At 58.4% G+C, this 94,802-nt stretch carries 103 protein-coding genes, 2 tRNA genes and 1 pseudogene; 38 read left to right on the top strand and 68 right to left on the bottom strand.

The window, feature by feature from the left end; all coding sequences use genetic code 11:
* The 6 genes and pseudogenes from C5748_RS22215 to C5748_RS22190 form a co-directional block, all read left to right on the top strand.
* Positions 1-105, top strand: a pseudogene (locus C5748_RS22215) (IS5/IS1182 family transposase); the annotation flags it as partial.
* A gap of 51 nt (positions 106-156) precedes the next feature.
* Entirely contained in the window at positions 157-573 is a 417-nt protein-coding gene (locus C5748_RS22210) for a hypothetical protein (RefSeq protein WP_245581919.1), read from the top strand.
* A gap of 31 nt (positions 574-604) precedes the next feature.
* The gene (gene hmuQ, locus C5748_RS22205; RefSeq protein ID WP_105744436.1) at positions 605-919 is read left to right on the top strand and encodes a heme-degrading protein HmuQ; all 315 of its coding nucleotides are present in this window, start codon (positions 605-607) and stop codon (positions 917-919) included.
* Positions 920-1,409: 490 nt separating this feature from the next.
* Positions 1,410-1,721, top strand: a complete 312-nt coding sequence (locus tag C5748_RS28640; RefSeq protein ID WP_105744434.1) for a (2Fe-2S)-binding protein — start codon at positions 1,410-1,412, stop codon at positions 1,719-1,721.
* Positions 1,687-2,172, top strand: a complete 486-nt coding sequence (bfr, locus tag C5748_RS22195) for a bacterioferritin (protein WP_105744432.1) — start codon at positions 1,687-1,689, stop codon at positions 2,170-2,172. The genes C5748_RS28640 and bfr overlap by 35 nt, the downstream gene beginning before the upstream one ends.
* Before the next feature lie 204 nt (positions 2,173-2,376).
* Positions 2,377-2,847, top strand: a complete 471-nt coding sequence (locus C5748_RS22190; RefSeq protein WP_105744430.1) for a GNAT family N-acetyltransferase — start codon at positions 2,377-2,379, stop codon at positions 2,845-2,847.
* Positions 2,848-3,112: 265 nt separating this feature from the next.
* Here the strand turns inward: C5748_RS22190 and C5748_RS22185 are convergent, their stop codons facing one another.
* The 6 genes from C5748_RS22185 to pcsA form a co-directional block, all read right to left on the bottom strand.
* Positions 3,113-4,180, bottom strand: coding sequence for a BMP family ABC transporter substrate-binding protein (locus C5748_RS22185; protein ID WP_105744428.1), 1,068 nt, complete (start codon positions 4,178-4,180; stop codon positions 3,113-3,115).
* A 59-nt stretch (positions 4,181-4,239) separates the two neighbouring features.
* Positions 4,240-5,160, bottom strand: coding sequence for an ABC transporter permease (locus C5748_RS22180; protein ID WP_105744426.1), 921 nt, complete (start codon positions 5,158-5,160; stop codon positions 4,240-4,242).
* Between the two features lie 2 nt (positions 5,161-5,162).
* Complete coding sequence (locus tag C5748_RS22175; protein WP_105744424.1) at positions 5,163-6,254, bottom strand: ABC transporter permease; 1,092 nt, start codon at positions 6,252-6,254, stop codon at positions 5,163-5,165.
* A complete protein-coding gene (locus C5748_RS22170) occupies positions 6,254-7,819 on the bottom strand; it encodes an ABC transporter ATP-binding protein (protein ID WP_105744422.1) in 1,566 nt (521 codons plus the stop codon). Before C5748_RS22170 ends, C5748_RS22175 begins: the two co-directional genes overlap by 1 nt.
* 115 nt (positions 7,820-7,934) lie before the next feature.
* Positions 7,935-8,909: a quinone oxidoreductase family protein gene (locus tag C5748_RS22165; RefSeq protein WP_105744420.1), complete on the bottom strand. Its 975-nt coding sequence runs from the start codon at positions 8,907-8,909 to the stop codon at positions 7,935-7,937.
* A gap of 1 nt (position 8,910) precedes the next feature.
* Positions 8,911-9,672 carry a phosphatidylcholine synthase gene (gene pcsA, locus C5748_RS22160; RefSeq protein ID WP_105744418.1) on the bottom strand — a complete coding sequence of 254 codons (762 nt, stop codon included), beginning with the start codon at positions 9,670-9,672 and terminating at the stop codon, positions 8,911-8,913.
* A 256-nt stretch (positions 9,673-9,928) separates the two neighbouring features.
* On the opposite strand from pcsA, the gene C5748_RS22155 reads away from it, so the two are divergent.
* Positions 9,929-11,143, top strand: coding sequence for a UbiH/UbiF family hydroxylase (locus C5748_RS22155; protein ID WP_425350287.1), 1,215 nt, complete (start codon positions 9,929-9,931; stop codon positions 11,141-11,143).
* Here C5748_RS22155 and C5748_RS22150 read toward each other — a convergent pair.
* Positions 11,111-12,079, bottom strand: a complete 969-nt coding sequence (locus tag C5748_RS22150) for an AEC family transporter (RefSeq protein ID WP_105744415.1) — start codon at positions 12,077-12,079, stop codon at positions 11,111-11,113. The two genes, C5748_RS22155 and C5748_RS22150, sit on opposite strands and share 33 nt — an antisense overlap.
* 99 nt (positions 12,080-12,178) lie before the next feature.
* Between C5748_RS22150 and hspQ the strand changes: the two genes are divergently transcribed.
* Entirely contained in the window at positions 12,179-12,517 is a 339-nt protein-coding gene (hspQ, locus tag C5748_RS22145) for a heat shock protein HspQ (protein WP_105744413.1), read from the top strand.
* A 239-nt stretch (positions 12,518-12,756) separates the two neighbouring features.
* Here hspQ and C5748_RS22140 read toward each other — a convergent pair whose 3' ends face one another.
* Positions 12,757-13,371, bottom strand: a complete 615-nt coding sequence (locus C5748_RS22140; protein ID WP_105744411.1) for an invasion associated locus B family protein — start codon at positions 13,369-13,371, stop codon at positions 12,757-12,759.
* Between the two features lie 393 nt (positions 13,372-13,764).
* Here C5748_RS22140 and C5748_RS22135 point away from each other — a divergent pair, with 393 nt between their 5' ends.
* Complete coding sequence (locus C5748_RS22135) at positions 13,765-15,492, top strand: extracellular solute-binding protein (RefSeq protein WP_245581922.1); 1,728 nt, start codon at positions 13,765-13,767, stop codon at positions 15,490-15,492.
* A 49-nt stretch (positions 15,493-15,541) separates the two neighbouring features.
* The gene (locus C5748_RS22130) at positions 15,542-16,216 is read left to right on the top strand and encodes a DsbA family oxidoreductase (RefSeq protein ID WP_105744407.1); all 675 of its coding nucleotides are present in this window, start codon (positions 15,542-15,544) and stop codon (positions 16,214-16,216) included.
* 62 nt (positions 16,217-16,278) lie between these two features.
* Here the strand turns inward: C5748_RS22130 and mfd are convergent, their stop codons facing one another.
* Positions 16,279-19,773: a transcription-repair coupling factor gene (gene mfd, locus C5748_RS22125; RefSeq protein ID WP_105744405.1), complete on the bottom strand. Its 3,495-nt coding sequence runs from the start codon at positions 19,771-19,773 to the stop codon at positions 16,279-16,281.
* Between the two features lie 7 nt (positions 19,774-19,780).
* Positions 19,781-20,068 carry an FAD assembly factor SdhE gene (locus C5748_RS22120; protein WP_105744403.1) on the bottom strand — a complete coding sequence of 96 codons (288 nt, stop codon included), beginning with the start codon at positions 20,066-20,068 and terminating at the stop codon, positions 19,781-19,783.
* 123 nt (positions 20,069-20,191) lie between these two features.
* Here C5748_RS22120 and recG point away from each other — a divergent pair, with 123 nt between their 5' ends.
* Positions 20,192-22,300, top strand: coding sequence for an ATP-dependent DNA helicase RecG (recG, locus tag C5748_RS22115; RefSeq protein WP_105744453.1), 2,109 nt, complete (start codon positions 20,192-20,194; stop codon positions 22,298-22,300).
* A 288-nt stretch (positions 22,301-22,588) separates the two neighbouring features.
* Here the strand turns inward: recG and C5748_RS22105 are convergent, their stop codons facing one another.
* The 4 genes from C5748_RS22105 to C5748_RS22090 all read right to left on the bottom strand — a co-directional run bounded on the left by C5748_RS22105 (position 22,589) and on the right by C5748_RS22090 (position 27,558).
* A complete protein-coding gene (locus C5748_RS22105; RefSeq protein WP_105744401.1) occupies positions 22,589-23,260 on the bottom strand; it encodes a DUF502 domain-containing protein in 672 nt (223 codons plus the stop codon).
* 96 nt (positions 23,261-23,356) lie between these two features.
* Positions 23,357-25,180 carry a glutamine--fructose-6-phosphate transaminase (isomerizing) gene (gene glmS, locus C5748_RS22100; RefSeq protein ID WP_105744399.1) on the bottom strand — a complete coding sequence of 608 codons (1,824 nt, stop codon included), beginning with the start codon at positions 25,178-25,180 and terminating at the stop codon, positions 23,357-23,359.
* Positions 25,181-25,342: 162 nt separating this feature from the next.
* Positions 25,343-26,707 carry a bifunctional UDP-N-acetylglucosamine diphosphorylase/glucosamine-1-phosphate N-acetyltransferase GlmU gene (glmU, locus tag C5748_RS22095; RefSeq protein ID WP_105744397.1) on the bottom strand — a complete coding sequence of 455 codons (1,365 nt, stop codon included), beginning with the start codon at positions 26,705-26,707 and terminating at the stop codon, positions 25,343-25,345.
* Between the two features lie 98 nt (positions 26,708-26,805).
* Positions 26,806-27,558: a cytochrome c biogenesis CcdA family protein gene (locus C5748_RS22090; RefSeq protein WP_105744396.1), complete on the bottom strand. Its 753-nt coding sequence runs from the start codon at positions 27,556-27,558 to the stop codon at positions 26,806-26,808.
* Positions 27,559-27,770: 212 nt separating this feature from the next.
* On the opposite strand from C5748_RS22090, the gene mprF reads away from it, so the two are divergent.
* Positions 27,771-30,419 (top strand): bifunctional lysylphosphatidylglycerol flippase/synthetase MprF, encoded by a 2,649-nt coding sequence (mprF, locus tag C5748_RS22085; protein ID WP_105744394.1) that lies wholly within the window; start codon positions 27,771-27,773, stop codon positions 30,417-30,419.
* A 77-nt stretch (positions 30,420-30,496) separates the two neighbouring features.
* On the opposite strand, the gene C5748_RS28315 is transcribed toward mprF, so the two are convergent.
* Positions 30,497-30,601: transfer RNA gene (locus C5748_RS28315), tRNA-Ser, on the bottom strand.
* A 109-nt stretch (positions 30,602-30,710) separates the two neighbouring features.
* Between C5748_RS28315 and C5748_RS22080 the strand changes: the two genes are divergently transcribed.
* The 8 genes from C5748_RS22080 (at position 30,711) to C5748_RS22045 (ending at position 34,943) form a co-directional block, all read left to right on the top strand.
* Positions 30,711-32,102, top strand: a complete 1,392-nt coding sequence (locus tag C5748_RS22080) for a tyrosine-type recombinase/integrase (RefSeq protein WP_105744392.1) — start codon at positions 30,711-30,713, stop codon at positions 32,100-32,102.
* Positions 32,099-32,881: a hypothetical protein gene (locus tag C5748_RS22075; RefSeq protein ID WP_105744390.1), complete on the top strand. Its 783-nt coding sequence runs from the start codon at positions 32,099-32,101 to the stop codon at positions 32,879-32,881. The genes C5748_RS22080 and C5748_RS22075 overlap by 4 nt, the downstream gene beginning before the upstream one ends.
* Before the next feature lie 173 nt (positions 32,882-33,054).
* The gene (locus C5748_RS22070; protein ID WP_245581918.1) at positions 33,055-33,231 is read left to right on the top strand and encodes a helix-turn-helix transcriptional regulator; all 177 of its coding nucleotides are present in this window, start codon (positions 33,055-33,057) and stop codon (positions 33,229-33,231) included.
* Complete coding sequence (locus C5748_RS22065; RefSeq protein WP_105744386.1) at positions 33,228-33,473, top strand: hypothetical protein; 246 nt, start codon at positions 33,228-33,230, stop codon at positions 33,471-33,473. The genes C5748_RS22070 and C5748_RS22065 overlap by 4 nt, the downstream gene beginning before the upstream one ends.
* Positions 33,470-33,664 (top strand): hypothetical protein, encoded by a 195-nt coding sequence (locus tag C5748_RS22060; RefSeq protein WP_105744385.1) that lies wholly within the window; start codon positions 33,470-33,472, stop codon positions 33,662-33,664. Before C5748_RS22065 ends, C5748_RS22060 begins: the two co-directional genes overlap by 4 nt.
* Complete coding sequence (locus tag C5748_RS22055; RefSeq protein WP_105744383.1) at positions 33,661-34,119, top strand: hypothetical protein; 459 nt, start codon at positions 33,661-33,663, stop codon at positions 34,117-34,119. The genes C5748_RS22060 and C5748_RS22055 overlap by 4 nt, the downstream gene beginning before the upstream one ends.
* Positions 34,120-34,233: 114 nt before the next feature.
* Complete coding sequence (locus C5748_RS29545) at positions 34,234-34,521, top strand: DUF6074 family protein (protein WP_105744381.1); 288 nt, start codon at positions 34,234-34,236, stop codon at positions 34,519-34,521.
* A 143-nt stretch (positions 34,522-34,664) separates the two neighbouring features.
* Positions 34,665-34,943, top strand: coding sequence for a hypothetical protein (locus C5748_RS22045; RefSeq protein WP_105744379.1), 279 nt, complete (start codon positions 34,665-34,667; stop codon positions 34,941-34,943).
* A 35-nt stretch (positions 34,944-34,978) separates the two neighbouring features.
* Here C5748_RS22045 and C5748_RS22040 read toward each other — a convergent pair whose 3' ends face one another.
* Positions 34,979-35,800, bottom strand: coding sequence for a hypothetical protein (locus tag C5748_RS22040; protein ID WP_146119588.1), 822 nt, complete (start codon positions 35,798-35,800; stop codon positions 34,979-34,981).
* Positions 35,801-36,379: 579 nt separating this feature from the next.
* On the opposite strand from C5748_RS22040, the gene C5748_RS22035 reads away from it, so the two are divergent.
* The 9 genes from C5748_RS22035 to C5748_RS21995 all read left to right on the top strand — a co-directional run bounded on the left by C5748_RS22035 (position 36,380) and on the right by C5748_RS21995 (position 43,986).
* Positions 36,380-36,775 (top strand): hypothetical protein, encoded by a 396-nt coding sequence (locus tag C5748_RS22035; protein WP_146119587.1) that lies wholly within the window; start codon positions 36,380-36,382, stop codon positions 36,773-36,775.
* 14 nt (positions 36,776-36,789) lie between these two features.
* Complete coding sequence (locus C5748_RS22030) at positions 36,790-38,193, top strand: hypothetical protein (RefSeq protein WP_245581917.1); 1,404 nt, start codon at positions 36,790-36,792, stop codon at positions 38,191-38,193.
* Positions 38,194-38,206: 13 nt separating this feature from the next.
* Positions 38,207-39,031, top strand: a complete 825-nt coding sequence (locus C5748_RS22025; protein ID WP_105744372.1) for a phage minor head protein — start codon at positions 38,207-38,209, stop codon at positions 39,029-39,031.
* Positions 39,031-39,450: an HK97-gp10 family putative phage morphogenesis protein gene (locus tag C5748_RS22020; RefSeq protein ID WP_245581916.1), complete on the top strand. Its 420-nt coding sequence runs from the start codon at positions 39,031-39,033 to the stop codon at positions 39,448-39,450. Before C5748_RS22025 ends, C5748_RS22020 begins: the two co-directional genes overlap by 1 nt.
* Positions 39,451-39,479: 29 nt before the next feature.
* Complete coding sequence (locus C5748_RS22015) at positions 39,480-39,695, top strand: hypothetical protein (RefSeq protein ID WP_146119586.1); 216 nt, start codon at positions 39,480-39,482, stop codon at positions 39,693-39,695.
* On the top strand, positions 39,692-40,462 hold the full coding sequence (locus C5748_RS22010; RefSeq protein WP_146119585.1) for a hypothetical protein: 771 nt from the start codon (positions 39,692-39,694) through the stop codon (positions 40,460-40,462). The genes C5748_RS22015 and C5748_RS22010 overlap by 4 nt, the downstream gene beginning before the upstream one ends.
* Before the next feature lie 176 nt (positions 40,463-40,638).
* A complete protein-coding gene (locus C5748_RS22005; RefSeq protein ID WP_105744368.1) occupies positions 40,639-42,894 on the top strand; it encodes a tape measure protein in 2,256 nt (751 codons plus the stop codon).
* Positions 42,895-42,911: 17 nt separating this feature from the next.
* Positions 42,912-43,580, top strand: a complete 669-nt coding sequence (locus C5748_RS22000; RefSeq protein WP_105744449.1) for a DUF3102 domain-containing protein — start codon at positions 42,912-42,914, stop codon at positions 43,578-43,580.
* On the top strand, positions 43,567-43,986 hold the full coding sequence (locus C5748_RS21995; protein WP_105744366.1) for a hypothetical protein: 420 nt from the start codon (positions 43,567-43,569) through the stop codon (positions 43,984-43,986). The genes C5748_RS22000 and C5748_RS21995 overlap by 14 nt, the downstream gene beginning before the upstream one ends.
* Before the next feature lie 92 nt (positions 43,987-44,078).
* Here the strand turns inward: C5748_RS21995 and C5748_RS21990 are convergent, their stop codons facing one another.
* The 3 genes from C5748_RS21990 to C5748_RS21980 are packed head-to-tail and all read right to left on the bottom strand — an operon-like array spanning position 44,079 to position 45,358.
* Positions 44,079-44,798 (bottom strand): DUF2971 domain-containing protein, encoded by a 720-nt coding sequence (locus C5748_RS21990; protein ID WP_105744364.1) that lies wholly within the window; start codon positions 44,796-44,798, stop codon positions 44,079-44,081.
* 21 nt (positions 44,799-44,819) lie between these two features.
* On the bottom strand, positions 44,820-45,071 hold the full coding sequence (locus tag C5748_RS21985) for a hypothetical protein (protein WP_146119584.1): 252 nt from the start codon (positions 45,069-45,071) through the stop codon (positions 44,820-44,822).
* A 47-nt stretch (positions 45,072-45,118) separates the two neighbouring features.
* A complete protein-coding gene (locus C5748_RS21980; protein WP_105744447.1) occupies positions 45,119-45,358 on the bottom strand; it encodes a helix-turn-helix domain-containing protein in 240 nt (79 codons plus the stop codon).
* Between the two features lie 111 nt (positions 45,359-45,469).
* On the opposite strand from C5748_RS21980, the gene C5748_RS21975 reads away from it, so the two are divergent.
* On the top strand, positions 45,470-46,207 hold the full coding sequence (locus tag C5748_RS21975) for a twin-arginine translocation signal domain-containing protein (protein WP_105744361.1): 738 nt from the start codon (positions 45,470-45,472) through the stop codon (positions 46,205-46,207).
* Between the two features lie 129 nt (positions 46,208-46,336).
* On the opposite strand, the gene C5748_RS21970 is transcribed toward C5748_RS21975, so the two are convergent.
* The 5 genes from C5748_RS21970 to C5748_RS21950 form a co-directional block, all read right to left on the bottom strand.
* Positions 46,337-47,434 (bottom strand): hypothetical protein, encoded by a 1,098-nt coding sequence (locus tag C5748_RS21970; RefSeq protein ID WP_105744359.1) that lies wholly within the window; start codon positions 47,432-47,434, stop codon positions 46,337-46,339.
* A 426-nt stretch (positions 47,435-47,860) separates the two neighbouring features.
* A tRNA-Lys gene (locus C5748_RS21965) sits at positions 47,861-47,936 on the bottom strand.
* Positions 47,937-48,086: 150 nt separating this feature from the next.
* Positions 48,087-49,073, bottom strand: coding sequence for an LLM class flavin-dependent oxidoreductase (locus C5748_RS21960; protein WP_105744445.1), 987 nt, complete (start codon positions 49,071-49,073; stop codon positions 48,087-48,089).
* 155 nt (positions 49,074-49,228) lie between these two features.
* Complete coding sequence (locus tag C5748_RS21955) at positions 49,229-52,321, bottom strand: efflux RND transporter permease subunit (RefSeq protein ID WP_105744358.1); 3,093 nt, start codon at positions 52,319-52,321, stop codon at positions 49,229-49,231.
* 9 nt (positions 52,322-52,330) lie between these two features.
* Positions 52,331-53,515, bottom strand: coding sequence for an efflux RND transporter periplasmic adaptor subunit (locus C5748_RS21950; protein ID WP_105744356.1), 1,185 nt, complete (start codon positions 53,513-53,515; stop codon positions 52,331-52,333).
* A gap of 157 nt (positions 53,516-53,672) precedes the next feature.
* Here C5748_RS21950 and C5748_RS21945 point away from each other — a divergent pair, with 157 nt between their 5' ends.
* A complete protein-coding gene (locus C5748_RS21945; protein WP_105744354.1) occupies positions 53,673-54,248 on the top strand; it encodes a TetR/AcrR family transcriptional regulator in 576 nt (191 codons plus the stop codon).
* 29 nt (positions 54,249-54,277) lie between these two features.
* On the opposite strand, the gene C5748_RS21940 is transcribed toward C5748_RS21945, so the two are convergent.
* The 7 genes from C5748_RS21940 to coaD all read right to left on the bottom strand — a co-directional run bounded on the left by C5748_RS21940 (position 54,278) and on the right by coaD (position 58,606).
* Positions 54,278-54,457, bottom strand: coding sequence for a substrate-binding domain-containing protein (locus C5748_RS21940; RefSeq protein WP_342588377.1), 180 nt, complete (start codon positions 54,455-54,457; stop codon positions 54,278-54,280).
* Positions 54,454-54,570 (bottom strand): LacI family DNA-binding transcriptional regulator, encoded by a 117-nt coding sequence (locus C5748_RS29355; RefSeq protein WP_146119583.1) that lies wholly within the window; start codon positions 54,568-54,570, stop codon positions 54,454-54,456. Before C5748_RS29355 ends, C5748_RS21940 begins: the two co-directional genes overlap by 4 nt.
* Positions 54,571-54,722: 152 nt before the next feature.
* On the bottom strand, positions 54,723-55,856 hold the full coding sequence (tgt, locus tag C5748_RS21935; RefSeq protein WP_105744443.1) for a tRNA guanosine(34) transglycosylase Tgt: 1,134 nt from the start codon (positions 55,854-55,856) through the stop codon (positions 54,723-54,725).
* Positions 55,853-56,929 (bottom strand): tRNA preQ1(34) S-adenosylmethionine ribosyltransferase-isomerase QueA, encoded by a 1,077-nt coding sequence (gene queA / locus C5748_RS21930; RefSeq protein WP_105744350.1) that lies wholly within the window; start codon positions 56,927-56,929, stop codon positions 55,853-55,855. The genes tgt and queA overlap by 4 nt, the downstream gene beginning before the upstream one ends.
* 17 nt (positions 56,930-56,946) lie before the next feature.
* A complete protein-coding gene (locus tag C5748_RS21925; RefSeq protein ID WP_105744348.1) occupies positions 56,947-57,453 on the bottom strand; it encodes a peptidylprolyl isomerase in 507 nt (168 codons plus the stop codon).
* Positions 57,454-57,506: 53 nt separating this feature from the next.
* On the bottom strand, positions 57,507-58,097 hold the full coding sequence (locus C5748_RS21920) for a peptidylprolyl isomerase (RefSeq protein WP_105744441.1): 591 nt from the start codon (positions 58,095-58,097) through the stop codon (positions 57,507-57,509).
* A 14-nt stretch (positions 58,098-58,111) separates the two neighbouring features.
* Positions 58,112-58,606, bottom strand: a complete 495-nt coding sequence (gene coaD, locus C5748_RS21915) for a pantetheine-phosphate adenylyltransferase (RefSeq protein WP_105744346.1) — start codon at positions 58,604-58,606, stop codon at positions 58,112-58,114.
* Between the two features lie 197 nt (positions 58,607-58,803).
* On the opposite strand from coaD, the gene C5748_RS28635 reads away from it, so the two are divergent.
* Entirely contained in the window at positions 58,804-58,950 is a 147-nt protein-coding gene (locus C5748_RS28635; RefSeq protein ID WP_199194870.1) for a hypothetical protein, read from the top strand.
* Positions 58,951-59,024: 74 nt separating this feature from the next.
* On the opposite strand, the gene gyrA is transcribed toward C5748_RS28635, so the two are convergent.
* Positions 59,025-61,772, bottom strand: coding sequence for a DNA gyrase subunit A (gene gyrA, locus C5748_RS21910; protein ID WP_245581920.1), 2,748 nt, complete (start codon positions 61,770-61,772; stop codon positions 59,025-59,027).
* A 443-nt stretch (positions 61,773-62,215) separates the two neighbouring features.
* Here gyrA and C5748_RS21905 point away from each other — a divergent pair, with 443 nt between their 5' ends.
* Complete coding sequence (locus C5748_RS21905; protein ID WP_105744342.1) at positions 62,216-62,845, top strand: MarC family protein; 630 nt, start codon at positions 62,216-62,218, stop codon at positions 62,843-62,845.
* Positions 62,846-63,092: 247 nt separating this feature from the next.
* Here C5748_RS21905 and C5748_RS21900 read toward each other — a convergent pair whose 3' ends face one another.
* Positions 63,093-63,617: a single-stranded DNA-binding protein gene (locus C5748_RS21900; RefSeq protein WP_105744340.1), complete on the bottom strand. Its 525-nt coding sequence runs from the start codon at positions 63,615-63,617 to the stop codon at positions 63,093-63,095.
* 860 nt (positions 63,618-64,477) lie between these two features.
* Between C5748_RS21900 and uvrA the strand changes: the two genes are divergently transcribed.
* Positions 64,478-67,399, top strand: a complete 2,922-nt coding sequence (uvrA, locus tag C5748_RS21895) for an excinuclease ABC subunit UvrA (RefSeq protein WP_105744338.1) — start codon at positions 64,478-64,480, stop codon at positions 67,397-67,399.
* 14 nt (positions 67,400-67,413) lie between these two features.
* Positions 67,414-68,226, top strand: a complete 813-nt coding sequence (locus C5748_RS21890; protein ID WP_105744336.1) for a DUF72 domain-containing protein — start codon at positions 67,414-67,416, stop codon at positions 68,224-68,226.
* 195 nt (positions 68,227-68,421) lie between these two features.
* Here the strand turns inward: C5748_RS21890 and C5748_RS21885 are convergent, their stop codons facing one another.
* Positions 68,422-69,927: an NAD(P)H-hydrate dehydratase gene (locus tag C5748_RS21885; protein WP_105744334.1), complete on the bottom strand. Its 1,506-nt coding sequence runs from the start codon at positions 69,925-69,927 to the stop codon at positions 68,422-68,424.
* Positions 69,928-70,267: 340 nt separating this feature from the next.
* Between C5748_RS21885 and C5748_RS21880 the strand changes: the two genes are divergently transcribed.
* Positions 70,268-70,606 carry a P-II family nitrogen regulator gene (locus tag C5748_RS21880; RefSeq protein WP_105744332.1) on the top strand — a complete coding sequence of 113 codons (339 nt, stop codon included), beginning with the start codon at positions 70,268-70,270 and terminating at the stop codon, positions 70,604-70,606.
* Positions 70,607-70,659: 53 nt separating this feature from the next.
* Positions 70,660-72,069: a type I glutamate--ammonia ligase gene (glnA, locus tag C5748_RS21875; protein ID WP_105744330.1), complete on the top strand. Its 1,410-nt coding sequence runs from the start codon at positions 70,660-70,662 to the stop codon at positions 72,067-72,069.
* A 153-nt stretch (positions 72,070-72,222) separates the two neighbouring features.
* On the opposite strand, the gene C5748_RS28310 is transcribed toward glnA, so the two are convergent.
* The 4 genes from C5748_RS28310 to C5748_RS21860 all read right to left on the bottom strand — a co-directional run bounded on the left by C5748_RS28310 (position 72,223) and on the right by C5748_RS21860 (position 74,919).
* On the bottom strand, positions 72,223-72,375 hold the full coding sequence (locus C5748_RS28310) for a hypothetical protein (protein WP_158259907.1): 153 nt from the start codon (positions 72,373-72,375) through the stop codon (positions 72,223-72,225).
* A gap of 64 nt (positions 72,376-72,439) precedes the next feature.
* Positions 72,440-73,234 (bottom strand): ATP12 family chaperone protein, encoded by a 795-nt coding sequence (locus C5748_RS21870; RefSeq protein WP_105744328.1) that lies wholly within the window; start codon positions 73,232-73,234, stop codon positions 72,440-72,442.
* Positions 73,227-73,898, bottom strand: coding sequence for an HAD-IA family hydrolase (locus tag C5748_RS21865; RefSeq protein ID WP_105744326.1), 672 nt, complete (start codon positions 73,896-73,898; stop codon positions 73,227-73,229). Before C5748_RS21865 ends, C5748_RS21870 begins: the two co-directional genes overlap by 8 nt.
* 37 nt (positions 73,899-73,935) lie before the next feature.
* Positions 73,936-74,919 (bottom strand): RluA family pseudouridine synthase, encoded by a 984-nt coding sequence (locus C5748_RS21860; RefSeq protein WP_105744324.1) that lies wholly within the window; start codon positions 74,917-74,919, stop codon positions 73,936-73,938.
* A gap of 332 nt (positions 74,920-75,251) precedes the next feature.
* Here C5748_RS21860 and C5748_RS21855 point away from each other — a divergent pair, with 332 nt between their 5' ends.
* Positions 75,252-77,057 (top strand): glucan ABC transporter ATP-binding protein/ permease, encoded by a 1,806-nt coding sequence (locus tag C5748_RS21855; RefSeq protein WP_105744323.1) that lies wholly within the window; start codon positions 75,252-75,254, stop codon positions 77,055-77,057.
* 39 nt (positions 77,058-77,096) lie between these two features.
* On the opposite strand, the gene C5748_RS21850 is transcribed toward C5748_RS21855, so the two are convergent.
* The 30 genes from C5748_RS21850 to C5748_RS21705 all read right to left on the bottom strand — a co-directional run.
* Positions 77,097-78,413: a replication-associated recombination protein A gene (locus C5748_RS21850; RefSeq protein WP_105744321.1), complete on the bottom strand. Its 1,317-nt coding sequence runs from the start codon at positions 78,411-78,413 to the stop codon at positions 77,097-77,099.
* Positions 78,414-78,431: 18 nt separating this feature from the next.
* A complete protein-coding gene (locus C5748_RS21845; protein WP_342588376.1) occupies positions 78,432-79,973 on the bottom strand; it encodes a DegQ family serine endoprotease in 1,542 nt (513 codons plus the stop codon).
* 429 nt (positions 79,974-80,402) lie between these two features.
* Positions 80,403-80,831, bottom strand: coding sequence for a 50S ribosomal protein L17 (gene rplQ / locus C5748_RS21840; RefSeq protein ID WP_105744319.1), 429 nt, complete (start codon positions 80,829-80,831; stop codon positions 80,403-80,405).
* A 45-nt stretch (positions 80,832-80,876) separates the two neighbouring features.
* Positions 80,877-81,890: a DNA-directed RNA polymerase subunit alpha gene (locus C5748_RS21835; RefSeq protein ID WP_105744317.1), complete on the bottom strand. Its 1,014-nt coding sequence runs from the start codon at positions 81,888-81,890 to the stop codon at positions 80,877-80,879.
* Positions 81,891-81,991: 101 nt separating this feature from the next.
* A complete protein-coding gene (rpsK, locus tag C5748_RS21830) occupies positions 81,992-82,381 on the bottom strand; it encodes a 30S ribosomal protein S11 (RefSeq protein WP_105744315.1) in 390 nt (129 codons plus the stop codon).
* Between the two features lie 140 nt (positions 82,382-82,521).
* Entirely contained in the window at positions 82,522-82,890 is a 369-nt protein-coding gene (gene rpsM, locus C5748_RS21825; RefSeq protein WP_105744313.1) for a 30S ribosomal protein S13, read from the bottom strand.
* A gap of 201 nt (positions 82,891-83,091) precedes the next feature.
* Positions 83,092-83,676 carry an adenylate kinase gene (locus C5748_RS21820; protein WP_105744311.1) on the bottom strand — a complete coding sequence of 195 codons (585 nt, stop codon included), beginning with the start codon at positions 83,674-83,676 and terminating at the stop codon, positions 83,092-83,094.
* Positions 83,673-85,013, bottom strand: a complete 1,341-nt coding sequence (gene secY, locus C5748_RS21815) for a preprotein translocase subunit SecY (protein WP_105744309.1) — start codon at positions 85,011-85,013, stop codon at positions 83,673-83,675. The genes C5748_RS21820 and secY overlap by 4 nt, the downstream gene beginning before the upstream one ends.
* 111 nt (positions 85,014-85,124) lie before the next feature.
* Positions 85,125-85,601: a 50S ribosomal protein L15 gene (gene rplO / locus C5748_RS21810; RefSeq protein ID WP_105744307.1), complete on the bottom strand. Its 477-nt coding sequence runs from the start codon at positions 85,599-85,601 to the stop codon at positions 85,125-85,127.
* A 20-nt stretch (positions 85,602-85,621) separates the two neighbouring features.
* Positions 85,622-85,822 carry a 50S ribosomal protein L30 gene (gene rpmD, locus C5748_RS21805; protein WP_105744305.1) on the bottom strand — a complete coding sequence of 67 codons (201 nt, stop codon included), beginning with the start codon at positions 85,820-85,822 and terminating at the stop codon, positions 85,622-85,624.
* A 49-nt stretch (positions 85,823-85,871) separates the two neighbouring features.
* Positions 85,872-86,429 (bottom strand): 30S ribosomal protein S5, encoded by a 558-nt coding sequence (gene rpsE, locus C5748_RS21800; RefSeq protein ID WP_105744304.1) that lies wholly within the window; start codon positions 86,427-86,429, stop codon positions 85,872-85,874.
* 40 nt (positions 86,430-86,469) lie between these two features.
* A complete protein-coding gene (rplR, locus tag C5748_RS21795; protein WP_105744302.1) occupies positions 86,470-86,832 on the bottom strand; it encodes a 50S ribosomal protein L18 in 363 nt (120 codons plus the stop codon).
* A gap of 12 nt (positions 86,833-86,844) precedes the next feature.
* Positions 86,845-87,378 carry a 50S ribosomal protein L6 gene (rplF, locus tag C5748_RS21790; RefSeq protein ID WP_105744301.1) on the bottom strand — a complete coding sequence of 178 codons (534 nt, stop codon included), beginning with the start codon at positions 87,376-87,378 and terminating at the stop codon, positions 86,845-86,847.
* A 40-nt stretch (positions 87,379-87,418) separates the two neighbouring features.
* Entirely contained in the window at positions 87,419-87,817 is a 399-nt protein-coding gene (rpsH, locus tag C5748_RS21785) for a 30S ribosomal protein S8 (RefSeq protein WP_105744299.1), read from the bottom strand.
* Positions 87,818-87,829: 12 nt separating this feature from the next.
* Positions 87,830-88,135: a 30S ribosomal protein S14 gene (gene rpsN, locus C5748_RS21780; RefSeq protein ID WP_105744297.1), complete on the bottom strand. Its 306-nt coding sequence runs from the start codon at positions 88,133-88,135 to the stop codon at positions 87,830-87,832.
* 25 nt (positions 88,136-88,160) lie between these two features.
* The gene (gene rplE / locus C5748_RS21775; protein WP_105744295.1) at positions 88,161-88,718 is read right to left on the bottom strand and encodes a 50S ribosomal protein L5; all 558 of its coding nucleotides are present in this window, start codon (positions 88,716-88,718) and stop codon (positions 88,161-88,163) included.
* Positions 88,711-89,025, bottom strand: coding sequence for a 50S ribosomal protein L24 (gene rplX, locus C5748_RS21770; protein ID WP_105744293.1), 315 nt, complete (start codon positions 89,023-89,025; stop codon positions 88,711-88,713). Before rplX ends, rplE begins: the two co-directional genes overlap by 8 nt.
* 12 nt (positions 89,026-89,037) lie before the next feature.
* Positions 89,038-89,406 carry a 50S ribosomal protein L14 gene (gene rplN, locus C5748_RS21765; RefSeq protein WP_068881785.1) on the bottom strand — a complete coding sequence of 123 codons (369 nt, stop codon included), beginning with the start codon at positions 89,404-89,406 and terminating at the stop codon, positions 89,038-89,040.
* Between the two features lie 67 nt (positions 89,407-89,473).
* A complete protein-coding gene (gene rpsQ, locus C5748_RS21760; protein ID WP_105744291.1) occupies positions 89,474-89,710 on the bottom strand; it encodes a 30S ribosomal protein S17 in 237 nt (78 codons plus the stop codon).
* A 12-nt stretch (positions 89,711-89,722) separates the two neighbouring features.
* On the bottom strand, positions 89,723-89,923 hold the full coding sequence (rpmC, locus tag C5748_RS21755) for a 50S ribosomal protein L29 (protein ID WP_105744289.1): 201 nt from the start codon (positions 89,921-89,923) through the stop codon (positions 89,723-89,725).
* An 11-nt stretch (positions 89,924-89,934) separates the two neighbouring features.
* Positions 89,935-90,348, bottom strand: a complete 414-nt coding sequence (gene rplP / locus C5748_RS21750; RefSeq protein ID WP_105744288.1) for a 50S ribosomal protein L16 — start codon at positions 90,346-90,348, stop codon at positions 89,935-89,937.
* A gap of 38 nt (positions 90,349-90,386) precedes the next feature.
* Positions 90,387-91,097, bottom strand: a complete 711-nt coding sequence (gene rpsC / locus C5748_RS21745; RefSeq protein ID WP_105744286.1) for a 30S ribosomal protein S3 — start codon at positions 91,095-91,097, stop codon at positions 90,387-90,389.
* The gene (gene rplV / locus C5748_RS21740; protein ID WP_105744284.1) at positions 91,097-91,486 is read right to left on the bottom strand and encodes a 50S ribosomal protein L22; all 390 of its coding nucleotides are present in this window, start codon (positions 91,484-91,486) and stop codon (positions 91,097-91,099) included. The genes rpsC and rplV overlap by 1 nt, the downstream gene beginning before the upstream one ends.
* 2 nt (positions 91,487-91,488) lie before the next feature.
* On the bottom strand, positions 91,489-91,767 hold the full coding sequence (gene rpsS / locus C5748_RS21735) for a 30S ribosomal protein S19 (protein ID WP_105744282.1): 279 nt from the start codon (positions 91,765-91,767) through the stop codon (positions 91,489-91,491).
* Between the two features lie 15 nt (positions 91,768-91,782).
* Positions 91,783-92,616 carry a 50S ribosomal protein L2 gene (rplB, locus tag C5748_RS21730; RefSeq protein ID WP_105744280.1) on the bottom strand — a complete coding sequence of 278 codons (834 nt, stop codon included), beginning with the start codon at positions 92,614-92,616 and terminating at the stop codon, positions 91,783-91,785.
* 20 nt (positions 92,617-92,636) lie between these two features.
* Complete coding sequence (locus C5748_RS21725) at positions 92,637-92,930, bottom strand: 50S ribosomal protein L23 (RefSeq protein ID WP_105744278.1); 294 nt, start codon at positions 92,928-92,930, stop codon at positions 92,637-92,639.
* Positions 92,927-93,547, bottom strand: coding sequence for a 50S ribosomal protein L4 (gene rplD, locus C5748_RS21720; RefSeq protein WP_105744276.1), 621 nt, complete (start codon positions 93,545-93,547; stop codon positions 92,927-92,929). The genes C5748_RS21725 and rplD overlap by 4 nt, the downstream gene beginning before the upstream one ends.
* A complete protein-coding gene (rplC, locus tag C5748_RS21715; RefSeq protein ID WP_105744274.1) occupies positions 93,547-94,284 on the bottom strand; it encodes a 50S ribosomal protein L3 in 738 nt (245 codons plus the stop codon). Before rplC ends, rplD begins: the two co-directional genes overlap by 1 nt.
* A 27-nt stretch (positions 94,285-94,311) precedes the next feature.
* Entirely contained in the window at positions 94,312-94,620 is a 309-nt protein-coding gene (gene rpsJ, locus C5748_RS21710) for a 30S ribosomal protein S10 (protein WP_002964363.1), read from the bottom strand.
* Between the two features lie 56 nt (positions 94,621-94,676).
* The coding region (locus tag C5748_RS21705) for an EF-Tu C-terminal domain-related protein (protein ID WP_105744272.1) at positions 94,677-94,802 on the bottom strand (126 nt) is incomplete at its 5' end.

Below are 94,802 nucleotides of genomic sequence, written 5' to 3'. Positions count from 1 at the left end.
AACAAGCTCAAACAGTTCCGACGCGTCGCAACTCGATACGACAAGCTCCTCTCCAATTTCATGGGGTTCGTCAAACTCGCCGCAATCGCCATCTGGCTCAAATAGTTAAATCGTCACTACGACCTAGTGAAGACATGCCGATTTCTGACCGCGGTTTTGGCGCTTTCACTGGGTGCGGCAGGGCAGGCGTCAAGTCAGGACTCCCCGCAGGAACCCGGCTCGACGCCTGCCCTAAATCTCGAGTTGAATGCGCTCGATACATCCGACAAAGGGTGTCGCCTGACCTTCGTGGCCGCCAATGAGCTGAGCGTCCAGTTGGACAAGGTGACGTTCGAGATGGTTCTCTTCAATGCAGAAGAAAGGGTCGAGCGCCTGGCCCTCCTCGATTTCAAGACATTGCCTGCGGGAAAGACCAAGGTACGCCGCTTCGATCTTGCCAATATCGCATGCGACAACATCAGCCGTATATTGATCAACGATGCGACGGAATGTTCGGGCGAAGGCGTTACCGAGGGTGCCTGCATCCGGCAGCTGAAGACCAGCTCCAAATCGTCCGTCCGTTTCGGCATCTGACAGCCGCTGCCTTATTGAAAAGAATGCATGAATGTATATCGCCATGAACAGGTTCAAAGTTCAGGATGGTTCCGAGGAAGCGTTCGAAACCGTCTGGAAAAACCGCGATTCGAGCCTGAAGGAATTGCCCGGCTTCGTGGAGTTCCATCTTCTGCGCGGGCCCCACAATGCGGATGAACACTACACGCTTTATGCCTCGCACACCGTCTGGCGCAGCCAGGACGATTTCATCGCCTGGACCAAATCCGAGCATTTCCGCAATGCGCACAAGAATGCCGGCAACAACAACGTGCTCTATCTGGGGCCGCCGCAGTTCGAAGGTTTCAACGTCGTCGAAGGAGTCTGATTCCACCTGAGCGCGCCTTATCGAGTGCCGAGAAGCGTTCCCCGGGCCGTGAAACCCGGGGAGATCCATCTATGAGGCGATTTGACGCATCGCCCTGTTTCAGCTGTAAACAATGAGTTTTCCGACACGCCGGAACGCATTTTTCCATTTAAAGCTGGTACTTTCACTCAAGTTTAGAATTATTCTAACCTATTGATATCTAGAACTATTCCAAAAGATAGAATTTGACATTTCGGCCCCTCCTCCCCCATATGAGGGGGTACTCGTGAAGTGCAACCCTTTGATGTTTGGGCCTTTAACCCTTGCGATTGGAGGAACCTGTGGTCGGTTCACCATGGCTGTTCAATAAAGCAGCCGCGTCTCTCTGGAACAGACAAAGATATTCCGCGCTGGAAGTGCGCCTTCATCTTGGCGCTTCCTCGCCGAAGACTTGTTGCCCAAACACCATATATTTGCGTGGCGCTGGTCCTGACATGGGTTTTGCATTCTGATGCTTGTGTGTCATTGCAACATTATTACCCAGAAAGAGATCGAGGACATGATTGTCTCGCTCCTCGATGAAGATTGCTGGCAACTCATTGTTCCCGCAAAAGTCTACCATGCTCTCCAGAAGCGCGGGCGCTGCTGTGGATGCTTCCCAAACGTTGTCGAAACGATCATAAGAGTGACTGAAGAATATCATCTTCGGCACGACCAGAACGATAACGAAGTCATATCGTTTATCGATCGTGTTCGTTCGCTACGTCAGCAATACGGGAGCATACAGCATGAAGGGCGACATAAAGGTCATCGAGCGGCTTAACGAGGCTCTGTTCCTCGAACTGGGGGCGGTCAATCAATATTGGCTGCATTACAGGCTTCTCGATGATTGGGGCTATAAGCGCCTCGCCAACAAGGAGCGGGCGGAATCCATCGAAGAGATGCATCACGCCGACCGCATCATCGAACGCATCATCTTCCTCGAAGGTCATCCCAACCTGCAAACCGTCGCACCGCTGCACATCGGGCAGAATGTCAAGGAAGTGCTGGAGTCGGACCTCAAGGGCGAATATGATGCCCGCACCTCCTACAAGAAATCCCGCGAAATCTGCGACGAGCTTGGTGATTACGTTACCAAACAGCTTTTCGACGAGCTTTTGAAGGATGAGGAAGGCCATATCGACTTCCTCGAAACCCAGCTCGACCTGCTCGCCAAGATCGGCGAGGAGCGCTACGGACTGCTCAATGCAGCCCCGGCGGATGCAGCGGAATAACCGTTCGCACGATGATGGGATGACGACGACCGGGTTCAAAACCCGGTCGTTTCGTTTCAGTGGCTGCTTCTGCGAATGCTTGCGGCGATCAATGATGTGCGGGCATTTACGAAATGACCGTCTTTATGCTAAGCGGCCAAGCGCGCTCGTCACGGTCAAGATCGAACGAAGCGACGTTTGGGATTTGCACGGGATGGCCATCTAATGCAGAAGAATGAGGACGCACTGACATTCAGGAAAGCCGTCCTCCGCGATCTGCCTGATATCGTTGCGATGTTGGCGGATGATGAACTCGGAGCCAAGCGGGAGGATACGAGCCTCCCCTTACATGGGAGATATCTCTCGGCGTTCGAGGCGATCGACCGTGATCCCAACCAGTTTCTTGCCGTTGTGGAAGCCGAAAACAAAATTGTCGGCTGCCTACAAATATCCTTCATTCCTGGTCTGTCGCGCATCGGCCTCTGGCGCGGCCAGATCGAGAGCGTAAGGATTGCGCGCGATTTTCGCGGCGGCGGCATCGGCCGAAAGATGATCGGCTGGGCGATCGAGCAATCCCGGGCACGCAATTGTGGTGTCCTGCAGCTGACGACCGACAAGTCGCGTGTCGATGCCCACCGCTTTTACAAATCATTGGGCTTTGTCGACAGCCACGAGGGCATGAAGCTGACGCTGTAGAGCGGTTCACTTTTAGACGGAAACGATACGTTCAGTCATTCCTCAATCTTTACGGTGGCAATCACCCTATTCCAACCGTAGCAACAGCGGCATCGGCGAGGCATGGATTCCTGTGCTTGTCACAGGAATCCATGCCTCACCATCTCCACAGTTCCGACGGTGCCGAATGTAAGGCCCGGCGTTTCCATCAGATTGGGACCCACTCCGAAATCAAAGGGCGCCGGTTTCCCCGCGCCCCTCATATTTCGCTGGAGATCGAAATCCCTTATTGCGGCAGCTTGTCGTCGACGCCTGCGACGTAGAAATTCATGCTGAGAATGGCTTTGTCATCGGCGGTTTCGCCTTCCTTCAGCCATTCCGATCCGTCCTGTTTCTTGATCGGGCCGGTGAAGGGCTTCAGCTCTCCAGAGGTGATCTTCGCCTGGGTTTCCTCGGCCATTTTCTTCACATCGTCAGGCATGTTTGTATAGGGCGCCATGACGACCAGCCCCTCATGCATGCCGTGGAAGATGTTCTGCGATTTCCATGTGCCGTCAAGAACGGCTTGGGCGCGCTCGATATAATACGGTGCCCAATTGTCGACGATCGATGTCAGCTGCGTCTCGGGACCGAACTTGATCATATCAGACGCCTGACCGAACGCCTTGATGCCGCGCTCCGCCGCCACCTGCATGGCTGCGGTGGAATCTGTGTGCTGGGTGATGATGTCGACACCCTGGTCGATCAGCGCCTTGGCGGCGTCCGCTTCCTTGCCTGGATCGAACCAGGAATTCACCCAGATCACTTTCACCTTGAAATCCGGATTGATCGACTGCGCGCCGAGCATGAAGGAATTGATGCCCTGCACGACTTCGGGGATCGGAACCGAGGCGATATAGCCGGCGACACCGGCCTTCGACATCTTGGCGGCTATCTGGCCCTGGATGTAGCGGCCCTCATAGAAGCGCGAATTATAGACCGAAACGTTTTCGGCGGTCTTGTAGCCGGTCGCGTGTTCGAACTTCACATCCGGGAATTTCTTGGCGACCTTGATCGTGGGATCCATATAGCCGAAGGATGTAGTGAAGATCAACTTGTTGCCCGCACGCGCCAGACGCTCGATCGAGCGCTCCGCATCCGCACCTTCCGGCACGTTTTCCAGGAAAGTCGTCTCGACCTTGTCGCCGAGCGCGGCCTCAAGCGCCTTGCGGCCCTGATCGTGCTGATAGGTCCAGCCGAAATCACCGGGCGGGCCGATATAGATAAAGCCCACCTTGAGCTTCTCCTGAGCATGGGCGGCGCCACCCAAAGCGAAGCTCGCCACCGCGGCCAGCGCCAGAAGCATCTTTTTCATATTGCCTGTTCTCCTGTTGATAACGCATCCTGAATGACAGGAATGTTCCCTTGTACTTGTCATCGGTCCGGAACGAATGGTTTCCCGAGCGAAGCCGGGGTGTTCATCATCGTCAGCCGCCTATTCCGCGAGATTAGAACAAGAACCAGTATCGTTGCCAGATAGGGCAGAGAAGAAAGAAGCTGCGACGGCAGGCCGATCCCCAGGGCTTGCGCATGCAGCTGGCCGATCGTCACCGCACCGAAGAGATAGGCGCCGACCAGGACCCGCCATGGCCGCCACGAGGCAAAGACCACGAGCGCCAACGCGATCCAGCCTCGCCCGGCTGTCATGTTCTCGACCCATTGCGGGACATAGACGAGCGACAGCTGCGCCCCGGCAAGGCCGGCACAGGCGCCGCCGAAAAGCACGGCGAGATAGCGCGTGCGCACCACGTGGACGCCGAGCGCATGGGCCGAACCATGATTGTCGCCGATGGCGCGCAGCGTCAATCCGGCCCTTGTGCGGAAGAGGAACCAGCTGACGCCTGCGACCAGCAGGATCGACAGATAGAAGATCGGGTCCTGCCCGAACAAAAACCGTCCGACCAGCGGAAGCTCCGTAAGATAGGGAATTCGGATTGGCTCCAAGCGGATGCCTGGCAGGCCAACGAAAGGCTCGCCGATCATGGCGGAGACGCCGAGACCGAGAAGGGTGAGAGCCAACCCGCTCGCGACCTGATTGGTCACCAGCGTCAGGGTCAGAAAACCGAACAGCAGCGAGAAGGCGGCGCCCGCCAGGATGGCGGCGAACATGCCGAGCCATGCGGAACCCGTTAGCTGCGCGACGGCAAATCCGGTCACCGCGCCCATGATCATCATGCCCTCGACGCCGAGATTGAGAACGCCGGAGCGCTCCACCACCAGTTCTCCCATCGCCGCTATGAGTAGCGGCGTGGCGGCCGTGGCGATCGTCAGGAGGATGGCTTGTGTCATGTCCATCGTCATCGCTCCCGCACAGGCTTGCCGACCGGCGTGGAAACCAGCCGGATGCGGTAGTGGATCAACGTATCACTCGCCAGAACGAAGAACAGGATCATACCCTGGAAGACACGGGCCGATCTTTCCGAAATGCCGATAGCCACCTGCGCCGCCTCGCCGCCGAGATAGGACAATGCCAGGACAAACCCGGCCGCCACGATCCCCAGCGGATTGAGCCTTCCCAGAAAGGCGACGATGATGGCCGTGAAGCCGTATCCCGGCGAAATGCTCGTTCGCAGCTGGCCGATTGCGCCTGATACTTCCGAGATTCCGGCAAGCCCGGCCAGAGCGCCGGAGACGAGGAAGACGAAGAACGTCATCCTGCCCGCGCTGAAACCGGCGAAGCGCCCTGCCCGCGGGCTGTTTCCCAATACCCTGACCTCGAAGCCCTTCATCGTCCGCGACAGGAGGAACCAAAGTCCGAGCGCTGCGACGAGGGCCAGGATGATGCCCCAATGGGCTCGGCCGGATGCCGTCCATATTTCCGGCAGGATGGCGGAATCGTTGAACTGCCGCGTCTCCGGAAAATTATAGCCCTCGGGATTGCGCCAAGGGCCGCGCACGATCCAGTCGAGAAAGAACTGCGCGACATAGACCAGCATCAGGCTCGTCAGGATCTCATTGGTGTTGAAGCGGACCTTCAGGAAAGCCGGAATGGAGCCATAAGCGGCACCGCCGGCCATGCCCATCAGCAGCATCAGCGGCAACACGATCCAGGATTGGAATTCGGGGAACATGACGGGAAGGATCGAGCCGGCAATGCCGCCGGCGATGAACTGGCCCTCGGCGCCGATGTTCCAGTTGTTGGAGAGATAGCAAAGCGAAAGGCCGACCGCGATGAGGACCAGCGGGGCCGCCTTGACCATGAGTTCGTGCAGGGACCAGACATCGAGAAGCGGTTCGACGAAATAGACGTAAAGCGAGGTCAGCGGGTCCTTGCCCATGAGGGCGAAAAGCGCCGCGCCGGCAATCAGCGTCAGAGCCAGCGCGATAAGCGGAGAAAGCGCACTGAACAGGACAGAATGCTGTGGCCGCTTGACCAGTTCGATACGCATTACGCCATTCCGCCCACACTTGCATGCCCCGCATCGGCACCGCCCATCATCAGGCCGATCTTCTCCAGCGTCACGTCGCGTATGGGAAGCGCTTCGGAAAGGGTGCCGTGATTCATCACTGCTATCCTGTCGCAGATTTCCAGCAATTCATCCAGATCCTGGCTGATGATCAGGACGGCGGATCCGCTGCGCGCCAGATCGATCAGCGCCTGCCGGATATGCGCCGCCGCCCCCGCGTCGACACCCCATGTCGGCTGGTTGACGACGAGAACGGCGGGCTTGCGGTCCAATTCGCGCCCGATGATGAATTTCTGCAGATTGCCGCCGGAAAGTGCCGACGCATCGGGATTTTCGCCGCTCTTGCGGACATCCATCATCTTGACGATGCGTTTTACGGCAGATTGCAATGTGTCCTGCGCCAGCATTTTGAGCGATCCGCCGCGCAGGAATGTCCTGCTGTCGGTGCTGTAGCGCGAGAGGAACAGATTGTCGGTCAACGGCAATTCCGGCACGGCGCCATGTCCCAGGCGTTCTTCGGGCACGAATGCCGCGCCAAGCTGCCTGCGCCGCGAAATGCCGGCCCGTCCGGCAGCGACCCCGCCGATACGAATGATATCGGGGCCGGCCTGCGTCACCTCACCCGACACAGCTTCGAAAAATTCGCCCTGCCCGTTGCCGGCGACGCCGGCGATCCCGACGATCTCGCCACTTTGAACGGAAAGTCGCATGTCGCGCAGCGCCGTGGAAAAAGGCCCGCGCGGCGGCTGGCTCAGCCCGGCGATTTCAAGCAGCGCCTCGCCCTCCCCGCCAGCCGGAGCCTCGCGATGAACGACCTGGATGTCGTTGCCGACCATCATCCGCGCCAGCGATGCCGCCGTTTCCTGGCGGGGATCGCATTGCGCCACGACCTTGCCGTGGCGCAACACGGTCGCGCGGTCACAGAGCCGTTTCACCTCCTCCAGGCGATGACTGATATAGAGGATGGACTTTCCCTCGGATCGCAGCCGTTCCAGCGTGACGAACAGGCGATCGGCTTCCTGCGGGGTCAGGACAGATGTCGGCTCATCCAGGATGATGAGATCCGGTTCCTGCAGAAGACAACGGATGATCTCGATGCGCTGGCGTTCGCCCACCGAGAGATCGCCGACCAGCGCATCGGGATCGAGCGGCAGTCCGTAGGCCTGGCCGATGTCGCGTGCGCGATTGGCTATATCGGACAGCGGAATGGCCTTGTCGAGTGAAAGCGCGATATTTTCAGCTGCCGTCAGCGAGTCAAAAAGCGAAAAATGCTGAAAAACCATGCCGATGCCGAGAGAACGTGCGACGGCAGGGCTGGCAATGCCGACGGTCTGCCCTTTCCAGAAGATCTCACCCGATACCGGCTGCAGCGAGCCGAACAGCATTTTCACGAATGTGGATTTTCCCGCGCCGTTTTCGCCGAGAAGAGCATGAATCTCACCGGTCCGAATGACGAGATCGATCGCGTCACACGCTACGAGATTACCGAAATTCTTGGTGATCCGGCGAACATCCAGAAGAGGCTGGTCCGTGGAAGTGACTGACATAGTTCCCCAAAGGCATTATTGTCGGCGATCTTATGACGGCACCGGCAATATTGGGAAGTGGAAAAGCTCACGCACCGTGAATTTCGCACATCAAAGATGCAGCGGCAACGCCCGCCTATGGAATAAGCACCGTCGTGCCTGTCGTTTTGCGACCTTCCAGGTCGGCGTGGGCTTTGGCGACATCGCGCAGCGGGTAGCTCTGGTTTATCTTGACCGAAACGGCACCGCTCTCGATAACCGAAAAGAGATCCTTCGCGGAAGTCTCAAGGTCCTGCCGCTTGGCGATATAGGCGAAGAGCGATGGCCGTGTGGCGAAGAGCGAACCCTTTTGCCCCAGGAGCCCTATATCGAATGGCGGTATGGAACCTGAGGACTGGCCAAAGCTGACGAACATGCCGAACGGCTTGAGGACATCGAGCGAACCTGGAAAGGTGTCCTTGCCGACCGAATCATAGACCACATCGACGCTCTGGCCGTCGGTCAATTCCTTCACGCGCGCGACGAAATCATCGGTGCGATAGTTGATGACGTGGTCGTAGCCATGGGCCTTTGCAAGCTCGATCTTTTCCGGCGATCCGGCGGTCCCGATGACGGTTGCGCCCAGATGCTTTGCCCATTGCCCGGCAATAAGGCCGACGCCGCCGGCTGCGGCATGGAACAGGATGGTGTCACCCTTCTTGACCTTGAACGTCCGGCGCAGAAGATATTGCGCCGTCATGCCTTTGAGCATGACCGAAGCGGCGGTCTGCAGATCGATGGCATCCGGCACAATCACCAGGCGATCGGCGGCGACGATGCGCTCATCAGCATAGGATCCCGGCGACGCGACATAGGCGACGCGGTCCCCCGGCTTTACATGACTGACATCGGGCCCGACGGATATGACAGTGCCTGCGCCCTCATTGCCCGGGATGAACGGGAGCGCGGCTGCCTTATAAAGACCGGTGCGGAAATAGACGTCGATGAAATTGAGGCCGATGGCTTCATGCCGAATCTTGGCCTCGCCGGGGCCCGGCTCGCCGATTTCCACCGTTTCGTAGGAAAGAACCTCGGGGCCGCCGACTTGATGAACGCGAATGGCGTGGATCATGTTACGCTCCATTATCCGAGGCGCCGACACGCCCCAATCGTGGGAAAAACTGCATCAGTGCGCCGATGCAGTAAAGATAAATACCGGTAATCGATACGCTGATGCGCACCCACAGCGGCGCGTCGAGCGCATAGAGAAGCGCCAGCGCACCAAGGGCGCACCACAAAATGAAAACCGTAAGATTGAGCGGCCGCAGGCGAACGACGCGGACGGGGTGCAAGAAATAGACCGGCACGAAGGACAGGATCGCGGAGACGACCACCGTTGCGAACGCGATCCATTCTCCCGGTTTGACGATAAACAGCGTGAAAACCACCATATTCCAGACAACGGGAAATCCCTTGAAGAAGTTCTCGTTCGTCTTCATGCTCGTATCGGCATAATAGATCGCGCTCGATATCACGATGATCGCGCCCGACAGGAAGGAAAGCCCCTCGCCCATGAAGCCGCTCTGATAGAGCGCAAAGGCCGGGATCAGCACATAAGTGACATAGTCGATGATATTATCGAGGAGTTCGCCGGACCAGGTGGGCAGAACATATTTTACGTCGAGCTTGCGGGCGATCGGCCCGTCTATGCCGTCGACGAACAGGGCCAGGCCGAGCCACCAGAACATGGCGGTCCAGCGATCCTCGCTCGCCGCGACGATGGAAAGGAACGCCAGAAATGAACCGGACGCGGTCAGCAGATGAACCGAAAAAGCCTTGGCCTGCGGAGCAGTGACCCTTTTAGTTCTGATTTTTCCACCCAGTTTCGTTTTCACGTGTTTTGCCGATTCTTTCTGCCGGTCCTGATGTAAGGCGTTTTCGTGCAGTCAGCTTTTCTCAAATAATCCTTAAAGAGCAAGGGAGCTATCCCATAAATCGCATTTCATCCCATGGAAGATGGCTTGCGCGACAATTTTTCCGTGCCTTTTGCCTTGTCCAGACATAGATGATGCTTTCGTAGGCAATACCAAGGCTTGAGCCAAGGTTCGAATGAGCCAAGTAGGATTGGGATCGGGACGCGAGGAAATACACATGGTCGGCAAGATTGCGAAGGAAATCGTCATCGCGGGCAGCGGCCCAGCGGGAATGATCGCGGCGCTGGCACTTGCCGCCGACGGCCATGACGTGACGCTCGTTGGACCAGCCGTCGGCGAAAACGACCAGCGGACGACGGCGCTGATGATGCCGGCGATCGGCTTTCTGGAACGGCTTGGCATATGGCAAACTATTTCGCCCGAGGCCGCGCCTCTGGCGACCATGCGGATCGTCGATGCCACCGGCCGCCTGATCAGGAGCCCCGCCGTCACATTCCACGCCGGCGAAATCGGCGAAGCGGCGTTCGGATACAATATGCCGAACACCGTCCTGAACAAGGTTCTTTCCGGCGCCGTCGACGTCAACCGGCGCATCAGTCGCATCCTTTCATCCGCAACCCGTTACAGACATTCGGCAAACGGGGTCGTCATCGAAACCGATGATGGCCATGAGATGGCTGCGCGGCTTCTCGTCGCCTGCGACGGACGTGGTTCGCTTGCCCGCGAGGCAGCGGGAATCCAAACCCGCCGCTGGAATTATCCGCAGACGGCCGTCGTCCTGTCTTTCACCCATGCACTCGAGCATGAGAACATTTCGACCGAGTTCCACACCGAAGACGGACCTTTCACCCAGGTTCCCCTGCCCGGACGCCGTTCCAACCTCGTCTGGGTCGCCAATCCTGCGCTTGCCGATACGCTGATGGCACTCGATCCGGTTGCGCTGGCACAGCATGTCGAGGAGCGTATGCAATCGATGCTCGGCAAGATCGCGGTTGAAACGAAACAGCAAGCCTGGCCACTGTCGGGCCTCGTCCCCAATGCCTTCGCCGCCAACCGGACCGTTCTTGTCGGTGAAGCCGCGCATGTCTTTCCTCCCATCGGTGCGCAAGGGCTCAATCTCGGCGTGCGCGATGTCGAAACACTTCTGAACGCGCTGAAGACTGATCAAGACGATGTCGGCTCTGAACACGTTACCCGCGCCTATGACAGGCTGCGGCGTCCGGATGTCCTGGCGCGCACGGGGTCGGTCGATGCCCTGAACCGTTCGCTCCTGACGGGCTTCCTGCCCGCGCAGCTGGCGCGCAGCATGGGGCTGGAGCTCCTGCGCTCGTTTGCGCCGCTCCGCAGCTTCTTCATGCGCGAGGGGCTGCGCCCCGGCAGCGGTTTCAGCGGTATCCTCTCAGCGCGGCACCCAAAAGTCAGGCGGCAATAGTCCTTCCTTCATGGAATAGAGCAGTATCGTCAGCGTTATGACCGAAAAAACGGTGGTCGCCAGAATGCTGGTCGAAGCGCGTTCGACCCATACGCCATATTGCTGAGCGATCACGAAAACATTGGTCGCCGTGGGCAGCGCCGCCATGAGCATGGCGGAGAACACCCAAACAGGCGGGAAATCTCCGAGAAGATTGAGAGCGACATAGACGATCAGCGGATGCAGGATCAGCTTGATCGGCACGATCAGGTAAAGCTCCGTCGGCACTCTCTTCACGGGACGCAGCGCCAGCGTGACACCCATGGCGAATAGCGCACATGGCGCCGCTGCGCCGGCAAGAAACTCGACGATGCGCGCCGCGGCGGGGGGAAGTTGCAGCTCGAACACCGCTGCTGTGATGCTGACTACCGTCGCAATGATGAAAGGATGCGTGACGATCTTCAGCACCACATCACCCATCAATGGCAGCAGGCCGCGCTTGTCGTCGCCGGCAAGCGCCATCATCAGCGGTGCGACAGTGAAATGCAGGGCATTGTCGAAGCAGAAGACCATGGCAACGGGAACGGCAGCGGCCGGCCCGAAAGCCAGTAGCGCCAGACCCGGCCCCATATAGCCTATGTTTCCGTAGGCGGCGGCAAGCCCCTCGATGGTGCTGCTTGCGATATTGCGCCGCGACCGCGCCATCGCGATGGCGAACATCAGCGAAAACACGATGAAGGTGGACAAAGTGGTGCCCACGACGAAGCGCCATTGCGTGAGTTCGGCTACCGGCGTTTTCGACAAAAGCTGGAAAAACAGGGCCGGCAGCGCCACATAAATAATAAAGGTATTCATCCAGCCCAGCGCCTCGACAGGCTGCCGGGTGATGCGGGCAACGACAAAACCGATGAATATCAATCCGAAGAAGGGCAGAACAAGGTTGAGAATGCTGACCATCAGTGGGCAAACCGTTGATTTTTAATGGATACAAATGTGCGAGGGACTGATAGGTCAGGGCATACCCGAGTTCAGCATATGGTAGTGATATCAAATACAATGGGCATAACACAGATCAAGCACGCGAAATTCCAGATCGGCCAGGTTGTCAAGCATCGGCTGTTCCCCTTTCGCGGCATCATTTTCGATGTCGATCCGGAATTCGCCAATACCGAAGAATGGTATCAATCGATCCCCGAAGACGTGCGACCGCACCGGGACCAGCCGTTCTATCATCTGCTCGCTGAAAATGCGGAAAGCGAATATGTCGCCTATGTCTCGGAACAGAATTTATTGCCCGACACCAGCGGTGAGCCACTGCGCCATCCCCAGATAAAGGATCTGTTCGAGAAAGTGGAGAACGGTCTTTACAAGGTGAAAATCCAGCACGCGCATTAGGGCTGTTCCTATTTTGTCGAAATCGCCCGGCCTTCCACTATTCTTCACCGCCGGAATTGCGGAGATGCCTCGACGATGCCGCGTTGCTACGGTTGGCATACGTTGTCACCGAGTGAGAAGCGCCTGAACGCTTCCTTTTCGCCTGAAAGTGAACGGCTCCAAGACATCTTGCGAGTGCGAATACAAAAAGGGACGCTTGTGGCGTCCCTTTTTCTTACTTTTGCGAGGCTTGGATCAGATCAGTTGCCGGCCTTGGCCTTTTCCTGCTCCGCTTTCATCTTGGCCTCAAATTCCTTCTGGCGCTTCTGAACCGCGTCCTGAAGCTCCTTCTGGCGTGCTTCCAGTTCCGGCTGCTGCAGGCCCGGGCCGGTCAGCGCCTGGGAAAAACCAGTCAGCGAAACGTTGATCGGGTTTGGCTTGTTCTGGAAGTTGACGGAGGTCAGCGTAAGCTTGCCGCCTTTCTTCAAGGCATTGACCAGTTCGTCGGACAGCGCCACTTCGGCGATGCAGCGATCGGGAAAGCAGATGCCGTAATCGATCTTCTGCGTTTTATTGGCGTCAACCTGCAGGCCGACGCCCGCCTGGATCATACGGCCCGTGGGAACGGAAACCTGAAAAATCTTGCGGTTGATCTTGCCCTTGATCTCAATCAGATTGACCGCAGTCAAAAGCTGGCCGGAATCGGCAGTCACGATGTTCTGTGTGTTGCAGATATCGTTGTCTTCCTGCTTCGAGCAGACCTTGAACCATCCCTGAGGAGTCTGCTGCGCAGACGCCGGCAAGGTCGCGGTTGCAAGCAAGGCGAACGCGCCGGCAACAGCGGAGGCGGCAGCGAGTGTCTTCGTCATGGACATGATCAACAGGTTCCTTTCAACGCTCTGATCTCGGTTTCCAATTGATGGGTCACGATTGGCCTGTCAGTGGTGCCAAAATGCGGCAACAGCGTGACCCTTTGCTCGCAGGCGGTGTTACACTGCTTGGTCAGGCAAATCCAGCGACGTTTTTTGTTCGATGCAGGCCATTTCTTCGGAGAAACCGGCGCCTGCTACCAACAACCTACCATATTCGTGCTTATAAGATCCATGTTAGTTTTGACCGCGAATCATCGGCCAGCCCCGCGGGAGCAGGCCGTATCGACTGGAAATACCGAAATGCTCGGCAGATTTATTCGAAATATATCCATCGCCATCGGTATAGGCTTTGCAGGCCTGGTATCGGCAAATGCCGAACCGACCTACGGCATTGCCATGCATGGCGAGCCGGCGCTGCCTGCCGATTACAGCCATTTCCCCTATACCGATCCCGACGCTCCTAAAGGCGGCGCCATTACCTATGGCGTGGTCGGCACCTTCGACAGCCTCAATCCTTTCGTGCTGAAAAGCATGCGCACGACGGCGCGCGGCCTCTTTCTCGACGGCGAGTTCGGAAATCTCGTCTTCGAACCACTGATGGAGCGTTCCGCCGACGAGCCTTTCTCGCTCTACGGGCTGATCGCGGAAAAGGTCGAGATGGACCCGGAGCGCAAATGGATCGAATTCACACTCAATCCCAATGCGAAATGGTCCGATGGCCAGCCGGTCACTGTGGATGATGTCATCTTCTCCTTCAAACTCTTGGCGGAAAAGGGCCGCCCTCCTTTCAATAACCGCATGGATCGGATCGCCAGCATCGAGAAAGTCGGCGAGCGTGGCCTGCGTTTCACCTTCAACGACAAATCGAACCGCGAATTTCCGCTGCTCATCGCCACGACGATGCCGATCCTGCCGCAACATGCCGTCGATCCAGCCACTTTCGGCAATGCGTCGTTGAACGCGCCTGTCGGCAGCGGCCCCTATCTGGTCTCCAAGGTTCAGCCGGGCCAGCGCATCATCTACAAGCGCAATCCCGATTATTGGGCCAAGGATCTGCCATCCAAGCGCGGCACCGACAATTTCGATACGGTCACGGTCGAGTATTTCCGCAACGAGACGTCGCTTTTCGAAGCGTTCAAGAAGGGCATCCTTGATGTCCTGATCGAAGGCGACCCGATACGCTGGGAAAAATCCTATGATTTCCCGGCGGTCCGCCAGGGTCTCGTCATCAAGGACCGTTTTTCCAAGGGAACACCTGCAAACATGCTGGGGTTCGTCTTCAACACGCGGCGGGAAAAATTCGCCGATCGCAGGGTCAGGCAGGCGCTGACGGAACTGTTCGACTTCGAATGGACCAATCGTAATCTTTTCGATGGCCGCTACGAACGGACGGCTGGTTTCTGGGACGGCTCGGTGCTTTCCTCGATCGGCCATCCGGCAGATGCACGGGAAAGAGCGCTCTTGGCGAAATTCCCCAATGCCGTGCTGCCCGATGTCATGGACGGCACCTATCGTCCACCGACGACAGACGGCACCGGGCGCGACCGCGAGGCCACCAGGAAAGCCTTCGACCTGCTCAAGCAGGCCGGATACACGTTCCATGACGAAAAGGCGTTCGCCCCCTCAGGTACCCCGCTCACCTTCGAGATCATGACACGGACACCGGAAGAGGAGAAGGTCAGCCTCGCCTATGCGCGGACCCTGGGACGGCTCGGGATAACAGCCACGATCCGCACGGTCGATGACGCGCAATACCAGCAGCGGCTGCAGACCTTCGATTACGACATGATCCTCGGCGCGCTGACCTCATCGCTGTCGCCCGGCAACGAACAATGGGCGCGCTGGGGCGCGGCCTCGCGCGACATCCAGGGCAGCTTCAACTATCCGGGCGCAGCGGAACCCGCCATCGACGCGATGATCGAGGCCCTGATTGCGGCCCGCAGCCAGGAGGATTTCGTCAGCGCGGTCCGTGCGCTCGACCGCGTCCTCATTTCCGGCAACTATTATGTTCCCCTCTATCATCTGCCGAAACAATGGGTGGCGCGATGGTCGCGGATAAAGCATCCGGAACAGACGTCCCTCTACGGTTTCCGGTTGCCAACATGGTGGCATGATCCCAAATAGGTTGCATAGAGATTCGGCTTGATACCACGGGCAACCACCGGAGACCGACATGACGAACAAGCAGATCACAATCGATGTGATTTCCGATATTGTATGCCCATGGTGCTTCGTTGGCCGCAAACGGCTGGAGCGGGCGCTCGATCTCCTGCCGGAACTCGACGTTATCGTTCGCTGGCGGCCGTTCCAACTCGACCCCACCATTCCGCCGCGCGGCAAGGACCGCAAGGTCTATCTCAAGGATAAATTCGGCAGCCTGTCGCGTTCGGACGAAATGCACGACCAGCTGATCAAGCTTGGGGAAGAAGAAGACATCGAATTCGATTTCGACGCCATAGAGGTCTCGCCCAACACGCTTGACGCGCACCGCGTCATCCAGTGGGCGTCGCAGGCCAGGCCTGAAACGCAGGACCGACTGGTGGGCAAGCTCTTTTCGTTTTACTTCGAACAGGGCCTGAATATCGGCGATCACGAGGTGCTGATCGATGCCGCCTCTGCATCGGGGATGGACGGCCAGATCGTGGCGAGCCTGCTTGCAACCGATGCCGACCGCGAAAGCGTGCTGCAGGAGATTGAAACCGCGAACCGCATCGGCGTTCGCGGTGTCCCCTGTTATATCATCGACCAGAAATATGCCGTGATGGGCGCACAGCCCGCCGATGTCCTGGCCGATGCGATACGTCAGGCCGCCGACGGCTTCGAACCCGGAGCGGCGGAGGATCGCTGAGTAAATAGTGAGGTAGTGAGGTAGTGAGGTAGAAAATGCTTTATCTCACTATTCACTATTCACTATTCACTAATCTTCGCCAGTTGCATCATGATCACCGCCGCGCCATTGAGGCGCTTTTCGGGCGTTGGCCAATCGCGGATGAACACGATACCCTGATCCGGCCGGATCTTGGCCATCGAACCCTGTTCTCCGATCATCTTCACCAGCGCCGTGGCATTTGCGAAAGTCTTGTTGCGGAACTGGATCACAGCGCCCTTCGGCCCGGCATCGAGCTTCTCGACATTGGCCTTGCGGCATAGCGCCTTGATGAACACGATCTTGAGCAGATGCTGGACTTCCTCCGGCAGCGGACCGAACCGATCGATGAGTTCAGCGCCGAAGCCGTCGATCTCCTGCGGCTCCTCCAGATCGGCAAGCCGGCGGTAGAGGCCAAGCCGCAATTGCAGGTCCGGCACATAGCTTTCGGGGATCATGACCGCCGTGCCGATAGAAATCTGCGGCGACCAGCGCGCATCCTCGATCTCGCCGGTGCCTTTCAATTCAGCCACGGCCTCCTCGAGCATCTGCTGGTAAAGCTCGAAACCGACCTCGCGGATATGACCGGACTGTTCCTCGCCCAGAAGATTGCCCGCGCCGCGAATATCCATGTCGTGGCTTGCCAGCTGGAAGCCGGCTCCCAGCGTATCAAGCGATTGCAGCACCTTCAGGCGGCGTTCCGCGTTCTGCGTGAGCATGCGATTGGGCGGCAGGGTGAAAAGCGCGAAAGCGCGCAGCTTGGAGCGCCCGACGCGACCGCGCAACTGGTAGAGCTGCGCCAGGCCGAACATATCGGCGCGGTGGATGATCAAGGTGTTGGCGGTCGGAATATCGAGACCCGATTCGACGATCGTGGTGGAAAGCAGCACGTCGTACTGACCGTCGTAGAAGGCGTTCATGATATCGTCGAGTTCGCCCGGCGGCATCTGGCCGTGCGCCACGGCGACCTTCAACTCCGGCACATGACTGTCGAGAAACTCCTTCACCTCGGTCAGATCGGCGATGCGCGGACAGACATAAAAGCTCTGGCCACCGCGATAGCGCTCGCGTAGCAACGTTTCGCGGATGACCAGCGGATCGAAGGGCGAGACGAAGGTGCGGACCGCCATGCGATCGACCGGCGGTGTGGTGATCAGCGAAAGCTCGCGCACGCCCGTCAATGCCAGTTGCAGCGTGCGCGGGATCGGCGTCGCAGAAAGCGTCAGGACGTGGATGTCCGATTTCAGCTCCTTCAGCCGCTCCTTATGCTTGACGCCGAAATGCTGCTCCTCATCGATGATGAGAAGGCCGAGATTGTTGAAGTTGATGCCCTGCCCCAGAAGCGCGTGCGTGCCGACGACGATATCGATCTTGCCTTCCGCCGCACCCTTTTTAACCTCTGCGAGTTCCCTGGAACCGACCAGGCGCGAAGCCTGCGCGACATGGACCGGCAACCCGTGAAACCGTGTCGAGAATGTCTTGTAATGCTGGCGCGACAGAAGCGTGGTGGGAACGACGACTGCCACCTGATAGCCATTGAGCGCAGCGACAAAGGCGGCGCGTAGCGCCACTTCCGTCTTGCCGAAGCCGACATCGCCGCAGATCAGGCGGTCCATCGGCTTGCCCAGCGTCAGATCGTCCAGAACCGCATCGATAGCGGTCTGTTGATCCTCGGTTTCGTCATAGGGGAAGCGCGCGGCAAACTCCGCATAAACACCATCGGGCTGCGACAGCACCGGCGCGCCGCGCATCTGCCGTTCGGCGGCAATGCGGATCAGATGACCGGCGATCTCGAGAAGCCGCTTCTTGAGCTTGGCCTTGCGCGCCTGCCATGCGCCGCCGCCGAGCTTGTCGAGAGCTACATCCGACCCTTCCGAACCGAAGCGAGAGAGAAGCTCGATATTCTCGACGGGCAGGAACAGGCGGTCGTCGCCCGCATAATGCAGTTCGAGGCAATCATGCGGCGCGCCTGCCGCGGTGATGGTGCGCAGCCCGATGAAACGCCCGATGCCGTGATCGACATGGACGACGATATCGCCCGCCGCCAGCGCCCCGACTTCGCTGATGAAATCGCGATCGCGCTTCCGGCGCTTCGAATGCCGGACCAGCCGGTCGCCAAGAATATCCTGCTCGGCGACCACGACGAGATCGCCGGCATCGAAACCGCTTTCGATGAACAGAACGGTGGCGGTGATCTTGTCGCGCGACAACGCCTTGACAGTCGCAAGATTCTGCACCGTCTCTATCTTTTCCAGCCCGTGCTCGTCCAGGACCTGCATCAGCCGGTCGAGCGATCCTTCGCTCCATGCCGCAAGCAGCACCTTCTTGCCGGAAGTCCGCAGGCCGCCGATGTAGCTGACGACGCTTTCGAAGAGATTGGCATCCTTGGCGGCGCGCTCCTCGGCAAAGCTGTGGCCCTTGTGCACATCGGCGTGGACGACGCGGCGGTCCGGCATATCCGGCTGGCTGAAGGGCGTCAGGTCGATGCGTGTTCCCGCGCCTGCGGCAGCGGCTTCCACCTTCTCGGGTGAGAGATAGAGCGTTCCCGGCGCCACCGGCTTATAGGGAACCGCATCGCCCGGCTCCTTGCCGTCCGCCTGGCGTCTGCGCGCCTCATAATGATCGAGCACCATCTTATGGCGCTCAGCCAATGCCTCATGCGCCAGATGATCGAACACGACAGGCATATCGCCGGTATGGTCGAATATTGTTTCCAGACGGTCGTAGAAAAGCGGCAACCAATGCTCCATGCCGGCGAAACGCCTGCCCTCGGTGATGGCCTGATAGAGCGCATCGTCGCGAGACGGCGCGCCGAACGCCTGAATATAATTGCTGCGAAAACGGCTGATCGCATCGGGCGAAAGCGTCACCTCGCTCATCGGCTGAAGCGACAGTTCCGTGCGGGTGCCGGTGGTGCGCTGCGAGGCCGGATCGAAGGCGCGGATCGTCTCCAGCGTATCGCCGAAGAAATCGAGGCGCAGCGGCTCGTCCGAACCCGGGGCATAGAGATCGAGAATGCCGCCGCGCACGGCGAATTCACCGACGTCGCGCACCGTCGGAACGCGCTCAAATCCATTTCTTTCAAGGTGTTGCGCCAGAACGTTCATGTCGACGCGATTGCCCGGGCGGGCCACGAAAACCTGCTCGGCAATGGTTTCGCGCGGCGGCAGCTTCTGCAGCACGGCATTGGCCGTCGCCATGATGATACCCGGATGCTTTTTCTGCCGCAGCGCCACCATGCCGGCCATTGCCGCAAGCCTTCGGGCAGCCGCATCGGCGCCCGGCGAAACCCGGTCATAGGGCAGGCAATCCCAGGCGGGGAAATTCAGAACCGGGAGATCGGGACGGACGAAGCTTAAGGTCTGCTCGATATCGGCAATGCGCTGGCCATCGCGCGCGATGAACAGGACGGGACCGCCCTCGCCCATCTCCTCGACGATGCGGGCAAGGCAGAATGCCTCGAACCCATCCGCCACACCATCGATGACGATATGACGCGCGAGGCCGGGTTTCAGTCCGATTTTGGAAAAGACAGGCATGGTGGTTTCAGAATTTCATTCTTTTACGGAAGGCGATAATGTCGCGGAAAAGCGGCGTGTCGTATTCTTCAGGGGTGGCGGCCTCGCCCGTTACCCATTGTAGGAGATCGCGGTCGAGCACTTCCATCAGCCTTTCATATTCGTCGAGATCAGTGTCGGAAAGTTCCGCGATATATTCATCAGCATATTGGCCGAGGATCAGGTCCATCTCGCGCATGCCCCGATGCCAGGAGCGAAACAGGAGCTTGCGTCGCCGTGGATCGAGATCAGCGCTCGTGCGCGTGCTGCCCGTCATTGCCATCATGTCTCCAGATTGCCGCTTAATCATCGAAGCGGGAAAGTGCTGCGGTGCATATAGCGCGGGATGACGCTCCTGTCAGCCTTGCAAGGTAAAACGAACGCGGTAAAGCTGCATCCTATGCGCCCGTCCCTGCTCGATCCTTTCTTCGCCTCAGTTCGATCCCTTTCCGGCATCGGCCCGAAAGTGGCCGCCCTTCTGGCAAAATTGCTTGGCACCGAAGCACCCGGCGCGGAATCACGGGTCGGCCAGCTTCTCTTCCTGCCGCCGCACAGCATCATCGACCGGCGCAGCCGTCCGGGCATCGCCTTCGCGCAGGAAGGCGCCATCGTCACGCTCGAAGTGCGTGTCGACCGGCATCAGCCCGCGCCACGCGGGCGCGGCAATGTTCCTCACCGGGTGTTCGCCCATGACGACACGGGCGAAATCGCCCTGGTGTTCTTTCATGCGCAGCAGCCCTGGCTGGAAAGGACGATGCCGGAGGGCGAAACGATCATCGTCTCCGGCCGGATGGAATGGTTCAATGGCCGCGCCTCGATGGTGCATCCCGATCATATTACCAGCATCGAGGATGCGGCTTCGCTTCCGCTGGTCGAGCCGGTCTATCCGCTGACCGCCGGCCTGTCGCCGAAGACGCTGACGCGCGCCATACGCGAGGCATTGACTCGCCTTCCCCCGCTGCCCGAATGGATCGAGCCGGCGCTGCTGGCGCGCGAACAGTTCCCCAGCCACGAACAGGCGTTAAAGACACTGCACCAGCCGGAAGACCCGACCGATATCGCGCTCGAAAGCCCGCCGCGTCGCCGGCTCGCTTATGACGAGCTTCTGGCAGGACAGCTTGCGCTTGCGCTTGTGCGGCTAAAAACGCGAAAACTGTCCGGCAGGCCGCTTGATGGCGACGGGCATCTGGTCACCCGCGTGCTGGCGGCGCTGCCCTATTCGCTGACGGCCGGTCAAGAAGCTGCGGTGCACGATATCATCGCCGACCTCAAGGAGCCGGACCGGATGCTGCGGTTGCTCCAGGGCGATGTCGGATCGGGCAAGACGGTGGTCGGCCTGCTCGCCATGGCCCATGCGGCGGAAGCCGGCGGCCAGTCGGCGTTGATGGCGCCGACAGAAGTTTTGGCGCGCCAGCACTATGCGACCATCACGCCGATTGCGCAGAAGGCCGGGCTCAGGGCAGCGCTCCTCACCGGCCGCGAGAAGGGGCGCGAGCGCCAGCAGATCCTCGACGATCTGAAGGGCGGCGCGATCCATATCATCATCGGTACGCATGCGCTGTTCCAGGAGAAGGTCGAATATAGCGATCTGGTGCTGGTCATCATCGACGAGCAGCACCGCTTCGGCGTGCATCAGCGCCTGCAACTGACAGCCAAGGGCACGGCACCCGACATGCTCGTCATGACGGCAACGCCCATTCCCCGCACCCTGGTTCTGACGGCCTTTGGCGATATGGATGTATCCAAGCTCACCGAAAAACCCGCGGGACGCAGACCCATCACCACCGCGACCATTCCCATGGAGCGGATGGACGAACTGGTGGACCGCATGCGCACGGCTATTGTCGAGGGCCAGAAAATCTACTGGATCTGCCCGCTGGTGGAGGAATCGGAGCTTGTCGAACTCACCTCAGCTGAAGAGCGCTTCCAATCGCTGCAGCCGGTCTTTGGCGAGCAATTGGGCCTCATCCACGGGCGCATGAACGGCGCGGAAAAGGATGAGGCGATGCGCGCCTTCAAGAGTGGCGAAACGCGCATCCTCGTCGCCACGACCGTCATCGAGGTGGGCGTGGATGTCCCCGACGCCACCGTCATCGTCATCGAACATGCCGAGCGCTTCGGGCTGGCGCAATTACACCAGTTGCGCGGTCGCGTCGGACGCGGCGACAAGCCATCGACCTGCCTGCTTCTCTACAAGGGGCCGCTCGGTGAAATCGCCCATGCACGGCTGCAGGTCATGCGCGAGACCGAGGACGGCTTCCGTATCGCCGAGGAAGATCTCAAGCTTCGCGGCGAAGGTGAATTGCTCGGCACACGGCAATCGGGAACGCCCGGCTTCCGGCTGGCCGCGATCGAGGCTCATAGCGATCTCCTGGAGATCGCGCGCAAGGATGCGCGTCTGGTTCTGGAACGCGACCCGGATCTGGCAAGCGAGCGGGGCGCGGCATTGCGGCTCCTGCTCTACATTTTCGGGCGTGACGAGGCGGTGCGGCTGCTGCGGGCGGGATAGAGCGGTTCACTTTTCATCGGAAGCATTGGCGCGGTGATACCCCCCTCTGGCCTGCCGGCCATCTCCCCCTCAAGGGTGGAGATTAGGCTATGATTTCCGCTTTCGCTAATCGCACACGCAGCAGGTGACGTGCCGTCATCCATGACAGCTAATCTCCACCCTTGAGGGGGAGATGGCCGGCAGGCCAGAGGGGGGGTGGAGAAGCCCAACCACCCCATCCGGATAATCATTTCTTCGGCAATGGAATCGGGCAAGGCCAGGCGATTCCATCAAAACAGGAACCGCGCTTTAATCCTGCTCCGTTTTGGCGACAGCGCCGGCCTCTTCGGCCAAGGCTCTGGTTCTCGCCTGGAACTCGGGAGAGACGAGCCCGGCCGAGATCACCAGCTTGGCGCCCTCCTCCACCGACATCGAGAGATTGACGATATCGGATTTCGGGACGTAGAGCAAAAATCCGGAAGTGGGATTGGGCGTCGTGGGCAGAAAAACGGCAGCCGTTTTTCCGACATTTTCTTCCAGGATATCGGAAATCTCGCCTTCCGCATCCGTGGAGATGAATACGATCGCCCAGATGCCTTTGCGCGGATATTCGATAAGGCCGACGCGCTTGAACGTATTGGATTTTCCCGAAAGCACGGTTTCGAAAATCTGTTTCAGCCCGCGATAGACGCTGCGCACGAGCGGCATCTGATCGAGTAGATATTCGCCGAGCCTGATAATGGCTCTGCCAATGAAATTCGCCGTCAGGAAGCCCACGAGCGTCAGCAGAACGACAGCGACGATCAAACCGAAGCCCGGCACGGTGAACGGCAGATAATTGTCGGGATTATAAGCGTGGGGGATGAGTGGCTTTACCCAGCTGTCGACCCAGCCGACGAATCCCCATACCAGATAGGCCGTGATCGCCACCGGCGCCGCCACGACAATTCCGGTCAGGAGATAGTTCCTGAGCCGCATCATGCCGTTATCTCCAGAAAATGCATCAACCCTGCCCTATGGCCGTTATCTCCAGAATGGTCTAGCGCAGGGTCTTCGCAAAATGAACCGGAATCTTGCCTATTCCACCGTGACCGACTTTGCCAGATTGCGCGGCTGATCGACATCCGTGCCCATGAAGACGGCAGTGTAATAGGCCAGCATCTGCACAGGCAGAGCATAGATCAGCGGCGCGATGATCTCCGGCATATCGGGCAGGACGATCGTATCCAGCGTCTTGACATTGGCGTCCGCCGCGCCCTTGGCATCGGTGATCAGGATAATACGTCCGCCGCGCGCCGCCACCTCCTGCATATTGGAGACGGTCTTTTCGTAGAGCCGGTCGTGCGGCGCGATGACGATGACGGGCATCGTCTCGTCGATCAGCGCGATCGGACCGTGCTTCAACTCGCCGGCAGCATAGCCTTCGGCATGGATGTAGGAGATTTCCTTCAGTTTAAGCGCACCTTCCATGGCAAGCGGGAAGCTGGTTCCGCGGCCAAGATAAAGAACGTGCTTGACCTGCATCAGTTCGCGGCACACGGCCTCGATCTGCGGTGAAAGATGCAGCACCTCATTGGCGAAGCGCGGCACCTCCGACAAATGGCGGACGAGACGCTGCTCTTCCCCGGCGTCGATCGTGCCACGGTCCTTGCCGGCGGCGATGGCAAGCGAGGCCAGAACCGAGAGCTGGCAGGTGAAGGCCTTGGTCGACGCCACGCCGATTTCCGGTCCGGCCAGGGTCGGGAACACCACGTTCGATTCCCGGGCGATGGTCGATTCCTTGACATTGACGATGGAGGAGATATTCAGGCCCTGGCTCCTGCAATAGCGCAGCGAAGCCAGCGTGTCGGCGGTTTCGCCCGATTGCGAGACGAAGAGCGCAAGGCTGTCCTTCGACAGGGGCATTTCGCGATAGCGGAACTCCGAGGCGATATCGAGATCGACAGGCAGGCGCGCAATCTGCTCGAACCAGTATTTGCCGATAGAAGCGGCATAAAAAGCGGTGCCACAGGCGGAGATCGCCAGCCGGTCGATCTTGGAAAAATCGACCGGTACGCTCTCGGCTCTAGTCTTGCCGCTGGTAAAATCGAGATAATGCGCCAGGGTGTGGGAAATGACCTCCGGCTGCTCATGGATTTCCTTTTCCATGAAATGGCGGTGGTTGCCCTTGTTGACCAGTAAGGCCGTGCCGGTGGATTTCTGGATCGCACGGGAAACCACCGTGCCCTTCTCATCATAGATGGTGGCGCTGTTGCGCGTCAGAACCGCCCAATCACCATCGTCGAGATAGGTAACGGTATCGGTGAAGGGGGCAAGCGCGATGGCATCGGAGCCCAGGAACATCTCACCATCGCCATAGCCGATGGCGAGCGGCGAACCACGGCGGGCGCCGATCAGCAGATCATCCTCGCCGGTGAACAGGATCGCCAGCGCGAATGCGCCCCTGAGCAGCGGCAGGCTTTCACGCACGGCTTCCACCGGCGTCCTCCCCCTATCGAGTTCGCGTGTCAGCAATTGCGCCACGGCCTCGGTGTCGGTGTCGGTCTGGAAGAGATAGCCATCGGCTTCGAGAGCCGAGCGCAATTCGGCGAAATTCTCGATGATCCCGTTGTGGACGACGGCGAGCTTTTCCGTCGCATGGGGATGGGCATTGCGCTCCGTCGGAGCGCCATGGGTGGCCCAGCGCGTATGGCCGATGCCGATCGTTCCCTCCAGCGGCTCCGCAATCAGCCGCTTTTCCAGATTGACCAGCTTGCCTTCAGCGCGGCGGCGATCAAGCGCACCGTCCTCCAATGTGGCGACGCCGGCCGAGTCATAGCCGCGATATTCAAGACGCTTCAATGCATCGACCAGAAGCGGTGCAACAGGCCTGACGCCGACGATCCCGATAATGCCACACATAAAAGCGTTTCCCTTCCCTCAAAGACTAAAAATCAGCCGTGCGATCAGCGCGGTTGCGGCTTTTCCTGGATTTGCTCTAAACCCCGATCGCCGCGTCGGATATTCACAATAGATTTCAATTTCTTTCGCGATTGAATTCATCCAAAAGCAGCAAGAAATTCATCATTTCTCTGCCTTCTTCGTCGCCTTTATCGCGGCATATTGCTCCCGCAGAACGGCAGCGCGCCCTTCCTTGGTCACCTGCCTCGCCCGTCCGAAGGCCAAGGCGCTGTCGGGCACATCTTCGGTGATGACGCTGCCGGATGCGATATAGGCATTGGCGCCAACCGAAACCGGGGCGACCAGAGATGTGTTCGAGCCGATGAATGCGCCCTCGCCGATCTCGGTCCGCCATTTGTTGTAGCCGTCATAATTGCAGGTGATGGTTCCCGCCCCGACATTGGCACCAGCACCGACAAAGGCATCGCCGATATAGGAGAGATGGTTGATCTTCGCCCCCTTGGCGACGGTCGCATTCTTGACCTCGCAGAAATTACCGACCTTCGACTTCTCGCCGAGATCGGCGCCGGGCCGCAACCGCGCGAACGGGCCGATCTCCGCATTCGGCCCCACATGCGCGCCCTCCAGATGACAGAAGGAATGGATCAGTGCGCCGGATGCGATGCGTACGCCGGGGCCGAAAAAGACGTTGGGTTCAATGACGGCGTCGGCCGCGACCAGTGTATCATGCGAGAAGAATACCGTTTCAGGCGCAATCATGGTCACGCCGGCGAGCATGACGGAGCGGCGCTTGCGGTCCTGCCAGACGGCTTCCGCCTCGGCCAGTTCGACGCGCGTGTTGATGCCGATCACATTATCCAGCGGCACGTCTATGGCCGTCACCCTCTTGCCCTGGCGATGCGCGATCTCCACGATATCAGTCAGATAGAACTCACCCTTGGCATTGTCGTTGCGGACCGCATCGAGCAGAGGCAACGCAAGGTCGCCACGAATGGCCATCAGCCCGCCATTGCAGAAATTTATTGTTTTTTCTTCGAGTGTTGCGTCTTTTTCCTCACGTATGGCGACAAGCTTCCCCTCTGTTTCGATCAGCCGCCCATAACCAGAAGGGTCGGCTGGACGAAACCCCATCACCACGATGTCGAAACCTTGCGCCAGCTTGGAGCGGGCCTGGATCAGGGCGCTGTCCTCGATCAACGGCGTGTCGCCGAACACGATCAGCAGATCGTCATAGCCACGCGAGATAGCCTCGCGTGCTGCCAGAACGGCATGGGCGGTGCCGAGGCGTTCTTGCTGCACATAGGTAGAGACATTCGCAGAGATCTTCTCGACCGCCGCCTTCACCTCATCCGCGCCCCTGCCGACGACGAGGGCGATATCACCGTCGCCGGTGCTGCGAACAGCCTTGGCGACATGGCATATCAGGGGCATGCCTGCGATCTCGTGCAGCACCTTGGGCAGAGCGGATTTCATCCGCGTCCCTTCTCCGGCGGCAAGAATGATCGAGAGGCAGGTTCGGCTGGTCATGAGATGGATATCCGGTCGTTGCTGAAGGCAGGGTTATACAAGCCCGAAGCTTTATCACGAAAGCGTATAAATAGGTTTACACCGGCGTTAGGTGGGGGCTAGCCCAATTGTCCCAGGGCGGGAAACGTCTCGAGCAGCCAAAAAGAGAAGGACTGCATTCCGCCGGTGAGGAAAAGCAGTCCGGCGACGACCAGAAGGCCGCCCATGACTTTTTCGACCTTGCCGAGATGCACGCGGAAGCGTGCGAGAAAGCGCATGAACGCGCCGGAGAACAGAGCGGCGACAATGAACGGAATGCCGAGCCCGAGCGAATAGGTGGCAAGAAGGGCGGCGCCTTCGCCTACCGTGCTCTTGGCTCCCGCCAGAGTGAGGATCGGCCCGAGCACCGGGCCGATGCAGGGCGTCCATCCGAAGGCGAAGGCGAGACCCATGACATAGGCGCCAACGGGACTGGCCGGTGCAGCCTTTGCCTGGAAGCGGGCTTCACGCGAGAGAATGGACAATCTGAAAAGGCCGAGGAAATTCAATCCCATCACGATGATGACGAGACCGGCGACAATGGCGATCTCCTGCTGCCAGGCCCGCAGGAAAGCACCGATGGACGACGCTCCCGCTCCAAGCGCGACAAAGACAGTCGTGAACCCGAGGACAAAGGCAAAGGAGGTGGCGAACAGCGCCCGTCTGCGCGATGCATCGGCGGCTGCAGAGCCGTCGGCCCGAAATTCCTCGACGCTGACACCGGCCATGTAGCAGAGATATGGTGGGACGAGCGGCAGCACGCAGGGCGAAAGAAACGAAATTGCCCCCGCACCAACTGCCGTTACATAAGAGACGTCAAGCGCCACGCGCATTTCTCCAAAGCCGCTTCACACTTTCGCTGTGCCTGCTCTAGTCCGTCCGACCGGCAAAACCTAGTAAATTTAATGCTATCGTCGACAAAACGAACGGCGAATTATTTTTTCCAGTTGGTTTCCATCACAAGTTCACCTCAAATGCGGATCAAACGGGCATGAGATTCAGGCCCCCAACAGCCTTATGGGCGAGCTTTTCAAGGAAGTGCCCAATGAGTCTTATTGATGACGGCCAATCGTCTCCACCTGCTGAGGCAGATGAGCGTCCGAACGAACGCCCGAGCCAACCTCCCGGTCTTCTGCGCCGCCTGAAGAGATTCCAGCATATCGCCTTTCCCGTCGCGGGTATCGCCATCGCATTGCTGGCGTTGCTCGTGCTCGAAAATCTCCTGCAGCACACGTCGCGGGCTCAAACGGTCGCCGCGATCGAAAACATTTCGCTTCGCGCCATGGGTCTGGCGCTGCTTTTCACCATCATCAGCTATGCGGCGGTCGCGCTTTACGATGTGGTGGCCGTCGATACGATTGCGCCCGGCCGCATACCGCACAGGATTTCGGCCATTGCCGGGGCTGCCGGCTACGCTATTTCCAATGCCTTGGGCTTTTCGCTCCTGACCGGCGGTGCGCTGCGCTACCGCATCTATGCAGCCGAGGGCATAAGCCTGGTCGATATCGGGCGCATCGTCGGCACGTCGTGGTTCGCCATCTGGTTCGCATTCATCATCATGATCGGTGCGGCAATGCTGATCGACCCGGCCGACGTTCCATGGCTTTCGGCGATCGATCGGCGCGCCGATCTCTTCGCCGGCGGGATCATCCTCGGCGGGATCGGCTGGCTGATATACTGGTTGTCTAAGGGCGACCGCTCGCTGCAGATCAGCCAATTCACGGTTCGGCTTCCGACCTCGCGCGGCGCGCTTATCCAGATCGCTGCAGGGCTTGTCGATGTGACTGCGGCGGCGGCGACACTTTACATGCTGATGCCTGATGGCGTCATCCAGAGCTTCGCCGTCTTCGCGCTCGTCTATGTCATCGCCGTCATTCTCGGCGTCGCCAGCCACGCTCCGGGCGGCCTCGGCGCTTTCGAGGCGACCATCATTGCCGGCCTCGGGCTTGGCGGAAAGCCTGAAGCCATTGCCGGTCTTGTGATCTATCGTCTGATATACACCGTCTTGCCACTTCTCGTCGCCGTTTGCGGCGTATTGGCATGGGAAGCCTTCCGGCGCCGGCAGAAGCTGACCGCGCAAGCCCGTCTTGCGGCGCGTCTGGTCGAGCCGCTGATCCCGGGACTTGCCGCGAGCGTAACATTTCTTGGTGGCATCGTCCTCTTGATATCGGGCGTCACGCCGGGTGTGCGATACCGCCTCGACATCCTCTCGGATATGCTGCCGCTGATCTTCGTCGAGATGTCGCATCTGGCGGCAAGTTTCGTCGGCGTGGCGCTGCTCATCGTCGCCCGCGGCCTTGCCAAGCGCCTGGCGCGCGCCTGGGTCGCGGCCTTGGTCCTCCTGTTGGCCGGCGCCGGCTTTTCCCTTGCCAAGGGGCTCGACTGGGAGGAAGCGGGCATCCTCTGCATTTTCGCGGGCGTTCTCTGGGTCTTCCGCGGTTCATTTTACCGGCGTCCGATCGTGGGGCCGTTCGTTCTGACGTGGAACTGGATCGCCAGCGTCGGCACCACCGTTCTCGCCTCGACATGGCTTGGCTTCTTCATCTATCGCCATGTGGAATATTCCAACAATCTGTGGTGGGACTTTGCCTGGAACGCCAATGCACCGCGCTTTCTGCGCGCGACCGTTCTCGTGCTGGCCGTGGTTTTCCTGGCGGGTCTCAACACCGCGATCAATCGCAGAGGATTGAAACGGCGGAAAAAAGACTTTGCGATACCAGACGTCATCCCGGCGCTCGTCGCCGCTTCGCCGAACAGCGATGCCACACTGGCGCTTCTCGGCGACAAGCAATTCCTGATCGACCCGGACAATCGCGGCTTCGTCATGTACGCCCAATCCGGCGGCAGCCTCATCGCATTGGGCGAGCCGGTCGGCGACGGGCAAGTCGTCGAGGAACTTGCCTGGTCGTTCCATACGCTGGCCGACAAGCTTGCAGCGAGAACAGTCTTCTACGGCGTCGGGCCGCAGAGCCTGCCGCTCTTTCTCGACATGGGCCTGATCGCACTGAAGCTTGGCGAAGTCGCGCGTGTCGATCTTCACGAATTCTCCCTCGATGGTCCTGAGCACCAGGCTTTCCGTTATGCCGACCGGCGCGCCGATAAGGACGGCCTCGTTTTCGAGATCATCCCGGCAAAGGACGTTCGTCCGCTCATACCGCGGTTGCGAAGCGTTTCCGATGGCTGGCTCGTCCATAAATCGGGTAGCGAGAAGCGTTTCTCCCTCGGCTTCTTCGATCCCGAATATCTCGCGCGTTTCGACATAGCGGTCATGAAGAAGGACGGAGACATCGTTGCCTTCGCCAATTTGTGGCGCGGCGCCGACATGAACGAAATCGCCGTCGATCTGATGCGCTATCTCCCCGACATTTCGAAGATCATGATGGACGCGCTTTTCGCCAAGCTGTTGATCTCTTCCAAGGCTGAAGGCTATCGCTGGTTCAACCTTGGCGCGGCCCCCCTCTCCGGCCTTTCGGGCAGCCCGCTTGCCTCCCGCTGGAACCGCTTCGGTTCGTTTCTCTACAAGCGTGGTGCCGATCTCTATCATTTCGACGGGCTGCATGCGTTCAAGGAAAAATTCGATCCGGTCTGGTCACCGCATTATCTGGTTTGTCCCGGCGGCCTCGACACGCCGCGCGTGCTGGTCGACGTGACGACGCTGATCAATGGCAGCCCGCTGGAGTTCATTCGCAAGTGAGGGCGCGCAAATGGGAATCAAACACTATCCGCTTGCTGCGGCGGGTGGAAATTTTCTGGTGCGCTCTATCGAGAGATTGGTGAGCGCGCAGGGATTCGAACCCTGGACCTACTGATTAAAAGTCAGGTAAAGTCCTCTAACACTTGATAGCAAATCAGAACATCCAACCTCAAATAAACCCCCGTAATCCCTTGCATATGTGAGATATTGCCCTTATGTTAATAACACTGGGTAACGCGGCATAACAGACGATTTTGTTACCCCGTTGTTACCCAAAGAGGGGGTTATCACATGGCGAAGGCACTTACTGGCGCTTCACTTACCAAGCTTAAGGCCGATCCATCGAAGCGGCTAGAAATCCCCGATGGCGTCCTCACAGGGCTCTATCTCGTCATACAGCCGACCGGCCGGAAATCTTGGGCGGTGCGCTACCGCGCCTATGGCAAGCCGCGCAAAATGGTTCTCGGAAACTATCTCGCAGGCGACAATGTGGAATTGGCCGGTGCCGAGTTGAAGAGGATCCGCGCTGAAGCTTCCGATATTCTCGATCGCGTCAGGCAGGGCATTGACCCCGCCGTTCAAAAGCAGATTTCAAAGAAGCAGGCGCATAATGAAGACGAGGCCGACCGCACGCGATTAGACAGCGTGGCACGGCTATTTCTAGCCCGCTATGCCAAGCCCAAAAACCGCTCTTGGAAGGAAACGGCGCGGCTGCTCGGGCTAGTGCCTGATAAGGCGAAGATCGCTGCAGCAGAGACGGACAAGGACAAGGCCGCGATCGCAGATGATCCAAAGACCTTCGCCGTCGTCAAAGAAGGTGTGGTCGACAAGTGGGGGCATCGTCCAATCGACAGCATGACCCGTTCCGAGGTGATTGCCCTTCTTGATGACCTGGTTGATCGTGGTAGCCCGATTATCGCCAACCGGACGCTGGCGGCGCTAAGGAAGCTATTCAACTGGTCGATACAGCGTGACCTGCTCAAGATCAGCCCTTGTGAAAAAGTGAAGCCGCCGGCGACGGAGAAGGCTCGCGACCGCGTTCTCACCGACAATGAATTGAAAGCTTTGTGGCAGGGCTGCGAGGCGATGGGCTGGCCGTTCGGACGGTTGTTCCAAATGCTAGTCTTAACCGGCCAGCGCCGCGAGGAAGTAGGCGCGATGGCATGGCGCGAGATTGACGGGAACACCTGGACGCTTCCCCGTGAGCGCGTGAAGACGGACAAGGCGCACGAGGTGGCTCTAAGCGCCACAGCGCTGGGCATCCTGGAGCAACTGCCGCGGATATCCGGATCTGACTTTGTGTTCACCACAAACGGCCAGAACCCCGTCAGCGGCTTCTCTAAGGCCAAGGACGCGCTCGACGCTAAGATGCTGGAGATTATGCGCAAAGAGGCAGAGGACGCTGGGGAAGACCCTGATTCCGTTAAATTGGAGCCTTGGCGCCTACATGACATTCGCCGAACCGTTGCGTCGGGCATGGCTAAGCTGGGTATCAGCTTGGCTGTCATCGAGAAAATCCTAAATCATACGTCGGGCAGCTTCGGCGGCATCGTCGGCGTTTATCAGCGTCACGAGTTTTCGGAGGAGAAGCGGCGTGCGCTTGACGCATGGGCTCGGTATGTTGAGGGGATCGTTATCAAAAAATCGACTGAAAACGTGATACCGATGAGGGCGGCACAATGAAAAACATTCACGATGAAGACTTTGATGTGGAGCGTGATCTCTTTCTAGCACCTGCTGAAGACAGGCAATTGGATGCCCATTTTGGCCATGGCGTGGAGCATTTCGAAAGTTTTCCGTCACCGACTGCAATGTCGCAACTGGCGGAAGCGGGAATATTGGTCCGCACATGGGATCTAATGCAACTTGGTGTGGCGATGCACACGTTTCATGGTTCCCCAAGCCTGCACTTCAACAAGGAATCAATCGAGCGCGAACGCAGAATTGCCGAACTCACCGCCGATCTTTCAAATCTGCTGTCGCATGGCGAAATTGAGGAAGACGGATGGCGCACGTTCTGGGGAAATGCGGATTGGAGTGATTTCGAGGAAACGTTGGAGGCACCAGAGCCCGAGGGCACCATTAATGTACCAGATCTTCGAGAGGATCTGGTAATACTGGAGAACAGCGCTAAGGAAAGGCTCGAATGGCTGCAATCGGCCAAACAGTCTATAATTGAGCCGCAGAGCAACAGAGCCGATCGAATCCGCTACTTTTATTGGCTCATTTTGATTGCGTTCTGGCGATATCAGCTTCGCCGTGAAATCGGCACGTGCACTTCCCCAGATCGTGACGCGTATGGTCCTCTCGTCAAGTTTATTCAAGTCATGTCAGCGCGAGGTATGTCGCAGGAAGAAACAAAGGGCACGACGATTCGGGCATTCATTCGGCGCTCTGCTGACCGGACCGTTTACTTTGAAAGCTATTTCGAGCCACACTCTAAAGCTGATCCCGCATTTTAAACATTAGGAGAAATATATCTGTTTCTAACGTTTAGGCATTCAGAAGTAAGTTGAACGTTCTATGCCGTTAAAAATCTTCCAACGGCCATTTTGTACCGAGTAGATATTACAGATAAATAGTTAGGCACTGTAAACAAACAGGGCCTAACTAAATGTCAAATCATGAGAATTTCTTGACCGCACCACAGGTGCGTAGCCGTTACCACGTCACCGATATGACGCTGTGGCGCTGGCTCCAAAATCCCGACCTCGATTTCCCAAAGCCGACCATCATCAACCGGCGCCGGTATTTCCCGGAGGCCGATCTGATCGCATGGGAACGCAAGCAGGCCGGCAGGAATGCAGCATGAGCGCCGTCATTTCCCTGAGGCCGCAGTCGACCGCTCGTGTCGTGGTCGAAACTGGAATATGCACCCAATCTCCAAATCCCGAAGAGATCGGCGAACTGACTTTCTTGCTCACCTATGTCGATGAAAATGGCACAAATATCATTGTAAGTGCCCGCAATACATATGCCGCTATCAAGGCCGATGCCGTTGAATGGGCGGCTGACGGCGTTCGCGTAATTGATAATGTGGAGGGTGGCGAATGAGCAGCCTCACGCCTCCAGAGCACGAACATAGCGCGGCGATCGAGGAAGCCGCCCGGTGGATCGCGACGACGCCGGACCATGCCAAACCGCGGCCTATAATCCGGGCCATCCAAGAGCGGTTCGGCATCAGCGCTATTGAAGCCTGCTACGCCATCCGAGAGGCGAATCTGATCCGAGCTCGAGCTGCATGAACTTCGTTCCCGGGAAGACTATCACAGTCGCGCAGAATTGGACCGGGCAGCGCAAGCGGATTGATCGACGCGCCGCCACCGTCATGACGTGGTTTGGAACAGAGAAAAACCGGATGGAGACGTTCCAACTGTGGAGACATATGGCCATGCAGATCATCCACAGGGAGAGCTATAGCTTTCGCTTAATGGCCATAGTCGACGGGTTGATAGATCTGAAATCAGGAACCATCAAAGGCACGAACCGAGATTTCGCACGCTTCGCCGGCCGCTGTTCGATCAAGACCATCTCCCGGGATATCACACATTATGAGGATCTTGGTTTATTCATCGGCAGTCGGGCAAGGAAGAAGAAAGAGAGTGGCGAGTTTGTCGAAATCAGAACGCTTCACCTGTCTCTCCCTCGCGTTTTCGATCCAGAAATTAAGCTTCCGGAGGACACCAGTGGTCCCGCATAGAGATGGAAGCCAGATGGACACCAGTGGTCCCGCATACGCAGAAATGAAACCGGGCCTTATGCGAGACACCAGTGGTCCTGCCTATATAGCCAACCCTTTCAGCGGAGGCTGACTATGCAGATGGACTTATTCTCTACAGCCGTGACGCAGAATGCAGTTGTGATTCCGTTTCCGATTGATCGCCAGGCCGCGAAGATCAGGGCAGCCGCCCGAGAACTTTCCGCCAGAGATTTCACAGCGGGGCGCCGCTTTTGGGCAGCCCATGCCAAGGCGGTGCGCCGTGAGCTACGGCAAGCTGGTCTATCTTCGAAGGAAATAGACACGAGAATGGCCAAGTATACGGCAGCCGTCAGTCGCTTGATAAAACAACCCGAGACGGGAACTCCCAACGATGCCGCATAGCGTCACAATCGGACCGCGTAGCGGAACGTACGGGGTTCGGGGGATCATCCCCCGATCTGGGGTGCGGGGATGAAATCCCTGCATACTCATAGCGCTTCATCCCCACGCGCGCGAAACATTACCGAAACCGACAAAGGTGCAGCATGAGCATATACGAACCAGCAGTGTTGAAATGGGGCCAGGACATTGGACAGGCATCCGCCGAATTCCTGAATGACCTTACCCCGGCCCAGCAGTTGCTAAAGATGCCCCTGGTTATGGCTCAAATCGCCAAGGGGAAGGAAGACGTTGAAACGTGCATCATCAACTATAACCTCCCATCGGACGAAGCTGCTCACCTCCTGTTTGTGTTTGAGGAAGCGGTCAGGGGATCACTCGATGCGTTCAAGGTTCCGATCGGGCAGCGCCAGTCGCTTGACTAATGTGGATTTCCCTCGTGTTCATTCTGTCGACCCATTCACGAGCCAGGGCTGCTCGGAAAAACCGAGCGCAGGAAACCCAGGACAATCTCTATCTTCATTATGTAAAGGCTTTTGCGGCCGGCCCTCGTGACCATGCCGGCGAGATAAACCTTGGGGCCCCCATCCACCATCTGAACGACAAAAGCTGGTCCACCACTCACCCCGTCGGGGTCGATAGGTAGCATTTCGTGTAGACGAACTGTAAACATCGCCCGATCAGAGCCTTGCTGGTGATCCAAATTGAAAACCATCTGCCTTCGGGAAAATACAATTTTTCGCTCTTCAGAGTTTATCGACTGTTCCTTAGTTGGAAAGCCAAAAGCCAACCCGATCATATTTGCCTCTGCGGAGATTTCAGGGGGCAATTCACTGAGCCGGAAAAACCATCGCCGCAATTCCGGTATATCCCGGCACGGCTCCGTAAAATCAAATGCTGCTATATCTCGATAATCTGAATCAGGGTCTGGTTCTACAAAACTCCGAACTCCGCCAGAAGAAATCAGTCTCTCACCGCCTTCCGCAAACATGGAAACCCGTTCCAGATCTACGCCTTGAAGTTGGTGCTTCGTGCAAACCAAAATGTAGCGATCGCCAAGCAATATTGGAATGCCTGAGCCGCGAAGATATGCGGGAAGGACGGGGAACTCACTGTTGGCATAGTCACTGTGAATTACCACACTCAGGCAATGCCTGCTCAATGCTTCTCCCAACGATCTGGCCGGGATTGCTACGCCATTTAGAACTGCGCTGGTCCCTAGAAGGGTGTCCATCATCGTCGATTTCAATTCGGTCCGGCCCCTGGTGGCTTGTTCATCCAAGATATTTCACCGGCAGCAACGCGCCTTTGCCATTCCTCCCGGCGCTTGGCGGCTATCTCGGCCCGCTCGGCTTGCCATCGTCGTTCAGCCTCGCGAGCCGTGCGACCGGCGAACCACCTCCATGTCATCCATACCGCGAAACCAATTCCACCGAACGTCAGTAGCATCGGGAAAGCAGCCCCACCAAAAGAGCGTCCCCGCCCTCCCGATCGCGAATAGCCACTGCCCGAATGGAGACCTCCACCAGATCGGCGTCCACCGCGCGCGCTTACATCTTTCGATGCCGCAAACAGCGCAATGCCCGAAAGCAACACTTTGCGTCGATTGATAATGGTGATTGCCCTCCCAAGAAACTGGAAGGTGCGCAATTTCAATGGACGGGTCAATCTATGTTTGAACGGTACATTTTTTCACCCACCCTCATATCGATTTTTCCGAAAGTGACTTGCTGATATAGCCGCTGATTTAATATCAGTAGCTACAGCGCCATGAAGCCTTGGAATTTCAGGGTTTTCAGTTTATTGTTCGCTCACACTACCCGATTGGGGTAACCATCGGGTATCGAAAGGAGTCAGAACATTGACCACCACAACGCCCACCATGGATAGCGGACGCGCCATAGATAGCGCTGTGAAAGGACGTGGATTGTCCGCTGGCCTGATGGATCGCCGGACCAAGGAATGGCGTCGACGGTGTGACCTCGTGGCAGCATTCACCCATGCGCTCGGGGGAGACGCTTCGATAAGCGAAGTTCTGGCGATCAAGGTCGAGGCAGCAGCAGAGCTAGCCGTCATCGCAGAGATGACCAGGGCTGCATTCATGCGCGGCGAAGGCGTGACCGCCGATGATGTGGTTCGCACCTGCAATCAGGCCTCCCGGGCCGAGAAGGCACTTGGGATCGACGCACGGGCAAAGAGCAACGCCAAAGGGCATAACCCAGTAAAAACCTATCTCGCTGGAAAGGTCGCGGCATGAACCCTCTGGTGTCCATGCGTGAGGCGCTGAGTGATCCTCTCTTGCTTGGGAAGGCGCTGCCTGGTGACACGTGGGCGCTTTGGCGTACGCTTCTCATCGCTTCCATGGGCGAGCCTTTGAATCCCGAGGAGCGTGAACTGTTCGCGCAGGTCGCAGGGCGGCAGGACAGTCCGTCAGAGCGCGTTGATGAGTTCTGGAGCATCGTCGGTCGGCGTGGTGGCAAGACGCGCGCAGCGGGCACGCTGGGGGCATACATCTCGACCTTGTGCGACTGGTCGGACGTTCTTGCACCGGGTGAGCGTGGGGTGTTGCCTGTCTTGGCTGCCAGCACATCCCAGGCTGACCGCGCCTTTCAGCACATTGCAGGTGTCCTGCAGCATTCGCCGACGCTATGCGAGATGATCGAGGGCGAGCCTACCGCCGACACGATCAAGCTTTCCACCAACGTTGATATTCAGATCAAGCCGGCGAACTTCCGCACGATCCGCGGCATCACGTCAATCAGCGCGATAGCCGACGAGGTTGCGTTTTGGCATGTCGAGGGCAGCCGCAATCCGGACAGTGAAATCATCGAAGCGCTGTTGCCATCCCTTGCCACCACGGGCGGCATGTTGATCGTCATCAGTTCGCCCTATGCGCGGCGCGGAGAACTCTACCGGACCTATCGTCAGAACTATGGCCCGACCGGGGATCCTTCGATCCTCGTCACCATGGCCGCGTCACGCGTGTTCAATCCTGGCCTGCCTGAAAAAGTGGTTAGGAAGGCTTACGCCCGTAACCCCGCTGTGGCTGCGGCTGAATATGGTGGCGCGTTCCGCACGGATGTCGAGATGTTGCTGTCTCGCGAAGTGGTGGAAGGCGCGGTGCAGATCGGCGTCAGCGAGCGCGGTCCCACTAAAGGCAACGCCTATTTCGCTTTCGTTGATCCGTCCGGCGGATCCAATGACAGCATGACCTTGGCCGTCGCCCACCGGGAAGGCGGAATGGCAGTCCTCGACGTGACCCTCGAGCAGAAGCCGCCATTCAGCCCTGACGCGACAGTGGCCAGCTTCTCGAAGGTTCTAAAGAGCTATGGCCTGAAAACGGTGACAGGTGATCGATACGCCGGCGAATGGCCGCGCGAACGCTTCCGCCAATACGGGGTCACCTATGAGGTTTCCGAGATGAACAAGTCGGAAATCTACGGTGCCGTGGTGCCCGCGTTCAATTCAGGAAGTGTCACGCTCCTCGATGACGATGTGACGGTTGACCAGTTCGTGGGGCTGGAACGCCGAACCGGGCGCAGTGGCCGCGACACGATCGATCATGCCCCCAACGCGCATGATGACGTTGCCAATGCCGTAGCGGGTGCCCTGGTCGGCGCCACCGGGAGAAGCAGCAGTTATACCTTCGAAGACATGAAGCGCGCCTATGCATAGGAGAAACGGAGGAATGGCCAGTATTGACCTAGCTCGCCTCGCCAAGGCGCAAGGCGTCAAGCGCCCGCGCATCGAAGTGGCAAAGATCGAGCCTTCAAAAGCGCAGCAAGACGATTTGGCTCGGCTATACATGCGCGTCGTTCGGATTTGGGCGGTTGGCGCCAAGGATCAAATATTTCCTGCCTATCAGCGTGCTCTGGCCAAGCAAAGGGCAACCGACGGTATCACTCGCGACGGTGTAGACGATCTCGAGATTGAGATTGCGACCATCGACCGTGATGCGGTTCGGTCGGTTCTGTCAATTCGAGGCCTATTCGTGGCGTGGGCCGAACGCCTGCAGCTTTGGCATCTTCGGCGGTTCGTTTCATCGCTACTCTATTCTTCGAATGTAGATCTCTCCACGCAGTTGCAGCCCGGTGACGTCCAGGAGACCATTGAAGACATCGTTGCCCGCAACATGGCGCTGATCCGCAATGTGAGTGATCAGGCCCGTGGGCGCATCAGCGATATCGTATTCCGTGGACTTCAGAACCGGACGCCGGCTCGAGAGATGGCGAAGGAAATCGCCGAGGCAACCGGCATGGCACGCGACCGGTCCCTAAGGATCGCCAGTGATCAAACGCAGAAGCTTTCGGCCTCTCTCGATCGCCAGAGACAGCTTCAGGTTGGCATGAAGAAGTTCGAATGGCGTCATTCAGGAAAGGTGCACTTCCGGCAAGAACACAAGGCCAGAAATGGCAAGGTCTTTGATTGGTCCAGCGATGTCGGTCGAACCGATCCTCCCGGCTTTGCTCCATTCTGTGGCTGCAAGGCCAAAGGCATATTGGATCTCGATTGATGGTGAAAGTTACTGGAGTAGGAAAATATACCCGGCGCCTGCGCAACATGCGCAATATCGCAAAGCAGGTGACTGCCGCGCTCTATGACGCTGGCCAAGAGATTGAGTTGGACGCGGAGATAAGCATCTCATCCGGTGCATCCCAATTTGGTCGACATGTTCCTTCGCGGCCTGGCGAGCCTCCCAACATGGATACGGGCGATCTGATCCGAAGCATTGAAACAACCGTGGAAGCGCAAAACCCGCCGACGGTGCATGTGACCGCGGGCGGTCCTGTGGCTCCGTACGCTGCTTATCTGGAATACGGCACGTCAAAGATGGCGGAGCGGCCGTTCATGCGCACTGCAGCCGAGAAAAACCGGGCGAAGGTGGCGAAAAAGGTCGCAGCCGCCGTCAAAATCGCAATCAGGAAAGCATGAAGGAGAGAACTTTGAAACGAGAATTCATAGTGAAATCAGTCGATGACGAGGACGTTGACGAGAACGGCATCCTTAAGGATGGCGGTCGCGTGCGCAAGAGCCTGTTGTTTATCGACGGCAAGTCCGATCCGGGCCGTGAAACCGCTGCAAAGTCGATGAAGGACGCTTCGGACGCCGCTAAGGCGCGCGAAGATGCAGCACGTGAGCGGTGGCTTGATCGGCTCAACGGGGGGTCTGCGGCATGAGTAGTTCAGCACTGCCGAGCGGCATGAAGATTTGGGATGAAGGATCTGACGAAGAACTGGCAAAACAAGAGCGCGCTTCGTCATTTCTCCCGCCAGCGGCCGAAGCTCGTTATGATCGCCTAAGCGTTGCGTACCATGATGTCGATGCGCGGTTGGCTGCATACCGCAGGCGCCTGTCTGAGGGTAGTTCGCCAACCACTATGGGCGACGACCTTCTTGCCCGTCATGGTGCCGTAGGAAACATTTTCCACCGGTTGCGGGAGTGGAAGGCGCAATACAGGTCTTATCGCTTTCGGTCGGTCAAATTGCCGAAGGTGACATACTCTCGGCAGGCGCTCACTGAAGCGCAGGCCGAGGTTGACCGCATCGAGGCAGAGTTGTCCGCGCTTCCCTATGTTCCCGTCACTCGGGCAGAGCGAAAGGCCGCGGTAATGAGCCAGATCATGGCCTTACGCGATCAAAGCAAGCCTCGCCTATCTCCGGATGGGCGGCAAATGACAAGCCTCAATGTAACCTCACCAGGCTTTCTCGTCTGGATGTTGATCGATGAAAAGACATGGGAAGCTCGCGCCGAAGAACTCATAGGCCCTGAAATTGAAGGCGAGATGACCGCGGCCGAGAAGGTGCAAAAGCAGCAGACATTGAGCGCTGATCTTAGGACCGCGCAGCTTCGGGAAGTGGCTCTAGTCGATGCCTCAGAAGGGGTAGCCTACTACCGGAGCACTCTGCCAATCCCTGCACTCCTTGCCGTCGAATCCGCGGCGTAGGAGGACGAACACATGCTGAGGTTTTCCACTCGGTTCTCCTCAGCGTCCCGGCCTTGGTATCCGGCTGGGCGGACAAGTCGGCGAGTGTCCGAAATAACCTCCGACAGCCGGCGGCCGCACTATCCTGTCGCGGCGCGGCCGGCATTCAATTTTTGCACCAAAGAGGACGAACGATTATGGCATTGACCGCAGACCGTGTTGTTATCGAATTGCAAGCCAAGGTAGATCAGCAGATGGCGGCAATCGCGCGCGCGCAGACTGATTTTTCCAAGCGAACCGCAACTATGGCAAAAAGCGCTGGCTTAGCGGAATCTCGAATAAATGCGTCATTCAAAAGTGTTGCAGCTCAATCGACAGCGTTAGGCCGCGTGATGGGAAGCGCCTTCGCCAGCGCTTTGGCTTTGGCTGGGGCACAGCAGTTGATCGATGCGAGCACGCGCATAACAAACGCATTGAAAGTGGCCGGGTTGGAAGGCGACGAACTAACTAAAGTTTACACGTCTCTTTTTCGATCAGCCCAGAACAACGCCGCTCCGCTTGAAGCCCTAGTGACTCTCTATGGTCGCGCCTCGCTCGTTCAAAAGGAACTTGGTGCCTCGACAGAGGACATGCTTAAATTCACTGATCGCGTGGCATTGGCTCTTCGCGTCTCAGGGCAATCGGCATCTGAAGCTAGCGGCGCGTTGCTGCAGCTGTCGCAACTGCTGGGTGCCGGCACCGTCCGCGCAGAAGAATTCAACAGTGTCCAAGAGGGTGCGCTACCGATCCTTCAGGCGGTCGCCGGCGGACTAAAGGAAGCCGGCGGCTCCGTCGCATCCCTGCGGAAGTTGGTAATTGATGGCAAAGTCTCAAGCCAGGCGTTTTTCAAAGCTTTCGAGATCGGATCTTCGATGCTCGAGGATAAGGTAGCTGGATCCGAACTAACGGTAAGCCAAGGCTTTGTCCGGCTCCAGAATGTCATGATCGATACTGCAGGAAAGATAGATGTTGTGACGGGAGCGAGCGGTCAAGCTAGTGAAACCCTCAACGCATTGGCAGGAATCATCGAAAGTCTCGGCAACGTCGTGCGAGATTTTGCCGACTCCGATCTTAGCCATTTGGCTGGAAAGCTCTACGAGATATTGAACCCCATCGGCGAACTTATCGATAAGATAGGAGGCGTTAAAAACCTGCCGAGCGCCATATCAACCATTCAGCGCGGTATGTTCAACGCCGCGATGGGAAACCCTGTTGCTCCCCCTCCCAGGCAGGAGAGCGTCAACGAACGGCTCCGTGATGTCCTCGGATCCGCTGGCAAGAGTGATCGTGCGACCGGTGAGGCTGTCAAAAAAACCGGAGACGAGATCGCAGATAGAATAAATCAGGCGTTCGCTTCAGGCAGCAAGACGGTTTCAATTGCCGATTATCCGACTGATCCGTCGAACTCAAAAAATGGGCGAACACGCAAAACGCCTGAGGAGAAATTCGACAGCAGCCTAAACGATGTCGCTGATCGAACAGCGGCTTTGGTAGCCGAGACTGAAGCGCAGCGGCAATTAAATCCTCTTGTGAACGATTACGGTCTGGCAGCCGAAAAGGCGCGTATGAACCGGGAACTGCTGTCGGAAGCAGAAAGAGCTGGTGTCGCTATCACACCGCAACTAGTGGCGGAGATCAGCGCGCTCTCCGAACAGTATGCCATCGCGACAGCCGAGTCGGCAAAACTCGCAGAGACCCAAGACGACTTAAGAGAGCGCATGGAGGACATGCGCGGACTTGGAAAGGACGTTTTCAGCGGGTTTGCAAATGATCTTGCGTCAGGAACATCGGCCGCTGATGCGCTGCGGAATGCTTTGGGGAAGGTCCTGAGTAAGATCATAGAAATCAGCGCCACCAACATATTCGGCGCATCCGGAAGCAATAACTGGTTCAGTCAAATTTTTGGTGCCTTCATCGGCGGCGGCAACGGCGGTAGTGGCGCGATCGACCCGTGGGCAGGCCTTCGTTCCTCAACTTTCGCTTCGGGCGGATATACAGGAGCCGGCGGCAAGAACGATCCCGCCGGTGTCGTGCATAAGGGTGAAGTCGTTTTCTCTCAAGCGGATATTCGGCGCCTTGGCGGTGTCGGCGTCGTGGAAGCGATGCGGCGCGGCCTTGGCGGATATGCGTCGGGCGGCGCGGTTGGAATGCCGGACATTGGCAATTTTAGCTTTCCGGGAATGCCTGCAGTTTCCCCTTCGCAAGGTGCGTCGAATGGAGCGACGGGAGTTCACGTAACGCTCGGTTGGGATAAAGATGCAAATGGCAATATTGCCCCCATCATTAAAAGCGTTTCCCAGACGGAAGTTCAGAAGGGCATCAAGGGCTACGACAGGACGGGCGCAATGAGGCTACAGCGCGACATGCAGCAAGCGGCCACCCGCGGCTTTTTTCCAGCCCCGAAACCTAGATGAAGAGGGAACCTTGCGAAATGATCCATCTCCGCTCACAATCCCTCTGTGCAGAGTTTGAAATCGAGATTATCCCGGCGAACCGCTATCCAGCGCCGGGACAGACGAGAGCCGTCGCGACGATCAGCAGGATCATCGAAAAACGTGGCATAGAGCATGCGCGCCTCGTTATGTGCGTCCTGGCCGAAGGAAAGGGCAATCAAGCCCTGATTGACGAAGTTAGCCTGTCGGCCATTTCTGACGTGCTGTACGCGTGCTCCGATGTTTTGGAAGACAATCCATCCGCGGTGCTCGAGCTCTTCGACCAGCTTCCGCTTGGGCCGTATACCATGATCGCCTCCGAGATGAGCGGCTTCGTCAAGCAATCCAGCGCGCTGGCAGGAATGCTCTACCTTCACCTTAGGAAGCTCCGGGGGGAACCGCTGACGTGCAAAATGGCGACCTGGGCTAAGACCAGTCGGGCGGCCATCAGCGAGGAAGAGAAAGGGCGGAAATCACGTCGCAGCAGCCGGCATCGCAAGATCGAGGAGAAAATCGCTATCGGCCGGAAGTTACTGGAGGTGAAAGCCTCTCTCCCATGGGGGCACTGGGGGCCATGGGTGCGCGATAAGTCCGGGCTAAGCTCCAGCATGGTTATACACTGCATGAGGATCGCCAAGTGGGAGGAGATGCGCCATGAGCAAGGGTAGTCTTGATGTGCTGCTCGACCAACTCGGCATTCGATGCATTCCGGTCTATCGGAAGCGGGAACGCTGCCAGACACATGCGCGCGGTGCAATGAAAGCGCTACGGGCCCAACACGGCGACGGGCATCTCGTTTTCGTGCTTAAAACCATAAAGCAGAGCCGGGGCAATGCCACTGAGCTTTGGTCCGAAACCATCGGGGCCGTTTCAGACATTGTGCTGCAGCGGCCTGACTGGTCGGAATGCCGCGCCGGCGACTTCATGGCGACATTTGACGATATGCCGCTGGGAACCATGCGAGAAGCCGCTGTTGCGCTCAGGCCGTGGCCGGTGAGGACTACACTGCGGGTTTTGATCATGGTTGAACTTGAGAAACGGATGAATTCACAAGGCGCTCAGATCGCGGCATGAGCGTCTTGGGGAGATGCAGGCCGCACTACTTGCCCTTTCGGCTGCCTGCCCCTGGTCACGGCATTTCGCGCGCGAGCAATCCGGGATTGCTGCTAATCTCCAGTGCGCGAAAACCCAATTTTATACATGTCTATTCGCATTTTAAGAACCGGGATATTTAGCGCCGCCATTTCCTGCCGTACCTTCTTTTCTATTTTTGCCTCCACGCGTGACCCGAGGTAGATTCGGAAAACGCATTTGATGTCGTCGTAATGGGCAGCACCATAACCAGGGGTGATTAGCCGCCACTCTCGTTCTGACATCCATCTCACGGATTTCGATGAGAGGGTTAGTTTCGCTTTGTCGATTATAGTTTTCCGGTCAGCTAAAAGTACCGGTGGATCTTCGTTGTATGACATTCGAACAAAGTCGAAATGAGACGGGAAGGCCTTTAGGAGCTTTGAAGTGGTATACGCAACGCACATTCCCCTAAAATTACTCGCGTAATGCGCCCACATTGGCTCGTGATCATAAACTTCGGAAAGAGAGGCGATCCCTAGTTTGTTCTTCGCCTGCTGGATATCTTCTCGTTCATTTCGTGACCGCCCCTTAATAATGTAGTTGAGCGACTCCCGGTGCATTCCCTCCATGGGATCATTCATGTCGCTGAATTTCGGGCAGTAAATGAACTTTTTCAAAATTGCGTCTATTTCCCGATCGGTTTTGTCGCCCAAGGGCCTATATCGATATAGGCGCATCGGGGTCGAATATGCCTTTACTTTTGCCAACGCCAACTCCCGTACTGTCCCCAATGCGATCTTGATGATCGGCATTGTTCTGATCGAGCCAGTCCCCTACTGTTGCGACCAGCCTCGCGAGGTCGTGCCCGTCAGCTCAAGGGTGCCCGAAGGGATGGCGGTATCCTCTATAGTTTTCGGCAGTAGTTTTTCCAGTCGGTCAATGGCGGTGCCGAGCGCTAAACAGATAGCGCCGAGACCAAATGAGACTGCCCCCAGAATCTCATGGATGGAGGAAGCTGCAGTGATCAGTACGGCGATGCCTCCGAGCATCTGCAGCCCACCCAGGACGGAAATAAGGAATTTCATAAGTAGCCCCCTTGTTGAGGGGAACATCACTCAACCGGCGACTGTCGTCAATCCTTCTTCATCCTCACGCCAGGGCCGCCGTCGAACATTTCGCCTTCATCCATAAAGATGACGCCAGCAGCGCCGAGCGCCCAAACGATCGCGTCAAGGTTGTTCGCGACTGGCACAGACCTACCAGCTTCGAAATTTCTCACCGTGGACACGCCGACCCGGGCAGATTTGGCCAGTTCTTCTTGGGATAGGTTTACAAGCGCACGTCCGGCGCGACACTGCGATGGGGTTATCAAGTTCGTCTCCTGCAACTATTTTCGTCATGCATAACGAAAATCGTTTGACATGTCCATGTATAACGATTTACGTTGTAGTTAACGTTAATCGTTATATTGAGGAGATGCACAATGCCGAACGCCACCGTTCGGGGAGCCGCCGAAGGCTTGCCCACGCTTACCCGCCGCTTATTCCTCCGCAACTCTGCCGCTGCCGGCGCAGCGCTGGCAGTTGTCTCGGCGCCGGTCATTGCCGACGCTATTCAGCAAGAGAACCCCGACTTGCTCCGCATCGGCGACCAGTTGGCGGGAGCGGTTGAGGAATTCCGCACGGCCGATCAGAAGCTTGAGGAAGCACGGGCTCATTTCGATGCTATTGCCCCGGTTCTTCCTGCCGAGCTAATCCATGAGGGTGACGCGGGAAGCGGCCTTGCCAGGTATGAAACCGACTGTGAGGGGAAAGAGGTTTGCCGGGGCAGCAGCAAATATGTTCCGAGGCGCACCTATAGCGCCGCACTGATCGAGAAGTTCCATGGCCCTGAGTTCGGAAAAACAAGACTATATGATCGCAAGATGAAGAGGCTATATGAAATATCCGCGACCTACGAAAAGGGCATACAGGCCGCGAAAGAAGCTGCAGGGATCGAAAGCGCTCGTCTGCGCCGCGAGATGGCGGCAGAACGGCTTCGTGGCCTGGCGGACGCCGCTGCCGAGCTTGTGCCTCATTCATTGACCGGTATTGTAATCAAAGCACGCGCCTTCGATGCTCTCGGACAATGCAGTGGCATCTATTCGTCATACGCTATCGGCTGTGCGCGCCGGTTGCCGACCGATGTCATCGCTGTGTTTGGATCCGAGGTGCAGTCATGACCGACTTTTTCGCACTGATTGTCACCGTCGACGCCATCCAATTGCCAGAACTCCGTATCGTTCCGATCTTGGGTGACGGGATGCAACCCGCGCTCCGCGGCGATCGGGAATTCGTGATGACGAAGCCCGTTACGGCTGCCATTCGAAAAGAGACGGGCCATCATCGCGCGGAGTGCCCAGTTCCATGAACTGTCCGATCATCGTGCGAATAGCGTCTGATGTAAGTGGCTCCGCCAACTTTTCCCCATTGAATTCAAGTACGCGTAGCACGCGCCTGTTTTTGGGACGTCCTTCAATGATCTGAAAAGCCCACTGGACTTTCAGATTATCGAGGACGTCCACGTGGAGGTCCTTTCGCTTTACCAGCGTCCAGAATTCGGCGTCCTCTATAACAAAATAGCAATCCCGCCTAATTTGATCCTTGCCCTTCCACTGCCGAGATTTTTGATCATTTTGATCCCAGTTTGGAGAGGTCACATAAATGCTTTCGGTCGAGACCTGCCAAGGTAGAGGATCATCTTCCGCATCCTTTCTTTCGGCACGTAACGCCCGTCCGGGAAATGAGCTTCTCGGGATTGGAAATTCGTTCTCTGATGTGAAGCCAATATTCTTGACGTCCGGATTCTCGATGCAGGCTAAATAGAAATCGGCTCTCGCATCCATCGCGTCGGGAAGTGCGCCTACCTCCATTCCGATCCTCGCAAGTTGATCGGTTTCCTTTTCCAGGATCCCGCGTGCCATCGAGCTGACGATGCGGGCGCTAGCACGGCAAGCGGCGTCATAGTCTTTGCTCATGGACAGCGTTTGGTCCCCTGGTTTGTTTTCGTCTTCATCTGACCCCTTACCAGAATCATTGGGGCCTTCGATGACATTGCGGGATATCTCTCCGGCTTGCGTACCCCAGTAGGTCGGCGGCTGACCGGTCAGAGCTTCTATGTAGGCGCTACCAATTGGAGTGTTGGCGAAAGCAAAGACAAGCGCCGCCCCACTGCCGACTTTGACGGCCAGCTTGGTGAGGAACGTGCCGGGCTCAGGTGGAAGGACAATGAGTTCATATTCTAATGAGCCTCGGAAAAAGGTGCCATCCAACGCTTTGATGATACGGTGGGCGCTGTCCGCCGTTTTAATGAAGGTATCGAGCTTTATGAAATGGTCATCAACACCGAAATGAATTAATAGCCGATCCGAATTCCCTTCAAACTCCCACGCTAAACTTTCTTCTGTCAAAGTACCAAAGCCCTCCACCCCATAGGACAACTTAGAGTTATCTGTTCTATCAGGCAAGACTGGGGGGGCGATGGATTCACAAAGATCAGTTGCAACCCATCCCTAAAGGGCGACGAGGGTATTCCTCTTTAATTTCAGTGCAATAACGGTATTTGCCACCCCCCTCAAAAGCGCAAAGAGTCAACTTGGCGGCCGGCGGGTCGGTCACAACTAAAGTCAGTAGGGTTTAGCCACGTAGGGAGGGGAATTTGCACGTTACCCGCGCGCCCATGCTCGGCCGCTGAGTAATGGACGCTCCAATGCGACGAATCGAACATCCGCAGGAATCAGCCAGAAATTACGGCAATGGCGGCAGCATTGTTACCCCGCACGTTACCCGGATGGTAAACTCCCTAGTTACATCACTTTTTAAGTGGTTGATTTTGTTGGTGAGCGCGCAGGGATTCGAACCCTGGACCTACTGATTAAAAGTCAGTTGCTCTACCGGCTGAGCTACGCGCTCCCGAAGGGAACGGTTCGTCCCTGGAAGTGCGGCGGAACATAAGTGCGCCGGCAGCGTGGGTCAACAGCATTCTGCCGTGTTTCACCCATTGAAAGCGCTTTTCCCACTCGATCCGGTTAACCGCGATGGGCCTTCGCTGGATTGGCTGATCTATAGACCTGTAACCTCGGCCAATATCTCGAATGAGCGTATGCGGGCGGCATGGTCGAATATCTGCGCCGTCACCATCAGCTCATCCGCGTCTGTGCGGGCTATGAAAGCGTCGATGCCTTCCTTCACCGTCTGCGGCGAACCGACGATCGAACAGGAAAGCGCATGCTGGAGAAGCGCACGCGCCGTTGGATCCAACCCCTCCTCATAGTCCTTGGCGGGCGGCGGCAACAGCCCGGGCTTGCCGGTGCGCAAATTGACGAAGGCCTGTTGCAGCGAGCTGAAAAGCAGATTCGCCTCATCGTCGGTTTGCGCGGCAAACACGTTCACGCCCAACATCACATAGGGTTTATCCAGATACTCCGACGGCTCGAACCGGGCGCGGTAGATCTCGATGGCATGCTCCAGTTCGGCGGGCGCGAAATGCGAGGCGAACGCATAGGGTAGCCCGAGCGCCGCCGCGAGCTGTGCGCCGAACAGGCTCGACCCCAGGATCCAGACGGGCACGTCGAGGCCTGCTCCCGGCACGGCGCGCACCCGCTGATCGGGCTCTGCCGGCTGGAAATAGTCCATCAGTTCGACGACGTCCTGCGGGAATGCGTTTGCATCGCTGTTCAGATTGCGGCGCAAGGCACGGGCGGTCAACTGATCGGTGCCGGGCGCGCGCCCAAGGCCAAGATCGATACGGCCGGGGAAAAGTGCCGCAAGCGTACCGAACTGCTCGGCGACCACCAGAGGCGCGTGGTTGGGCAACATGATGCCGCCTGCCCCGACACGGATGGTCGACGTACCGGCCGCGACATGGCCGATCACAACTGCCGTGGCGGCGCTGGCGATACCCGGCATGTTGTGATGCTCGGCAAACCAGATGCGACGATAGCCGAGACGTTCGGCATGGCGGGCAAGATCGAGCGAGTTGCGCAGGGATTGCGCGGCATCGCTGCCTTCGGGAACGGGAGAAAGGTCAAGAACGGAAAGTGGTATCATGATGCTCATATGGGTGCGGGCTGCACGATGAAAGGTTCCCATCGTGCAGCCAGGGAATTGATTCCGTTTCGTTCCGATGATGGAAACGAAAACGCCAGCTATCAGAGATAGCTGGCGTCACCCTTTGCAGTAAATGCAAGTTTCAGTGATGACCCTCAGTGGTGAGCTGGGGTCACCGCCTGGCCGTCCGGCGGCGTCTCCTGTTCGGCAGCTTCCGCCAACCCTTCCTTCTTGGAGATGTAGGTATAGAACATCGGCACGACGAAGAGGGTGAATGTGGTTCCGACGACGATGCCGGTAAAGATCACCAGACCGATCGAATAACGCGCCGCAGCACCTGCACCCGTAGCGATGATCAAGGGCACGACGCCAAGCGCCATGGCGGCCGTCGTCATCAGGATCGGGCGAAGACGGGTCTGCGCCGCAATGACGATCGCCTCGCGGCGCGAGAGGCCATGCAGCTCGCGCTGCTGGTTGGCGAACTCGACCATGAGAATACCGTGCTTGGTGATCAGCCCGACGAGCGTGATCAATCCGACCTGGGTATAGATATTGAGCGTACCAAGGCCGAGGTTGAGCGGTACGATGGCACCGAAGATCGAAAGCGGTACGGTCATCATGATGATGAACGGATCACGGAAGCTTTCGAACTGGGCGGCCAGCACCAGATAGATGACGATGACGGCCAGGCTGAAGGCGATCAGGATCGTATTGCCCTGCTCCACCTCGAGCCGCGACTGACCGGAATAATCGAGGAAATAGCCCTCGGGCATGTTCGATCGCGCCACATCGACGACGGTCTGCAAGCCCTGTCCGGTTGTCACGCCGGGCAGCGGCAAGGCCGAAATCGTGGCCGAGTTCAACTGGTTGAACTGTTCGATCGCGGCCGGCGCCGCATTTTCGGCAACCGTGATGACGGAAGACAGGGGCAGCATCTTGCCAGAAGCACTGCGCACGTAGAATTCGCCCAGACGCTCGGGATTGGCGCGATATAGGTCCGGCACCTGCGTGATGATGTCGTAGCTGTTGGAATCCCGGTCGAACTTGGCGACCGAGGCCCCGCCGGTCAAAAGGCCGAGCGTGGTGCCGATATCGCTGACATGGACGCCCAGCGTTGCCGCACGGTCGCGATCGATCGTGACCGTGGTCTGCGGCGCATTGAACGAGAGCGAGTTCTGCACGATGATGAACTGGCCGGAAGCCTGCGCCTCGTTCTTGATCTTCTCGGCGACCTCGAAGACCTGATCAGCAGGTCCCGTAGACTGAATGATGACGGAGATCGGCAATCCGCCGCCGGCTCCGGGCAGTGAAGGCGGCGAGAAGATGAATGCCTGGACGCCCGCGAGTTTGGTGAGACGCTGGGTCAGATCCACCTGCAGGTCCTTCTGCGAACGCTCGCGCTGCGACCAGTCCTTGAACGCCCATAGAGCGATACCGGAATTGGTTCCGCCATCCATGCCGACGATGTTGAACCGCGCCTTCAGCTCCGGAATGTCCTTTGTCAGAACATCCATCTGATCAGCGTAGAGCTTCATATAGGCCGAGGTGGCATATTGCGGACCGACGAACTGCGAGAACAGTGCGCCTGAATCTTCCTCCGGCGCCAATTCGGTGGATGTATTGAAAAACATGAACGTGGTAACGCCAATGAGCGACGCCACGATGAGAAGCGTAATCGGACGATAGTTCAAAGAGCCGGAAACGAGCCGTCCATACCATCCTTCGAAGCGCGCGAAACTGCGGTCGATGAACTGCTGGAAACGCGTACTTCCGCTCTGCGAAAGCATGTGAGCGCACATCATCGGCGAGATGGTAAGAGCCGCAACACCCGAAATGATGACCGCGCCGGCAAGCGTGAAGGCGAATTCCCGGAAAAGCGAACCCGTCAAGCCGCCGGTGAAGCCCAGAGGCGCGAAGACAGCGGCAAGTGTGATCGTCATGGCGATGATCGGGCCGGTGATTTCTCGCATGCCCTTGAAAGCCGCATCCATCGGCTTCAGGCCTTCTTCTATGTGTCGGTGAATGTTCTCCAGGACCACGATGGCGTCGTCGACGACGAGACCGATGGCCAGCACCATCGCCAGCAGCGATAGAAGATTGATGGAATAGCCGAGCATATAAAGGAAGAAACAGACGCCGATCAGCGAGATCGGAATCGTCACGATCGGAATGATAACCGAACGGAACGAGCCAAGAAACAGGATGATGACGATGACGACGATCGCCACGGCTTCGCCGATGGTCGTGAAAACCTCGTCGATCGAAGAGCTGATCTGCTCGGTCGAATCATAGACCACGACGAGCGACATGCCTTCGGGCAGCGTCGCCTGGATCGAGGGCATCTCCTTGTTGACTTCTGTCGCCATATCGATGGGGTTTGCGGCTGGTGTAGGCGAGATACCAAGGAACGTCCCGGCTGTCCCGTTGAACCTGACGATGGTGTCGGTGCTTTCGGCGGCAAGCTCGACACGCGCCACGTCACGCAGGCGCACGACATCGTCACCATTGGACTTGATCGTCATCGCCCCGAAGGCTTCGGGCGTTTGCAGCGTCGATCGCAGCATGATCGACGTGGTCACGTATTCGTTCTTCGTCTTGCCGGGCGCCGAAAGGAAGTTCGAGGCATTGATGGCGGCCAGAACCTCCGATGCGGTAATGTTGCGTGCGGCGAGCTGCAACGGCTCGAGCCAGACACGCATGGAATAGACCTGGCCGCCGAGGATCTGCGCTTCGGCGACACCCTGGACCGTCGACAAGCGTGGCTTGATCACCCGTTCCAGATATTCGGTGATCTGCTCATTCGTCATATTGGGATTCTGCGCCGCCAGATACATGGTGGCGAAGCTCTGTCCCGTCCCCTTGAGGATCACCGGATCGTCGGCTTCCTCCGGCAGATTGCCGCGCACCTGGTTGACCTTGGCAATGACCTCGGTCAGAGCGGCATCGGGATCGGCGCCGAGCTTCATCTGCACTGTGACGGTGCTGGAGGAAGGCCGGCTGGAGGACGTCACATAGTCGATGTTCTCCGTCGTCGCCACGGCCTGCGCGATGGGTGCGCTGATGAACCCCTGGATGAGGTCGGCATTCGCGCCTGCATAGGTGGTGGAGATGGTGATGACCGTCTCTTCAACTTCCGGATATTCACGAACGGAAAGATTGAAGATGCCCTGCGCGCCCAAAAGCAGGATCATCAGGGCAACGACGATGGAAAGGACCGGACGGCGAATGAATATGTCGGAAAAGCTCATGATACCGGCCTATTGTTGGTTCGCAGTGTCGGCTGGGTTGACCGTATTGTCGATGACGACACGTGCGCCCTGGGTGAGGCGGTTCTGCCCCGCCGTCACGACGACATCCCCATCCGAAAGGCCACTCGTGACTTCAACCAAGCTGCGCGAGCGACGACCGAGCTTGACGAAAACCTGATCGACGAAAAGCGGCTCCGCCTGCTTTTCATCAGCCGGCTTCTCATCCGCCTCGGCGTTCGCCGCCGTGGAAGACGTTGCTGCGGGCGTATTTTCCGGCTTCGGTTTTCCCGGGCGCACGACGAAGACATAGTCACCATAAAGGCTTGTCACGACGGTCGTCTGCGGCAAGGCAACGATGTTGTCTTCCACCGGCAACTCGATGCGGACCTGGACGAATTGCCCCGGATTGAGCTTGCCCTCCGGGTTCTGCACTTGCGCACGCACAGAAACCAGTCGGGTTGCGGGGTCGATCTTCGGATCGATGCCAGTGATCTTTCCTTTGAATTCAAACTTGTCGTCTGTAAAACCGACCTGAACGGGCTGACCGATCTTCAACCGGGAAAGCGACTGTTCGGGAACGGTGAAATCCACCCGCATCGTATCGAGGTTCTGCAGCGTCGCAACGACATTGCCCGGCGTCAGATACTGTCCGATGTCGATCTGTGGAATACCGATCGTCCCGGAAAAAGGCGCGACCAGACGCTTTTGATCCAGAGTCGCCTGCAGCTTCGCCACCTGCGCCTGGGCCGATTCCATGGCAGCCCTCGTGGTATCGACATTGGATATCGCACCCACTCCTTGCGTGCGCAAGGTCTGGGCGCGCTTGTAATTTGCCTCGTTCAGCGTGGCGTCCGCCTGCGCTGCGGCCAGATCCGCCTTCTCGATGCTGTCGTCGAGTTGGACCAGGACATCGCCCTGCTTGACACGCTGATTGGCCGTGAAACCAATTTTCTTGATGATGCCGGCCACCTCGACAGTCAGATCCACGCCTTCGGAGGCGTTCGCCGAGCCGATCGCCTCGATATTCGGCGTCCATTTCGACGGATCCACGGTGACGGTGGAAACCGTCAGGGCCGGCTGCTGCATATTGGCGAAGTATTCTTTGATTGCCCTATCGCGGAACAGGTTGTATCCGACCAGACCGCCGCAAACAAGCGCGATAAAGATAATGGCAAGGACGAGACGCTTGATCATCGGTTAGGAGCTCCAGCAGGGCATGTAATTTAGACGAAATGCCTGCCGCGCCGATCAGCGTCATGGCGAGAGCATCGTTTTGACTTGAATACCACACGCGAATTACTGTACCGTCCGGACGGTATTGTCAACTCCGCTCCAGCCATGAAAGCCTTAGATGCACGGAAAAAAACTGTCGTCGCGTGAAAGAATTCTGCTGGCTGCTACCGAACTTGCGAAGGAAATAGGCCCCGCGCATCTCTCGCTCGACGCCGTTGCCGCCCGCGCCGGTCTTTCGAAAGGCGGATTGCTGTATCGTTTTCCCACCAAGGCCAAGCTTCTCGAGGCGGTCGTCGAGGAGCACCTGAAGGAACATGACAAGGCGCTTCGTGCGGAGGAAGAAGGCCGAAAAGACGCGCCCAACGGCATCGCTGAGGCTTTCCTGGAAGTTTTCCGTAACGAGAGCCTCCACAAAGATCCCCCGCCATCCGGTGTTCTCGCGGCGATTGCCGAAAATCCCGAATTCATCAGCCCGATTCGCCGTTACAACAGACAATTGCTCGACCGAATGCAGGCAAAATCTGCGGATCATGCCTCCGCCCTCGTCACCTTCCTGGCGATCGAGGGCATGCGCAGCATGCAGCTTCTCGACTGCGATATCCTGACCGACGCCGAGCGCGGCGTTATCATGCAGCGTCTGTCGGCCCTGTTGCGGAACACAGACGACGTCATGGAAATATCCGAACATCAATAAGATCCGGTTTCGGTGATCGGACAGCCGTTCTATTTCTCCAGCGCAAGTCCGGTGGAAGCCCTGATCTTCAGAAAGGTCGGCAGTTCCACCGATGACTGCGCGTCGTCATTGCCGGCCAAGAACGCGAGGAGCATCTCCATCGCCTTGCGACCGATTTCACCGCGCGGCTGACTGACCGTGGTGAGCGGCGGATAAAAGGATTCACTCAGGAAAATGTCATCGAAGCCGACGATCGATACATCGTCGGGAACTGCGTACCCCAGGTGGCGATCGAAACGCCCGCCCGTTTAGCGATGTCCTTGATCTTGGCCCTTTCGGTCATGTCACCCAAGCATCCGACGTCATTGTGAAATCGATTGTAGCCCAGATGTAATCGATTGCAATGACGGCCCGGATAACCGTACTCGCGGAGCGAAAGTCGAACTTCAGAGCATCGAAACAACGGAGAAACTCAGGAGAAAAATCGAGGGTGGATCAAAGCGTGGGGAGATCGCCCCTCGCCCACCGTTCCTGGGTTACGCCGGAGAAATCCACGAATTTTTCAGCCTCGATAGCGTCGCGGCATCCCTGCATCAGGCTCTGATAATAAGCGAGATTGTTCCAGGTGAGCAGCATGGCGCCCAGGAATTCGCCTGATTTCACCAGATGATGCAGATAGGCACGGCTGTAATCGCGCGCGGCGGGACAGTTCGATTCCTCGTCCAGCGGCCGCGGATCCTCGGCGTGACGGGCATTGCGCAGATTGATCTTGCCGTGACGGGTAAAGGCAAGGCCGTGACGGCCGGCGCGCGTCGGCATGACGCAATCGAACATGTCGATACCGCGTGCAACCGATTTCAATATATCGTCGGGTGTGCCGACACCCATGAGATAGCGCGGCTTTTCAGCGGGCAGGATCGGGCAGACCACTTCCAGCATGTCCAGCATGATATTCTGCGGCTCGCCCACCGCCAGGCCGCCGATCGAATAGCCCTTGAGCTCCATCGCCTTCAGCGCTTGCGCCGAACGCTCGCGCAACCGCGCATTGTCGCCACCCTGCACGATGCCGAACATCGCCTTCCCCGGCTGATCGCCGAAGGCGGCTTTGCCTCGCTCCGCCCAGCGCAGCGAAAGCTCCATCGCCCGCTCCATTTCGCGCTCCTGCGCCGGCAGGGCCACGCATTCGTCGAGCTGCATCTGGATATCGGAATCGAGAAGTCCCTGGATTTCGATGGAACGCTCGGGGCTCATCTCATAGGAGCGCCCGTCGATATGCGAGCGGAACGTCACGCCGTTTTCGTCGAGCTTGCGCAATTGCGCCAGCGACATGACCTGAAAACCGCCGGAATCGGTGAGGATCGGGCCGGGCCAGCGAGCGAAATCATGCAACCCGCCAAGCCGCGCCACGCGCTCGGCACCCGGCCGCAGCATCAGATGATAGGTGTTGCCAAGGATGATGTCGGATCCGAGATCGCGCACCTGGTCCATATACATGGCCTTGACGGTGCCGCCGGTACCGACCGGCATGAAGGCCGGTGTGCGGACCGTGCCGCGGGGCATGGTGATTTCACCACGCCTTGCCGCGCCGTCGGTCGCCAAAACTTTGAATTGGAAGGTTTTGCTGCTCATGATGGCGCACGCCATAGCAGGCTTGCGTCGCCATAGGAATAGAAGCGATAGTGCTTGGCGATCGCATGTTCATAGGCCTGCCGCATGGTATCCATGCCGCTGAAGGCCGAGACGAGCATGAACAGCGTCGAGCGTGGAAGATGGAAATTGGTCATCAGCATATCGACGGCGCGGAAGCGGTAGCCGGGCGTAATGAAGATGTCGGTGGCACCGGACCAGGGCCGGATCAAGCCGTCCTCGCCAGCAGCACTCTCCAGGAGACGCAGCGAGGTCGTCCCAACGCAGACGATACGTCCGCCGCTTGCCCGCACGCGATTGAGCGCGTCCGCCGTCGCTTCGGAAACGTGGCCGATCTCCGCATGCATCTTGTGCTCGCTCGTATCGTCGGCCTTCACAGGCAGGAACGTCCCGGCGCCGACATGCAGCGTGACGAAATGCTCCTCTACGCCCTGCTGCTTGAGCTTTTCGAGAAGCGAAGGCGTAAAATGCAGGCCCGCCGTCGGCGCGGCCACCGCGCCCTCCTCACGGGCATAGACGGTCTGGTAATCGGTCCTGTCGCGCTGGTCCTCGGGCCGCTTTGAGGCGATATAGGGCGGCAGCGGAATATGCCCCACCGCGGCGATCGCCTCATCGAGCGCTGGTCCACTGAGATCGAAGACCAACAGCGCTTCGCCGGCATCTTCCTTCTCCGTCACGGTGGCGTCGAGCGTGCCCAGGAAACAGCTCGAACCTTCATGGCCGAAACGGATGCGCTCCCCCTGCCTGACCCGCTTTCCGGGCCGCAGAAACGCCTTCCAGCGGTCCGGCCCCACACGCATATGCAAGGTGGCGCTGATATGCGCGGCCACCCCTTCACGCTCGCGGATACCCTCGAGCTGCGCCGGGATGACCTTCGTGTCGTTGAAAACAAGCGCATCACCCGGCCTGAGCATGTCGGGCAGAGCATCGACGCGCCGGTCCTGGAATGGCGAACCGGGCCGGACGACCAGAAGCCGCGCATGGTCGCGCGGCTCTACCGGCCGAAGCGCGATCAACTCTTCCGGCAGTTCGAAATCGAAAAGGTCAACGCGCATGGATTGGATAACGAGCCTTAGAGATCGGCGGCGATGCGTGCCGATACGATCGAATCAGGGTCGGCCACCGGCTCGCCCTTCTTGACATTGTCGATATTATCCATGCCTTCGATCACCTGGCCCCAAACGGAATATTGCCGATCGAGCCACGGCGCATCGGCAAAGCAGATGAAGAACTGCGAATTGGCCGAGTTCGGGTTCTGGCTGCGCGCCATCGAGCATGTGCCGCGCTTGTGGTTCACATTGGAAAATTCCGCCTTGAGGTCGGGCTTGTCGGAACCACCCATACCGGCGCGGGCCGGATTGAAGCTTGCGCCTCCGGTCTTGCCGTACTGCACGTCACCGGTCTGGGCCATAAAGCCATCGATGACGCGATGAAAGACAACACCGTCATAGGCATTTTCACGCGCCAGTTCCTTGACGCGGGCGACGTGGTCGGGAGCCAGATCGGGATAGAGTTCGATGACGACCTGGCCCTTGGTGGTTTCCAGGACGAGCGTGTTTTCCGGGTCTTTGTAAGCCATCTCGGGCCTCCTTGGTATGATTATTGGGTCGTTTCTTTGGTACCCCTAAGGGGTTATTTCTTGTCGGCCTGAATGACGGCCTTGACGATCTCATCGGGATCCTTGACCGCGCCATTGTTGGCCTCATCGCCCTTCTTGATCTTGTCGACGACGTCCATACCGCTGACGACCTGGCCGACAACCGTATATTGGCCGTTCAGGAACGCGCCGTCACCGAACATGATGAAAAACTGCGAATTGGCCGAATCGGGATTGGCGGAGCGGGCCATGCCGACAGTGCCACGAACAAAAGGCTCTTTGGAAAATTCGGCAGGCAGGTCGGCCTTGCTCGATCCGCCGGTTCCGACGCGGGCCGCATCGAATCCCTTAGTGGAATTGCCATATTGCACATCGCCGGTCTGCGCCATGAAGCCGGGAATGACGCGATGGAAGGCGACGTGATCATAGGCGCCCTCGCGTACCAGCGCCTTGATCTGGGCGACATGCTTGGGGGCCAGGTCAGGGCGCAGCGCGATCACCACATCCCCATCCTTCAAAGTCAGGACCAGCGTATTCTCCGGATCGGCGGCACGCGCTGACAAGGATGCCGTCAGCGAAAATGCGAGAACGGCGATCGCGGCAAAAGCCGTACGAAACATCGACATGGAAATTTTCTCCATCAGGATTTGAATTTGGATTTCAACGCTTCGGCAACGACCGCCGGAACGAAAGGACCGATATCGCCGCCCATCGATGCGATCTGACGGACCAATGTGGCAGTAATGGTACGGACGGCGGGGTCGGCCGGCAGGAACACCGTCTGCAATTCCGGCGCCATGGTGCCATTCATGCCGGCCATCTGCATCTCGTAATCGAGATCCGTTCCATCGCGCAAACCACGCACCAGGAGCGAGGCGCCATGTTGCCTCGCCGCATCGATGACGAGCCTGTCGAAAGACACAACGCGGGTGCGTGCCGCGTCGGCACCGAAAATCACCTTGCCGACCTTACCGATGAGTTCGACACGTTCTTCGAATGAAAACAGCGGCTTCTTGCCCGGATGAATGCCAATGGCCACGATAACTTCATCCGCAAGGCGCAGCGCACCTTTCAGAACGTCGATATGGCCGTTGGTCACGGGATCGAAGGATCCGGCATAGATAGCGATGGTCATATGTCTGCCGTAACGCGTTTGACGGAGGGTTTCAATGCCGCAATTCGCGGGGCCCAAGCGGCTGGACAAATTTTATGAACTCAAGATGAACGAAGGCTTCAGCAGGAATTCAGCGCATATCCGACAGTATGTGAAAACGATGACGCAACCTTTTTTGCGCTCAGGCGTAATGACTGCGAAAGCGAAAGGACGTTCCAATGATGATATTTCTTCTCGCGCTGTCCATGATGGTCGCAATGGCCGTTTCGACAATCATCCTGCTGGTGGAGGAAAAAGCCGCGCGGCAGAGGCTTGCGGAACCGACTTTCGATATTCACAGCATGCGCCGCCTGCCGCGCGGCTGATAGAGTTTTACTCGGCCCTCCAGCCAAGGTTGAAAGGCGGTGCGTTCGCGCGCCGCCTTTCATTTTATTCATCATTATTCCTCGGTAGGCGTTCCGTCAGATGCGGGCACGTCGGAAGCCGACGTGGAATCAGGGATTTCACCGTTTTCCTCCAATGCATCGCTTTCTCCCGCCGCCTCCTCGTTTTCCGATTCGGAGATACGCTCGACAGAGACGACCCTCTCACCATCGGCGGTATTGAAGATCGTCACACCCTTGGTCGAGCGGCCGGCTATCCGGATGCCGCCGACCGGCACACGGATCAGCTGACCACCATCGGAAACAAGCAGAATCTGATCCTTCGGCTCGACCGGGAAAAGGGCGATGAGCTTGCCGATCTCGTCGGTCTTCGACGTATCGGTTGCGCGGATACCTTTGCCACCTCGGCCGGAAATGCGGAACTCGTAGGAAGATGAGCGTTTGCCGTAGCCATATTCACTGACGGTCAGAACGGTCTGCTCGCGGTCGCGAAGTTCCGCATAGCGTTCCTCGCTCAATTCGGCCTCGCCATTGATTTCCTCGCCGACTACGGTGATGTCCTCTGCATCCTCCGCACCCTGTGCACGCCGCTCGGCAATGGAGCGTTTGAGGTAGCCAGCCCGTTCGGCAGGTGCCGCATCGACGTGTCGCAGGATCGCCATCGATATGATGCGGTCGCCTTCGGCGAGGTTGATGCCGCGCACGCCGATCGAATTGCGTCCGGCGAACACGCGCACATCGGTCACGGGGAAGCGGATACATTGGCCACCAGCCGCGGTCAGGAGTACGTCGTCATGTTCTGTACAGGTATCGACGGAAAGAATCTCGTCGCCCTCATCCTCGAGCTTCATTGCGATCTTGCCGTTGCGGTTGACCTGGATGAAATCGGAGAGCTTGTTGCGGCGTACCGTGCCGCGCGTCGTGGCGAACATGACGTCGAGTTCGGCCCAGCTCGCCTCATCCTCCGGCAATGGCATGATGGTGGTGATGCGCTCGCCCTGTTCGAGCGGCAGCATGTTGATGAGCGCCTTGCCGCGCGACTGCGGCGTGCCGATAGGCAGGCGCCAGACCTTTTCCTTGTAGACGATGCCGCGTGAGGAAAAGAACAGAACCGGCGTGTGCGTGCTGGCCACGAAGAGCCGAGTGACGAAATCCTCTTCCCGCGTCGCCATGCCCGACCGGCCCTTGCCGCCGCGCCGCTGGGCGCGATAGGTGGCGAGCGGAACACGCTTGATATAGCCGGCATGGCTGACGGTAACGACCATGTCCTCGCGAGCGATCAGGTCCTCGTCTTCCATATCCGGACCGCCCTCGGTGAGCTCGGTGCGGCGTGGCGTGCCGAACTCATCACGAATGGCGATGAGCTCGTCCTTGACGATATTCATGATCCGGATGCGCGAGGCGAGAATATCGAGATAATCGCGAATTTCCTCGCCGATCTTGTTCAGTTCGTCGGCAATCTCATCACGGCCAAGCGCCGTCAGGCGCTGGAGACGCAGATCGAGAATGGCGCGCGCCTGCTCCTCGGACAGATTATAGGTGCCGTCGTCGTTCAGCGCATGGCGCGGATCGTCGATCAGTGCGACCAGCGGCGCAACGTCCATCGCGGGCCAGCGGCGCTCCATCAACTGCTCGCGCGCCGTCGCCGGATCGGGAGCATGGCGGATGAGGTTGATGATTTCATCGATATTGGCGACGGCGATTGCCAGACCGACCAAAACATGCGCCCGGTCGCGTGCCTTGCGCAGCAGGAATTTGGTGCGGCGGCTGACGACTTCCTCGCGGAAGGCGACAAAGGCGCGCAGCATGTCGATCAGCGTCAACTGCTCCGGCTTTCCGCCGTTGAGCGCCACCACATTGGCGCCGAAGGAGCTTTGAAGCGGCGTGAAACGATAGAGCTGGTTGAGTACGACATCGGCAACCACATCGCGCTTCAACTCAACCACGACGCGATAGCCGTCCCGGTCGGATTCATCGCGTAGATCGGAAATGCCCTCGATGCGCTTGTCGCGCACCAGCTCGGCCATTTTCTCGATCATCGTCGCCTTGTTCACCTGGTATGGCACCTCGGTGATGACGATGGCCTCGCGATCGCCCCGCATGGGTTCGATCTTGACGCGTCCGCGCATGACGATCGAGCCGCGCCCAGTGCTGTAGGCGGAATGGATACCGGCACGGCCGAGGACGATACCGCCGGTCGGAAAATCCGGCCCCGGAATGATCTCCATCAGCTCGGGCAATTCGATCGCGGGATTATCGATCAGCGCCATGCAGCCATCGATGATCTCGCGCAGATTATGCGGCGGAATATTGGTCGCCATGCCGACGGCGATACCGCCCGATCCGTTGACCAGAAGGTTCGGAAACCGGGCGGGCAGAACCATCGGTTCTTTTTCGCGCCCGTCATAATTATCCTGGAAATCGACCGTTTCCTTGTCGATATCCTCGAGCAGCGCCTCGGAAACCTTCTCCAAGCGGCACTCGGTATAACGCATGGCCGCCGGAGGATCGCCATCGATGGAACCGAAATTGCCCTGCCCGTCGATCAGCGGGTCGCGCAGCGAGAAATCCTGCGCCATGCGCACCAGCGCGTCATAGATCGAGGAGTCGCCATGCGGATGATATTTACCCATCACCTCGCCGACGACACCGGCAGACTTACGGTAGGAGCGGTTCCAGGAAAGTCCCATCTCGTTCATGGCGTGAAGGATGCGACGATGAACCGGCTTGAGACCATCACGCACATCGGGAAGCGCGCGGCTCACGATCACGCTCATCGCGTAATCGAGATAGGAACGCTGCATTTCCTCGACAATGGAAATCGGCTCAATGCCGTTGGGATCTTGAGGACCGGGCGGCGGAGTTTGATCTGACACTGTTCAAAGGTCTTTCATGGAAGAATCGATGCTGCATCTTATAGCGGAAATCGCTTGAAAATACCAATCTGGAGACGTTTTAATAGGCTATAATTATCCTTAGATTTCAATGCGATAGAAATATTTCCCCAAAGCGCTCGAATCACAGGCCACAATCGTGCCACGATTGCCGACACGTACGTCCCTGCTCGCCGGAGTGACATCCCTTCGAGGAGATTGACGGAACGCCGAACAACCGCCCAAAAGCAGCTTCACAAAACCGCCGCAGCGCCTTGAAATGCCGCATCGTTCTTGCACAGAAACGGATTTAAGGAATTATGCAGGAGGTTTTCTAAACTCGCGCAACCGGAACTCGAGAAAAACGGCACCCGATGGGCTCTTACGATAATCTCTTCAACGCCTTCGTCACGCTGCTCGTCACCATTGATCCGCCTGGCCTCGCACCGTTGTTTCTGGCGCTGACGACCGGAATGAACCGGCAGGAACGCAGCCAGGTGGCGATACGCTCGAGCATCATCGCATTCGGCGTGCTGACGCTGTTCGCCATTGCCGGCGCGCAGATACTGGGCGTGTTCGGCATTACGATCGGCGCATTCCGCGTCGCCGGCGGCATGCTGCTTTTCTGGATCGCCTTCGAGATGATTTTTGAGCGCCGCCATGAACGGCACGAAAAAAGCGCCAAAGTGGCGATCACGCGCGATCATATCCGCAATATCGCGGCTTTTCCGCTGGCCATTCCGCTGATCGCAGGCCCCGGCGCGATTTCCGCCACGATCCTGCTCGGCGGCTCCTTCTACGACACGACATCGCGGCTGGTGCTGATCCTCATCATCCTCGCCTGCATCGTGCTTTCCTATCTGGTCTTCCTGCTGGCCGAACGGGTTGACGGCTTTCTCGGCGAAACCGGACGCTCCATCCTCACCCGCCTCCTGGGCGTCATCCTGGCCGCACTTGCCGTCCAGTTCGTTGCCGATGGCGTGAAGGCGCTGGTGGCGGGGTGAATGGGGCGCCCCCTCCGACTCGTCTCGCGCAGCACCCATCATCCGACCGCTTCGCGGCCACCTTCTCCCACAAGGGGAGAAGGGAGGGCTGCATGAATGTAGGTGTCAATCGCAAAGGTCGGCGTTTGGCGGTCACGCATGTACAACGCTTCTTCCTTCTCCCCTTGTGGGAGAAGGTGGCCTCGCAAAGCGAGGTCGGATGAGGGGTATCCGCGCCAAGTTCAGATCGTATGCAATCCGCCCCGACTCAAAACGGAATCTCATCATCCAGATCACGGGAGAAACCGCCGCCACCGGCACCGGCATTACCACCACCCGATGAAGGATTGGAGCGCCCGAAATCTCCACCGCCCTGATCGGACATCTGGTTGTTGCTGCGTCCGCCGCTCTCGAAGGACCTGCCGCTACCGCCGCCTTCGCCGCGTGAATCGAGCATCTGCAATTCGCCACGGAATTTCTGCAGCACGATTTCCGTCGTGTAGCGGTCATTGCCGGTCTGGTCCTGCCATTTGCGTGTCTGCAGCGAACCTTCCAGATAGACTTTTGCGCCCTTCTTCAGATATTGCTCGGCCACCTTGGCCAGATTATCGTTGAAGATGACAACGTTATGCCATTCGGTCTTTTCCTTGCGCTCGCCCGACTGCTTGTCGCGCCAGGTTTCGGAGGTGGCGATGCGCAGATTGACCACCGGATCGCCGGAATTCAAACGCCGGATTTCCGGGTCAGCTCCGAGATTACCGACGAGAATGACCTTGTTGACGCTGCCTGCCATGAAACGCACTCCAATTACTGTGTTTGGCCGATACCATACAGGAGCAAAGCGTGTGGCGCGCATCCGTATGGAAAATTAGCCGCGACTATCCACAGAGTTATTGTTCTTTATTTGTTCTAGTCGATTTTCAGCAAAATGCAAGCGTAACATGCCGTTTCATGGCTATTTCGCAGGAACTCGGGCACCTACACGAGATAGCCCCGCCGCTCTTCTATCCATGGCGCGCGGGGCTCTTTTTGGGGTTCACCCTTTTTGCCGGTAGTTATTCACCGGCAAGCAATAAGGAAACTCTCCTGCATTCCGCATTCGTTTCCTTTGCATGATATTCAAATTTTCGGCAATCAGCCCACGGGCCGTCATTGAGGGCGTGTACTGACCGGTTGTGACTTCATATCAAGAAGCTTTAGGCGAACTATCAGGTGGACTCATGCTCCTCTCCCTGCCAGTTGGCTTTCTGCACGACCGGCAGACTTCTCGACAATGATTGCTCGTCCGTACATCATCATCCGTTGCCTGCCATCGAACGTTGGGATTCTGCTCTTGTCAGGAGCGTTCGTCAACGACCTTGTCTTCACATTTCTCATCGCTTATTTGAAGGAGCGGTTGTTCGATGTTTGTTCCGATGCTAAGAATTGATGTCTTCAGGAGTGAAGCTGCGGGCTCATCCTGGAGAAGACAATTTCCATGAGAGCGCCAAGTGCGCATGGACGCACAGGGGCGGTCTGACAATTAAAACCTACACATGATCCGGGAATGCTTCTCCCGCGTTTCAGGATCATGCTTCGATGCGAAGCGGCACCGGTTGTGCGAACCGGATACCGCGGGTGATTTTTCGCGGATGACAGGATGGCAGGGCGCGAATGAGCGATCAGAAATACATTTCCATACGCGGTGCTCGCGAACACAATCTGAAAAATGTCGATCTCGACCTGCCGCGTGACAAGCTCATCGTCATGACGGGCCTGTCCGGTTCAGGCAAGTCCTCGCTTGCCTTCGACACGATCTATGCGGAGGGCCAGCGCCGCTATGTCGAAAGCCTGTCGGCCTATGCGCGGCAGTTTCTCGAGATGATGCAGAAGCCGGATGTCGACCAGATCGACGGGCTTTCTCCGGCTATTTCCATCGAGCAGAAGACGACGAGCCGCAATCCCCGCTCCACCGTCGGCACCGTCACCGAGATCTATGATTACATGCGCCTGCTCTTCGCGCGCGTCGGCATCCCCTATTCGCCGGCGACGGGCCTGCCGATCGAGAGCCAGACGATCAGCCAGATGGTCGACCGGGTCCTGGCGATCGAGGAAGGCACGCGGCTCTACATCACCGCGCCCATGGTGCGCGGGCGCAAGGGCGAATATCGCAAGGAACTGGCGGAACTCCAGAAGAAGGGTTTCCAGCGCGTCAAGGTCGATGGCGTTTTCTACGAGATCGGCGAGGTGCCGACGCTCGACAAGAAATACAAGCATGATATCGACGTGGTGGTCGATCGCGTCGTGGTGCGTCCCGATCTCGCCTCGCGGCTGGCCGATAGCCTGGAAACATGCCTGAAGCTGGCCGATGGGCTGGCGATCGCCGAGTTCGCGGACAAGCCGCTTCCCGCAGCCGAGACGGCGAGCGAATCCGCCAACAAATCGAAGAACGAGACGCATGAACGCCTGCTGTTCTCGGAGAAATTCGCCTGCCCCGTCTCGGGCTTCACGATTTCCGAGATCGAACCGCGGCTTTTTTCCTTCAACAATCCGTTCGGCGCCTGCCCGACCTGTGACGGCCTCGGCACGCAGCAGGCCATCGATCCCAATCTGATCATACCGGATGAGAGCGTGACGCTGCGCGAAGGCGCGATCGCGCCATGGGCCCGGTCGAGCTCGCCCTATTACAACCAGACGCTGGAGGCGCTTGGCGCAACCTACGGGTTCAAGATCGGCGACCGCTGGCGCGATCTGCCTGAAACGGCACAGCAGGCCATTCTGCAAGGCACCGGCTCGAAGGAAATCGTCTTTTCCTATGATGATGGCTTGCGCTCCTACAAGACCACCAAGTCGTTCGAGGGTGTCATTCCCAATCTGGAACGGCGCTGGAAAGAGACCGATTCTGCATGGTCGCGCGAGGAGATCGAGCGCTTCATGTCGTCGACGCCCTGCCCCGCCTGCAACGGCTATCGCCTCAAACCCGAAGCGCTCGCCATCAAGATCGGTGGGCTGCATATCGGCCAGATCACGGCAATGTCGATCCGCAACGCGGATGCGTGGTTCCGCGATATCGACGCTACACTCAACGAAAAGCACAGGGAAATCGCAGCGCGCATTCTCAAGGAAATCCGCGAGCGTCTGCGCTTTCTCAACGATGTCGGGCTCGATTACCTGACCTTGTCGCGCAATTCCGGCACGCTTTCGGGCGGCGAGAGCCAGCGCATCCGGCTTGCCTCGCAGATCGGCTCGGGACTGACCGGCGTGCTTTACGTACTGGACGAGCCGTCGATCGGCCTGCATCAGCGCGACAATGCACGGCTTCTCGACACGCTGCGCCATCTGCGCGACCTCGGTAATACGGTCATCGTGGTCGAACATGACGAGGACGCGATCCTGACGGCCGATTACGTGGTCGATATCGGACCGGCCGCCGGCATTCATGGCGGCCACATCATCGCCGAAGGCACGCCCGACGAGATCATGGCGAGCCCCAAATCGCTGACAGGGCAATATCTCTCTGGCTCCCGGGAAGTCGCGGTTCCGGCCGAGCGGCGCCCGATCTCCCAGTCCAAACGCGTCAAGGTGGTCGGGGCGCGCGGCAACAATCTGAAGAACGTCTCGGCCGACATACCGCTCGGGACCTTTACCTGCGTGACCGGCGTTTCCGGCGGCGGCAAATCGACCTTCCTGATCGAAACGCTGTTCAAGGCGGCTTCGCGCCGCATCATGGGCTCGCGCGAGCATCCCGCCGAGCACGACCGGATCGACGGGCTGGAATATCTCGACAAGGTCATCGATATCGACCAGTCGCCGATCGGACGGACACCGCGCTCCAACCCGGCCACCTATACCGGCGCCTTCACCCCGATACGCGACTGGTTCGCCGGCCTGCCGGAGGCCAAGGCGCGGGGCTATCAGCCAGGCCGCTTCTCCTTCAACGTCAAAGGCGGGCGCTGCGAGGCCTGCCAGGGCGACGGCGTCATCAAGATCGAGATGCACTTCCTGCCCGATGTCTACGTGACCTGCGACGTCTGCCACGGCAAGCGCTACAATCGCGAGACGCTCGACGTGCTGTTCAAGGGCAAATCGATCGCCGATGTGCTCGACATGACGGTGGAGGAAGGCGCGGAATTCTTCGCCGCCGTTCCCGCCGTGCGCGACAAGCTCGAGACGCTCAACATGGTCGGCCTCGGCTATATCAAGGTCGGCCAGCAGGCGACGACGCTCTCGGGCGGCGAGGCGCAGCGCGTCAAGCTCGCCAAGGAATTGTCGCGCAAGGCGACCGGGCGCACGCTCTATATCCTCGACGAGCCGACGACCGGCCTGCACTTCCATGACGTGGCCAAACTTCTGGAAGTGCTGCACGAGCTGGTCGACCAGGGCAATACGGTGGTGGTGATCGAGCATAATCTGGAGGTCATCAAAACGGCCGACTGGGTGATCGATCTTGGCCCCGAAGGCGGCGATGGCGGCGGCGAGATCGTTGCCGTCGGCAGGCCGGAAGACATCGCCGGGGAGCCACGGTCCTACACCGGACAGTTCCTCAAGGGGCTTCTGGAGCGACGCCCGAAGCGCAAGGCGGAAGCAGCGGAATAAGGAGGCCTTCTGCTATGGCAACAAACGGCGCGATACGGGCGGGCATCGGCGGCTGGATATTCGAGCCGTGGCGCGGCAGCTTCTATCCCGAGGGGCTGACGAAGGCCAAAGAACTGCACTATGCCAGCCGACAGCTTGCGACGATCGAGATCAACGGCACCTATTACGGCTCGCAGAAGCCTGCGACCTTCGCCAAATGGGCAGGCGATGTGCCGGAGGGTTTTGTCTTTTCGCTGAAGGGAAACCGTTTCGTCACCAACCGCCGCGTCCTGGCGGAAGCGGGTGAATCGATCGAGCGTTTCGTGACGCAGGGCATCACGGAGCTCGGGTCCCATCTCGGGCCGATCCTCTGGCAATTCGCGCCGACCAAGAAGTTCGACCCGGAGGATTTCGGCGCCTTTCTGGCGTTGCTGCCGGAGAAGCAGGACGGCGTGAGACTGCGTCATACGGTCGAGGTCCGACATCCCTCATTTGGTACACCGGAATTCGTCGCGCTCGCCCGCAAATATGGCGTCGCCATCACCTATGCCGAGCATTTCGAATATCCTGAGATCGCCGACATCACCACTGATTTCGTCTACGCCAGGTTGCAGAAGGGTAAAGATGAGATCGCCACCGGTTATGCGGTGGAGGCGCTCGACCGCTGGGCTGCGCGGGCGAAAATCTGGGTCGAGGGCGGTCAGCCGGATGATCTTCCCTATGCCGATCCGGACCACCCGGCACCCAAGGAGCCGCGCGATATCTTCGTCTATTTCATTCACGAGGGCAAGGTCCGCGCGCCCAACGCAGCAAGGGCGCTGATGGAGCGCGTTGCGGAAGGGGATTGATCGGTTTCCAACTTGACGAAAACGCCGGATTTTGAATTATTCCACACCACAGTGTAGCGGCAACGTCGAAGCATGGATTCCTGTGCTTGTCACAGGAAACCATGCTTCGACGTTGCCACGACCACTGCGGAAATAAGTTTTCGTAAGAGAGTGCCAGCACATAGGCATAGCTCTTCCAGCTGAAAGTAAAAGACTTCAGCCCAATCCCAGATCAGCCAATACCTCCGGCAACATTTCTGGCAAATCCTCAGCAATCAGTCCGGGACCGAACCGTTTTGCCGCATCGGCATGGAGCCATACGGCTGCTGCAGCGGCTTCGAAGGTCGGCATGCGCTGCGCAAGCATTCCGCTGACCATGCCCGCCAGCACGTCACCCGATCCGGCCGTAGCCAGAAGCGGCGTGGCATTGGTGTTGATCGCCGCCCTGCCGTCGGGTGCGGCGATGACCGTATCCGGCCCCTTATAGATGATGATCGCGTTGGCACGCTTCGATGCGTGCCGCGCCTTTTCCAGTTTCGACAATGCCTGATCTGCGCCGATGGTGCCGAACAGGCGGTGGAATTCGCCTTCATGCGGCGTCAGCACCAGCGCATTGGCATCCGTTTCTCCGGCGGCGCGAAACAGCTGATCCGGATCGTCCTCGAACGCCGTCAACGCATCGGCGTCAAGCACAAGCCCTTTGAAGGCCTCCCCGGTTTCGCATTTGTCGAGCAATGCCGGAACGAGCTCGCGGATGCGCGCGAAATCGCCAAAGCCCGGGCCGAGCACGGCGGAAAAGACCTTGCGCTCCCTGATGAAATTCACGGCATCGGCGACCGCTTCCGTCCTGCGCAGCATGATGCTGGTCAGATGCGCGGCATGGACGAGCAATGCGTCCGGCGGAGACAGGACGGTGACCGCCCCTGCCCCGATGCGCGCCGCAGCCCTTGCGGAAAGCCGCGTTGCGCCCGTTGCCGTGAGGCCGCCGGAAAAGATTACTGCGTGCCCGCGCCGGTATTTATGGATATCGGCGGATAGCGTCGGAAACGCCTGATGCCAGAGATGTGGCGTGTTCTCGAAGCATTGCGGCGCGATCGCATCAAGGACACGTTCTCCGATGCCGATATCCGTCACCAAAATCTCGCCGCAGCGATCCCGCCCCGGCTGCAATACATGACCGGGCTTCTTGCGGAAGAACGTGACGGTCAAAATGGCTTTGAAGGCTGCTCCCAGCGTGGCCCCGCTCGCACCGGAAATGCCGCTCGGCAGATCGACAGAGACCACCGGCACGTTTGCGGCATTCACCGCATCGATAATCGACCGCTCGATGCCTTCGATCGAGCGCGCCAGTCCTGCCCCGTAGAATGCATCAATGATGAGGTCGAACTCGCTGGCGGCGAAATCTTCCAGCGAATGAACCGGGCCTTCATAATCGGCCGCAGCCAGAAACGCGGCGCTGTTCTCGCGCGGAGCGTGGTTGCGGAAGCAGGCCACAGCCAACCCGGTTTCACTTAGAAGCTTCGCGGCGACATAACCGTCCCCGCCATTGTTCCCCGGGCCGCAGAGGACAGCGATCCGGCCTGCATCCGGAAAGCGCTCGAGGAGCGCACCGACGATGGACACACCGGCATTCCGCATCAGCGCATAGCCGTCATAAGGCCCTGCGGCGATAGCCAACCTGTCCGCCTCGCCCATTTCCCGTGGTGTCAGAAGCTCATGCATGGTGATCTGCCTTCAATTTGGACATGTAGGGACGCGGGTTAAACAGATGCTGATTTTCAGGCCGATGCCGTAGAGATGGACGGAGGTCATGTTCATTATTTATGCATTCTGCATATATTTTATTCATTCTAAAGCCACTCCGACATTGCGGACCTGCTTAAGATTGGATGCGGCTCTTACGCATCCCGAGTGGCATGGCGCATTTCTACCGGTTTTCGCCGCCCGCACAGATAAATCGCCAAGCCGGGAAAATCTTCCTGACTTGGCACAATTCATGCTTTCAGTAGGGCGAAACGGGCACGAGGTCCGTTTCCCAAGGGAAAGCGGAGTCCGTTCTCTGATGAAAAAGATCGAAGCCATCATCAAACCATTCAAGCTCGATGAAGTGAAGGAAGCACTTCAGGAAGTCGGGCTTCAGGGCATCACAGTTACCGAGGCCAAGGGTTTCGGGCGGCAAAAAGGCCATACGGAACTTTATCGCGGGGCCGAATATGTCGTAGACTTTCTGCCGAAGGTGAAGGTGGAAGTTGTTCTGGGCGACGAATCCGTCGAAGCGGCAATCGAAGCAATTCGCAAAGCCGCGCAGACCGGCCGGATCGGCGACGGAAAGATCTTTGTTTCCAACATTGAAGAAGTCGTTCGCATCCGCACCGGTGAATCCGGCATCGATGCGATCTGACTTGGCCACGCCTCACGCACACCATCCATCGTCGTGTAATAGGGAAAATTGATATGACGACTGCTAATGACATTCTCAAACAGATCAAGGACAATGACGTAAAGTTCGTTGATCTCCGCTTCACGGATCCGAAGGGCAAACTGCAACATGTGACGATGGACGTCGGCATTGTCGACGAAGACATGTTTGCCGACGGCGTGATGTTCGACGGCTCCTCGATCGGCGGCTGGAAAGCCATCAATGAATCCGACATGGTGCTGATGCCCGATGTCGAGACGGCCCATATCGACCCGTTCTTCGCCCAGTCCACGCTGGTCGTAATCTGCGACATTCTCGATCCGATTTCCGGCGAATCCTACAATCGCGATCCGCGCGGCACGGCCAAGAAGGCTGAAGCCTATCTGAAGTCGCTCGGCATCGGCGACACGATCTTCGTCGGTCCGGAAGCCGAATTCTTCGTCTTCGACGACGTCAAGTACAAGGCCGATCCGTACAACACAGGCTTCAAGCTCGACTCGACCGAACTGCCGTCGAACGACGACACCGACTATGAGACGGGCAATCTCGGCCACCGTCCGCGCACCAAGGGCGGCTATTTCCCGGTCCCGCCGATTGATTCCGCCCAGGACATGCGTTCGGAAATGCTCACCGTCCTCACCGAAATGGGTGTGACGGTCGAAAAGCATCACCATGAGGTGGCTGCCGCCCAGCACGAGCTCGGTCTCATGTTCGACTCGATGGTGCGCAACGCCGACAAGATGCAGATCTACAAATATGTCGTGCACCAGGTGGCCAATGCCTATGGCAAGACGGCGACCTTCATGCCGAAGCCGGTCTTCGGCGACAATGGTTCGGGCATGCACGTCCACATGTCGATCTGGAAGGACGGCAAGCCGACCTTCGCCGGAAACGAATATGCAGGCCTTTCCGAATCCTGCCTGTTCTTCATCGGTGGCATCATCAAGCATGCCAAGGCGATAAACGCTTTCACCAATCCGTCGACCAATTCCTACAAGCGTCTGGTCCCGGGTTATGAAGCGCCTGTGCTGCTCGCCTATTCCGCGCGCAACCGTTCGGCTTCCTGCCGTATTCCTTTCGGCTCATCGCCGAAGTCGAAGCGCGTCGAGATCCGTTTCCCCGATCCGTCGGCAAACCCCTATCTCGGCTTCGCGGCCCTGCTGATGGCTGGCCTCGACGGCATCAAGAACAAGATCCATCCGGGTCAACCGATGGACAAGGATCTTTATGACCTGCCGACGAAGGAGCTGAAGAAGATCCCGACGGTTTGCGGCAGCTTGCGCGAAGCATTGCAGAGCCTCGACAAGGATCGCGCCTTCCTGAAGGCCGGCGGCGTCTTCGACGACGACCAGATCGATGCCTTCATCGAACTGAAGATGGCCGAAACGCTGCGTTACGAAACGACGCCGCATCCGGTCGAATACGACATGTACTACTCGGTCTGATCACCGATCACCTGATAAAGAAAACCCCGGCTTTTTTTGCCGGGGTTTTTGTTTGGGGGCGTTGCGATTTGGTTTTAGTTTTCACGCAAGTCCGGACGGAAAAAGTTCCTATTTATCCCGGGAAAACCAGTTCCCGTTTTTCGTGGACTTGCTCTACTTCTTGCTGGGAGAAATCGAGCCTGTTGTAAGCTCGGCAGGCGCTTTGGTAAGAAGCTGTCCGCCTTGCGGAGTGTTGCCGGAGCGTCCAGCCGCGATCAGCAGCGCCATAACGAACGCCAAAGCCAGACAAATGGAAAGACGGGACATCGGACAAATTCCTCCCTCGGATATTGTCGCGATATCACCGGCCAAACCGGGCGGAATAAGGACGTCAAGATGATGAGGTTGCGGCAAACATCGCGGCAGCCGACATCATCTCTTCCTCGCGCGTATCGCGTCGCGCCTTGGCCTCCGCATCTTCGCCCCAGTGCTCGATGGTCCAGTCCTCGTCGAGATGGGCGAGTTCCCAGGCTTGCCTGACGCCGATTTCGCCCTTGGCGACGGCAAGCGCCAGAATGGCCGATCCGGTCAGGGTGGTCATGGTATGAAGTGCCGCCAGAGCGACCGGCTCGCGAATGGCCATCAGGTGAACACCGAAGGCCGCCAGCGCCTCGCGCGGCTGGGAAACATGCATCACCCCTTCGGCGAGAACGAAATGCGCACCGAGCGAAGACGCGGCCCAATCGATCAGTGGATCCCAGCGTTCGGTCTGTCGCTTGACCAGAGCCTCCGGCGCATCCGCCCTGTAAAACAGCATGTCCGAGGCGACAAAGCGCAGCAAATCCTCCGCCACCGCCTGCGGATCATCCGCGACACCATCGATCGCCGTATTGGCGATACGGGTTGCCGGCATACGGGCGGGATCGATGACATCCTTCTGCCGGGCGAATTCGTCGGCAATGATTTGCGCCGCAGCGGCAGTCGGCAACGTCAAAACGCGCCGCGCAGGCGTCCGAACCGGTTTTCCATCGAGATAAACACCGTAGTTGCCTTCGCTTTCGGCCACGGTGACGGCTTCATAGAATCGCTTCGGCAATTGCATCTTCATCTGATTTTGTGCGCGCCGTACCGGATCGGGATCCAATAGCCCTTCTCCCTTTTCGAGATCGTTCAGAACGTCACGCATCGAGTAACTCACCTTCTTCAAGTAGCGCCAGCAGGTCGGCCGGAACATCAAGAATGTGATGCGCTCCGGTTGCGCGCAACGCCTCCGATGTATGATAGCCCCAGGAGACACCAACGGCCAGCGCCCCCGCCGCACGCGCCATTTCCATATCGTAGATGGCGTCGCCGACGACAAGAGCCTCGGCCGGATCAAAGCCCGCTTCGGCGCAGGCTTCCAGAACCATTGCCGGATGCGGCTTGGACGGGCAATCGTCCGCTGTGCGCACGACGATGAAATGCTCGCTCAGCCCGTGCAGCTCCAGGACCTTGCGCACACCGCGCCGCGACTTGCCCGTGACCATGCCGATGACGATGTCGTCACGACGCCCCAGTTCGGCAATCAGCTCGGGAATGCCGGGGAATACCGGTTCGGCAAAATCCGGCTCGCCGCGCATCAAGACGAAATGATCCTTATAGCGTTGCGCCAGCGCCTGAACGGCAGCATCGACATCGCATTTCAGCAGCCTGGCGATTGCATGATCGAGCGAAAGACCGATGATCGCGCGGGTGTGCACCTCGTCGATCTGCGTCATTCCGGCCTCGGCAAAGGTTCTTGCCATGCAGCGATGGATGACGCCGGCGCTATCGACCAATGTCCCGTCGCAATCGAATAAAACCAGTTTCATCGTCAAACGCCTTTCGGTGCCCGGTCGACGGTAGCCATCAATCCATCTCTGCCAGCGTCTCGCTGAATCCGAGAAGATTCCAGGATTGCACCATGTGCGGCGGCAGCGGCGCGGTCACATCGATGATGCCGCCGCCCGGATTGGGAATGCGGATGCGCCGCGCGTGAAGATGCAGACGTTTCTGCAGGCCGCCGGGGAACTCCCAATTGTGGTCGGCGTCGAAATATTTGGGGTCGCCGATGATTGGATTGCCGATATGGACGGCATGAACACGCAGCTGATGCGTGCGTCCGGTATAGGGTTCCATCTCGAGCCAGGTCAGAGTACGGCCGGCCGTCTCGATGATGCGGTAATAGGAGACGGCGTGATCGGCATCCGGTTCGCCATGTTCGCAAATACGCATCCTGTCTCCGTCAGGCGTCGCTTCCCTGACAAGCCAGGTGGAAATCTTGTCCTCGCGCTTGTGCGGCACGCCTTTTACCAGGGCCCAATAGGTCTTCTTGGTATCGCGCTCGCGGAAGGCCTTGGTGAGCGCCTGGGCGGCACCGCGCGTTTTCGCCACGACCAGAACGCCCGATGTGTCGCGGTCGAGGCGATGCACCAGCCTTGGTTTTTCGCCCCTCTTGTTGCGCCAGGCTTCCAGCATGTCGTCGACATGGCGCACAACGCCTGATCCACCCTGCACGGCCAGACCGGCAGGCTTGTTGAAGACATAGACCTTCTCGTTTTCATAAAGCAGCATCTGCGCCAGCACGTCGGCATCGCCCTGCCCGCGGATCGTGCGGCCGGTCAGAGGCCCAGTGGATTTCTCGTCGACGCCGAGCGGCGGAATGCGGATCGCCTGGCCGGGCTGGATGCGGGTGTCGGCCTTGGCGCGACCGCCATCGACGCGGATCTGGCCCGAGCGCAGAAGTTTCTGAAGATGGCCAAAGCCGAGACCCGGATAATGCACCTTGAACCAGCGGTCGAGCCGCATGCCCGCCTCGTCCGCTTCCACCGATTTTTGTTCTACACCCGCCATATTTTCTTAACCTGGTTTTGAATTGGCCTGCTCTATCATCAGCCAGCGCTTCTTGCGAGCCGCAATTCGCAGATGCACACCGGAACGGCTGCCGCGCGCCGAAATCGCTCAAGCTTATCAACGCAAAAGCGCGACCTCACACGATATGAAAAACGTTGATGTAACGTGTCATACCAAGCGGAAAAAGCTGTTTGATCACGGCTAGTTACAGGGCGTTGCAAATTATGGTTTCAATAGTCACGGAACCGCCACTACCTGACGGCATGGGTATTGCGGCGCACGCAAACTCACCATCTTGCGCCTGAAATATCTCGAACCGTTGGAGTGGCAAATTGTCTTTGCTGAACATCTACTGGAGATCGCTGCAATATCTGGGAGCCGAAAAGCGGGCAACCACCTTGATATGCGCGGCCAATATCGTCCTGGCGCTGATAGCGGTAGCCGAGCCGATGCTGTTCGGCAACGTGATCGACTCCATTTCCGAGAAGAGCGCCATCTTCCCGACACTCGCGATGTGGGCGGGCCTCGGTGTGTTCAACATCATCGCAATCGTGCTGGTATCGCGCGGCGCCGACAGGCTGGCGCACAAGCGGCGGCTCGGCGTGCTCTCCGATTCTTTCGAGCGCGTCATCACCATGCCGCTTGCCTGGCATCATCAGCGCGGCACATCGAATGCCCTGCATACGCTGATACGCGCCACGGATTCGCTGTTCACCCTCTGGCTCGAATTTCTGCGTCAGCATCTTGCGACTGTTGTCGCGCTATTTGTCCTCGTGCCGACCGCCATGCACATGGACATGCGCCTGTCGCTGGTTCTCGTCGTTCTCGGCGTCATCTATGTGATGATCGGCCAACTGGTCATGCGCAAGACCAAGGATGGGCAGGCCGCCGTCGAGCGCCACCATCACAAGGTGTTCGAGCATGTCAGCGACTCGATCAGCAATGTCGCTGTGCTGCAGAGCTATAACCGCATCGCCGAGGAAGCCAGATCGCTGAAGGATTACACCTCGCGTCTCCAGCAGGCCCAGAACCCGGTTCTCAACTGGTGGGCGCTGGCCAGCGGCCTCAACCGCATGGCTTCGACCATTTCCATGGTCATCGTCCTGCTGCTCGGCGCCTATCTCGTCACCAAGGGCGAGCTTCGCGTCGGCCAGGTGGTTGCATTCATCGGCTTTGCGCAGTTGATGATCGGCCGCCTGGACCTGATCAGCAATTTCGTCAACCAGACGATGACTGCCCGCGCCAAGCTGGAAGAATTCTTTGAAATGGAGGATTCGACAGCCGAACGCCAGGAGCCGGCCTCAGCCCGCACGCTCGACCATGTCGGCGGGCATATCGTTTTCGATAATGTGACCTATGAGTTCGCGAATTCCGGCCAGGGCGTCTATGACGTGTCCTTTGAAGCGAAATCCGGCCAGACCGTCGCGATCGTCGGTCCGACAGGCGCCGGCAAGACGACGTTGGTCAATCTCCTGCAGCGCGTCTATGATCCGGCGGCGGGCCGCATCCTGATCGACGGCGTGGATACGCGCACGCTGAGCCGTCATTCGCTGCGCCATGCGATTGCCACCGTCTTCCAGGATGCCGGCATGTTCAACCGCTCGATCGAGGACAATATCCGCATCGGCCGAGCGGACGCCTCGAACGAGGACGTGCATGCCGCGGCCCGCGCGGCCGCAGCGCACGACTTCATCCTCTCCAAGAGCGCCGGCTATGACACGGTCGTCGGCGAACGCGGATCGCAGCTTTCGGGCGGCGAAAAGCAGCGCCTAGCGATCGCCCGTGCCGTTCTCAAGAATGCCCCGATCCTGGTTCTCGACGAGGCGACGAGCGCGCTCGATGTCGAGACCGAGGCTCAGGTGAAGAATGCGATCGACGAGCTCAGCAACAATCGCACGACCTTCATCATCGCTCACCGCCTGTCGACCGTGCGCAACGCCGATCTCGTGCTGTTCCTCGACAAGGGACATCTGATCGAAGCCGGCAAGTTCGACGAGCTTGCCGCGCAGAATGGCCGGTTTGCCGCCCTGCTGCGCGCCGGCGGCCTGCTCGCCGAAGATGGGGAAGCTGAACAGGACAAAAGCAATGTCACGCCTTTTCCGCTCAAGGCGCGGCCGCATAAATCCATATCGGCATAGACGCAGAAAAGCCCGGCGATGCCGGGCTTTTTCTTGTGATCAGCCTTTGCCATGCCGTTCGAGGCGCAGCTTGGTCCAGTAATCAAGGCGCTTGCGGATCTCTCGCTCAAAACCGCGCTCCGGCGGATCGTAAAATGTCGGGCGGCCCATGGCGTCGGGAAAATAGTTCTGGCCCGAGAAGGCCTCTGGCTGATCATGGTCATAGGCATAACCCGCGCCATAGCCCTCGCCCTTCATCAGCTTGGTCGGCGCGTTGAGGATATGCTTTGGCGGCACGAGTGAACCGTTTTCCTTTGCCGCCCGCATGGCGGCTTTATAGGCCATATAGACCGCATTCGATTTCGGCGCCGTCGCCAGATAGACGCAGGCTTCGGCAAGCGCCAGTTCGCCTTCCGGCGACCCGAGATAATCATAAGCGTCCTTCGCCGCATTGGCGATGACGAGAGCCTGGGGATCAGCGAGACCGATATCCTCCGAAGCCATGCGCACCAGCCGCCGGCCGAGATAGAGCGGGTCCTCTCCGGCGTCGAACATGCGGCAGAGATAGTAGAGCGCCGCATCCGGGTCCGATCCGCGTACCGATTTATGCAACGCCGAAATCAGATTGTAATGGCCGTCCTGGCTCTTGTCATAGACAGGTGCCCGGCGCTGCACGACCTCCTGCAATTGTTCGGCATTGAAGGTTTCGTCTTCACGGGCGGCACGCCAGATTTCTTCGGCAAGCGTCAAAGCCGCCCTGCCATCGCCGTCCGCCATGCGGATGAGGCTGGCCCGCCCCTCCTCGTCGAGCGGCAGCTTGCGGCCTTCGTTTTCCTCGGCGCGCGCAAGAAGCGTCGCGAGGCTCTCGGCATCATGCGAGTGAAAGGTCAGCACACGGGCACGCGACAGGAGCGCCGCATTAAGCTCGAAGGAAGGGTTTTCCGTCGTGGCTCCGATCAGGATCACCGTGCCATCCTCCATCACGGGGAGGAAGGAATCCTGCTGCGCGCGGTTGAACCGATGAATCTCGTCGACGAAGAGCAGGGTTTGACGACCGGACATGCGGCGGGCGCGGGCGCCGTCGAACATCTTCTTGAGATCTGCAACACCAGAGAAGATGGCCGATATCTGTTCGAACACCAGATTGGTTTCGCCGGCGAGCAGCCGCGCCACCGTCGTCTTGCCAGTGCCGGGTGGTCCCCAGAAGATCATCGAGCCGAGCGTTCCCGAGGCGATCATGCGGGTCAGAACGCCCTGCGGACCGGTCAGATGCGCTTGTCCAGTTACCTCAGAGAGGTAGCGGGGGCGCATGCGATCGGCGAGCGGCCTGTTACGGTCGGCCTGTGGATCGGCACTGGCAGAAAAAAGGTCGGTCATGTCCTATATGCTTACCGGCTAGCGGATATATTGTCGAATGATAGCGCCGTTGCGCTCGAATTCGAAGCGCCATAGCAGGCTCGTGCCGGCGGAAAGAACCTCGGTCAGATTGGCTACCCCGCTGATTTCCACACCATTGACCCGACGGATGATATCCCCCCGGCGCAGATTGAGCCGCACGGCAGGCGAATTGCGATACACGCCCGTAACCACCACGCCGCGCGCCGTCCTGGGAAGACGAAACTCCCCGGTGGTTTCCGGCGTCAGATCGGCAATTTCGGCACCCGCAAGGGGGTTATCGCCTTCGATGATCTGCGTTTTCGCGGCGACCGTCTCGGGAGGTTTTGCAAGCGTCACCGGCACCTCGCGCTGCTGCGATCCGCTCAGCACGTTCAATTTTACGGTATTTCCAATGCCCGCCGTCGAAATGCGATAGGCCAGGACATCCGGGTTATCGACGCGCACGCCTTCCACGGAAAGAATGAGGTCACCCACGTTGAGGCCAGCCTTCTCAGCCGGCCCGCCATCGTTCAGGGCTGTGATCAAGGCACCATAAGGCTGCTGGAGGCCGAGGCTTTCGGCGACATCCGGTGTCACGGACTGGAACGTCGCGCCGATAAAGGGACGCTGGAAGCTCTTACCGCCTTTCCGCGCCGTTTCCACAACCGCGCGTACCATATTGGATGGAATGGCAAAGCCGATGCCGATCGAGCCGCCAGAACGCGAGAAGATCGCGGTATTGATGCCGATCAGCTGGCCGCGCATATCGATCAGCCCACCGCCGGAATTGCCGGGATTGATCGCCGCGTCGGTCTGGATGAAAAAGTCGAAATCAGAAATGCCGACCCGCGTGCGCGATTGAGCCGAGACGATACCGCTCGTTACTGTCTGCCCAACGCCGAATGGATTGCCGATAGCCAATACGAGATCGCCAACCTCCACGTCGTCCGAATTGCCGAGCGCCAGGATCGGAAAGGCTTCCTTGGCATCGATCTTCAGGATGGCGAGATCGGTCGTTTCGTCCTTAAGCAAAATGCGGCTTTCAAACTCGCGGCCATCGGAAAGCGCCACCTTGATATCGTCGGCATCCTTGATGACATGATTGTTGGTGACGACGATGCCGCTTGGATCAACGATAACGCCGGAGCCGAGGGACGACTGGATGCGCGGGGATCCGCCGCCGAACTGCCTGCCGAAGAATTGTTCGAAAAATGGATCGCCGGCAAAAGGCGACCGGGTTGCGACCTGGCGCGCGGCATAGACGTTGACGACTGCCGGTGCAGTCGCCTTGACGAGCGGCGCGAAGGACAACTGCATCTCCCCACGGCTCAGCGGAACATTTTTGCTGGATGGGGCAGGAAGCGGCGCAACGGGCGGCGACGACGGCTGAGTCTTGTCCGGCTCGCCGGTTCCGCCATCGAGGAGCCCTTTGAAGGTATCGCGCAGCGTCTCGCCCGTGCTTTTCTCCTGCGCAAGAGACATAGACACGGGAGAGGTCAGAACGGCAATCGTCATCGCCGCTGCCAACAGACCAACGAACCTCGAAGCACGGAAAGACATGAAGAACTCCCGAATTGATGTACTGGAATAAATTAGGACGCGAATCCGACCGGGCCAAGTCATATGCCCGATCATAGGAAGCGATAAGGGGCGGGAATGTGAAATCCAATCCATGGATTGGCACAATCGATAGAAATCAGACAGTTGCAGGATTTTTGATTCAATGCGACTCCCAATTTGATGGAACCGCTCGGCCTTACGTCATTCTACCCCGTTGAAGTTCTGGAGAGGGCGAGGCATGGATTTCCTGTGACAAGCACAGGAAATCCATGCCCCGACGGTGTCGCTATTACTGCGGGTAGGAATATGATTGCCACCGTAAACGATATCAGCGGCCTTGCCTGCGAGCGATCCGAAAAATACGTCGGGAACTTGCTCAAAAGAAAAAGGGGCCGTACGGCCCCTTTTTCATAATCCATGCAGAAGCAATTATGCAGCTTCGGCTTCCGAAGCCTCCTCGGCCTCGACGCGGGCACGGTCCTTGGAACCCTTGGCATCGACGTCACGCTCCACGAATTCGACAACCGCCAGAGGCGCGTTGTCGCCGGTGCGGAAGCCGGCCTTCATGATGCGGATATAGCCGCCATTGCGCGTTGCATAGCGGGTTGCAAGCGTATCGAACAGCTTGGCAACGAGCTTTGCGTCACGAATGGCCGAAATAGCCTGACGGCGCGCGTGCAGATCGCCACGCTTGCCGAGAGTGACAAGCTTTTCGACGATAGGGCGAATTTCCTTGGCCTTGGGCAGCGTCGTCACGATCTGCTCATGCTCGATCAGCGATGCGGCCATATTGGCAAACATCGCCTTACGGTGGCTGGCAGTCCGGTTCAGCTTGCGGCCTGAATTACCGTGGCGCATGAGCCTTCTCCTTCAATCTTTCTTTCCGGTCGGTCGCCGGTATTCTCAATACTGGTCTTCGTAACGCTTGGCGAGGTCTTCGATATTTTCCGGCGGCCAGGACGGGATTTCCATACCCAGATGGAGCCCCATGGACGCCAGAACTTCCTTGATCTCGTTCAGCGACTTGCGACCGAAGTTCGGGGTCCGCAGCATCTCGGCTTCCGTCTTCTGGATCAGGTCGCCAATATAAACGATATTGTCGTTCTTCAGGCAGTTTGCCGAACGCACCGACAGCTCCAGTTCGTCCACCTTCTTCAGGAGAGCCGGATTGAAGGCGAGTTCCGCCACCTGTTCCTGCGGCGCTTCCTTTTGCGGCTCGTCGAAATTGACGAAGATCGAAAGCTGGTCCTGAAGAATACGGGCAGCATAGGCAACCGCATCTTCACCGGTGATCGAGCCATCGGTTTCGATGTTGAGCGTCAGCTTGTCATAATCAAGAACCTGGCCTTCGCGGGTGTTCTCGACCTTATAGGAGACTTTGCGAACCGGTGAATAAAGGCTGTCGACCGGGATGAGCCCGATCGGCGCGTCTTCGGCGCGGTTGCGGTCGGCCGGGACATAGCCCTTGCCGGTGTTGACGGTGAACTCCATGCGGATCTCCGCGCCCTCATCGAGAGTGCAGATCACATGATCCGGATTGAGGATCTCGACATCGCCAACCGTCTGAATGTCGCCGGCGGTGACTACGCCCGGGCCTTCCTTGCGGACGACCATACGCTTGGGACCATCGCCTTCCATATGGATGGCGATCTCCTTGATGTTGAGCACGATATCCGTCACGTCTTCGCGCACACCGGCGATCGACGAGAATTCGTGCAGAACGCCGTCGATCTGGACTGCGGTCACCGCAGCGCCACGCAGCGAAGAGAGAAGCACGCGACGCAGCGCGTTACCGAGCGTCAGACCATAGCCCCGCTCAAGCGGCTCCGCGATGACGGTCGCCTTGGTTTTCGAACCTGAAGTCTGGAACTCGATCTTGTTCGGCTTGATCAGTTCCTGCCAGTTTTTCTGGATCATTTGCTTTTCCTTGTCCTTGCCTTCAACCACTATCCAATCGTGGTGACAGAGCGTGGAACCGCAGAGGAGCCCGAGGGGCTCATACGGCCTAAAATCGTCGGTTAGACGCGGCGCTTCTTGCGCGGGCGGCAACCATTGTGCGGGATCGGCGTCACATCGCGGATCGAGGTGATCATGAAGCCCGCAGCCTGCAGGGCACGAAGCGCCGATTCACGACCGGAACCCGGACCGCAAACCTCGACCTCGAGCGAACGCATGCCATGCTCCTGCGCCTTCTTGGCGCAGTCCTCAGCGGCCATCTGGGCGGCAAACGGGGTCGACTTGCGCGAACCCTTGAAACCCTGAGCGCCGGCAGACGACCAGGCAATGGCATTGCCCTGTGCGTCCGTGATGGTGATCATCGTGTTATTGAACGTCGAGCTGACGTGCGCAACGCCCGACGAAATATTCTTGCGCTCGCGACGACGAACGCGTGTGGCTTCCTTGGCCATGATAGTCCTTCCAATTGATCTCAACGCCGCCGTAATGCCAGCGGCTACACCGGAAGTGAATGGTGAATGGAAAAATAGTGAATGGTGAAAGGCAAACCGCCCTACCATTCACTATTTACTATTCACCATTCACCCCTAAATTACTTCTTCTTGCCGGCGATCGCCTTTGCCGGTCCCTTGCGGGTACGAGCATTGGTATGCGTACGCTGACCGCGAACAGGAAGCGACCGGCGATGACGCAGGCCGCGATAGCAGCCAAGATCCATCAGACGCTTGATGTTCATCGAAACTTCGCGACGAAGATCACCCTCGACCTGATAGTCACGGTCGATGGATTCGCGAATCTGAAGAACTTCAGCGTCCGTCAACTGATTGACACGACGCTCCGGAGGAATGCCGACCTTGTCGACGATTTCCTGTGCAAACTTCTGTCCGATCCCGTGAATGTACTGAAGCGCAATGATAACGCGCTTGTTCGTCGGGATGTTGACGCCAGCAATACGAGCCACGCCTATTCTCCTTAATGTTGCCGCTGTCCTGTCCGGACGCTGATTACCGTCAACCAGACAGCATAAAAATGCCCGGTATCGGCTCTTGTTGTTTCGCCGGCACCGACCATTCAAAACTAAATGAATTGGTGCAGTCTTTGGCGGAATCGTCGGGAAAAGTCAACTCCCCGGACGTTCTTTTTGAATACCGTCTTGATTAGGTCAGGCCGGTATCAATGTTTTCTCTATTTCGGCGGTCACGGTATCGACATCGGCCATGCCGTTCACCACCTTCAATTCACCTGTCCCGGCATAATATTCCGATAGAGGCGCGGTCTTCTCGCGATATTCCACCAGACGCTTGTGAAAGGCTTGCGGATTATCATCAGAGCGAGCCTGACCGCCTGAAGCAACGGTTTCGGCAACACGGTTCTCCATGCGCCGAACAAGCGCCGCTTCATCGACTTTGAGTTCGATCACCGCATCGAGCCGAAGCCCTTTTTGCTGAAGCATCTGTCCCAAGGCCTTGGCCTGGGGAACAGTCCGAGGATAGCCGTCGAGAATGAAACCTCTTGTACAATCGGGCTCGTCAATGCGGTCAGAGACGATCTGGTTGACGATGTCGTCGGAAACCAGCTGCCCGCCATCCATCACCGCCTTGGCGCGCTTGCCGACCTCGGTCTCATGGGTAACGGCGGCACGAAGCATATCGCCGGTGGAAAGCTGAGGGATACCATACTTCTGCGTCAAAAGCCTGGCCTGTGTTCCCTTACCCGCTCCAGGAGGTCCAAGAAGAATCAGTCTCATTTGTTGCGTTTCCCTCCCCGAAGTTTCGATTTCTTGATGAGCCCTTCATATTGATGGGCGATCAGATGTCCTTGTATCTGCGCGACCGTATCAAGCGTCACGCTGACCACGATGAGCAAAGAGGTCCCGCCGAGATAGAAGGGAACACCCGTTGCCGAAATCAGAAACTCAGGCAGGAGGCAAACCAGCACGATATAGATCGCACCTACAGCCGTGATACGCGTCAGCACGTAATCGATATATTCCGCGGTCCTCTCGCCGGGGCGAATGCCTGGAATGAAACCCGAATGCTTCTTGAGCTGATCAGCCGTATCCTTCGGATTGAAGACGATCGCGGTATAGAAAAAACAGAAGAACGCCATCAGCGCGGCGTAGAGGAACATATAGAGCGGCTGACCGTGGCCGAGAGCGGCAAGCGCCGTCGTCGCCCAACCCGGCATTGTCTGCGTATCGGCAAAGCCAGCGGCCGTTGCCGGCAGCAAAAGCAGCGAAGAGGCGAAGATCGGCGGGATAACGCCAGCCGTGTTCAGCTTCAACGGCAGATGCGACGTGTCGCCCTGGAACATGCGGTTGCCGACCTGGCGTTTCGGATACTGGATCAGAAGCCTTCGCTGCGCCCGCTCAACGAACACGATAATGGCGACGAGAGCTACGGCCAGAACAACGATCCCAAGGATCAGTCCGGTGGAAAGTGCCCCCGTACGTCCCAGTTCCAGAGTGCCGGAAATGGCATGGGGCAGGTTAGCGACGATACCTGAGAAGATAATCAGCGAAATACCATTGCCGATGCCGCGAGCCGTGATCTGCTCACCGAGCCACATCAGGAACATCGTGCCGCCGACAAGCGTGATCACCGTCGAAACCCGGAAGAACAGCCCGGGATCCATGACGATGCCGTTGCCGGATTCCAGCCCCGCGGAAATACCGTAGGCCTGCAATGTCGCCAGAAGGACCGTGCCATAACGGGTATATTGATTGATGACCTTTCGGCCCTGCTCGCCTTCCTTCTTCAGCTGCTCGAGCGAAGGCACGACCGAGGTCATGAGCTGCACGATGATCGAAGCCGAGATATAAGGCATGATGCCAAGCGCGAAAATAGCCATACGGCCAACGGCGCCACCGGCGAACATGTTGAAAAGGCCGAGAACGCCCTGACTGTGCTGCTGGAAGGCCTGAGCCAGCGCATCGGGATTGATTCCGGGAAGCGGGATATAGGTACCGAACCGGTAGACAAGCAGCGCACCCAGCGTAAACCAGATGCGCTTTTTCAACTCTTCAGCTTTTGAAAAAGCCGAGAAGTTCAGATTGGATGCAAGCTGTTCTGCAGCCGATGCCATGAAAAATCTCCGGTCTGTCCCCCGCCAATCAATGCGGTCCTACCCCAGATATGTGCAAAGGCACAAAGGTGCAAGCGGCGGCTCGAAGGCCGCCGCTATTTATCTCTATGCTTATTCGGCAGATGCTGCGGCTACCGGCAACTTCACCGAACCGCCAGACTTCTCGATCTTCTCGATCGCAGCCTTGGATGCGCCTGCCACTTCGAAATTCACCTTTGCGGTGATCTCGCCATCGGACAGCAACCGAACGCCGTCCCTGGGGCGGCGAATGACGCCGGCAGCCTTGAGCGTATCAGCCGTAACCGCCTGCTTTGCATCGAGCTTGCCTGCATCGATAGCCTGCTGAATGCGGCCAACCGAAACGGCATTGAAGCTCTTGGCGAAGATATTGGTGAAGCCGCGCTTCGGCAAGCGACGATAGATCGGCATCTGGCCGCCTTCGAAGCCTTTAATCGCGACGCCAGAACGGGATTTTTGCCCCTTCACGCCACGTCCGCCGGTCTTACCCGTGCCGGAACCGATACCACGGGCGACGCGCTTACGTGCCTTGGCAGCGCCCGGCTTCTCACGCAGATCATTGAGTTTCATCTTTTCAATCTCCCGCGTTATCAGACCTCGTCCACAATGCGGACGAGATGCTGAACCTTGGCGATCATGCCGCGAACTGCCGGAGTGTCTTCCAGCGTACGGCGGCGGTGCATTTTGTTAAGACCCAGACCAACCAGCGTCGCGCGCTGCTCGGCCGGGCGACGGATCGGGCTGCCGGTCTGTTCGACCGTGACCGTCTTGCCCTTCTTTTTCTCAGCCATCACTCATATTCCTTGTCTTCGGCAGGCCAGTGACCAGCGCCAGCGGCGGCTATTCTTCGGTACCGACCACATCATGGCGGCGAGCCTGAAGAGTCGAGTACTTGATACCACGCTGCGCAGCGACATCCTTGGGATGCATCTGGTGCTTCAGCGCATCGAACGTCGCCCGAACCATGTTGTACGGGTTGGACGAACCGAGCGACTTGGCAACGACATCCTGCATACCGAGCGTCTCGAAAACAGCGCGCATCGGACCACCTGCGATGATGCCGGTACCGGCGGCTGCAGCGCGCAGCAGAACCTTGCCTGCGCCATGACGGCCTTCGACGTCATGATGAAGCGTGCGCCCCGAACGCAGCGGAACAAAAATAAGTTCGCGCTTGGCTGCTTCGGTAGCCTTGCGGATCGCTTCCGGCACTTCGCGTGCCTTGCCATGACCGAAGCCTACGCGGCCCTTCTGATCACCTACCACCACAAGCGCGGCGAACCCGAAACGCCGGCCGCCCTTGACGACCTTGGCGACGCGGTTGATGTGAACGAGCTTATCGACGAATTCGCTGTCGCGCTCGTCGCGACCGCCATCGCGGTTACGTTCTCTTTGTGCCATTTTCCTAGTTCCTTTTTCTTTTCCGGAAGCACAGTTGAAATTAGAAGCTGAGGCCCGCTTCGCGGGCGGCTTCGGCCAAAGCCTTGACACGGCCGTGGAAAATAAACGAACCACGGTCGAACACGACTTCCTTCACGCCGGCCTTGACGGCGCGTTCCGCGACAAGCTTGCCGACAACGGCGGCGGCATCCTGGTCCGCGCCGGTCCTGAGCTTGCCCTTCAGATCGCCATCGAGTGTCGAGGCGGCTGCAATCGTAAGACCACGCACATCATCAATGATCTGTGCGTAGATATTTTTCGAAGAGCGATGCACGCTAAGCCGCGGACGGCCGTTGGCGACCGCCTTGAGCTGACGGCGAACGCGCGATGCGCGACGCTGAATGGTTTCTTTCGGCGATGCCATGACGCGAGTTCCTTACTTCTTCTTGCCTTCTTTGCGGACGATCTTCTCGCCAGCATATTTCACGCCCTTGCCCTTGTAAGGCTCCGGTGCGCGATATTCGCGGATCTCCGCCGCAACCTGGCCGACCTGCTGCTTATCGATGCCGCTAACGACGATCTCGGTCGGCTTCGGCACGACAACCGTGATTCCAGCCGGCACCTCATAGATCACTTCGTGGCTGAAGCCCAGCGAAAGCTGCAGGTTCTTGCCCTGCATCGCCGCGCGGTAGCCGACGCCGCTGATCTCAAGCTTCTTTTCGAAGCCATCTTTGACGCCGTTGAAGATGTTGGCGATCATCGTGCGGGACATGCCCCACCGCGAGCGCGCAACCTTCGACTGGTCACGGGGGTCCACATGAATCCCATCGTCTTCCAGCTTCACCAGCACTTCATCGTTGACGACGAACGACAGTTCGCCCTTCGCGCCCTTGGCCTTGACGGTCCGACCGTCAACAGTGGCAGTTACGCCTGCCGGGACCGGCACGGGTTTTTTACCGATACGAGACATTGTTCAACCTGTCCGTTTCTTCCTGTTCACCGCAGCCGCATCAGAAGATGCGGCAGAGCAGCTCACCACCAACGTTCTGTTCGCGAGCCTCGTGATCCGCCATCACGCCCTTCGGCGTGGAGAGGATCGAGATACCAAGACCGTTTGCGACCTGCGGAATAGACTTGACCGATACATAAACGCGGCGGCCAGGCTTCGAAACCCGGGCGATCTCACGGATCACCGCACCGCCTTCGTAGTATTTCAGCTCGATTTCGATCTCGGACTTGCCGTTTTCGAATTCGGTCTGGCTGTATCCGCGGATATAACCTTCGGACTGAAGCACATCGAGAACGCGGGCGCGAAGCTTGGAAGCAGGCGTGGAAACCTTGCTCTTCTTGCGGCCGATCGCGTTACGGATGCGGGTCAGCATATCGCCGAGAGGATCTGACATAGACATGGGGCTTCTCCCTTACCAGCTCGACTTGACCACGCCCGGAACCTGGCCGAGCGAACCCAGCTGGCGGAGCGCGATACGCGACATTTTGAGCTTGCGGTAGAAACCGCGCGGACGGCCCGAAATCTCGCAACGATTGCGGATACGGACCCTTGCAGAATTGCGCGGCAGTTCAGCAAGCTGGATGGTCGCGCGAAAGCGCTCGTCCAACGGAAGGCTCTGGTCCATAACGACCGCCTTCAACCGTGCACGCTTTGCGGCGTGACGCTTAACCAACTGCACGCGGCGCTTGTTCTTTTCGACTGCGCTAGTCTTGGCCATTTCAATTACCTCGCTACGCTTGTCGTTACTGCCGGAACGGGAAGTTGAAAGCACGCAGCAAAGCGCGCGCCTCATCATCCGTCTTGGCGGTCGTGCAAACGATGATATCCATGCCCCAGATCTGATCGACCTTATCGTAGTTGATCTCCGGAAACACGATGTGTTCCTTGACACCCATGGCAAAATTGCCACGACCATCAAAGCTCTTCGGGTTCAGTCCGCGGAAGTCACGGACGCGCGGCAGCGCAATCGTGATCAACCGGTCCAGGAACTCGTACATACGATCCTTGCGGAGCGTAACCTTGGTGCCGATCGGCATCTCCTCACGAACCTTGAAGGTCGCGATGGAATTGCGGGCGTGGGTGATCACCGGCTTCTGGCCGGCAATCTGTGCGAGGTCCTCGGCGGCGATCGCAGGCTTCTTAGAGTCGCCCGTCGCTTCACCGATACCCATATTGATGACAACCTTGTCGACGCGCGGAATCTGCATCTCGTTGTCGTATTTGAACTGCTCGAGAAGCGCCTTGCGGACTACGTCCTGGTAATGCTTCTTCAAGCGCGGTTCGATCTTTGCCTCAGCCATCGATCAGCTCTCCAGAACGTTTTGCCACACGCACCTTCTTGCCGTCCTTTTCGATGCGGAAGCCGACGCGGGTCGGCTTACCATCCTTGGGATCGGCGACGGCCAGATTGGACAGCTGGATGGGGGCTTCCTTGGAAAGGATGCCCGCTTCCTGCGTCTGGCTCTGGCGCTGATGGCGCTTCACTACATTAATGCCACGGACGACGGCCTTGTCGTCCTTGGGCGAAACACTAAGCACTTCGCCCGTACGGCCCTTGTCCTTGCCGGTCAAAACGACGACCGTGTCGCCTTTGCGAATCTTCTGCATCGTCTTGCTCCCTTACAGAACTTCTGGAGCCAGCGAAATGATCTTCATGTGATTCTTGGCGCGGAGTTCGCGCGGAACCGGTCCGAAGATACGGGTGCCGATGGGCTCTTTCTTGTTATCGATCAAAACGGCAGCGTTCTTGTCGAACCGGATAACACTGCCATCGGCGCGGCGGATATCCTTGGCGGTGCGCACGACAACCGCCTTCATCACGTCGCCCTTCTTCACGCGGCCGCGCGGAATGGCTTCCTTGATCGAAACGACGATAATGTCGCCGACCGAAGCATATTTCCGCTTCGAACCGCCCAGCACCTTGATGCACATGACACGACGGGCGCCGGAATTATCCGCGACGTCGAGGTTTGTTTGCATCTGAATCATGACTGGCCGCCTTCTTTTCGTTCAGCCGGGTCGGACGTTTCGCCCTGCCCTCAATTACTGTGGTTTGTTAGGCCGCCGAACCGACGACGACCCAGCACTTGTCCTTCGAAATCGGCTTCGATTCTTCTATGGAAACGAAATCGCCGACCTTGAATTGGTTGTTCTCGTCATGCGCCTTATACTTCTTGGACTGGCGCACGGTCTTCTTGAGGAGCGGATGCGAATAGCGCCGCTCGATCTTGACCACGACTGTCTTGTCGGTCTTGTCACTGACGATAACGCCCTGCAGAACGCGTTTAGGCATGATATTCTTTCCTTATGCCTTGCTCTCGGCCGCCTTCTGGCGGGCGATAGTCTTGATGCGTGCGATGTCGCGGCGGATTTCCTTGACACGCGCTGTTTTCTCGAGCTGGCCGGTCGCCTTCTGGAAGCGCAGGTTGAACTGCTCCTTCTTGAGCTTGGCCAGCTCATCATTCATCTGGTCGGCGCTCTGGGTCCGAACTTCTGCGGCTTTCATGGCTGCCTCTCTTATTCTGCGATGCGCTGTATGAAGCGCGTCTTGATCGGAAGCTTGGCGGCTCCGAGTCGAAGCGCCTCGCGTGCCACATCTTCCGATACGCCGTCAAGCTCGAACATCACGCGGCCTGGAGCAACACGGGCTGCCCAATAGTCGACGCCGCCCTTACCTTTACCCATGCGGACTTCGGTAGGTTTCGAGGTGACCGGCAGATCCGGGAAGATGCGGATCCACACGCGGCCGGCACGCTTCATGTGACGGGTGATCGCGCGGCGGGCCGCCTCGATCTGACGCGCGGTGATGCGCTCGGGCTCTACGGCCTTCAATCCGAAAGCACCGAAATTGAGCTCCGTACCGCCCTTCGACGCGCCGTGAATACGGCCCTTGAACTGCTTGCGGAACTTTGTGCGCTTAGGCTGCAACATTGTTCTCTACTCCAAAATTCTTGCCCGCGACCGATCGATCAGGCGTTTTCGCGCCGGCGGTTCGATGAGAAACCCTGGCTGTCGCTTTCAACAGTACGACGCTCGGAAGCCATCGGATCGTGCTCGAGGATCTCGCCCTTGAACACCCAGACCTTGACGCCGCATGTGCCATAGGCAGTGTGCGCCTCAGCCGTTCCGTAATCGATGTCGGCACGCAGCGTATGCAAGGGAACGCGGCCTTCGCGGTACCATTCCATACGAGCGATTTCAGCACCGCCGAGACGGCCCGAGCAATTGATGCGGATGCCTTCAGCGCCGAGACGCATCGCGGACTGCACCGCGCGCTTCATGGCGCGACGGAATGCAATACGGCGTTCGAGCTGCTGAGCGATCGATTGGGCGACCAGCACCGCGTCGATCTCAGGCTTGCGCACTTCGACGATGTTGAGCGCGGCTTCCGAATTCGTCATCTCGGAAAGCTTCTTGCGAAGCTTCTCGATATCCGCACCCTTCTTGCCGATAATCAGACCCGGGCGAGCCGAGTGGATGGTCACGCGGCACTTCTTATGCGGACGTTCGATCACGACCTTGGAGATTGCGGCCTGCTTCAGCTCATCCATCAGATACTGACGGATCTTGATGTCTTCGTGCAGCAGCTTGCCGTACTCGCCGGTGTTCGCGTACCAGCGCGAATCCCAGGTGCGATTGATGCCGAGGCGAAAGCCGATCGGATTAATCTTCTGGCCCATTATGCGGCCTCCCCTTTTTCCGCGGCTTCGCGGACAACAATGGTGAGATGCGAGAAAGGCTTCTCAATCCGGCTCGCACGGCCGCGGCCACGGACATGGAAGCGCTTCATGACGATCGACTTGCCGACATAGGCTTCCGCGACGACCAGAGCATCGACATCAAGATCGTGATTGTTTTCCGCATTCGCGATCGCCGATTCGAGCGTCTTCTTCACCGTACCGGCGATCCGCTTGCGCGAAAACGTCAGATCGGCGAGAGCCGCACTTACCTTTTTGCCGCGGATCAAAGTCGCCACGAGGTTGAGCTTCTGCGGACTGACACGGATCGTGCGGGCGACGGCTTTCGCCTCGTTATCCTTAAGCTGGCGCGGAGCCTTAGCCTTGCCCATCGTTATTTCCTCTTTGCCTTCTTGTCCGCACCATGACCGTAATAGGTCCGGGTCGGAGAGAATTCACCGAACTTGTGTCCGACCATTTCTTCGGACACGGAAACCGGCACATGCTTGTTGCCGTTATAAACGCCGAAGGTCAGGCCGACGAACTGCGGCAGGATCGTGGAGCGACGGCTCCAGATCTTGATGACCTCATTGCGACCGCCATCGCGTACCTTCTCAGCCTTCTTGAGAAGATAGCCGTCTATGAACGGGCCTTTCCAAACTGAACGAGCCATTTCAGACTTCCTCTCTTACTTCTTGCGCTGATGACGCGAACGCATGATGAACTTGTCCGTCGCCTTGTTGGAGCGCGTCTTTTTGCCCTTCGTAGGCTTGCCCCACGGAGAAACAGGATGACGGCCACCAGAGGTACGGCCTTCGCCGCCGCCATGCGGGTGATCGACCGGGTTCATCGCGACGCCGCGAACATGCGGACGCTTGCCGAGCCAACGGCTACGACCTGCCTTGCCAAGGCTGATATTGCCATGGTCAGGATTGGAAACCGCACCGACCGTTGCAAAGCAGGAACCGTGAACCAAGCGCTGCTCGCCCGAGTTCAGGCGCAAAATAGCCATGCCCTGGTCGCGGCCCACGAGCTGCGCATAGGTACCGGCAGAGCGAGCGATCTGCCCACCCTTGCCCGGCTTCATCTCCACATTGTGGATGATGGTGCCGACAGGCATGGACGAAAGCGGCATCGCATTGCCGGGCTTCACGTCCGCCGAGCTTCCGGTAATGACCTGATCGCCGACCGCCAGGCGCTGCGGCGCCAGGATGTAGCTCAACTCGCCGTCCGCATAGCGGATGAGCGCGATGAAGGCCGTGCGGTTCGGATCGTATTCAAGACGCTCCACCGTTGCCGAAACATCGTGCTTGCGACGCTTGAAATCGACAAAACGATAGGTGCGCTTGTGACCACCGCCCTGGTAGCGGGCGGTGACCCGACCGGAATTGTTACGTCCGCCCTTGGAGGACAGGCCCTCGGTCAAAGACTTGACCGGCTTGCCCTTGTAGAGCCCGGAACGGTCCACGATGACCAGCTGACGCTGGCTCGGCGTGGTTGGATTATAATGCTTGAGTGCCATTGTCTTTACTCCACGGCCTCTCAAAGACCAGTCGAAACGTCGATGGATTGGCCTTCGGCTATCGTCACGACTGCTTTCTTGACATCGCTCTGGCGCCCGACGATGCCGCGGAACCGCTTCACCTTGCCTTTGCGCACTGCTGTATTCACCGCGGTCACCTTGACGCCGAACAGCGCTTCGACCGCAGCCTTGATTTCCGGTTTCGTCGCCTTGCGGGCCACGTTGAACACCACCTGGTTATGTTCAGAAACCATGGTGGACTTCTCGGTGATGACAGGGCTGACGATCACGTCATAATGGCGAAGATCAGTCATTTGAAACGCTCCTCGAGAGCTTCGATCGCCGCCTTGGAAAGAACGAGCTTGCCGCGGCGAAGGATGTCATAGACATTGATGCCCTGCACCGGCAGAACATCGATATTCGGAATGTTCGAAGCAGCCAGGCGGAAATTGGCATCGATCTCAGCGCCACCAATCAGTAGCGCATTTTCGAGGCCGAGCTTGGCGAACTGCGCCGTCAGCGCCTTGGTCTTGGCTTCCTTGGAAGCCAGATCATCAATGACGATCAGATCCGACGACTTCAGCTTGGCCGAAAGCGCATGACGCAGGCCGAGAGCGCGAACCTTCTTGGGCAGTTCATGCTCGTGGCTGCGAACGACCGGACCATGAGCCTTGCCACCGCCGCGGAACTGCGGAGCACGAGCAGAGTGATGGCGGGCACGGCCCGTACCCTTCTGCTTGTACATCTTCGCGCCGGTGCGTGCGATTTCGGAACGGCCCTTGGCCTTATGCGTGCCTTGCTGGCGACGTGCAAGCTGCCAGCGGATAACGCGCTGAAGGAGATCGTCGCGCGGATCAAGACCGAAGATCTCCTCAGAGAGCTTCACCTTGCCGGCGTCCTTGCCTTCAAGAGTTGTAATCGTGAGATCCATTATTCGGCTCCCTCAGTCGCTTCGGCCATTTCAGGCGCCGACGACACTGCTGCTGACTGTGCGGCCTGACGGATACCGGCCGGCTTCGGCGCGTTTTCCGGCAAGGAAACCTTCACGGCGTCACGCACCAGGATCCATGCGCCCTTCGAGCCCGGAACCGCGCCGCGGACCAGAATGAGGCCGCGATCGAGATCGGTGGACACGACTTCGATGTTCTGCGTGGTCACGCGGGTCTGCCCCATGTGACCGGCCATCTTCTTGCCTTTGAACACCTTGCCCGGGTCCTGACGCTGACCTGTCGAACCGTGTGCGCGGTGGGTAACCGAGTTACCGTGCGAAGCGCGATGACCACCGAAATTGTGGCGCTTCATCGAACCGGCAAAACCCTTACCGATGGAGGTACCCGTCACGTCGACCTTCTGGCCGGGAACAAAATGTTCCGCCGTGATCTCGGCGCCGACATCGAGGAGATTGTCCGGCGACACGCGGAACTCCGCAAGTTTCGCCTTCGGCTCGACTTCAGCCTTCGCGAAATGGCCGCGCAGTGCCTTGGTCGTGTTCTTTACCTTGGCAAGTCCAACGCCAAGCTGAACAGCCGTGTAACCGTTCTTTTCAACTGTACGCTGGGCCACCACGTGGCAGCTCTCCATGCGGAGAACCGTCACCGGCACATGCTCTCCAGCGTCGTTATAGACGCGGGTCATGCCCAGCTTCTGTGCAATAACACCTGAACGCATCGGGTTCGTTCCTTCCGTCCTCAAGCCTTACAGCTTGATCTCGACATCGACACCTGCAGACAGGTCGAGCTTCATCAGCGCATCAACCGTTTGCGGGGTCGGGTCAACGATATCGAGAAGGCGCTTGTGCGTGCGCATCTCGAACTGTTCGCGGCTCTTCTTGTCGATATGCGGCGACCGGTTGACCGTGAACTTCTCGATCCGCGTGGGAAGCGGGATCGGGCCGCGCACATTGGCACCGGTACGCTTGGCAGTCGACACGATTTCCCGCGTCGAAGCGTCAAGGATCCGATGATCAAACGCCTTGAGGCGAATGCGGATGTTTTGACCGTTCATTTCATCTGTTCCTTGTTACGCGGGACGCCATTTTCTGACGTCCCTGCACAATTCTCTTACTCAACGATGGTGGAGACGATGCCGGCGCCGACGGTGCGGCCGCCTTCGCGGATAGCGAAACGCAGCTTCTCTTCCATCGCGATCGGCACGATCAGCGTCACGTCCATCGTGACGTTGTCGCC

Source organism: Phyllobacterium phragmitis (genome assembly GCF_002980495.1).
In the GTDB taxonomy this organism is placed as follows: domain Bacteria; phylum Pseudomonadota; class Alphaproteobacteria; order Rhizobiales; family Rhizobiaceae; genus Paramesorhizobium; species Paramesorhizobium phragmitis.
The sequence above is the reverse complement of the archived record's forward strand: the minus strand, read 5'-3'. Positions and strand labels throughout refer to the sequence as shown.

What these genes read in the sequence shown, in the direction of transcription:
- glmS (WP_105744399.1), bottom strand. Translation starts at nt 25,180, where the DNA reads ATGTGTGGCATTATCGGGATCGTCGGCGTCAGGCCTGTTGCACCGCTT.
- rpsE (WP_105744304.1), bottom strand. Translation starts at nt 86,429, where the DNA reads ATGGCACAAAGAGAACGTAACCGCGATGGCGGTCGCGACGAGCGCGAC.
- C5748_RS22165 (WP_105744420.1), bottom strand. Translation starts at nt 8,909, where the DNA reads ATGATCCACGCCATTCGCGTTCATCAAGTCGGCGGCCCCGAGGTTCTT.
- rplQ (WP_105744319.1), bottom strand. Translation starts at nt 80,831, where the DNA reads ATGCGCCACGGTAATTCAGGCCGCAAGCTGAACCGGACTGCCAGCCAC.
- C5748_RS21835 (WP_105744317.1), bottom strand. Translation starts at nt 81,890, where the DNA reads ATGATCCAGAAAAACTGGCAGGAACTGATCAAGCCGAACAAGATCGAG.
- C5748_RS21890 (WP_105744336.1), top strand. Translation starts at nt 67,414, where the DNA reads ATGGCAACAAACGGCGCGATACGGGCGGGCATCGGCGGCTGGATATTC.
- C5748_RS22180 (WP_105744426.1), bottom strand. Translation starts at nt 5,160, where the DNA reads ATGGACATGACACAAGCCATCCTCCTGACGATCGCCACGGCCGCCACG.
- rplR (WP_105744302.1), bottom strand. Translation starts at nt 86,832, where the DNA reads ATGGCATCGCCGAAAGAAACCATTCAGCGTCGCGCATCGCGCGTTCGC.
- C5748_RS22135 (WP_245581922.1), top strand. Translation starts at nt 13,765, where the DNA reads ATGCATGGCGAGCCGGCGCTGCCTGCCGATTACAGCCATTTCCCCTAT.
- C5748_RS21960 (WP_105744445.1), bottom strand. Translation starts at nt 49,073, where the DNA reads ATGATACCACTTTCCGTTCTTGACCTTTCTCCCGTTCCCGAAGGCAGC.
- C5748_RS22065 (WP_105744386.1), top strand. Translation starts at nt 33,228, where the DNA reads ATGAGCGCCGTCATTTCCCTGAGGCCGCAGTCGACCGCTCGTGTCGTG.
- rplX (WP_105744293.1), bottom strand. Translation starts at nt 89,025, where the DNA reads ATGCAGAAGATTCGCAAAGGCGACACGGTCGTCGTTTTGACCGGCAAG.
- rpsC (WP_105744286.1), bottom strand. Translation starts at nt 91,097, where the DNA reads ATGGGCCAGAAGATTAATCCGATCGGCTTTCGCCTCGGCATCAATCGC.
- rpsN (WP_105744297.1), bottom strand. Translation starts at nt 88,135, where the DNA reads ATGGCCAAGACTAGCGCAGTCGAAAAGAACAAGCGCCGCGTGCAGTTG.
- C5748_RS22140 (WP_105744411.1), bottom strand. Translation starts at nt 13,371, where the DNA reads ATGTCCATGACGAAGACACTCGCTGCCGCCTCCGCTGTTGCCGGCGCG.
- mfd (WP_105744405.1), bottom strand. Translation starts at nt 19,773, where the DNA reads ATGCCTGTCTTTTCCAAAATCGGACTGAAACCCGGCCTCGCGCGTCAT.
- C5748_RS22000 (WP_105744449.1), top strand. Translation starts at nt 42,912, where the DNA reads ATGATCCATCTCCGCTCACAATCCCTCTGTGCAGAGTTTGAAATCGAG.
- rplD (WP_105744276.1), bottom strand. Translation starts at nt 93,547, where the DNA reads ATGGATCTCACGATTACAACTCTTGAAGGCAAGGACGCCGGCAAGGTG.
- hspQ (WP_105744413.1), top strand. Translation starts at nt 12,179, where the DNA reads ATGGGCATAACACAGATCAAGCACGCGAAATTCCAGATCGGCCAGGTT.
- C5748_RS21860 (WP_105744324.1), bottom strand. Translation starts at nt 74,919, where the DNA reads ATGGCGGGTGTAGAACAAAAATCGGTGGAAGCGGACGAGGCGGGCATG.
- C5748_RS28310 (WP_158259907.1), bottom strand. Translation starts at nt 72,375, where the DNA reads ATGTCCCGTCTTTCCATTTGTCTGGCTTTGGCGTTCGTTATGGCGCTG.
- C5748_RS22045 (WP_105744379.1), top strand. Translation starts at nt 34,665, where the DNA reads ATGAGCATATACGAACCAGCAGTGTTGAAATGGGGCCAGGACATTGGA.
- rplB (WP_105744280.1), bottom strand. Translation starts at nt 92,616, where the DNA reads ATGGCACTCAAGCATTATAATCCAACCACGCCGAGCCAGCGTCAGCTG.
- glnA (WP_105744330.1), top strand. Translation starts at nt 70,660, where the DNA reads ATGACGACTGCTAATGACATTCTCAAACAGATCAAGGACAATGACGTA.
- rplC (WP_105744274.1), bottom strand. Translation starts at nt 94,284, where the DNA reads ATGCGTTCAGGTGTTATTGCACAGAAGCTGGGCATGACCCGCGTCTAT.
- C5748_RS22025 (WP_105744372.1), top strand. Translation starts at nt 38,207, where the DNA reads ATGGCCAGTATTGACCTAGCTCGCCTCGCCAAGGCGCAAGGCGTCAAG.
- rplF (WP_105744301.1), bottom strand. Translation starts at nt 87,378, where the DNA reads ATGTCTCGTATCGGTAAAAAACCCGTGCCGGTCCCGGCAGGCGTAACT.
- C5748_RS21955 (WP_105744358.1), bottom strand. Translation starts at nt 52,321, where the DNA reads ATGAGCTTTTCCGACATATTCATTCGCCGTCCGGTCCTTTCCATCGTC.
- gyrA (WP_245581920.1), bottom strand. Translation starts at nt 61,772, where the DNA reads ATGCAGCGTTCCTATCTCGATTACGCGATGAGCGTGATCGTGAGCCGC.
- C5748_RS22075 (WP_105744390.1), top strand. Translation starts at nt 32,099, where the DNA reads ATGAAAAACATTCACGATGAAGACTTTGATGTGGAGCGTGATCTCTTT.
- rplO (WP_105744307.1), bottom strand. Translation starts at nt 85,601, where the DNA reads ATGAAACTCAATGATCTGCGTGAGAAGCCGGGCGCTGCCAAGGCACGT.
- C5748_RS21905 (WP_105744342.1), top strand. Translation starts at nt 62,216, where the DNA reads ATGGGCTCTTACGATAATCTCTTCAACGCCTTCGTCACGCTGCTCGTC.
- mprF (WP_105744394.1), top strand. Translation starts at nt 27,771, where the DNA reads ATGAGTCTTATTGATGACGGCCAATCGTCTCCACCTGCTGAGGCAGAT.
- C5748_RS22030 (WP_245581917.1), top strand. Translation starts at nt 36,790, where the DNA reads ATGCGTGAGGCGCTGAGTGATCCTCTCTTGCTTGGGAAGGCGCTGCCT.
- C5748_RS21925 (WP_105744348.1), bottom strand. Translation starts at nt 57,453, where the DNA reads ATGGCTTACAAAGACCCGGAAAACACGCTCGTCCTGGAAACCACCAAG.
- C5748_RS22055 (WP_105744383.1), top strand. Translation starts at nt 33,661, where the DNA reads ATGAACTTCGTTCCCGGGAAGACTATCACAGTCGCGCAGAATTGGACC.
- C5748_RS22090 (WP_105744396.1), bottom strand. Translation starts at nt 27,558, where the DNA reads ATGCGCGTGGCGCTTGACGTCTCTTATGTAACGGCAGTTGGTGCGGGG.
- C5748_RS22060 (WP_105744385.1), top strand. Translation starts at nt 33,470, where the DNA reads ATGAGCAGCCTCACGCCTCCAGAGCACGAACATAGCGCGGCGATCGAG.
- C5748_RS21880 (WP_105744332.1), top strand. Translation starts at nt 70,268, where the DNA reads ATGAAAAAGATCGAAGCCATCATCAAACCATTCAAGCTCGATGAAGTG.
- rpsK (WP_105744315.1), bottom strand. Translation starts at nt 82,381, where the DNA reads ATGGCCAAGGAAGCCACACGCGTTCGTCGTCGCGAGCGCAAGAATATT.
- C5748_RS28640 (WP_105744434.1), top strand. Translation starts at nt 1,410, where the DNA reads ATGCTTGTGTGTCATTGCAACATTATTACCCAGAAAGAGATCGAGGAC.
- C5748_RS22130 (WP_105744407.1), top strand. Translation starts at nt 15,542, where the DNA reads ATGACGAACAAGCAGATCACAATCGATGTGATTTCCGATATTGTATGC.
- C5748_RS22120 (WP_105744403.1), bottom strand. Translation starts at nt 20,068, where the DNA reads ATGACGGGCAGCACGCGCACGAGCGCTGATCTCGATCCACGGCGACGC.
- C5748_RS21725 (WP_105744278.1), bottom strand. Translation starts at nt 92,930, where the DNA reads ATGACTGATCTTCGCCATTATGACGTGATCGTCAGCCCTGTCATCACC.
- bfr (WP_105744432.1), top strand. Translation starts at nt 1,687, where the DNA reads ATGAAGGGCGACATAAAGGTCATCGAGCGGCTTAACGAGGCTCTGTTC.
- rplE (WP_105744295.1), bottom strand. Translation starts at nt 88,718, where the DNA reads ATGGCTGAGGCAAAGATCGAACCGCGCTTGAAGAAGCATTACCAGGAC.
- C5748_RS22155 (WP_425350287.1), top strand. Translation starts at nt 9,929, where the DNA reads ATGGTCGGCAAGATTGCGAAGGAAATCGTCATCGCGGGCAGCGGCCCA.
- rplN (WP_068881785.1), bottom strand. Translation starts at nt 89,406, where the DNA reads ATGATTCAGATGCAAACAAACCTCGACGTCGCGGATAATTCCGGCGCC.
- C5748_RS21850 (WP_105744321.1), bottom strand. Translation starts at nt 78,413, where the DNA reads ATGACCGACCTTTTTTCTGCCAGTGCCGATCCACAGGCCGACCGTAAC.
- C5748_RS21995 (WP_105744366.1), top strand. Translation starts at nt 43,567, where the DNA reads ATGAGCAAGGGTAGTCTTGATGTGCTGCTCGACCAACTCGGCATTCGA.
- C5748_RS22005 (WP_105744368.1), top strand. Translation starts at nt 40,639, where the DNA reads ATGGCATTGACCGCAGACCGTGTTGTTATCGAATTGCAAGCCAAGGTA.
- tgt (WP_105744443.1), bottom strand. Translation starts at nt 55,856, where the DNA reads ATGAGCAGCAAAACCTTCCAATTCAAAGTTTTGGCGACCGACGGCGCG.
- rplP (WP_105744288.1), bottom strand. Translation starts at nt 90,348, where the DNA reads ATGTTGCAGCCTAAGCGCACAAAGTTCCGCAAGCAGTTCAAGGGCCGT.
- C5748_RS22170 (WP_105744422.1), bottom strand. Translation starts at nt 7,819, where the DNA reads ATGTCAGTCACTTCCACGGACCAGCCTCTTCTGGATGTTCGCCGGATC.
- C5748_RS21975 (WP_105744361.1), top strand. Translation starts at nt 45,470, where the DNA reads ATGCCGAACGCCACCGTTCGGGGAGCCGCCGAAGGCTTGCCCACGCTT.
- C5748_RS29355 (WP_146119583.1), bottom strand. Translation starts at nt 54,570, where the DNA reads ATGACCGAAAGGGCCAAGATCAAGGACATCGCTAAACGGGCGGGCGTT.
- queA (WP_105744350.1), bottom strand. Translation starts at nt 56,929, where the DNA reads ATGCGCGTTGACCTTTTCGATTTCGAACTGCCGGAAGAGTTGATCGCG.
- rpsQ (WP_105744291.1), bottom strand. Translation starts at nt 89,710, where the DNA reads ATGCCTAAACGCGTTCTGCAGGGCGTTATCGTCAGTGACAAGACCGAC.
- rpsS (WP_105744282.1), bottom strand. Translation starts at nt 91,767, where the DNA reads ATGGCTCGTTCAGTTTGGAAAGGCCCGTTCATAGACGGCTATCTTCTC.
- C5748_RS29545 (WP_105744381.1), top strand. Translation starts at nt 34,234, where the DNA reads ATGCAGATGGACTTATTCTCTACAGCCGTGACGCAGAATGCAGTTGTG.
- C5748_RS22080 (WP_105744392.1), top strand. Translation starts at nt 30,711, where the DNA reads ATGGCGAAGGCACTTACTGGCGCTTCACTTACCAAGCTTAAGGCCGAT.
- C5748_RS21870 (WP_105744328.1), bottom strand. Translation starts at nt 73,234, where the DNA reads ATGCGTGACGTTCTGAACGATCTCGAAAAGGGAGAAGGGCTATTGGAT.
- C5748_RS28635 (WP_199194870.1), top strand. Translation starts at nt 58,804, where the DNA reads ATGATGATATTTCTTCTCGCGCTGTCCATGATGGTCGCAATGGCCGTT.
- C5748_RS21820 (WP_105744311.1), bottom strand. Translation starts at nt 83,676, where the DNA reads ATGAGACTGATTCTTCTTGGACCTCCTGGAGCGGGTAAGGGAACACAG.
- C5748_RS21945 (WP_105744354.1), top strand. Translation starts at nt 53,673, where the DNA reads ATGCACGGAAAAAAACTGTCGTCGCGTGAAAGAATTCTGCTGGCTGCT.
- C5748_RS22190 (WP_105744430.1), top strand. Translation starts at nt 2,377, where the DNA reads ATGCAGAAGAATGAGGACGCACTGACATTCAGGAAAGCCGTCCTCCGC.
- C5748_RS22185 (WP_105744428.1), bottom strand. Translation starts at nt 4,180, where the DNA reads ATGAAAAAGATGCTTCTGGCGCTGGCCGCGGTGGCGAGCTTCGCTTTG.
- C5748_RS21990 (WP_105744364.1), bottom strand. Translation starts at nt 44,798, where the DNA reads ATGCCGATCATCAAGATCGCATTGGGGACAGTACGGGAGTTGGCGTTG.
- C5748_RS21845 (WP_342588376.1), bottom strand. Translation starts at nt 79,973, where the DNA reads ATGTCTTTCCGTGCTTCGAGGTTCGTTGGTCTGTTGGCAGCGGCGATG.
- C5748_RS22150 (WP_105744415.1), bottom strand. Translation starts at nt 12,079, where the DNA reads ATGGTCAGCATTCTCAACCTTGTTCTGCCCTTCTTCGGATTGATATTC.
- C5748_RS21865 (WP_105744326.1), bottom strand. Translation starts at nt 73,898, where the DNA reads ATGAAACTGGTTTTATTCGATTGCGACGGGACATTGGTCGATAGCGCC.
- C5748_RS22175 (WP_105744424.1), bottom strand. Translation starts at nt 6,254, where the DNA reads ATGCGTATCGAACTGGTCAAGCGGCCACAGCATTCTGTCCTGTTCAGT.
- rpsJ (WP_002964363.1), bottom strand. Translation starts at nt 94,620, where the DNA reads ATGAACGGTCAAAACATCCGCATTCGCCTCAAGGCGTTTGATCATCGG.
- coaD (WP_105744346.1), bottom strand. Translation starts at nt 58,606, where the DNA reads ATGACCATCGCTATCTATGCCGGATCCTTCGATCCCGTGACCAACGGC.
- C5748_RS22010 (WP_146119585.1), top strand. Translation starts at nt 39,692, where the DNA reads ATGAGTAGTTCAGCACTGCCGAGCGGCATGAAGATTTGGGATGAAGGA.
- rpmC (WP_105744289.1), bottom strand. Translation starts at nt 89,923, where the DNA reads ATGAAAGCCGCAGAAGTTCGGACCCAGAGCGCCGACCAGATGAATGAT.
- secY (WP_105744309.1), bottom strand. Translation starts at nt 85,013, where the DNA reads ATGGCATCGGCTGCAGAACAGCTTGCATCCAATCTGAACTTCTCGGCT.
- uvrA (WP_105744338.1), top strand. Translation starts at nt 64,478, where the DNA reads ATGAGCGATCAGAAATACATTTCCATACGCGGTGCTCGCGAACACAAT.
- rpsH (WP_105744299.1), bottom strand. Translation starts at nt 87,817, where the DNA reads ATGTCTATGTCAGATCCTCTCGGCGATATGCTGACCCGCATCCGTAAC.
- rplV (WP_105744284.1), bottom strand. Translation starts at nt 91,486, where the DNA reads ATGGGCAAGGCTAAGGCTCCGCGCCAGCTTAAGGATAACGAGGCGAAA.
- C5748_RS21920 (WP_105744441.1), bottom strand. Translation starts at nt 58,097, where the DNA reads ATGTCGATGTTTCGTACGGCTTTTGCCGCGATCGCCGTTCTCGCATTT.
- glmU (WP_105744397.1), bottom strand. Translation starts at nt 26,707, where the DNA reads ATGACCAGCCGAACCTGCCTCTCGATCATTCTTGCCGCCGGAGAAGGG.
- hmuQ (WP_105744436.1), top strand. Translation starts at nt 605, where the DNA reads ATGTATATCGCCATGAACAGGTTCAAAGTTCAGGATGGTTCCGAGGAA.
- rpmD (WP_105744305.1), bottom strand. Translation starts at nt 85,822, where the DNA reads ATGGCTGAGAAAAAGAAGGGCAAGACGGTCACGGTCGAACAGACCGGC.
- recG (WP_105744453.1), top strand. Translation starts at nt 20,192, where the DNA reads ATGCGCCCGTCCCTGCTCGATCCTTTCTTCGCCTCAGTTCGATCCCTT.
- C5748_RS22105 (WP_105744401.1), bottom strand. Translation starts at nt 23,260, where the DNA reads ATGATGCGGCTCAGGAACTATCTCCTGACCGGAATTGTCGTGGCGGCG.
- C5748_RS21985 (WP_146119584.1), bottom strand. Translation starts at nt 45,071, where the DNA reads ATGAAATTCCTTATTTCCGTCCTGGGTGGGCTGCAGATGCTCGGAGGC.
- C5748_RS22020 (WP_245581916.1), top strand. Translation starts at nt 39,031, where the DNA reads ATGGTGAAAGTTACTGGAGTAGGAAAATATACCCGGCGCCTGCGCAAC.
- C5748_RS21950 (WP_105744356.1), bottom strand. Translation starts at nt 53,515, where the DNA reads ATGATCAAGCGTCTCGTCCTTGCCATTATCTTTATCGCGCTTGTTTGC.
- C5748_RS21885 (WP_105744334.1), bottom strand. Translation starts at nt 69,927, where the DNA reads ATGCATGAGCTTCTGACACCACGGGAAATGGGCGAGGCGGACAGGTTG.
- C5748_RS21900 (WP_105744340.1), bottom strand. Translation starts at nt 63,617, where the DNA reads ATGGCAGGCAGCGTCAACAAGGTCATTCTCGTCGGTAATCTCGGAGCT.